The organism is Mediterraneibacter sp. 210702-DFI.5.30, assembly GCF_020560115.1.
Classification (GTDB): Bacteria; Bacillota; Clostridia; order Lachnospirales; family Lachnospiraceae; genus Mediterraneibacter; species Mediterraneibacter faecis.
On record NZ_JAJCME010000005.1, the window covers coordinates 115344 to 230686 of the forward strand.

The 115343-nt window shown below is 42.0% G+C and carries 99 protein-coding genes, 1 tRNA gene, 1 pseudogene and 1 riboswitch (2 of these 102 cut by a window edge); of the genes and pseudogenes, 27 read left to right on the forward strand and 74 right to left on the reverse strand.

Going from position 1 to position 115343, the window contains the following annotated elements:
* The 3 genes in view from LI126_RS07210 to LI126_RS07220 are tightly spaced (at most 17 nt apart) and all read right to left on the reverse strand, a layout consistent with a single transcriptional unit that may run on beyond the window.
* Nucleotides 1-601, reverse strand: the 5' portion of a protein-coding gene (locus LI126_RS07210; RefSeq protein ID WP_172790456.1) for a carbohydrate ABC transporter permease. It extends 245 nt beyond the left edge of the window; 601 of the gene's 846 nt are visible here — the first part of the coding sequence; the start codon lies at nucleotides 599-601; its stop codon lies off the left edge, out of view.
* On the reverse strand, nucleotides 601-1479 hold the full coding sequence (locus LI126_RS07215) for a carbohydrate ABC transporter permease (protein ID WP_055171989.1): 879 nt from the start codon (nucleotides 1477-1479) through the stop codon (nucleotides 601-603). Before LI126_RS07215 ends, LI126_RS07210 begins: the two co-directional genes overlap by 1 nt.
* A gap of 17 nt (nucleotides 1480-1496) precedes the next feature.
* On the reverse strand, nucleotides 1497-2789 hold the full coding sequence (locus tag LI126_RS07220; RefSeq protein ID WP_227165109.1) for an ABC transporter substrate-binding protein: 1293 nt from the start codon (nucleotides 2787-2789) through the stop codon (nucleotides 1497-1499).
* Between the two features lie 222 nt (nucleotides 2790-3011).
* On the opposite strand from LI126_RS07220, the gene LI126_RS07225 reads away from it, so the two are divergent.
* Both LI126_RS07225 and LI126_RS07230 read left to right on the forward strand, forming a co-directional pair.
* Nucleotides 3012-3860: an AraC family transcriptional regulator gene (locus tag LI126_RS07225; RefSeq protein ID WP_055161780.1), complete on the forward strand. Its 849-nt coding sequence runs from the start codon at nucleotides 3012-3014 to the stop codon at nucleotides 3858-3860.
* A 74-nt stretch (nucleotides 3861-3934) separates the two neighbouring features.
* Entirely contained in the window at nucleotides 3935-6010 is a 2076-nt protein-coding gene (locus LI126_RS07230; protein ID WP_227165110.1) for a glycoside hydrolase family 2 TIM barrel-domain containing protein, read from the forward strand.
* A 67-nt stretch (nucleotides 6011-6077) separates the two neighbouring features.
* Here LI126_RS07230 and LI126_RS07235 read toward each other — a convergent pair whose 3' ends face one another.
* The 3 genes from LI126_RS07235 to LI126_RS07245 all read right to left on the reverse strand — a co-directional run bounded on the left by LI126_RS07235 (nucleotide 6078) and on the right by LI126_RS07245 (nucleotide 12564).
* Nucleotides 6078-8873, reverse strand: a complete 2796-nt coding sequence (locus LI126_RS07235; RefSeq protein ID WP_227165111.1) for an alpha-L-rhamnosidase — start codon at nucleotides 8871-8873, stop codon at nucleotides 6078-6080.
* A gap of 65 nt (nucleotides 8874-8938) precedes the next feature.
* Nucleotides 8939-10288: an MFS transporter gene (locus LI126_RS07240; protein ID WP_055161786.1), complete on the reverse strand. Its 1350-nt coding sequence runs from the start codon at nucleotides 10286-10288 to the stop codon at nucleotides 8939-8941.
* A gap of 20 nt (nucleotides 10289-10308) precedes the next feature.
* Nucleotides 10309-12564 carry a glycoside hydrolase family 3 C-terminal domain-containing protein gene (locus LI126_RS07245; RefSeq protein WP_015529566.1) on the reverse strand — a complete coding sequence of 752 codons (2256 nt, stop codon included), beginning with the start codon at nucleotides 12562-12564 and terminating at the stop codon, nucleotides 10309-10311.
* Between the two features lie 204 nt (nucleotides 12565-12768).
* On the opposite strand from LI126_RS07245, the gene LI126_RS07250 reads away from it, so the two are divergent.
* Nucleotides 12769-13962 carry a helix-turn-helix domain-containing protein gene (locus LI126_RS07250; RefSeq protein ID WP_117498133.1) on the forward strand — a complete coding sequence of 398 codons (1194 nt, stop codon included), beginning with the start codon at nucleotides 12769-12771 and terminating at the stop codon, nucleotides 13960-13962.
* A 31-nt stretch (nucleotides 13963-13993) separates the two neighbouring features.
* Here the strand turns inward: LI126_RS07250 and LI126_RS07255 are convergent, their stop codons facing one another.
* Nucleotides 13994-14377 carry a hypothetical protein gene (locus LI126_RS07255; RefSeq protein ID WP_147322138.1) on the reverse strand — a complete coding sequence of 128 codons (384 nt, stop codon included), beginning with the start codon at nucleotides 14375-14377 and terminating at the stop codon, nucleotides 13994-13996.
* A gap of 44 nt (nucleotides 14378-14421) precedes the next feature.
* Here LI126_RS07255 and LI126_RS07260 point away from each other — a divergent pair.
* Nucleotides 14422-15300, forward strand: a pseudogene (locus LI126_RS07260) (transposase); the annotation flags it as partial.
* Between the two features lie 127 nt (nucleotides 15301-15427).
* On the opposite strand, the gene LI126_RS07265 reads toward LI126_RS07260, so the two are convergent.
* A complete protein-coding gene (locus LI126_RS07265; RefSeq protein WP_015529565.1) occupies nucleotides 15428-16099 on the reverse strand; it encodes a GDSL-type esterase/lipase family protein in 672 nt (223 codons plus the stop codon).
* Entirely contained in the window at nucleotides 16092-17465 is a 1374-nt protein-coding gene (locus LI126_RS07270) for an MATE family efflux transporter (protein ID WP_227165113.1), read from the reverse strand. The genes LI126_RS07265 and LI126_RS07270 overlap by 8 nt, the downstream gene beginning before the upstream one ends.
* Before the next feature lie 128 nt (nucleotides 17466-17593).
* Here LI126_RS07270 and LI126_RS07275 point away from each other — a divergent pair, with 128 nt between their 5' ends.
* Together LI126_RS07275 and LI126_RS07280 are read left to right on the forward strand one after the other, a co-directional pair.
* Nucleotides 17594-18436 carry a LysR family transcriptional regulator gene (locus tag LI126_RS07275; protein WP_055166550.1) on the forward strand — a complete coding sequence of 281 codons (843 nt, stop codon included), beginning with the start codon at nucleotides 17594-17596 and terminating at the stop codon, nucleotides 18434-18436.
* Between the two features lie 181 nt (nucleotides 18437-18617).
* Nucleotides 18618-19208, forward strand: coding sequence for a 50S ribosomal protein L25 (locus tag LI126_RS07280; RefSeq protein ID WP_020436903.1), 591 nt, complete (start codon nucleotides 18618-18620; stop codon nucleotides 19206-19208).
* Between the two features lie 41 nt (nucleotides 19209-19249).
* On the opposite strand, the gene LI126_RS07285 is transcribed toward LI126_RS07280, so the two are convergent.
* The 7 genes from LI126_RS07285 to ftsH all read right to left on the reverse strand — a co-directional run bounded on the left by LI126_RS07285 (nucleotide 19250) and on the right by ftsH (nucleotide 30167).
* The gene (locus tag LI126_RS07285) at nucleotides 19250-20116 is read right to left on the reverse strand and encodes a LysR family transcriptional regulator (protein WP_020436902.1); all 867 of its coding nucleotides are present in this window, start codon (nucleotides 20114-20116) and stop codon (nucleotides 19250-19252) included.
* A 108-nt stretch (nucleotides 20117-20224) separates the two neighbouring features.
* The gene (locus tag LI126_RS07290; protein ID WP_117498135.1) at nucleotides 20225-21460 is read right to left on the reverse strand and encodes a Wadjet anti-phage system protein JetD domain-containing protein; all 1236 of its coding nucleotides are present in this window, start codon (nucleotides 21458-21460) and stop codon (nucleotides 20225-20227) included.
* Between the two features lie 9 nt (nucleotides 21461-21469).
* Nucleotides 21470-24838 (reverse strand): SbcC/MukB-like Walker B domain-containing protein, encoded by a 3369-nt coding sequence (locus LI126_RS07295; RefSeq protein ID WP_055166547.1) that lies wholly within the window; start codon nucleotides 24836-24838, stop codon nucleotides 21470-21472.
* Nucleotides 24804-25499: a DUF4194 domain-containing protein gene (locus LI126_RS07300; RefSeq protein ID WP_155204627.1), complete on the reverse strand. Its 696-nt coding sequence runs from the start codon at nucleotides 25497-25499 to the stop codon at nucleotides 24804-24806. Before LI126_RS07300 ends, LI126_RS07295 begins: the two co-directional genes overlap by 35 nt.
* Nucleotides 25492-26904, reverse strand: coding sequence for a Wadjet anti-phage system protein JetA family protein (locus LI126_RS07305; RefSeq protein ID WP_227165114.1), 1413 nt, complete (start codon nucleotides 26902-26904; stop codon nucleotides 25492-25494). The genes LI126_RS07300 and LI126_RS07305 overlap by 8 nt, the downstream gene beginning before the upstream one ends.
* Before the next feature lie 60 nt (nucleotides 26905-26964).
* The gene (locus LI126_RS07310; protein WP_055147347.1) at nucleotides 26965-27678 is read right to left on the reverse strand and encodes an HAD family hydrolase; all 714 of its coding nucleotides are present in this window, start codon (nucleotides 27676-27678) and stop codon (nucleotides 26965-26967) included.
* 302 nt (nucleotides 27679-27980) lie between these two features.
* On the reverse strand, nucleotides 27981-30167 hold the full coding sequence (gene ftsH, locus LI126_RS07315) for an ATP-dependent zinc metalloprotease FtsH (protein ID WP_227165115.1): 2187 nt from the start codon (nucleotides 30165-30167) through the stop codon (nucleotides 27981-27983).
* A 246-nt stretch (nucleotides 30168-30413) separates the two neighbouring features.
* Between ftsH and LI126_RS07320 the strand changes: the two genes are divergently transcribed.
* Both LI126_RS07320 and LI126_RS07325 read left to right on the forward strand, forming a co-directional pair.
* Nucleotides 30414-31889 (forward strand): DUF1846 domain-containing protein, encoded by a 1476-nt coding sequence (locus LI126_RS07320; protein ID WP_055147585.1) that lies wholly within the window; start codon nucleotides 30414-30416, stop codon nucleotides 31887-31889.
* A gap of 271 nt (nucleotides 31890-32160) precedes the next feature.
* Nucleotides 32161-33777: a CTP synthase gene (locus LI126_RS07325; RefSeq protein WP_015529543.1), complete on the forward strand. Its 1617-nt coding sequence runs from the start codon at nucleotides 32161-32163 to the stop codon at nucleotides 33775-33777.
* Nucleotides 33778-33896: 119 nt separating this feature from the next.
* Here LI126_RS07325 and LI126_RS07330 read toward each other — a convergent pair whose 3' ends face one another.
* Both LI126_RS07330 and LI126_RS07335 read right to left on the reverse strand, forming a co-directional pair.
* On the reverse strand, nucleotides 33897-34472 hold the full coding sequence (locus LI126_RS07330; protein ID WP_054752280.1) for a phosphatase PAP2 family protein: 576 nt from the start codon (nucleotides 34470-34472) through the stop codon (nucleotides 33897-33899).
* A gap of 103 nt (nucleotides 34473-34575) precedes the next feature.
* Nucleotides 34576-35517, reverse strand: a complete 942-nt coding sequence (locus LI126_RS07335) for a tRNA dihydrouridine synthase (RefSeq protein ID WP_227165116.1) — start codon at nucleotides 35515-35517, stop codon at nucleotides 34576-34578.
* Nucleotides 35518-35661: 144 nt separating this feature from the next.
* Between LI126_RS07335 and LI126_RS07340 the strand changes: the two genes are divergently transcribed.
* A complete protein-coding gene (locus tag LI126_RS07340) occupies nucleotides 35662-37386 on the forward strand; it encodes an ABC transporter ATP-binding protein (protein WP_055166538.1) in 1725 nt (574 codons plus the stop codon).
* A 178-nt stretch (nucleotides 37387-37564) separates the two neighbouring features.
* Here LI126_RS07340 and thrS read toward each other — a convergent pair whose 3' ends face one another.
* The 7 genes from thrS to LI126_RS07375 all read right to left on the reverse strand — a co-directional run bounded on the left by thrS (nucleotide 37565) and on the right by LI126_RS07375 (nucleotide 47071).
* Complete coding sequence (gene thrS / locus LI126_RS07345; RefSeq protein ID WP_227165117.1) at nucleotides 37565-39517, reverse strand: threonine--tRNA ligase; 1953 nt, start codon at nucleotides 39515-39517, stop codon at nucleotides 37565-37567.
* A 442-nt stretch (nucleotides 39518-39959) separates the two neighbouring features.
* Nucleotides 39960-40871: a magnesium transporter CorA family protein gene (locus LI126_RS07350; protein WP_227165118.1), complete on the reverse strand. Its 912-nt coding sequence runs from the start codon at nucleotides 40869-40871 to the stop codon at nucleotides 39960-39962.
* Complete coding sequence (ppk1, locus tag LI126_RS07355) at nucleotides 40868-42970, reverse strand: polyphosphate kinase 1 (protein WP_227165119.1); 2103 nt, start codon at nucleotides 42968-42970, stop codon at nucleotides 40868-40870. The genes LI126_RS07350 and ppk1 overlap by 4 nt, the downstream gene beginning before the upstream one ends.
* An 18-nt stretch (nucleotides 42971-42988) precedes the next feature.
* Nucleotides 42989-43693: an HD domain-containing protein gene (locus LI126_RS07360; RefSeq protein WP_054752276.1), complete on the reverse strand. Its 705-nt coding sequence runs from the start codon at nucleotides 43691-43693 to the stop codon at nucleotides 42989-42991.
* Nucleotides 43648-45021: a PhoH family protein gene (locus tag LI126_RS07365; protein WP_055147592.1), complete on the reverse strand. Its 1374-nt coding sequence runs from the start codon at nucleotides 45019-45021 to the stop codon at nucleotides 43648-43650. The genes LI126_RS07360 and LI126_RS07365 overlap by 46 nt, the downstream gene beginning before the upstream one ends.
* 283 nt (nucleotides 45022-45304) lie before the next feature.
* A complete protein-coding gene (locus LI126_RS07370; RefSeq protein WP_054752274.1) occupies nucleotides 45305-46027 on the reverse strand; it encodes an HAD family hydrolase in 723 nt (240 codons plus the stop codon).
* Between the two features lie 177 nt (nucleotides 46028-46204).
* Nucleotides 46205-47071, reverse strand: coding sequence for a LysR family transcriptional regulator (locus LI126_RS07375; RefSeq protein WP_227165120.1), 867 nt, complete (start codon nucleotides 47069-47071; stop codon nucleotides 46205-46207).
* 220 nt (nucleotides 47072-47291) lie between these two features.
* Here LI126_RS07375 and proB point away from each other — a divergent pair, with 220 nt between their 5' ends.
* Nucleotides 47292-48089 carry a glutamate 5-kinase gene (proB, locus tag LI126_RS07380; protein ID WP_054752269.1) on the forward strand — a complete coding sequence of 266 codons (798 nt, stop codon included), beginning with the start codon at nucleotides 47292-47294 and terminating at the stop codon, nucleotides 48087-48089.
* Nucleotides 48090-48182: 93 nt separating this feature from the next.
* Here the strand turns inward: proB and LI126_RS07385 are convergent, their stop codons facing one another.
* The 17 genes from LI126_RS07385 to ylxM form a co-directional block, all read right to left on the reverse strand.
* Complete coding sequence (locus LI126_RS07385) at nucleotides 48183-49232, reverse strand: aromatic acid exporter family protein (RefSeq protein ID WP_055157250.1); 1050 nt, start codon at nucleotides 49230-49232, stop codon at nucleotides 48183-48185.
* 227 nt (nucleotides 49233-49459) lie between these two features.
* Entirely contained in the window at nucleotides 49460-50194 is a 735-nt protein-coding gene (locus tag LI126_RS07390; RefSeq protein ID WP_055157252.1) for a GntR family transcriptional regulator, read from the reverse strand.
* 302 nt (nucleotides 50195-50496) lie between these two features.
* Nucleotides 50497-50569, reverse strand: a tRNA-Thr gene (locus LI126_RS07395).
* Between the two features lie 110 nt (nucleotides 50570-50679).
* Nucleotides 50680-51654 carry a mechanosensitive ion channel family protein gene (locus tag LI126_RS07400; protein ID WP_020436875.1) on the reverse strand — a complete coding sequence of 325 codons (975 nt, stop codon included), beginning with the start codon at nucleotides 51652-51654 and terminating at the stop codon, nucleotides 50680-50682.
* A 13-nt stretch (nucleotides 51655-51667) separates the two neighbouring features.
* Nucleotides 51668-52516, reverse strand: a complete 849-nt coding sequence (gene pgeF, locus LI126_RS07405; protein WP_155204639.1) for a peptidoglycan editing factor PgeF — start codon at nucleotides 52514-52516, stop codon at nucleotides 51668-51670.
* A gap of 17 nt (nucleotides 52517-52533) precedes the next feature.
* Nucleotides 52534-52899 carry a YraN family protein gene (locus tag LI126_RS07410; protein ID WP_015529527.1) on the reverse strand — a complete coding sequence of 122 codons (366 nt, stop codon included), beginning with the start codon at nucleotides 52897-52899 and terminating at the stop codon, nucleotides 52534-52536.
* Between the two features lie 91 nt (nucleotides 52900-52990).
* Nucleotides 52991-53749 (reverse strand): ribonuclease HII, encoded by a 759-nt coding sequence (locus tag LI126_RS07415; protein WP_155204641.1) that lies wholly within the window; start codon nucleotides 53747-53749, stop codon nucleotides 52991-52993.
* The gene (gene lepB / locus LI126_RS07420) at nucleotides 53742-54278 is read right to left on the reverse strand and encodes a signal peptidase I (protein ID WP_020436873.1); all 537 of its coding nucleotides are present in this window, start codon (nucleotides 54276-54278) and stop codon (nucleotides 53742-53744) included. Before lepB (LI126_RS07420) ends, LI126_RS07415 begins: the two co-directional genes overlap by 8 nt.
* Nucleotides 54279-54284: 6 nt before the next feature.
* Nucleotides 54285-55133, reverse strand: a complete 849-nt coding sequence (ylqF, locus tag LI126_RS07425) for a ribosome biogenesis GTPase YlqF (protein ID WP_020436872.1) — start codon at nucleotides 55131-55133, stop codon at nucleotides 54285-54287.
* A 31-nt stretch (nucleotides 55134-55164) separates the two neighbouring features.
* A complete protein-coding gene (gene lepB, locus LI126_RS07430) occupies nucleotides 55165-55764 on the reverse strand; it encodes a signal peptidase I (RefSeq protein WP_227165121.1) in 600 nt (199 codons plus the stop codon).
* A 228-nt stretch (nucleotides 55765-55992) separates the two neighbouring features.
* A complete protein-coding gene (gene rplS / locus LI126_RS07435; protein WP_020436870.1) occupies nucleotides 55993-56340 on the reverse strand; it encodes a 50S ribosomal protein L19 in 348 nt (115 codons plus the stop codon).
* A gap of 118 nt (nucleotides 56341-56458) precedes the next feature.
* Entirely contained in the window at nucleotides 56459-57319 is an 861-nt protein-coding gene (gene trmD, locus LI126_RS07440) for a tRNA (guanosine(37)-N1)-methyltransferase TrmD (protein ID WP_020436869.1), read from the reverse strand.
* Nucleotides 57319-57828 carry a ribosome maturation factor RimM gene (gene rimM / locus LI126_RS07445; protein WP_015529520.1) on the reverse strand — a complete coding sequence of 170 codons (510 nt, stop codon included), beginning with the start codon at nucleotides 57826-57828 and terminating at the stop codon, nucleotides 57319-57321. The genes trmD and rimM overlap by 1 nt, the downstream gene beginning before the upstream one ends.
* A gap of 217 nt (nucleotides 57829-58045) precedes the next feature.
* Complete coding sequence (locus tag LI126_RS07450) at nucleotides 58046-58273, reverse strand: KH domain-containing protein (protein WP_020436868.1); 228 nt, start codon at nucleotides 58271-58273, stop codon at nucleotides 58046-58048.
* 79 nt (nucleotides 58274-58352) lie between these two features.
* A complete protein-coding gene (gene rpsP, locus LI126_RS07455) occupies nucleotides 58353-58598 on the reverse strand; it encodes a 30S ribosomal protein S16 (RefSeq protein WP_015529518.1) in 246 nt (81 codons plus the stop codon).
* Nucleotides 58599-58650: 52 nt separating this feature from the next.
* Nucleotides 58651-60006, reverse strand: coding sequence for a signal recognition particle protein (gene ffh, locus LI126_RS07460; RefSeq protein WP_055147379.1), 1356 nt, complete (start codon nucleotides 60004-60006; stop codon nucleotides 58651-58653).
* Nucleotide 60007: 1 nt separating this feature from the next.
* Entirely contained in the window at nucleotides 60008-60358 is a 351-nt protein-coding gene (gene ylxM / locus LI126_RS07465; RefSeq protein WP_055147382.1) for a YlxM family DNA-binding protein, read from the reverse strand.
* A gap of 280 nt (nucleotides 60359-60638) precedes the next feature.
* Between ylxM and LI126_RS07470 the strand changes: the two genes are divergently transcribed.
* Nucleotides 60639-61583, forward strand: coding sequence for a S8 family peptidase (locus LI126_RS07470; RefSeq protein ID WP_155204645.1), 945 nt, complete (start codon nucleotides 60639-60641; stop codon nucleotides 61581-61583).
* 110 nt (nucleotides 61584-61693) lie between these two features.
* On the forward strand, nucleotides 61694-61990 hold the full coding sequence (locus LI126_RS07475; RefSeq protein WP_227165122.1) for a chorion class high-cysteine HCB protein 13: 297 nt from the start codon (nucleotides 61694-61696) through the stop codon (nucleotides 61988-61990).
* 60 nt (nucleotides 61991-62050) lie between these two features.
* Here LI126_RS07475 and LI126_RS07480 read toward each other — a convergent pair whose 3' ends face one another.
* The gene (locus tag LI126_RS07480) at nucleotides 62051-62215 is read right to left on the reverse strand and encodes a hypothetical protein (protein WP_020436864.1); all 165 of its coding nucleotides are present in this window, start codon (nucleotides 62213-62215) and stop codon (nucleotides 62051-62053) included.
* A gap of 177 nt (nucleotides 62216-62392) precedes the next feature.
* Here LI126_RS07480 and LI126_RS07485 point away from each other — a divergent pair, with 177 nt between their 5' ends.
* The 3 genes from LI126_RS07485 (at nucleotide 62393) to LI126_RS07495 (ending at nucleotide 64019) form a co-directional block, all read left to right on the forward strand.
* Nucleotides 62393-62923, forward strand: a complete 531-nt coding sequence (locus tag LI126_RS07485; RefSeq protein ID WP_155204647.1) for a hypothetical protein — start codon at nucleotides 62393-62395, stop codon at nucleotides 62921-62923.
* On the forward strand, nucleotides 62820-63104 hold the full coding sequence (locus tag LI126_RS15890) for a hypothetical protein (protein ID WP_020436863.1): 285 nt from the start codon (nucleotides 62820-62822) through the stop codon (nucleotides 63102-63104). The genes LI126_RS07485 and LI126_RS15890 overlap by 104 nt, the downstream gene beginning before the upstream one ends.
* Nucleotides 63105-63236: 132 nt before the next feature.
* Nucleotides 63237-64019: a tRNA pseudouridine synthase A gene (locus LI126_RS07495; RefSeq protein ID WP_155204649.1), complete on the forward strand. Its 783-nt coding sequence runs from the start codon at nucleotides 63237-63239 to the stop codon at nucleotides 64017-64019.
* Nucleotides 64020-64070: 51 nt separating this feature from the next.
* Here the strand turns inward: LI126_RS07495 and LI126_RS07500 are convergent, their stop codons facing one another.
* A complete protein-coding gene (locus tag LI126_RS07500; protein WP_155204651.1) occupies nucleotides 64071-66518 on the reverse strand; it encodes a glycoside hydrolase family 3 protein in 2448 nt (815 codons plus the stop codon).
* Nucleotides 66519-66814: 296 nt separating this feature from the next.
* On the opposite strand from LI126_RS07500, the gene LI126_RS07505 reads away from it, so the two are divergent.
* Nucleotides 66815-68266 carry a sodium:solute symporter family protein gene (locus LI126_RS07505; RefSeq protein ID WP_227165123.1) on the forward strand — a complete coding sequence of 484 codons (1452 nt, stop codon included), beginning with the start codon at nucleotides 66815-66817 and terminating at the stop codon, nucleotides 68264-68266.
* Between the two features lie 204 nt (nucleotides 68267-68470).
* On the opposite strand, the gene LI126_RS07510 is transcribed toward LI126_RS07505, so the two are convergent.
* The 7 genes from LI126_RS07510 to LI126_RS07540 all read right to left on the reverse strand — a co-directional run bounded on the left by LI126_RS07510 (nucleotide 68471) and on the right by LI126_RS07540 (nucleotide 75449).
* Nucleotides 68471-69823: an MATE family efflux transporter gene (locus LI126_RS07510; RefSeq protein WP_227165124.1), complete on the reverse strand. Its 1353-nt coding sequence runs from the start codon at nucleotides 69821-69823 to the stop codon at nucleotides 68471-68473.
* Nucleotides 69824-70024: 201 nt separating this feature from the next.
* The gene (locus tag LI126_RS07515; RefSeq protein ID WP_227165125.1) at nucleotides 70025-71743 is read right to left on the reverse strand and encodes a carbon starvation CstA family protein; all 1719 of its coding nucleotides are present in this window, start codon (nucleotides 71741-71743) and stop codon (nucleotides 70025-70027) included.
* Between the two features lie 192 nt (nucleotides 71744-71935).
* Nucleotides 71936-72385, reverse strand: coding sequence for a DUF1648 domain-containing protein (locus LI126_RS07520; RefSeq protein WP_227165126.1), 450 nt, complete (start codon nucleotides 72383-72385; stop codon nucleotides 71936-71938).
* Between the two features lie 15 nt (nucleotides 72386-72400).
* Nucleotides 72401-72661, reverse strand: a complete 261-nt coding sequence (locus tag LI126_RS07525) for a hypothetical protein (RefSeq protein WP_015529502.1) — start codon at nucleotides 72659-72661, stop codon at nucleotides 72401-72403.
* An 89-nt stretch (nucleotides 72662-72750) separates the two neighbouring features.
* Complete coding sequence (locus tag LI126_RS07530; protein ID WP_227165127.1) at nucleotides 72751-73707, reverse strand: ketopantoate reductase family protein; 957 nt, start codon at nucleotides 73705-73707, stop codon at nucleotides 72751-72753.
* Between the two features lie 173 nt (nucleotides 73708-73880).
* Nucleotides 73881-74519 (reverse strand): methylated-DNA--[protein]-cysteine S-methyltransferase, encoded by a 639-nt coding sequence (locus LI126_RS07535; RefSeq protein ID WP_227165128.1) that lies wholly within the window; start codon nucleotides 74517-74519, stop codon nucleotides 73881-73883.
* Nucleotides 74520-74552: 33 nt separating this feature from the next.
* Entirely contained in the window at nucleotides 74553-75449 is an 897-nt protein-coding gene (locus tag LI126_RS07540) for a helix-turn-helix domain-containing protein (protein WP_055147409.1), read from the reverse strand.
* 137 nt (nucleotides 75450-75586) lie between these two features.
* Here LI126_RS07540 and LI126_RS07545 point away from each other — a divergent pair, with 137 nt between their 5' ends.
* Nucleotides 75587-76657 carry an ABC transporter substrate-binding protein gene (locus LI126_RS07545; protein ID WP_196020016.1) on the forward strand — a complete coding sequence of 357 codons (1071 nt, stop codon included), beginning with the start codon at nucleotides 75587-75589 and terminating at the stop codon, nucleotides 76655-76657.
* Between the two features lie 123 nt (nucleotides 76658-76780).
* Complete coding sequence (locus tag LI126_RS07550) at nucleotides 76781-77095, forward strand: hypothetical protein (protein WP_055157276.1); 315 nt, start codon at nucleotides 76781-76783, stop codon at nucleotides 77093-77095.
* Here LI126_RS07550 and LI126_RS07555 read toward each other — a convergent pair.
* The 10 genes from LI126_RS07555 to ssnA form a co-directional block, all read right to left on the reverse strand.
* Nucleotides 77083-78450: an MATE family efflux transporter gene (locus tag LI126_RS07555; protein WP_118188035.1), complete on the reverse strand. Its 1368-nt coding sequence runs from the start codon at nucleotides 78448-78450 to the stop codon at nucleotides 77083-77085. The two genes, LI126_RS07550 and LI126_RS07555, sit on opposite strands and share 13 nt — an antisense overlap.
* A 134-nt stretch (nucleotides 78451-78584) precedes the next feature.
* Nucleotides 78585-79643, reverse strand: a complete 1059-nt coding sequence (locus LI126_RS07560) for a sulfate/molybdate ABC transporter ATP-binding protein (RefSeq protein ID WP_227165129.1) — start codon at nucleotides 79641-79643, stop codon at nucleotides 78585-78587.
* Between the two features lie 3 nt (nucleotides 79644-79646).
* Nucleotides 79647-80351, reverse strand: coding sequence for a molybdate ABC transporter permease subunit (gene modB / locus LI126_RS07565; protein ID WP_020436849.1), 705 nt, complete (start codon nucleotides 80349-80351; stop codon nucleotides 79647-79649).
* Between the two features lie 258 nt (nucleotides 80352-80609).
* Entirely contained in the window at nucleotides 80610-81500 is an 891-nt protein-coding gene (gene modA / locus LI126_RS07570) for a molybdate ABC transporter substrate-binding protein (RefSeq protein WP_227156139.1), read from the reverse strand.
* A gap of 235 nt (nucleotides 81501-81735) precedes the next feature.
* The gene (locus LI126_RS07575) at nucleotides 81736-82677 is read right to left on the reverse strand and encodes an NTP transferase domain-containing protein (protein WP_020436846.1); all 942 of its coding nucleotides are present in this window, start codon (nucleotides 82675-82677) and stop codon (nucleotides 81736-81738) included.
* 73 nt (nucleotides 82678-82750) lie between these two features.
* Nucleotides 82751-84124, reverse strand: coding sequence for a selenium-dependent molybdenum cofactor biosynthesis protein YqeB (gene yqeB / locus LI126_RS07580; protein ID WP_227165130.1), 1374 nt, complete (start codon nucleotides 84122-84124; stop codon nucleotides 82751-82753).
* Between the two features lie 105 nt (nucleotides 84125-84229).
* The gene (gene yqeC, locus LI126_RS07585; protein ID WP_227165131.1) at nucleotides 84230-85003 is read right to left on the reverse strand and encodes a selenium cofactor biosynthesis protein YqeC; all 774 of its coding nucleotides are present in this window, start codon (nucleotides 85001-85003) and stop codon (nucleotides 84230-84232) included.
* 146 nt (nucleotides 85004-85149) lie between these two features.
* Nucleotides 85150-88143 carry a putative selenate reductase subunit YgfK gene (gene ygfK / locus LI126_RS07590; protein WP_227165132.1) on the reverse strand — a complete coding sequence of 998 codons (2994 nt, stop codon included), beginning with the start codon at nucleotides 88141-88143 and terminating at the stop codon, nucleotides 85150-85152.
* Between the two features lie 133 nt (nucleotides 88144-88276).
* Nucleotides 88277-89719, reverse strand: a complete 1443-nt coding sequence (locus LI126_RS07595) for a uracil-xanthine permease family protein (RefSeq protein ID WP_020436842.1) — start codon at nucleotides 89717-89719, stop codon at nucleotides 88277-88279.
* A 107-nt stretch (nucleotides 89720-89826) separates the two neighbouring features.
* Nucleotides 89827-91161 (reverse strand): putative aminohydrolase SsnA, encoded by a 1335-nt coding sequence (ssnA, locus tag LI126_RS07600; RefSeq protein WP_020436841.1) that lies wholly within the window; start codon nucleotides 91159-91161, stop codon nucleotides 89827-89829.
* 249 nt (nucleotides 91162-91410) lie between these two features.
* Here ssnA and LI126_RS07605 point away from each other — a divergent pair, with 249 nt between their 5' ends.
* From LI126_RS07605 to arcC, 5 genes are all read left to right on the forward strand, one after another.
* Nucleotides 91411-92049: a helix-turn-helix transcriptional regulator gene (locus LI126_RS07605; protein ID WP_055147434.1), complete on the forward strand. Its 639-nt coding sequence runs from the start codon at nucleotides 91411-91413 to the stop codon at nucleotides 92047-92049.
* A 28-nt stretch (nucleotides 92050-92077) separates the two neighbouring features.
* Complete coding sequence (dpaL, locus tag LI126_RS07610) at nucleotides 92078-93283, forward strand: diaminopropionate ammonia-lyase (RefSeq protein ID WP_015529484.1); 1206 nt, start codon at nucleotides 92078-92080, stop codon at nucleotides 93281-93283.
* 71 nt (nucleotides 93284-93354) lie between these two features.
* Complete coding sequence (locus tag LI126_RS07615) at nucleotides 93355-94665, forward strand: YgeY family selenium metabolism-linked hydrolase (protein ID WP_015529483.1); 1311 nt, start codon at nucleotides 93355-93357, stop codon at nucleotides 94663-94665.
* 146 nt (nucleotides 94666-94811) lie between these two features.
* On the forward strand, nucleotides 94812-96008 hold the full coding sequence (ygeW, locus tag LI126_RS07620) for a knotted carbamoyltransferase YgeW (RefSeq protein ID WP_227165133.1): 1197 nt from the start codon (nucleotides 94812-94814) through the stop codon (nucleotides 96006-96008).
* A gap of 118 nt (nucleotides 96009-96126) precedes the next feature.
* Nucleotides 96127-97071, forward strand: a complete 945-nt coding sequence (gene arcC / locus LI126_RS07625; RefSeq protein WP_020436837.1) for a carbamate kinase — start codon at nucleotides 96127-96129, stop codon at nucleotides 97069-97071.
* A 111-nt stretch (nucleotides 97072-97182) separates the two neighbouring features.
* On the opposite strand, the gene LI126_RS07630 is transcribed toward arcC, so the two are convergent.
* The 6 genes from LI126_RS07630 to LI126_RS07655 form a co-directional block, all read right to left on the reverse strand.
* Entirely contained in the window at nucleotides 97183-98457 is a 1275-nt protein-coding gene (locus LI126_RS07630) for an amidohydrolase family protein (protein WP_227165134.1), read from the reverse strand.
* A gap of 55 nt (nucleotides 98458-98512) precedes the next feature.
* Nucleotides 98513-99487: an XdhC family protein gene (locus LI126_RS07635; protein ID WP_227165135.1), complete on the reverse strand. Its 975-nt coding sequence runs from the start codon at nucleotides 99485-99487 to the stop codon at nucleotides 98513-98515.
* Between the two features lie 22 nt (nucleotides 99488-99509).
* Entirely contained in the window at nucleotides 99510-100526 is a 1017-nt protein-coding gene (locus LI126_RS07640; protein ID WP_227165136.1) for a molybdopterin-binding protein, read from the reverse strand.
* Between the two features lie 165 nt (nucleotides 100527-100691).
* Nucleotides 100692-102608 (reverse strand): NAD(+) synthase, encoded by a 1917-nt coding sequence (locus LI126_RS07645; RefSeq protein WP_227165137.1) that lies wholly within the window; start codon nucleotides 102606-102608, stop codon nucleotides 100692-100694.
* Nucleotides 102609-102663: 55 nt separating this feature from the next.
* A complete protein-coding gene (gene hslO, locus LI126_RS07650) occupies nucleotides 102664-103539 on the reverse strand; it encodes an Hsp33 family molecular chaperone HslO (RefSeq protein WP_227165138.1) in 876 nt (291 codons plus the stop codon).
* Nucleotides 103540-103586: 47 nt separating this feature from the next.
* Nucleotides 103587-104345 (reverse strand): class I SAM-dependent DNA methyltransferase, encoded by a 759-nt coding sequence (locus LI126_RS07655; RefSeq protein WP_020436831.1) that lies wholly within the window; start codon nucleotides 104343-104345, stop codon nucleotides 103587-103589.
* A gap of 387 nt (nucleotides 104346-104732) precedes the next feature.
* Here LI126_RS07655 and LI126_RS07660 point away from each other — a divergent pair, with 387 nt between their 5' ends.
* The 4 genes from LI126_RS07660 (at nucleotide 104733) to mgtE (ending at nucleotide 109213) form a co-directional block, all read left to right on the forward strand.
* Nucleotides 104733-106637: an OPT family oligopeptide transporter gene (locus LI126_RS07660; protein ID WP_195942217.1), complete on the forward strand. Its 1905-nt coding sequence runs from the start codon at nucleotides 104733-104735 to the stop codon at nucleotides 106635-106637.
* 4 nt (nucleotides 106638-106641) lie between these two features.
* Nucleotides 106642-106995, forward strand: a complete 354-nt coding sequence (locus LI126_RS07665) for a PqqD family protein (protein WP_015529474.1) — start codon at nucleotides 106642-106644, stop codon at nucleotides 106993-106995.
* Nucleotides 106992-107354, forward strand: a complete 363-nt coding sequence (locus LI126_RS07670) for a hypothetical protein (RefSeq protein ID WP_015529473.1) — start codon at nucleotides 106992-106994, stop codon at nucleotides 107352-107354. Before LI126_RS07665 ends, LI126_RS07670 begins: the two co-directional genes overlap by 4 nt.
* Nucleotides 107355-107531: 177 nt before the next feature.
* A riboswitch (M-box (ykoK) riboswitch) is annotated at nucleotides 107532-107724 on the forward strand.
* Between the two features lie 157 nt (nucleotides 107725-107881).
* Nucleotides 107882-109213 (forward strand): magnesium transporter, encoded by a 1332-nt coding sequence (gene mgtE / locus LI126_RS07675; protein ID WP_055147455.1) that lies wholly within the window; start codon nucleotides 107882-107884, stop codon nucleotides 109211-109213.
* A gap of 101 nt (nucleotides 109214-109314) precedes the next feature.
* Here the strand turns inward: mgtE and ilvN are convergent, their stop codons facing one another.
* The 7 genes from ilvN to thyA all read right to left on the reverse strand — a co-directional run.
* Nucleotides 109315-109824, reverse strand: coding sequence for an acetolactate synthase small subunit (ilvN, locus tag LI126_RS07680; RefSeq protein WP_015529471.1), 510 nt, complete (start codon nucleotides 109822-109824; stop codon nucleotides 109315-109317).
* Nucleotides 109825-109863: 39 nt separating this feature from the next.
* Complete coding sequence (ilvB, locus tag LI126_RS07685; protein ID WP_020436827.1) at nucleotides 109864-111582, reverse strand: biosynthetic-type acetolactate synthase large subunit; 1719 nt, start codon at nucleotides 111580-111582, stop codon at nucleotides 109864-109866.
* 255 nt (nucleotides 111583-111837) lie between these two features.
* A complete protein-coding gene (locus tag LI126_RS07690; protein WP_195937231.1) occupies nucleotides 111838-112662 on the reverse strand; it encodes a metal ABC transporter permease in 825 nt (274 codons plus the stop codon).
* Nucleotides 112655-113365 carry a metal ABC transporter ATP-binding protein gene (locus LI126_RS07695; RefSeq protein ID WP_015529468.1) on the reverse strand — a complete coding sequence of 237 codons (711 nt, stop codon included), beginning with the start codon at nucleotides 113363-113365 and terminating at the stop codon, nucleotides 112655-112657. The genes LI126_RS07690 and LI126_RS07695 overlap by 8 nt, the downstream gene beginning before the upstream one ends.
* Nucleotides 113365-114441, reverse strand: a complete 1077-nt coding sequence (locus tag LI126_RS07700; RefSeq protein ID WP_070104489.1) for a metal ABC transporter substrate-binding protein — start codon at nucleotides 114439-114441, stop codon at nucleotides 113365-113367. Before LI126_RS07700 ends, LI126_RS07695 begins: the two co-directional genes overlap by 1 nt.
* 52 nt (nucleotides 114442-114493) lie before the next feature.
* Nucleotides 114494-114982 carry a dihydrofolate reductase gene (locus LI126_RS07705; protein ID WP_015529466.1) on the reverse strand — a complete coding sequence of 163 codons (489 nt, stop codon included), beginning with the start codon at nucleotides 114980-114982 and terminating at the stop codon, nucleotides 114494-114496.
* Between the two features lie 12 nt (nucleotides 114983-114994).
* Nucleotides 114995-115343, reverse strand: the 3' end of a protein-coding gene (gene thyA / locus LI126_RS07710) for a thymidylate synthase (RefSeq protein ID WP_020436824.1). 500 nt of this gene lie beyond the right edge of the window; 349 of the gene's 849 nt are visible here — the last part of the coding sequence; its start codon lies beyond the right edge, outside the window; the stop codon is at nucleotides 114995-114997.

The window sequence follows — 115343 nt, forward strand, 5'->3', positions numbered from 1 at the left end:
CATGCATTGGTTTCATGATTGGGAAAACAATCTTCCAATATGTTTTCCATGTACTCGCACCATCCACACAGGCTGCTTCTTCCAATGCAATCGGGATATTTGTCAAATATCCTGAATAAAGCAATACATTCATAGGCATATAAAATACAACGTACAGAATAATAACTCCTGCTCTGTTTGCCAGTCCCATCTGCGCCGTCTGTTTTACAACAGGCATCATCAGAATTGCAAAAGGAACAAACATTCCGCTGACAACATAGAAATAAATAAATTTGTAAAATTTACTCTTCTTATTTCTTCCGATTGCATACCCCAACAGTGAATGAATCAGAATTGAAAGGACAACTGTTACAAGTGTAATAAATACACTGTTTCCAAGAGAATGCCAGAAATCTGTCACTCTCATTGCCTCAGCAAAATTATCAAGGCTCAAATGACTTGGCAAGGAAAGGATTCCACTGATACTATTCGTCATCTCAGAAGGCTTCTTCAGTGCAATTACGATTGTCATATACAGTGGAAAAGCAACCGTAATCAGACCAAGTAAAAGTAAAATCGTTACAGGCCAGTTTACCCGTTCTTTTATTTTCATTTTTTCCATTACAGCTGTTCCTCCTTTTTCCCTGTGATTGTCATCTGCAATACAGAAATTACAACAATAACGATAAAGAATATCACTGCGTTCGCACTCTGGAATCCAAACTGACCGCCGCTCATACCATTGTTATAGATCAGATAAGAGATGGATTCTGTACTCTGTGCCGGACCTCCTTTGGTCAACGCCATGATCTGATCAAATACCATCAGAAAGTTTTTCACGCAGAGTACCATATTTATGCTAAAGAATGGAATAATGAGAGGGAATGTCAGATGTCTGAACTTATTCCATCCTGTTGCACCGTCAATCGCTCCTGCTTCGTAAACATCCTCCGGAACTGTCTGCAGTCCTGAAATATAAATAATTGTATTCATCGCAATCGACTGCCATGCACACACGATTACAACTGCGATCCATGCCAGTTTTGTACTAGACAGCATACTGGAAGAAAGGGTCTTGCTTCCAAGCATTTCTCCGAAAGCCGGAAGAATGTATGTAAAAAAGTAATTGAAAATGTATCCTACAACCAACGCTCCGAGAACATTTGGAATAAAGTAGGCACCACGAAACGCACTCTTGAATTTAATCTTACTATTCAGTCCGAGTGCAAGGATCAAACTGATTACATTTGTCACAATCGTAGCTACAATTGCAAGTTTAAATGTAAACAGATAAGAACCTCCGACTCTGCTGTCTGTAAAAAGATCCTGATAATTTCTAAGTCCTACCCAGTCAAAGCTTCCATAACCTTTGAAATTCGTAAAACTGTAAATCACACCTTTGATCAGTGGCAATGTATTAAAACAGAAAAACAGTGCCACGATCGGAATTGTTATCAGAAGAAAGGTCATTTTTCTTCCACTCATTGATTTCTTTCCCATGCTTGAATTCCCCTTCCTTAATCTTCGTCCGCATGCTCTTTCTCGTAATCTTCCACTTTGCGGATGATATCACGGTTATATCTCTTCCAGTCTGTATCAAACTTTGTTAAGAATGCATCCACATCCCCTTTCATAAGAAATGTCTGGATCTGTGCATCTACTGACATCTCTGAAGGATAGTAATGATCCTGGTAATCTGCCATTCTTCCTTCTTCTATGAAAGATTTCACTCCATCAAGTGTTGGAGCAAGTTCAAAATCTCCTTCCTTACAAGGAACCGCTTTCTGTTCATCCAGATAACTCTGTACATTTTCATCTTTCAAAAGGAAATTAAGCACTTCATACGCTGCCTCTTTGTTCTCGCAATCTTTCATAACACTGAACTGAAGATCCACACCAGAGTTCAGCTTGTTCTCTGATGCATCATTATTAGCCGGCATTACAAAGGAATCGATATCCATATCTGGATTTACTGTCTGAATCTGTGGGATTGCATAACTTCCGATCGTGTACATTGCAGATTCTCCGTTTGCAAATGCTGTACAAGCTCCATTGTAATCATAAGCGAAAGGATCTTTCGGTCCATATGCAAGCAGTGCCTTTGTCTTTTCTGCTACTTCTCTATATTCATTTGAAAATGTTGTCTCTCCTTTGTTCACCTGGCTGCAGACATCTGCCGGTGCAAGATCAACGGCGATCGCATTCCACGGTGCAAGACAAGTCCATGTATCTTTAAATCCAAAATACAATGGTTGGATTCCTTCACTCTGGATCTGTTCACAGAGGGCTATAAATTCATCCCAGGTTTCCGGAATTTCCCAGCCATGCTCCTCAAACATTGCTCTGTTATACAGAACTCCTGCTGCATTTGCCACATATGGAACGGCATACACACCGTCCTCAGGTACAAATTCCAACGCTTTATCTATATCCAGATAAGCCTGTTTTATAGAATCCAGACCTTCATAATCTGAAATATCCATAAGCATATCAGAATCAATAAAGTTAGAGAAATTGACATCTCCACCGATTCCGATAATATCTGGAGCGTCTTCTCTGATAAAACGTGTTTTAAGTACTGTCATTGCATCATTTGGAGATTCGATCGTCAAATGAATATCATCATGAGTTGCATTGAATTCTTCTTCAATCTTTTCAAAGGTTTTCACTGCCTCCGGTTTATACTGTACAAGCTCGATTTCTATCTTTCCGCTATTTTCACTCTTCTGTCCGCAACCTCCGAGTACCATTGCCGAAGTCATACAAAGCATCAATCCCATGCAAATGATTCGATTGCTCTTCTTATACATTTCCTTACTCCTTCCTTTTACCATACACCTTTCATTTTGACACATTCCGGAATATTTCTGTCCTTTTATTCAGGTTATCTATTTGATAATCAAATTCTAACATATCTTTATGCCACTATAAATATCAGAGTTTTTTTAGTTTTATAGCAAAATGCAATTTTTTCATTCATATATTGAAGTCATCTAGCATTTTGATATATAATGCTATCAGAGGTGATTTATATGAGCGACTTACTTTTTTCTGTATTTCCAAATGAAAATTTTGTTGATCTAGGATTATATCAATATGGATGGGAACAATGTGCACCGGCTCACTCGTTCGGTCCTGCAGCAAGAAATCATTACATTTTCCATTATGTAATTTCCGGAACAGGAACATTACTTGCAGATGATGAAAACGGAAACACCATCACTTGGCAGGTAAAAAGTGGACAAGGCTTCATGCTTTTTCCGGGACAGGTCAATACTTATATTGCTGATTCTAAGCTTCCGTGGGAATATACGTGGGTAGAATTCGACGGTCTTCGGGCCCGCGAGATTGTCACAACCGCAGGTCTGAGCCTGAATCACCCCGTTTATCATGCAAGTTCAAAGGAACTTCGCAACCAGATGATGGAAGAAATGCTTTATCTGAGCCGTCATCCCGAAGAATCTCCGTTTCATCTAATTGGACATCTCTATTTATTTTTAGATTATTTCATGCGTTCTGCTGCGACAGTTCATGTGAAGCAAAACGGAAGTATCCGGGATTTTTATATTAAAGAAGCTCTTTCGTACATTGAACAGAATTTTCAGAATGATATTTCTGTAGAAGATATTTCCGCATTCTGCGGATTGAATCGAAGTTATTTCGGAAAGATTTTTCACGATACGATTGGACGTTCTCCACAGGAATTCCTGATCAGTTATCGTATGACTAAGGCTGCAGAGCTTTTGAAGATCACTTCACTGTCAATTGCAGATATTGGGAATGCTGTAGGGTATCCGAATCAGCTCCATTTTTCACGTGCATTCAAAAATGTCTATGGGATGTCACCAAGAAATTGGAGAAATGAAAACAAATTAGATTAGAGCCAAAATGTTTTGACCATCTTTGTATTCATAAGAAATTTCATCCACAACTACATTGATCTGCAAAACTGTTTTTGCCGGAACTTCTGCCTCGGAAAGAATTCTGTAAAAACACCTTTTTTGGTTATACGAAAGAGATTGAATATGATGCATCCGGCAATCCTGTCTACGCTTCTCTTCATACAGAAATTGAACTGCAAAACAAAACTCTGAAAAATAAGATTGCCCTGGTGGAAGTATTTCTCACAAAAAATGGAAGTGATGAAGTCATTCTCAGCCGTAAACAGAAAATGCAGGTTAATCCGAATACCATAGATACAGCCTATGTGAATCTCACACTCGAGACTCCTTTGCTTTGGGATGTAGATACTCCAAATCTCTACAAACTTCATGCCAGAGTTACCGATCTTGGTGTGTTCAAGACCCACTTTGTTCCATCTGATTTCAACACAACAGATGAAACTTCCGTTCTCTTCGGAGTCAAAACTGTGACAGCAGATATAAGACATGGTCTGCGTGTTAATGGAAAGAGTGTGAAATTAAAAGGTGGATGTCTCCATCATGACAACGGTATGTTGGGCGCTGTCTCTCTTTATGACGCAGAATACCGTAAGATTTCTATGTTAAAGAAGATTGGATTCAACGCAATCCGCACAACACATAATCCTCCGTCAGCTGCGCTTATGGAAGTCTGCGACCGCCTTGGAATGTATGTGTATGATGAAGCATTTGATGCCTGGGGAATCATGAAACAGCCTGGAGATTACAATCAGTTTTTCGACTCTGACTGGCAGAAAGACCTGACTCGCTTTATGAAACGTGACCGTAATCATCCTTCCATTGTCATCTGGTCCACTGGAAATGAAATTCCAGAACGCGGCGGTATGAACAATGGTTACACACTTGCTACCCGTCTTGCAGAAGCAGCACACCGTCTCGATCCGAGCCGTCCGATTTCCAATGCAATCTGTTCTTATTGGAGTGGACTTGATGATGAACTGAATGAAGAGAATTTCCAAAAAATCCTGGCAGAAATTTCCGGAGAAGCCGCTTCGGTTCAAAATGCTGATACTGGAAAAAATGATACCAGTTGGGAAGAATATTCAGAAGCCTTTACAAACGGACTGGACATTGTTGGATATAACTACATGGAAGACAAATACCCATTAGATCATGAGATGTTCCCAGAGCGTGTCATTCTCGGATCAGAGAATTATCCAAAAGAAATCGGCATGCGCTGGCCTATGGTGGAAGCAACTCCCTATGTAATTGGAGATTTTACATGGACTGCTTATGATTATATCGGTGAAGCCGGAATCGGAAAATCTGTCTTCTTAGATCCGGATGATCCTTTATTGAAAATGGGACCATTTGCTCTGATGTCACACAGTTCCGCGTTCCCATGGAGACTTGCCAATGACGCAGATGTAGATATCAATGGTGGATTATTACCGCAGGGAGCATATCGCAGTATTGTATGGGGAAGCGACAAGACTTATTTATACTCCTATGATCCTTCTGTCTTTGGTAAAACTGAACTGATCAGCAGTTGGGGATTCACTGACGTTACCAAGAACTGGAATTGGAAAGATGCAGATCATAAACCAGTTCAGGTTGCCGTCTTCTCAAACGGAGATGAAGTGGAGCTGATTCAGAATGGAACTTCCATTGGGAAACTCACTGCCGGAACACGACTCGCAGCAGACCTTCCAAAGAGTTTTCTCTTTGATCTGACTTATCTTCAGGGAACCTTAGAGGCTGTCAGCTACAAAGACGGAAAAGAACTCTCCCGTGATACGCTGACTACTGCTGCTTCTGCAAAGACAATCCGTCTGATTCCGGAGAAAACTGAACTGTCTGCAAACGGCCATGCACTTGCTTATATCCGGATTGAAATCGTAGATGAGAATGGCGTTGTCGTTCCTGATGCAGCAATCAAACTGCACGCAGATGTAAAAGGTGCCGGTAAACAGGCTGCGTTTGGTTCTGCCAATCCGATTACGGATGAGAATTACACTGCAGGAGACTTTACTTCTTATCGCGGAGTTGCAACGGCGATTGTTCAGAGCGGATATGAGGCTGGGCTGTGTACTCTGACAGTATCCGGTGAGGGATTTGAGGAAAAATCCGTAGAATTAAAGATAAAATAAAATCAAGTACAAACAGACACTATAAGAGCACACAGATACTTTCCGTGTGCTCTTCCTTCATTTATAATCAAAACTGCCCCAATGCCGCATTCAGCATCTTCTCCTGCTCTTCTTCCATCTCTCCTGCAAACATCTTTGCCACATCTCTCAAGGACATGTCATATACGATATCCGGAATTGTATCCACATCCATCATAGAACCAAGGAAACTTCTCGTCTTCGGATTGCTCAAGATCTCCTCCATCGTGGAATCCACACTGTAAGTTTTCTTTAATGGCACTACTGCTTCATAGGTCACTTCATAGTTTCCGGCTTCTACAAGGCAGACTCCATCTTTCACATTTGCAAACAATGGATTCTCTTTCTCTTCATATACACTGTCCGGTGCATACGGCAGACTGATTTCCGCTTCGCATCCGAAAGGTACAAAAAAACGCAACTGTATTTTATTTCCATCCAGTATCTTCCAACTGCTCTGATAGGTTCCACAGGCAGAATCATAGGAAGCATCTACATAACCTAATTCCGCATTTATCTTTGGATAAATCTTCATCTTTCTTCCACCCGGATTCTGTTCTGTTACATCAATACCTGCTGCATGTCTGTAAACCCATTCCAGCACTGCTCCGTAAGAATAATGGTTCAGGCTGTTCATTCCTGTACTTGAGACATGTCCGCTCTCATCCAATGAGTTCCATCTCTCCCACACAGTTGTTGCACCCAGTTTCACCTCATAGAGCCATCCTGGGAATTCCTCATTCAAAAGCAGTTGGTAAGCAATGTCTGACATTCCATTCTCTGTTAGAATATTACACAGAAGTGGTGTGCCTATAAATCCGGTATTCAGCTTGTACTTATTCTGACGGAACAGTGTTTTCAGCATCTTGGCTGTCATTGTTTCATTTTCTGACAGGTGATATTTTAATGCAAGAGTAAGACCTGTCTGTGTCTTGATTGCGCATCTTCCGGTTGCTGTAAAGTATTCGTCCTTCACTACCTTCCACTGCTGATCGGCAATTTCCTGATATTCCTTCTGCAACTCAGATTTTCCTAATACTCCTGCTGCTTTCGCAACAATCTGCGCACTGGCTGCATAATAGACGTCTGCAATATAAGCTTCGTCTGTCGCACCATATACATTTCCTTCTTTTGCTCCCGGACGGTCGAGTGCCAGCCAGTCACCGTAATGGAATGAGTTTCTCCATCCGTGATGCTCGCCATCCACCTTTCTGATATAATCCACCCATGCTTTCATGCTGTCAATCTGCTGTTCCAGTATGGTCTTATCTCCACTGAACAAATAGACATTCCACGGAATGATACATGCTGCATCTCCCCATGCACAAGATGTCTTACTCGGACCAAATGTTGGTACAACTTCCGGTACCATACCATCTGTCAACAGCTGTTCCTGATACATGTCATATAAAAATTTTCTGTAAAACGCATAAGTATCCGCAAGATAACTTGCTGTTGCAGAGAATACCTGTGTATCTCCCGTCCATCCCATTCGTTCATCTCTCTGTGGACAGTCCGTCGGGACATCCAGGAAGTTTCCTCTCATTCCCCACTCTACATTGGAAATCAACTGGTTCACAAGCTCATGTCCTGTCTCTAAGCGTCCTGTTTTCTCATAGTCACTGCAAAGAACAAGCGCTGTAAAATCATCACAGGACAGATTTGTAACGCCACTCACTTTCACATATCTGTAACCATAATAAGTAAAATGCGGAACGATTTCTTTTTCTGTTCCATCGGAAATATAATGATATTCTGACTTTGCAGTTCTCAGGTTTCCATTATAGAAGTTCCCATCCTGAAGCACTTCGCCTGTCTGAATCAGGATTTCAGTTCCTACTGGTTCCTTTACATGGAACTTGAAAATTCCCGTAATCTCCTGTCCGAGATCAAATACTTGTTCTCCTGCCGGCGTATGAATCAGCTCAATTGGTTTCATTTCTTTATGAACCATTACAGGAAGAGATAAGCGTTCCATCAGTCTGCCCTTTGGCTCCTCTGCAAGAAGCGCTGCTGATTCTGGAACATCCGGTAAAGTATCATCTCTCTTCTCCCCATCATAGATATTTGAAAAAGAAATCTTACTTTCCGTTACTTTCCAGGATTCATCTGTCCCAATTACTTCTTTGGATCCATCCACATAATCGACATGAACTTCTGCGATCAACTTCCATGCATCCCCAAAGAAACATTTCTTCTCCGGCTGACTGAAACCAAATCTTCCCTTGTACCATCCGTCTCCGAGAAGAACAGAAAGTTCTCCCCCTGCTTTCATCTGCTCTGTCACATCATAGGTCTGGTACTGGATCCACTGATCATAATTGTTGCAGTATGGAGCCAGATATTCCTTTCCGATTTTTTCTGGTTTTCCGATCTTATTCGAGGTAAAATATGTCTCGTACAGTCCCAGACCACAGATATAGAGTCTTGCCCGCTCGACCTCTTTTTCCGTAGAAACCAACTTGGAAAAGATTGGATGTCTTCCTTCTTTCCAACTACAGGTAATCCACTTTCCGGTCCATGCTTCGTCCTGCTTTGCAGTCTCAAAAAACTGTACATCAGATCCTACTACTTCTCCCTGATCTGTCGTCACGATAACTTTCCAGTAATATCTCGTATACGGTGCTGTCTGAAAATTCACTTTTGTTCCACAGCTGTCAAGTTCTGCTTCCTTTGTATCAAAGAGGATTTCTGAAAAGTCTTTCTCTTTACTAATCAGAATTCTTGCATTTTTCTGCTTCTTTCCTTCACATTCTTTCACTTTCCAGGAAAATACAATCTGTTCCATATAAAATCCAACCGGATTGGTGATATGATTTGTCTTTGCTGCGTAAATCTTACCCATAACGTTCTCCTTATACTACATTACCGGCCATTCCCATACAAATGACCGGTATCCATGAATCTATTTTATTCTGCTTTGTCTGCGGAATGTCGTTCCTGCAGAATTCTTGTCTGCTCTGCCAGTTTTTCACTTGTCAGAGGATATGCTTTTGCAAAAATACCAATTCCAACCACGTTGATGATTGCCGGAAGGATAATCAGACAGAAAATGATTACATTGATTACACTCTGTGTCTGTACTTCAGCTGCTGCATTGAATCCTGCCATCTGAAGCATATATCCCGGAATTGCTCCGCCGATTCCCATTGCACATTTGGAAATAAAGCTGGAAAGAGAGGCTACTGCGCCTTCTGCACGAATTCCCATTTTCACTTCAATATAGTCTGTATTGTCTGCCTGGATTCCATAATTCAACGGTGCTGCGAATCCACTTCCGATTCCTGTGATCAATGATGAAATAATAAGAATCGGAATACTCTTTACATTAATCAGACGGATCAGAGGAATCAGACCTGCAATTGCAAGACCAATCGCATACATCTTTTTCTTTCCATATTTCGCAATGAATTTTGTCACGACCATGGTTGCCGGAAAGATTGTAACACACATTACTAATGACAAAATTGCTGCCCAGCTTAAGTCTCCTAATATATAAGTATAAAAATATGTGTTAACTGCACTGACAATATTGGTTCCAATTGTATAAAGCAATACAACGAGGAATGTAATATATACCGGTTTCTGCGCTAAAATCTGGAATAACTGTTTAATCGTATAACTCTTTTCTTTTTGTGGTTTGATACGCTCTTTTACTCCAAGCGTTCCGATAATCGAACAGAAAAAAATCACTGCAACTGTAATGATGATCAGTTTAATATATCCATCTTTATTGGATGTATCTCCGAGGATCAACGGTGCAGCAACTCCAACAACCAGCGCACCTACCACATAAGCAAGGCCTTTTACCGAACTAAGAGAGTTTCTTTCGTTCATATCCTCTGTCATAACCGGAAGAAGACTGTTCAGGGAAATATCCATAACCGGGAACAAAACTCCAAGTAAAATGTAGGAAACATAAGCAATCGCCAGTTTTCCGGATGGAGCCATCATCGGTCCAAACCACAACATCAGGAAGTTTGCACTGCAAAGAATGGTTCCTACAATTAATGTCGGACGGAAATGTCCAAATTTCGTGTTCGGACAGTGATCGACCACGAATCCAACCAGAGGATCATTTAATCCATCCAGGATTCTTGCAATCAGGAACAATGTGGCACATGCCGCCGGACTTAATCCACAGATATTCGTATAGAAGATCAGCAGATATCCGTTGATGATCGTCATAATCGGTATGTTACCAAAGTTTACGGTTGCATAGGCCAGTTTTTCTTTGAATTTGATTTTGTCTTTGCCCATCTTTCGTTCTCCTCTCCCTTTTAACACAACTCATTCAATTTATGAATAATTTCTTCTATCATCTCTCCACTTACACCTGCAATAGATAATGATTTTAGCGGCAATCCTTCCAAAATTGCCTGAATCATCTGCTGATCCGCCTCACTGATCTCTTCTCCATTCTCTCCCGTCTGCTGCAGTGGTGCAAGTAATTCCATTGTCGCAGCGGCTGTTCTGGAATCTGCAAGAAGTTCTCCAATCGTTGTAGCACCTGTCACCTGGAATGGAAGTAGCTTCTTTGTCGTAAACTGAATCTCACAGCTTACCCGGATATCATCGCTTGCATGCCCTACCAGAAGTTCATAAGTTCCCGAAGGTGCGTACCAGTCTTTGATTTCTTCACTGTAGAAGGACAGATCTCTTGCACTGATTTTCATCTGTGCTTTCTTCGTCTCTCCCGGCTGAAGGAAAAGCTTTGTGAATCCTTTCAGTTCTTTTACCGGTCGGTTTACGGTTCCATTCTTGTCTGCTACATATAACTGTACCACTTCTTTTCCTGCACATGCGCCAACATTTGTAACATCTACTTCTACTATAATCTCATTCTCATCATCCAGTTCTTTCGATGATACTGTCAAATGATCGTACTTAAATTCTGTATAGGACAATCCGTGTCCAAATGCCCAGCGTACCGGCTGTTTCTTTGCCTCATAATAACGGTATCCGACGTAGACTCCTTCGGTATAATCCACTGTCTTTCCATCTCCGCCAAAGGAGAGATAACTTGGATTATCCTCTAAGCGAAGCGGGAACGTCTCTGCAAGTCTTCCACTTGGATTGGCCTGACCGTAAAGTAATCGGTCACACGCTTCTCCGACACCCTGACCTCCAAGATACATCTCCAGGATTGCTGCTGTCTGCTCAGCCCATGGAGTCTCAACCGGACTTCCGTTGTGAAGCACCACAACAAGATTCGGCTGTACCTTAGCCACCTCTTCGATCAGATGATTCTGACACGCCGGAAGCTTCATATCTTTCCGGTCATAACTCTCGGACTCGAATGCATCTGGCAGACCTGCGAAAACAACTGCAATGTCTGCTTCTTTTGCAGCCTGAACGGCCTTCTCTACTTCCTGTGCCTCGATCTCATCCCGCTCACTGGAAAAGCCTTTCACATAAGTTACATTCCTGTTCTTTTCCTGTGCTGCTTCTAATGCGGACACTACTTTACTTGAATTGATATGGCTTGATCCACCGCCCTGATAACGCGGCTTTTCTGCAAATTCACCGATGTAAACAATCTTCTGTTCTTCCTTCATTGGAAGGACGCCGTTATTTTCCAAAAGAACTGCACATTCTGTCTCAATCTCTACGGATTTTTCATGATCTTTGTCTCTGTCAAAGACTGCTTCCGAATGTCTGTGATCCACATAAGAAAAGATTACTTTCAGCATTCGCTCCACCGCACGATTGAGCACTTTCTCGTCCAGTTCTCCACTCTTGACCGCTTCCACAATCTTCTTATCATTATACCCACCAGTTGATGGCATTTCCAGATCTACTCCGGCTTTCAATCCTTTGACTCTGTCGTTGACTGCGCCCCAGTCTGTCACAACATAGCCTTCAAATCCCCATTCGTCTCGCAGGATTTTCGTCAGCAGATCTTCATTCTCGGAAGCAAACACTCCGTTGATCTTATTATAACTACACATTACTGTTTTCGGTTGAGCTTCTTTCACAGCTTCCTCAAATGCCGGAAGATAAATCTCACGAAATGCACGTTCAGATACTTCTGAAGAAACACACATTCTTTTGTACTCCTGGTTGTTCACTGCGAAATGCTTGATACTCGTTCCTACATCCCAGCTCTGCACGCCATTGATGTAAGCTGCTGCCATCTTTCCTGTAAGATAAGGATCTTCCGAAAAATATTCAAAGTTTCTTCCACACAGCGGACTTCTCTTGATATTTACTGCCGGTCCAAGCAGCATGCTCAAGTCCTCTGCCTGACATTCTTCTCCCAGGATTTCTCCCATCTGACGGATCAGATCTACATCAAAGCTGCTCGCTGTTGCACAGGCTGCCGGAAAACAAACTGCTTCCACACTCTCATTCAATCCAAGGTGGTCTGCTTCCCCTTCCTGCTTCCGCATTCCGTGAGGACCATCAGACATCATCACGCTTGGAATTCCGAGCCGTTCCACAGCCTTTGTATTCCAGAAATCTGCCCCAGAACACATCCCGGCTTTTTCTTCCAGTGTCATGGACGCTACCAACTTCTTCAAGTCACGTTCCATTGCTTTTCCTCCATTCCTTTTTCTGATGAGTCCATGTTAGCAAACTTCAAGTCTTATTTCTGTTATAATTTCTTGTTTTCTATTATATTTTCATGTTCTATTTTTATTTTCATTAATTTATGATAGAAATTCGCATTTTTTAATATATAATAGTGGAGAGAAATTTGAAAGTTAATAACATGAAAGAATTGGGAGGGACTACATTTGAGCAATTACGCATATCTGAACTATATGGAAGACTTATTTTTAAATACTGCATCACTCTATTCCTGGCACCTGACACCGGAATACGATTTTTCCTACAGCAATCATCCGGATTCCGCTCCTTTAAAGAATATTTTTTCTTTAAGTTCCTGCAATACATATATGAAGCAGCACTTTCAGTCCTCCATGGAACCAGTCTTCTTATTCGATGACTTTTTCTTTCTATGGGCGGCCGTTCCTGCCTATACGGAACAGAAAAAACTCGTCAATATTCATCTGCTTGGACCTGTCTTCAGTTCCTACACTTCTGACAGTTATATAAAAGAAAAAATGGACATCCAAAATATGTCCGTAAAATCAAAAACAGAGCTGCTCAGCCTGATTGACCAGATTCCGGTTCTTCCAACCGCTTTTCTGAGTCACTATGTCTGTCAGCTCTACTATACACTGAATGATGCACTAATTACAGTGAATGATATTAAATTACAGGAAAATCCAATGTCACAGAGCAAAGAGAAGGAAGAGGATTTCACTGCTTCCGAACATTCCCCTTACTACTATGAAACACTCCTTTCCCAAAGTGTACAGGATGGAATTCCTTTTTCTGATTTTTCAAACCAGATCTCTTCCGCACAGGTCGGTACCATGTGTCCGGGAGATCCTCTGCGCCAGAAGAAAGATGAGGGAATCGGTCTTGTCACGATCTTCACACGTGCTGCCATTCAGGGGGGAATTTCATTTGAGAAAGCTTACACCTGCAGCGATTACTATATCCAGTCAATTGAAGCTGCAAGCAACATTACAGAAGTCATACAGCTGATCGAGACGATGTATTTTGATATCACCAATCAGGTACATGAAGCCACACTCTCTGCGATTAAAAATCCAATGATTCGTGAATGTATCACTTATTTGGACACACATTATAGAGAGAAGATCAACCTGGAAGAACTTGCCAATACACTCGGATATACAAAATATTACCTCTCCACCTGCTTTAAAAAGGAAACCGGTGTTTCTATCTCTGAATACATCATGGAAAAACGGATTGCGTATGCAAAATTAATGCTCAAAAATCCTTCGATCGATATGCAGGAGATCAGTGATGAACTGTGTTTTGCCAATCCGAGCCATTTTTCCGCTGTATTCAAAAAAATGACTGGATTGACACCAACACAGTATCGGAATGAATAAGATTTTAATCCATATTAAATCTGATATATTTTCACCGTACTATAAATCCTAATCGGTGCCTGTTTTCCTTATTCGCTCCACGTTCCCGTTCCAGCGTAGTTGCCACTTCAATTCGGATGTCATTCTCTCCATCCTGTACTGCCTCCGTAATATCATATAAAAACGGTGTCAGGATCTGGATTCCCTGACTTGTTCCATTTACAAAGAACTCTACATCCTCTCCAGCTTCCGGGATGAATAAAATATATCTTCTGTCCTGGTCTTTTGACAGCTCCATCTGATTTCTGTAGGCAATGAACCCCGAGAATTTCTTCTCTTTCTTTCCATAATCCTCAAATTTTGTGATTGGCTGGAAATTGGAGAACTTCGGATAATCAATCGAACGACAGGTTCCGATCTCCCAGTTCTTCTTCACTGGAATCTTCTCTTTTTCCACCCCATACATCATTTCAAACAAGGATTCCAAACCAACAATTCGTAGGAAAACCTTACAAAATCCTACATATCAGTATTGATTCCCTTACAACCGCTGTTTCTAAAATAAAAGAAGCAGAAGAGTTGTATTCTTTGGAAAGTCGCATTTTCCTCGAATCCACGGGAATTTATCATTACCCACTCTTCTGCTATCTTCATGATAAGGGTTTTAACTGCTCGGTTATTAATCCTATCATCACTAAGACTTCTCTTACATTATTGGAGACTTATACCTCTCCATCAGCTTTTCTTAAAACAGACAAGCAAGAGATTATTGATATCATCAAATCAACAGCTCACTTTGGACTTACATATGCTCAAAATAAGTATAATGCCATAATTCAGGCGGCAACTGATGCAAATCAGTTTGGTTACATCATAGACAGCAACATCAAGCGTATTCGCCTTTATATCAGCTTCATACGTAAATATGATGAAGAAATCAACAACATTCTTGAATCGCTCCATGAGCTTGTTGATGCTAATGAAGATGCCGACTTTGTCAAGCAGATTCATTTGATTGAAACATTTAAAGGTGCTGGCTTCTTGTCTGCTGTATCCATCATGGGTGAGATCGGTGACTTTTCAGCATTTTCAAAGCCAAAACAACTTTTCGCTTATTTCGGTCTTGATCCAGCCGTAAAGCAATCCGGTAAATTTGAAGGCACCAAGGTTCAAATGTCTAAGCGTGGTTCCGCCATCGCCAGACGTGTGATTCACACGTTAACTCTACAAAGCATCAGTATCTCCCATAATGGAGAAGCTAAAAATCCAGTTCTTCGTGAGTACTACCTCAAGAAGTGTGACTCTAAACCAAAACTCGTAGCAATGGGAGCTGTTTCACATAAGGTATGCAATATGATGCAGCAGATGGGCTATCGGCGTTGTAATCTGGCAGTGTGTGATTGCCTGGGTTGCCGCATGGATCGTACATGTGATTGGAATTGTAATTTAAAAGCCACTAAACTCCGTCCCCAACCGGCTCTCCAACTTACAGATACTGCTTAAGATTCTCTAAAACACACCTATACGCATTTGCATACATATGTACACCTTCTATCGTATACTCCTCTTTTAAATTTCCATTTACATCTGTCAATCCAGTATTCACATCAATATATGTATAGCCAAATTTATCGGCCAGTTTTTTAACTTCTTCATTAGCTATCGGTATATTTGTATTATTCCGATTTTTAAACATCGTTCTGCCCAATTCCCCCTCTGGCAACGGATCATCCTCTTTAACAGGATAATATGCCATCATATACACCTGTGTTTCCGGCAATTTTTCTTTAATTTGCACCAGAATCTTCTCATAATTTATTATGGTATGTGTAAGTGCTTCCTCAAAAGAAATCGACGGATCACTAATATCATTTGTTCCAATATTAATAAAAATCTTAGACGGCTCTGTACCAAACACCTGAACATCCATATTTTCTAACATATCATCTGTTGTGAACCCGCCAACTCCGCGGTTGTAAATAATATAATCCATTTTCTCAGTCATTAACAATTCATTTATCGGAAATTGTTCCATCAATGATGATCCTGTAAAAAGGATTTGTCCCTTTACAACCGTTTCATTTAAAATACGATATTTGTCAATTTTATCTTTCTGCTCCTTCTTAAAAAAACCTTGAATCACATCTAACTCACTCATGCTTCTCCTCCTTCATTCTTTTCAACTCTGGCATTACAATTGCCAGCATTGTAATAAAACACAAACTTCCTCCAATTACATTTGATATCGGTTCTGCTAAAAACACACCTCTTGTTCCCATGTGAAATGTATATGGAAACAAATATGTTAATGGCACAACTATAAATACTTTTCTAAGTAATGAAAAGAAGATTGCCTGTTTCTTTTTATTTAATGATTTAAATACCGTCTGTCCAATATATTGCAGATCCATAAATATAAATGCTGCAAAATACAGCTTCAATGCTCCTACTGCATCTACCAGTAATTCTTTATCTGAACTGAAAATTCCGATTAAAAATTCCGGTGCAAAAATAATCACACTCCACATGATTGCCATATAAATAAGAATCATGCAAGTCATTACTCTAATTGCTTTTCTAACACGTTTTGGACGCTGTGCTCCATAATTGTAGCTTAAAATTGGAGAGGTTCCTTCATTCATAGCATAAATCGGTGTCTCTACTATCTGCCGGATGCTTGATACAATTGTCATCACTGATATATAAACATCGCCTCCGATACCTGACAGCACACTGTTGCAACATATTGTTACTACACTATTTGTCAGCTGCATAATAAATCCTGCACTACCAAGACTCACGATATTTTTTGCATCTGCTCCACATACTTTCCATTCTGCCTTGGAGAGCATTCGAACTTTTATCTCCGATTTCTTTCTTAAAAAATAAAATACATATGCTGCTGATAAAGTCTGTGAAATAATCGTTGCAATTGCAGCTCCTTTTATTCCTAAATGCAATCCAAATATAAATAATGGATCTAAAATTAAATTGGCAACTGCTCCGATTGTTACAGACAGCATGCCTGATGTAGCATAACCTTGTGCATTAATAAAAGGATTCATTCCTGTTGCAATCATGGATGGTACTGTTCCTATCAGATAAATCATCATATATGGATACGCATAAGATAACCCTTCCTCTGATGCACCAAATAATACCAGTATCGGACTTGCAAACATCATGCCGATTACCGTCAATACCACTCCACAAATGCACATCATTGAAAATGATGTATTCATAATTGTTTCAGCTTTTTTTGTATTTCCTTTTCCTCTATTAATGGAAAATAAAGGGGCGCCGCCACTTCCGAACAAGTTACTGAATGCTGTGATAATCACAATAATTGGAAAACATAAGCCCACAGCTCCAAGTGCTGTTGTTCCGACTTCCGGAATTCTGGCAATGTAAATTCGATCCACGATATTATACAAAAGACTCAATATCTGTGCCACCAGCATCGGTAATGCCGCGCCTAAAATATTTCCTGTAATTGTTCCGTGTTCAAAATCAATTCGTTTCATACTCTCATTCCTTTTTTGCTTTCTTTCCTTGACTCCAAGTATAACACGAATTAAAATATATAAAAAATATTGTTTTTATATAATAATACAATAATATTTATATATCTTTTTCAATAGGAGAAAATTATATGGAGATTAAACAATTAGAATACTTTCGTACAATTGTAGACGAGGGAAATGTCAGTGCTGCCGCCAGAGCTCTGCACATGACACAACCACCATTAAGCTACCAGATGAAAATGCTGGAAGAAGAATTACAAGTACAGCTTTTTATCAGAGGTACAAAAAGAATTACTCTAACCGAAGCCGGTAAAGTGCTCTATGCAAGAGCCACCAGTCTGCTTACTATGACGGATATCACCAAACGTGAAGTAATTAAGGCAAGCCAGTCTGCTACTCTCCATATTGGTCTGACACCTTCCAGTGTTTCCATTATGTCTGATTACTTAGTTCGATTTGCTTCAAAATATTCTGATATTCACTTTGATATACATGAAGGTTCTACATTTGCTTTAAAAAATGAATTAGAAAATGGTCTGGTAGATATTACAACACTTAGAACACCGATTGTATTAAATGAATGCAACACCTGCGTTTTATTACAGGAGAATTTAGTAGCAATGGCAATCCCTGGCTTTTTTGATATTGAATATACAAATATTTCATTAAAAGAACTCTCACAAAAATCCTTGATACTTTCTCATCGCTATCGCAAATATATTATATCTGCTTTTGAAGATAATGGATTAACTTGTGACATATACTGCGAATGTGAAGATGCCAGAACCGCCATAACTTTGGCCGAACATGGTTTAGGGGTTGCCATCCTCCCTTCTTCCATGAGAGAACTCAACCCCTGTCTTTATGCTTATTCTATTAAGGATACGAACCTCTCAACAGAAATTCTCCTTGCCTGGAGAGATGAGCGAATTCCGATTGAGGTAGAAAAATTTTTATCTGAATTAAAATAACTTACAATTTTCCGTCATTAAGTTTTAAAATATCTTTCACATTTTTTTCACAGTTTTCCATGTTTTTCTCTTGACACGCGGTGCTATAATCTGTAACAAGGAAATAGAACTTAACAAAACCTACTTATAGAAAAAAGTTGAAGGCTGCTAAGCGTGTTTCAGTATTTGGAGGAAAAGATAAATGAATACTTTAAAAGCTGAAAAAAGAAACATGACAACAAAAGCCAAAAAACTTAGACGCGAAGGATTTGTAACCGGTAATCTGTTCGGTCGCGAAATAACAGAGTCTATTCCTTTACAGATGGACAAACGTGCTGTTGACCAGCTTCTAAAAGACGAAGGAAAAGGTGGTCAGGTGATGTTGGAAGTCAACGGACAGACTTATGATGCACTTATCAAAGAGGTCGATTATAACCCATTGAAAGGTTATGTCGACGAAATTGATTTTCAAGCATTAGTAAGTAACGAAAAAGTTCACTCTACTGCTGAAGTACATCTGATTAATCTTGAGAAACTTGCCGCCGGTGTTCCACAGCAGATGCTACATGAGATTTCATTCAAGGCACTTCCTGCTGCACTGGTAGAAAAAGTTGAAGTTGATGTCGGAGAGTTAAAGGTCGGCGATACGATTCGTGTATGCGACCTGCCAATTGCTCAGGACAAAGACGTCGATCTGATGACTGATGCTGAAGCTACTGTAGTTACAATTACAGAGGTTCACGTATCTGCTGCCGATGCTGCTGAGGAAGCAGATGAGGAAGTTGCTGAATAGAATAAATACAGGATTTAAGCGCAGGGTAATTTATCCTGTGCTTAATATTTCTTTAAATAATTAATGACCTTCTCCGTCATTGCATTTTGATATTTCCCTTTTCTCCAGATTACTCCTATTCTCTGTTCAATCGATGGAAATACCTGGATTCCAACAAGATCCGGATGGTCTTCCAGCATTGAGCGATATAAAAATGAACCTATTCTTTCTGACTTAATCATATTAATTAATGTTGTCACTTGACTGGTATTTAAAATGACATGTGGATTTACACCGGCTGCTTTAAATTGTCTAGTCAGTGTCATAACCTGAACAGAATCTGTATTAAACAAAATCAATGGTTCTTCTGCCAACATTGTTAGAAGCATCGTACTTTGATTTGCAAGAGGATGATCTTTTGAAACACAAAATAACAAATCCTCTGTATCAATTACATGCAGATTACATTTATCAATTGCTGTCTGCTCTGCATTCACAATCGCCAGATCCAATTTCTCATCCAGCACAAGCTCGCATGCTTTGATTGAACCATACTCATATAATCGGAAATCCACTTCCGGAAATTCTTCTCGCAATGAAAGATACATATCAGGCAAATAAATTGTTCCAAGCATCGGCGGAATTCCGATTCTGATAGGAGTCACTTGTTTTCTTAATTCATAAAATTCAGAAGTAACCGCATCTGCATGGGCAAGCAACTCTTCTGCACTTTTATAAAATTTTTCTCCTTCTGGTGTTAATGTCAATTTATTATTGTGTCTATAGAATAAATTGACTCCAAATTCTTCTTCCAACGATTTAATTGCATTTGACACCGATGGCTGAGTTACAAATAACTCTTTCGCTGTTTTTGTAATATTATGATATCTTGCTGCCACACAAAAGTATTCCAACTGAGTCAATTTCATCGTGATAGTTATGATTTTGAAGAAAGTAGTTATGGGGAATTCGAAGTTGCTGCCGCTTTTCATAAGAGTGTGTATAATATGATGACTGTAGATGAAATCGAGACGTTTTTATATTAACATTTCCTGCTCGATCTCCATCTTATTTTCCAATATGCACTGTTTCAGCGTTTCCAATTTACCGGCATTTAATGCCTCTAACTTTTTCTGCTTTCCGCTGCTTAGCTTAATTCCTTTTCCATTTTCCAACGCTGCCTTATAAGAGGGAGCGTCCATCCTCCATGGAATCAGATTTGGGAAAATATTTTTCTCATTGTATAAAAAGATCTGTATTCCGCCGTAATCCATATCTCCCCAATGATAGCATTGGATTTCATTCGGTGCTGTCTTCATTAACATTTGTAAAAAGCGAATTTCTTTTGGCGAAAAGTAACCATGACAAAAGATATATAAAACTTTTGGATCGTATTCCATACTTTCGTAATTCGCTTTATTCTCAATCACAATGATTTTTTCAACACCTTTTTGTAAAGTTGGAATGGCATGCTCTAATGTCTGTGCATTAAGTACTGTTCCATAATGATTCGAAGAAGTATCAATTTTCTCCTCACTCGCTGTGCCATTTCGATCTGTCAGGCAATACTCCACAGCACCTTTCCATTCTAATGTCTGAGAATAACTCAATATTCCATGTGCTGCCAGTATCTCATCATCTGACATGCCCTCGTCATATTGCGGAGAGTATTTCAAAGCTTCAATAACTGCACCTTGATAAATGCGTTCGAAAACTTTAGATGGTGTGATATCATTTTTCTTTTCAAATACTTTAGAGCTGAACACACGCTTCCATTCCGGTTCTTTCAGATCAGCTAAAGCTTTCAGGCATTTAAGAAATTCTTCATCCTCCGCTTTGGATAACTCTTTCGTATTTCCTTTATTCAGCTGTTCTAACACATGATCACAATAAGCGCTTAGACAGCTTTCGGATACATCCACCTGCATTTTGCATATTCTTGAAATTGCCTGTAACTGACGCTCTCTTGAATCCATGATTCCAATCAGCTCACACAATCTTGGAATCACTTCTACCCGATAATCAATCCTCGTAATATCTGTATTCATTTCTCTCCAGTCAAAATGCAGATATTCTTTTCCGCCTAATGCTGGAATTCGTTCCAAAACTTTTGCCTGTCTGACCAGTTCCTCTCTGCCACCTACTGTTTTCAAAAGATTCCCATCCACCTTTGGATGTTTCATTCCTGAGAGATTTCCTATGCGATAGTCCTTTGTATTCGTCTTATCGATCAGCCATTTTGCCAACGGCAGATTCTTTTTATTCAATTCCATACTCTTTCCTTATTCATTTCCCTCAACCATATCGAGGTAATCACCTTTATCAATATGCATCATGGATACCTGATTCTGATGTCTTCTGAATCCATAGACACAGTCCACATTTCGAATCAACGACTGCAGACGTTCATCCGGTACACATACGATCAGCTGAAGCTCCAGCTCTCTCGCATAATGAAGACACACTTCGCTTCGCTCCTTATCCATCTTGGAAAATGCTTCATCAAGAAGCACCAGACGGATCTTAGAATCACGGTTTGTCTGCTGCATATAGAGCATCGCAAAACCTGCAAGCAGTGCGACATATTTCGGGTTCTGTCCCTCTCCTCCGGAGTCACGGCCTGCCATATCATCGACTGCATTTTTGCGGATATTTCCATTCTCATCTTCCACCTTTTCATACATACTGAAAGTCAGATAATTACGATAATCCACATACTGTTCCATCTGCTGACGATACTGGCTTAAGGATCTTGCATCTTCCTCCTTAGGAGGCATGAACTTCTCAGTCAGACGCTTGATATCTTCTTCATACTTCTGATAGAACTCATCCTCACCAAGACTTAACTGACCTTCAAATCCGTAGTCATCGAACACTTTACTGTCTAGTTCAGGTGCTGTAAGCATCTCATAGAACTGTCCGTTTTCATTCTGAGCCGGTATGATATCAATCTGGTAAATACTATCTGAAAACTTGATCTTCGCAAGCAGACGGTTGATCTCTTTTTTATGTCTGTAAGCTGCCTTGATTTCACCATGAATGGAAGCAATCACATTTTCACGCAATGTATAGTAAACCAGATTATACTGCTTATCGAATTCTTCCTTATACTTCGGTTCAAAATCTTTCCTACACTGATTCAGCACTTTGTCATACACATCATTTTCATGTTCTATTCCTGTAAAACCATAGGCCGGATAAGCATTATTGAACTTATTTCTGCTTCTTTGCAATTCTTCTCTCTCCGTCTCTTCCAATGATTCCAAAGCATCTTTTTCTTTTGTCTTATCTCTCTTATAAGCTGCTTCACTCTGTACTTTTAACGCATCTGTTACTTCACTCTGAAGCTGTTCGTTGACAACAAATCCCTCTGTCAGGAAGTTTATCTTTTCTGAAAATGATTTGATATTGCTCTCGATTTGTCCCTGTGTCTTCGCATACTGTACTACTTCACTTTGAATGCTATCAAGAATCTCTGCATTTTTCTTAAGCAACTCCAGTAATTCCTGCTTTTTCTTCTTCAGTTCGACTGTCCGGTCGCCTCGTTTCAATTCTTCTACTTCCAGACGTAATTTTTCCTGTTTCTCGTAATAATCCTGAAGCTGTTCCGCTGCTTTTGAAAGATGTAAGATCTGTTCTGTGCTCTGGTTCAGACACTCGAATTTCTGTGCTGCACGCAGTGCCATCTCAACACGGCAGTCCTCTTCCACTTCCTGTTTCAGCTTCGCTGCTTCTTCTTCCAACTCAAGAAGTTTCGCCTTTGACACTTTCGTTCCGATACAGGCATATTTCTCATAATCATTCTTTCTTAAATGTCTGAAAATGTAATTGCTGTAGGAATAACAGTCCTTTGTGACACCATCTCTCGTCTCATGAAGTTCTTCCACCGTCTCACATTTCTTAATGCGGCCTAAGTATCGCTTCAGACAAGTATCTACATAAGCTTCCTCTGCGCGCACACACTCGTACAGTGTATTCTCATCTGCCTTCGGCTTGTCTCTCACGATTGCCGCAGTATCCATGAGTTCGACATCCTCGATCCCCTTCATCTGCTTCATTTTGCGAAATGCTTTCGCAGCATCTAACGTATATTCAGGTGCTGTCACCAGACTGTGTTTCACACGTCCCATACGTCCTTCGATTGCATTTTTCCACTCTTCATCCGTAATATCAAACAAGTCCGCAAAGATATTTACATGGATCGTTCTTCCATACTGAGTACTAAGTATATTCTGCAATTCCTGTCTTGCACGCTTCAATTCCGCACGATATGGTTTTCTGTCATTTTTGAGGTCTTCTACCATCTCCCGCTTCTCTTGAAGTTCTTTCTGATTCTCACGAATTCTTTCGCGAACATCGCCTAATTCTGTATTAATATTGTCAAGCGCATCACTTAAATATTGCTTTAGCTTTTCAATCGAATCTTCACTCACAACACCATCTCGGATATCATCAATTCTATGCAGCGCCTGATTGCTCACATAAGCACTGACTTCATCGTCTTCCTCCCAGGCTGAAAGACCTTTTACGATATCTCTCCATTGTTCTGAATTTGTTGCCAGGAGCTGAATCGTATTTTCAATCTCCTTTAGCTCCTTCTCTTTCTGTCCATAATCGCTGGCTTTGAGTTCTGCCTCGACTTCTACCTGTTCTTTCGTATAAGCATCTTTCTCTGCCAAATAAGATTTTCTCTTTTCTTCTTTTTCCTCAATCTTCTTGAGAATATCCTGCAGATCATCCTCTTTCGATTGCAAATGTGCCTTACAATTTTCTATTTCAATATATTTTAAGATCTGTTCCACATAGATCTTATCAGCTCTTGCTTTCTGCAAGGCTAGATTATGCTGACTGATCTCGTCAAGCATTTTAATTCTCTGTTCCAGGTCTTCTACGCGTTCCTTGATCTCACGGTAAGCGCCAAGCTGATCACTGATTGTTGCAACTGTGTCTTCCTTGCTCTTTGGGAACATATAATCTTTGATAAACTGTCCCGTTCCGTTCGTCATACGAAGTGCAATCGCGCTTTTCTCCATTGTCATCATACGGCCCGGCTCTACATAACCAAAGATTGCATCATAAACCGTTTTCAAATACGCTTCTTTCGATGGATATACACGGTTCACATCTCCGCGACCTCTGTTGTCAGCCGATTCTATCCTTGCTTCTACCAATTTTTTAAGTTTCGCGATTGTATACGGGACACCTTCTTCTGTCAAATATTCATCCTCCGGAATCTTTCCGGAATGACTGAAGAAACAATATTTCCTGATGTCTGTATCTGCCTTTCCAACCTCAAATGAAACACCAATACAAGTATGTGTATTCTTTCCTGTATCCTTAATCTCCAAGACGATTTGAGAACAGAAGTCCTGGTCTTCTCGGTTAAAGGAACCGTCTTTCTGCGCTCCTCTAAGATAACTTAGAACACTACGCCTGTTCTTCGCGTCATCTGCCGCTTTATTCAAGAATGTGGAAGATATACTTCCATATAAAACAACCTGGATCGCATCCATAACAGTAGACTTACCAGATCCACTTTTCCCACTGAAAAGATTCACATACTCATGGAACTCCATCACTTTGTGACTGATACCGCCCCAGTTATTCATTAACATTCTAGTAAATATTTTCTTCGACTGTTTCTCTTTCATCTTCCACACCTCCCTCTGCTTCTTCCTGGATTTCCTGTTCAGAAACTTCTTCTGTAATCTCTTCCTCTGTGTACTGCTCTTCCTGATATTCTTTGATCAACGCAGTAATATCCATACTTCCACAATATAGATTGATCGTGCTGTAGATATAAATCGGAGTCTCATCCTCAACATTCTGGATTGCTCCCGGCACTTCAATGATCTGATGCTTGCTCATCACATATAAAGCTTCTTTCCACTCACCCATCGTAAGCTTATAATTAATCAGATTCGTATTCTTTCCATATTCACGAATCTCCGCCAGATTCGTCACTGTAGCTTTCAATCCTTCTCCTAAAATCTTATCTCTGTAAATTAATTTAACCAGTAAGATTACTTTTGTAACGGTGGCATTTATCTTTTCTATCGCGATTCCATCTCCATGTAAACGGTAAATGTGTTCCTGTGGGTCATGCACTAATTCACAGCTTAAAACAGACAGATAGTCTTCAATAAACTTTCTGTGTCTTGTACAGATCTCATAATGTAGATTGTCTCTTGGGACAAGTGTTACAGGATCATATTTCATCTGTAAAATACATGTCTGTCTGAATAATGCAGCAATTGTTTTCTTCAGGTTATCAGCTTCTGTCACTGACAATTCTTCCATATAATTAACCATCTGATTCTACTCCCTCTATCGTAAGTTTTGAAAATCGGAAACCAGCCTCATTCTCCATCTCCTGCGCCACTTTAATCTGTGCCTTACTGTCCGCAGATTCTGTTGCATGCTGCCATACCATAAATAACTTCTCCAAATCTTCTATTGATTTTACAGTATCTTTTGTCACTGTGAATTTTCCATTCTGTTCATTTTTCTTTCGGAAATCTCTGATCTCTTTCTGCGTATACAGTGGTTCCAGGACAAATTCTGTCATATTCTCTTCCTGTGATTTCTCAGGTGTTACCGCCTGTGGAGTGAACTTTTCCTTCTGATTTTCACGTCTTTGATACAGACTCTTCTCTGTCATAATCTTATATGGCTCCGAAAACCTAAGTTTTGAAGACAACTTATCCAGAATCTCTTTCGACTTGCCACTTTCATTAATCAGATTAATCAGTGCGACTGTCTGATCTTCTTCCATTACACCTTCCATCATAATGTACCGGATTCTTGCTGCGGCACGGCTTGCAAATACTGTCTTTTGTTCAATCAGCTTATTATATCTGCGCTCAATCGCATCAAACTCTCTCGAAATCTTATAGAGCATATCTGTCGCCTCTTCACAGATCTCAATCATTCTTCGCAGACGATAAGATTTCCTCGTATTTTCCTCTTCGCTTAAGAGTTCTGTTTCAAATGAGTATTTTCTTGCTTCTGTCTTTTCCAGATTTTCTTCGATCAACTCTTTTACAGCTTCTTTGTATCGATAAAAGCTGTCTGTTGTAGTCAATATCGCATATTTTTTGCTATCACTGTTATTGATCTCTTTCACAAGTACTTCCTGGATTCCTCGGAAACTTCTCTGCTTTGACAGTTCATCGAAATATCCACGCATTCCTTCCTGCATGTTCGCGAGCATCTGCAGAAGTGCTCTTGATGTATGAAGCGCACTTTTTAAAATCTCATTATTCTTCTCTTTGTCTAAACTGTAGGTATAGAGATGACTGTATACTGTAAGCACACTCTCTCGTTCCTTACCGTCATTTTCACTGTATAATTTCTGAAATAATTCTACAAACAGCTGACTGTATTCCGGAAATGAAACGACATAACTATTCAACGTTTCATCATAATCCCTTCTAAGCCATCCCCAGTCTTCAAAATGCTTCAGACTGACTGATGCCATGTTGGCTCTGGTGATCAGTTCTCCTTCCTCATCGACTCTTGCCTCACTCCAGTCCAGTGCCATCTTCGCCAGTCGTTCATTCATGATCATCTGACACTCTCGTTCCGTAAGCCCGAGAAGAGAATAAGACTGACTGCTCTCCTCATAAAGCGCTACCAGAAACTGCATATAGAATTCCATATATTTACTTCCAAATATTTTATATAGATCCTTTGGAACTTTTTCGACCAGTTTCATGTTTTTTCTTATGTCTCCTTTTTATTCCTATTAAAGTTTCTTTTACATCTTTTTCATTTCTTATAACATCTTCTCTGCTTCAAAAAACTGTGAAAAATGTGCAATGACAGGACATTTTCCCTTCTCTGTCTGAAGACACTCGATCTCATTCACATTTTCCTTCGGCCGATACAAGATCACCGGCATTCCTATATTCTGTGCTCCTGTCACATCATGTGCGATGCTGTCTCCGATAAAGATACTTTCTTCCACCATCACTCCTGCTTTTTCAACACAGAGATCAAAAAGTTTTCGATGCGGTTTTTCCTCGCCAGCCTCTTCACTTGTCACAATTCCATCAATATACTTACCTAATCCAAGCTTTAATATCTTCCGATACTGGACGTCTGAAGTCATATTGGATCCTATACCGATATAAATGCCTCGCTGTTTCAATTCTTTCATCAACTCTTCAATTCCAGGAGATGGAATAATCTGATCGATCAATGTATTCCAGTACAGATTATACATCTCATATGCATATGGGAAAACTGGCTTTCCAAGTGTCTCCAACATACACTGAAATCTCACCAGGCGATTATGGTTCACCGCATAATCTTTTCCGGCTCTGTCATCTGCCTTCACTCTCGCTTCGGCAACATATTTCTCCAAGTCTTCTTTTGCTATGCCTAAATTCTCATATGCCCATTCTTTCATCACCGGCATCGTATTATTATGTGCTCCAATATAATCATAAATGGTGTCATCTATATCAAAAAATACTGCTTTTGTCATCCCAATGTCTCCTGTTTTTTTTGCTACTGTCTTGATTGATGTTTTGCATCTTCTGTGCCTTGCATTCAAGAATGCCTCTGCATTCTTGCTGCGAGATGCGCGTCATGCAATGCATGACATACTTCTTCTGCGCATCTCTGCAATCCTGCCGGAGGCTATATCAGATGGGAGTCATCTCACATCTGATATACCCTGGCACATTTTGCCTCATTTCATTATAACATGTTTTCATCAAAGAAAAAGAGTTTCGCAAATGACTTTTCCTCTCCATCTGCGAAACTCTTAATATTGATCATCAGCTCTTACTCTGACTTTTCTTCTGCCACCGTTTCTTGTGACTGTATTTCTGTTGCCTGTGTTTCCGGCTCTTTTTCTGTTTCCGGTTCTTTCACTGTTTCTAGCTCTGCTGCTTGTGCCTCTGTCGGCTTCATCAGGATTCTTCCGGACTCCTGCTCTTCTTTCTTTTCTCCATCTGCTTCTTCCGGTTCAGGGATTCCCTTCACTTCACGGAAGATCTTCATGAATTCCTTACCTGTGATCGTCTCTTTCTCGATCAGGAAGGCTGCAATCTTATCAAGAGCATCTCTGTTCGCACTTAAGAGGCGTTTTGCTTCTTCATAGGAAGCTTTGAGCATCTTCATGATCTCTTCATCGATCTCAGCTGCTGTCGCTTCTCCACAGTTACGAACTGCACGACCGTCCAAGTAACGGCTCTGAACAGATTCAAGTCCCATCAGACCAAAGCGCTCTGACATACCATACTGTGTGATCATTGCTCTGGCGATCTTCGTTGCCTGCTCGATATCGTTCGATGCACCTGTCGTAACAGTGTCAAATACAATCTCTTCTGCTGCACGTCCACCGAGTGCAACAACGATCATTGCTTCAAGTTCTTTCTTCGTATTTAAGAACTTCTCTTCCTCCGGTGTCTGCATTACATAACCGAGTGCTCCCATTGTTCTAGGAACGATTGTGATCTTCTGTACCGGTTCTGTATTCTTCTGAAGTGCTGTAACAAGCGCATGTCCAACCTCATGGTAAGATACGATTCTTCGCTCTTCTGCACTCATGATACGGTCTTTCTTCTCTTTACCTACAAGTACAACTTCCACTGCCTCAAAGAGGTCTTTTTGACTGACAACCTGTCTGCCATGCTTAACTGCAGTGATTGCAGCCTCATTGATCATATTGGCAAGATCTGATCCAACTGCTCCTGAAGTTGCAAGCGCGATCTCTTCCAGATTGACTGTCTCATCCATCTTAACATCCTTCGCATGAACCTTAAGAATCTCGACACGACCTTTCAGATCCGGCTTATCTACTATGATACGGCGATCGAAACGTCCCGGTCTCAACAGCGCCGGATCAAGTACCTCCGGACGGTTTGTTGCTGCAAGAACAAGTAGTCCCTTATTCGTATCGAATCCATCCATCTCTGCAAGAAGCTGGTTTAATGTCTGCTCACGCTCGTCATTACCGCCACCGCCAAGTGCGCTGTCACGGCTCTTACCGATTGCATCGATCTCATCGATAAATACGATACATGGAGCCATCTGCTGTGCCTGTTTGAACAGGTCACGCACACGGGAAGCACCTACACCGACATACATCTCTACGAATGCAGATCCTGACAAGGAGAAGAACGGAACCTTCGCCTCTCCTGCAACTGCTTTCGCAAGAAGTGTCTTACCTGTTCCCGGAGGTCCTACAAGAAGTGCTCCCTTCGGAAGCTTCGCTCCGATACCTGTATATTTTCCAGGATTATGCAGGAAATCAACAACTTCCTGCAAGGACTCCTTCGCTTCATCTTCACCTGCAACATCTAAGAATGTCACACCTGTCTGCTTCTCCATATACATCTTGGCATTGCTCTTGCCAATTCCCATCATGCCGCCGCCCTTAGACATCTTCTTCATAAGGAAATTAAACATGAATACAAGAAGTACGATCGGAAGGATCACTGTGATGAAGATATCCATGATCAGTGAACTTGCCGTATCCGGAATCTGGGATTTAAACTCTACCCCTGCCTTATCTAAACGCTTTACAAGTGTGTCATCTGATACATTTCCTGTGTAATAATCCGGTTCCTTGCTCTTGGAGCTACCCTGCATCTGACTGATCTGACCAAGCAGACTGTCCATAACATTTTCCTGATCTTCGCTTTCCTTAGAATCTGAACTATCACTCTGGTCTGCAGAAGCTTTCTCATTATCCTTTACTTCTGTAAGTTTTCCCTCTGCCTTTTCCTTTCTGGCATCATCTGTCAAAACGATATTGATCCTTGAATTGGTAAATGTGACAGACTCTACTTTTCCATTATCAACTAATTTCAGAAATTTATCATAGCTGATCTCAGAAGCGCTTCCGCCCTGCATCATAGAATATAGGCCCATAACAACAAAAGTAACCAACAAGGTAGTGAACAAAATAATTCCCCAACCCTGTCGGTTCTTGTTCGGGCCTTTGTTTTTATTGTTATTCTCCATTTTTTTCCTCCAAAACTTAAATAGTGGTTATTTTCCAGCAAATCTTTTACCTTATTTGTAAAAAAACAACTACTTCCTACCATTATAAATAGTGGTTTTCCATAAATCAATAAAAAGATTATGAAAATATTGTAAAAACGTGCCGTTTCATAGTATACTAGAAAAGTAATGCCTGTTTATAACAGATTTATCTGTTAATAATAGTAATAACAGTTCGGCAAAATTTATAGTAAGGAAGATAAAACGATGAAAATTGGATTTGATAATGACAAATATCTGAAAATGCAGTCCGAACATATCCGCGAGCGTATCGGAAAATTCGGTGGCAAACTCTATCTTGAATTCGGTGGAAAGCTTTTTGATGACTATCATGCTTCCCGTGTACTTCCGGGATTTGAACCTGACAGCAAGCTGCGTCTCTTAAAGGAACTCAGCGACCAGGCTGAAATCGTCTTTGCAATCAGTGCAAAAGACATTGAAAAGAATAAGATTCGTGGGGATCTTGGTATCACTTATGATTCAGACGTGATCCGCCTGATCGGTACTTACCGTGAGCAGGGACTTTTCGTTGGAAGTGTAGTAATCACACAGTTCTCCGGACAGGAAAGTGCACTTCTGTTCAAAAACCGTCTTGAGAACCTTGGAATCTCTGTATACATTCATTACAACATTCCGGGATATCCGTCCAACATTCCACTGATTGTCAGTGAGAACGGTTATGGAAAGAACGATTATATCGAGACTTCACATCCGCTTGTTATTGTAACAGCTCCGGGACCTGGAAGTGGAAAGATGGCTGTCTGCCTGTCTCAGTTATATCAGGAGCACCAGCGCGGAATCGAAGCCGGATATGCGAAGTTCGAGACATTCCCTATCTGGAATCTGCCGCTGAAGCACCCGGTAAACCTCGCTTATGAGGCTGCTACAGCTGACCTTAACGATGTAAATATGATCGACCCATATCATCTTGAAGCTTATGGTATAACAACTGTAAACTACAACCGTGACGTAGAGATCTTCCCTGTTTTAAATACAATCTTCGAGAAGATCTACGGTTCCAGCCCATACAAATCACCTACAGACATGGGGGTAAATATGGCCGGAAATTGTATCTGTGATGATGAAGCCTGCCGTGAAGCTTCCCGCCAGGAGATCATCCGACGCTACTATGCAGCACTCAATGCGCTTCTGAAAGGTGATGCTTCTGAGAAAGAAGCTGAGAAGATCGAGCTTCTTATGAATATGGAAGGAATCACCGTTTCTGACCGAAAAGTTGCTGTCAAAGCACTGGAGCGTGCTCAGCAGACAGGCGGACCTGCTGCCGCACTGGAGCTTGAAGATGGACGCATCATCACCGGAAAAACTTCCAACCTGCTCGGTGCGAGCGCTGCCCTTCTTGTAAACGTACTGAAGGAACTTGCCGGCATCGACCACAATGTCCATATCATCTCTCCGGAAGCAATTGAACCGATTCAGAAATTGAAAGTGGATTACCTGAACAGCAAGAACCCTCGTCTTCACACAGACGAGATCCTGATTGCACTTTCCGCAAGTGCTGCTGTCAATCCGATCGCTGAGCTTGCACTCTCCCAGCTTCCAAAACTGAAAGGATGCCAGGCTCATACTTCCGTAATGCTTTCAAGTGTTGATATCAAGACATTTAAAAAACTTGGTGTACAGCTCACAAGTGAAGCTGTGAACGAACGTCAGATTTTAAGCTAAAGACAAATCCTTACCAATACAGAAAGATATCACAAAAACCTCTCTGCGGTTTCAGGTATAACCACCTGCTGTCTGAGAGGTTTTTTTCTGCATTTCTCCCATTTTACAAAGCTTTTTCACCTTCCTTCTTTACATTACTTCGTCAAAATCACTTCATCCCATCTTTTTTCTATGTTTTTATCAAAAAAGTATTGTAATTTTTTTCTGAATAGGTGTATACTTGGAAAGTATTTTTTTTGATAACAACTATTCACGGAGGAGGAAAGACACTATGGCAGTAAAATATGTATTTGTTACAGGCGGAGTTGTATCCGGTCTTGGAAAAGGAATTACAGCTGCATCTTTGGGACGACTTTTGAAAGCGCGTGGTTACACTGTAACTATGCAGAAATTCGATCCTTACATCAATATTGACCCTGGTACAATGAACCCAGTACAGCACGGAGAAGTTTTTGTTACAGATGACGGTGCAGAAACTGACCTTGACCTTGGTCATTACGAAAGATTTATCGATGAAAGCCTGACAAAGAATTCCAATGTTACAACAGGAAAGATCTATTGGTCCGTTCTTCAGAAAGAACGCCGCGGAGATTTCGGTGGAGGAACTGTTCAGGTAATCCCTCATATTACAAATGAGATCAAGAGCCGTTTCTACCGTAATCCGGCTGCAACAGATACTGAGATTGCTATCATTGAGGTCGGTGGAACTGTTGGTGATATTGAAAGCCAGCCTTTCCTTGAATCCATCCGTCAGTTTCAGCATGAACGCGGAGCAGAAAATGTTATCCTGATCCATGTTACGCTGATTCCTTATTTAAGAGCATCCCAGGAAATGAAGACAAAACCGACACAGGCAAGTGTAAAAGAACTTCAGGGAATGGGAATCCAGCCGGATATCATTGTCTGCCGTTCCGAATATCCACTGGATGATGCAATGAGAAACAAAATTTCTCTGTTCTGTAATCTCCCAGCTGACCATGTACTTCAGAACCTGGACGTAGAATATCTCTACGAGGCACCACTTGCCATGGAGAAAGAACATCTGGCACAGGTTGTATGCGAGTCTCTGCATCTTGACTGCCCGGAACCGGATCTTACAGACTGGACTGAGATGGTTGAAAACCTTCGTCATCCAACACAGGAAGTGACTGTAGCACTGGTTGGAAAATATATCCAGCTTCATGACGCATACATCAGTGTTGTAGAAGCGTTAAAGCACGGCGGAATTTACACACACACAACAGTAAATATCAAATGGATCGATTCCGAAACTGTAACAGAAGAAAATGCTGAAGAACTCTTCTCTGACGTAAGCGGTATTCTTGTTCCTGGTGGATTTGGCCATCGTGGTGTAGAAGGTAAGATCACAGCGATCAAATACGCCCGTACACACAACGTTCCGTTCCTTGGTCTCTGCCTTGGTATGCAGCTGTCTATCGTTGAATTTGCAAGAAATGTCATCGGTTACAAAGACGCACACAGCATGGAACTCAATCCGGATACAACTCATCCGGTCATCCACATCATGTCCGATCAGATTGGTATTGAAGATATTGGTGGTACTTTAAGACTTGGTTCTTATCCATGTGTACTTAAAGACAACTCCCTTGCTTATAAACTGTATGGAAAGAAAGAGATTGAAGAACGTCATCGTCATCGTTATGAAGTAAACAATGACTACCGTGAAGTTCTTGAAGAAAACGGAATGTCCCTTTGCGGACTTTCACCGGACAGCCGTATTGTAGAGATGGTTGAGATTCCTTCTCATCCATGGTTTATCGCAACTCAGGCGCATCCGGAGCTGAAATCCAGACCAAACAGACCGCATCCACTGTTCAAGGGATTCGTTGAAGCTGCACTGGAGAATCAGAAAGAGAAAAATAAATAGCAAAATTTTAAAAGTCACACTCTAAAGTGGACTCAAAAAAGGATTTGATCGTATCTGGCAAAACCCAGATGAATCAAATCCTTTTTCTATCTGACGACAGATTCTTAAATTCCTGTCCTTCACTTATTATCAGCAGATTTCTTTTTCTCTGCTCTCTTTTTCATGATCAGCTCTTCAATCTTCCATCCTGCCCAGCCCGAGAATAGTCCGACGATCAATCCGCCGAGAACGTCGGTCGGATAATGTACCCCTACATATAATCTCGATAATGCGATCAAAGTAGCCAATACCATTGCCGCAGTTCTCCATTTCTTCGGAAACACTTCCTTGCACTTGTAGATTGCAAATGCTGATGCAAAAGATGCACATGTATGACCGGAAGGGAAGGAAAAATCCTTCTGTTTCTCAATCATAAGATCTAATTCCTGTATCACTTCATACGGTCTTATTCTGGCAACCACATTCTTTATCGCCACATTTGTGATCAGTGTTCCTATAATAAGTGCAAGCGCTGATGCAAGCCCTGCCTTCCTCGTCTTCTTAGGAATCAGCAGAACGATTGTAAGAAGAATCCAAAAAATTCCAAAGTCTCCAAGATGTGTGATTCCTTTCCAGAACCAGTCCATCCAGTCATGACGGATATATTCCTGAATAAAAAGCAGAATGTTCTGATCTAATTGTAAAATAGCGTCCATTTCTTTTTGTCACCTCTTTCAAATCATTTGTAGCTTCTCAAGTTATCGCGGCAGTCGCCAAGGTCTCGTGCAAGCACGGACTTTGGCTTGTTGCTCGCGTAAATCATTTTTCCAGAATATTCTCTTTCAAAAACAATTCCTTCACTACAGATTCATATACTACACATTTCTCACATTTCTTAATCTTCTTGAAATACTTCCTTCCATCTGTAAAGATGGGATGAAGATAGAACCACATTTCTTTCATCTTATAAAGAATCGTTCGGTCTCCTGACATTTCTTCACAATATGCCGCATAGAGAACATCATGGAATTTCTTTAGCTCTTCTATCGTTGCGGCACTTCCGCCTTTTAGCTTTCTTCCAAGTGCCGGATCGGCCAGCACGCCGCGCCCCATCATCACAGTATCTGTCTGTGGAAATCTTGTTTTTAACTTCTCCATATCTTCCACGGTACAGATATCCCCATTATAGCAAAGCGGATGTTCGCTATGTTCCACTGCCCATGCATATGTATCAAGCTTTGGTGTGTTCTTATAGAACTCCTTCTGCACACGCGGATGAATGATCAGCTCCTTCAGCGGATATTTATTATAGATAGGAAGGATTGTCTCAAACTCCTCCGGATCTTCCATTCCGATTCTTGTTTTGATTGAGATTTCCAGATTACATTTCTCAAAAACCGCATCCAGAAATCGATCCAGCTTCTGTGGCTCATCCAAAAATCCCGCTCCTCTTCCCTTCGTCACAACAGTTCTAGACGGACATCCAAGATTCAGGTTCACTTCTTTATATCCGTAATCTCCAAGTTTCTGAGCTGTGCACAAAAAATCTTCCACGTTATTCGTAAGAATCTGCGGCACCGCATACATTCCCTGATTATGCTCCGGCATCACATCCTTCTTCTCTCTTGTGCTGAAATGTCCTTTCTGATTCGGACTGATAAACGGAATAAAATACTTATCGAATCCGTCAAAGCACTGATGTAATGCATTTCTATAAATATGTCCTGTGATCCCCTCCAATGGGGCAAGATATAAATTCATTGATCGTTCTCCTGACTTTTTCCACTTCTTTGCATTGTTTTTAACAGTAATAACATTTTTATCATACCCCGACTTTCTTGTCAAGAATATTTACTTATGCTAAACTAATGTATATAAGAAAAAATAGGGAGGATTTATTTGTTTATGAATACACTAAAAAAATTCATCCACTACTATGGCCCGTACAAAACGGTCTTTTTTATTGACCTTCTCTGTGCAGCCATTATCAGTCTTGTGGATCTTGCTTATCCGCAGATTCTACGAAGTGCGACCAAGACACTTTTTACTCAGGATAAAGCAATTATCCTGCAGGCGCTTCCGTGGATCGCGATCGGACTCTTTATGATGTATGTCATCCAAAGCTTCTGCAAATATTATGTCAGCTGTCAGGGACATATCATGGGCGCTAAGATGGAGCGGGATATGCGTCAGGAACTCTTCGAACACTATGAAGAGCTGTCCTTTTCCTATTACAGTCAGAACAACTCCGGTCAGATGATGAGTAAACTGGTCAGTGACCTGTTCGACATTTCCGAGTTTGCACACCATGGCCCGGAGAACTTATTTATCTCATTAGTTAAGATCGTCGGATCCTTTATTTTCCTTTTCTTAATTAATAAGAAGCTGGCTCTTCCGCTGATCGTACTTGTGATCTTGATGTTCCTCTTCTCTTTCCGACAGAATCAGAAGATGCAGCGCACCTTTATGGAAAACAGAAAAAAGATCGGTGATGTCAATGCGAGCCTTCAAGATACTTTATCCGGGATCCGCGTTGTCCAGTCTTTTACAAATGAAGAGATCGAAAAGGAAAAATTCCAGAAGAGCAATCACGCCTTCCTTGTCTCCAAGAAAGACAATTACAGATGCATGGGCGAATTCATGAGCTCCAATCTCTTTTTCCAGGGAATGATGTATCTGGTCACACTTGTATACGGCGGCTATCTAATTGCCAACAATGAAATGTCAGCTGCTGATCTTGCGATGTATGCTCTTTATATCGGAATCTTTATCAGCCCGATCCAGATTCTCGTAGAGCTGATGGAAATGATGCAGAAAGGACTTTCCGGTTTCCGCCGTTTCCTTGATGTTATGGAGACAGAACCTGAGATTCAGGATGCACCGGATGCAGTAGAACTCAAAGATGTGAAAGGCCGTGTCTGCTACGAAGATGTCTCCTTCCATTACAGCGACGATGAAACGACTGTTCTCTCTCACGTATCGATCGAGATTCCTGCTGGGAAGTCAGTTGCATTGGTCGGTCCATCCGGCGGTGGAAAGACAACAATCTGTTCCCTGTTGCCTCGCTTCTACGACGTAACTGGCGGACGCGTCACAGTAGACGGACAGGATATCCGCTCTCTTACATTGAAGAGTCTTAGAAGCCAGATCGGTGTCGTTCAGCAGGATGTCTACCTCTTCTCCGGTTCCATCCGCGACAACATTGCCTATGGCAAGCCAGATGCGACAGAAGAAGAAATCATCGAAGCAGCAAAATGTGCGAACATCCATGACTTTATCATGGAACTGCCTGATCAGTACGATACATTCGTCGGCGAGCGCGGCGCAAGACTTTCCGGTGGTCAGAAACAGCGTATCTCGATTGCCCGTGTCTTCTTAAAGAATCCACCGATCCTGATCCTTGATGAAGCAACCAGTGCTCTTGATAACGAGAGTGAACGCTGGATCCAGCACAGTCTGGAAGAACTGTCCAAGAACAGAACAACTATCACGATTGCACATCGCCTGTCCACAATCAAAAATGCAGACGAGATTATTGTTATTACAGAAAATGGTATCGCAGAGCGCGGAACACATGAAACTCTGCTTGAGAAAAATGGTATTTATGCCGGATATTATAATATGACATAACTGTTTTATGAAATTTTATTTGGCGGATACGCCACACCGACGAAATGCGTAGCATTTTGGAGGTTGGCTCTGAACAGTTACAACATGACTTTAAAAAAGAATCTCCCGTAGAAATCAGTATTTTCATACTTGAACTTCTTCGGGAGATTCTTATTTTTGTTGTTTCGGGTAACTATTCTTACTCTTCTACTTCAATCTTACGGATTGTTTTCTTTGCAATCTCATCCTTGATTGCTTCGATGAATTCTCCAAGATCCTTAGAACCTTCATCTCCAAGATATCTGCTTCTTACAGATACTTTCTGCTCTTCCTCTTCCTTTGCTCCAACAATTAAGAGATATGGAACTCTGTTCAGACGAGCCTCACGGATCTTGTATCCCATCTTCTCGGAACGTCCATCTACTGAACAGCGGATATTAGCTTCTTTAAGCTGTGCTTCCACTTTCGCTGCATAATCATTGTATTTATCAGAAATCGGAATCACACGAACCTGCTCCGGACACAGCCATGTTGGAAACATTCCTGCATATTTCTCGATCAGCCATGCCAGTGTTCTCTCGTAGCATCCCATAGATGTACGGTGGATGATGTACGGACGCTGTTTGTCACCATTCTCATCGATATAGTACATATCAAACTGCTCAGCAAGAAGCGCATCCCACTGGATTGTGATCATTGTGTCTTCCTTACCATATACGTTCTTCGCATTGATATCAACCTTCGGTCCGTAGAATGCTGCTTCTCCGACATCCTCTACGAATGGAATGTTGAGTTCCTGAAGCATTGTACGGATATGACCTTCTGTCTCTTCCCATACTTCCGGTGCTCCAATATATTTCTTGGTATCTGTTGGATCCCATTTAGAAAGGTGATATGTTACATCCTCTTCTACTCCGAGAACCTGCAGACAATACTGTGCAAGTGCGATACAATCTTTGAACTCTTTTACCATCTGATCTGGTCTCACTACTAAATGTCCCTCAGAGATTGTGAACTGACGAACACGTGTCAGACCATGCATCTCTCCGGAATCCTCGTTACGGAACAGTGTAGATGTCTCACCATAACGAAGTGGCAGATCACGGTAGCTGTGCTGCTCTGCTTTGTATACATAATACTGGAATGGACATGTCATCGGACGAAGAGCAAATACTTCTTTATCTTTCTCCTCATCTCCTAAAACGAACATTCCTTCTTTATAGTGATCCCAGTGTCCGGAAATCTTATAAAGATCGCTCTTTGCCATAAGTGGTGTCTTTGTACGGATATATCCACGTTTTGCCTCTTCATCCTCAATCCAGCGCTGCAATTCCTGCATGATAATAACACCGTTTGGCATGATCAGCGGAAGTCCCTGTCCGATTACATCTACAGTTGTGAAAAGCTTCATCTCACGGCCAAGTTTGTTATGATCACGTTTCTTTGCTTCCTCTAACTGTGTCAGATGCTCTTTCAGCTCATCCTTTGTTGCATAAGCTGTACCGTAAATACGTGTCAGCATATGCTTGTTCTCATCACCTCTCCAGTAAGCTCCTGAAGATGATAACAGCTTGAATGCTTTGATTCCCTTTGTGCTCATCAGGTGCGGGCCTGCACATAAGTCAACCCAGTCTCCCTGAGAATAGAAGGAAATCTCTTCTCCTTCCGGAAGATCCTCGATCAGTTCAACCTTGTATGGCTCATTTTTCTCTTTGAAAAATGCGATCGCATCCTCTCTTGATTTTGTAAATCTTTCGATCTTTGCGCCTTTTTTGATAATCTTCTTCATTTCTTTTTCGATAGCGTCAAGGTCATCTCTTGAAAATGACTGACATTCGAAATCATAGTAAAATCCTGTATCAATAGAAGGTCCGATTGCAACCTTTGCCTCTGGGAAAAGTGTCTGAACTGCTTCTGCCATTACATGAGATGCTGTGTGACGAAGTACTGCCAGTCCCTTCTTATCTCTTGCTGTAAGGATATTGAGTTCACAGTCTTTATCAAGAACTGTACGAAGGTCTACAACCTCTCCATCTACTTCTCCTGCACAGGCTGCGCGTGCAAGTCCTTCACTGATGTCAAATGCAACGTCGATCACTGACTTTGCTTCTGAATATTCTTTTTTTGATCCATCTTTTAATGTAATAATCATTTTCGCTTCCTCCTATTTTCTTCAAGTAACTATGCATGCTTTCATTCGGGGATTCTATGGAAAAAGAAAAGACTCTATCTATCCCCTGCACTCACATGCAAGGGACGGATAAAGTCTGATTATCAATTACTTTACTATCCGCGGTTCCACCCTTTTTGTTTTCAAGATCACAGCAAATGTACTGCTTTAAAACCACTTCATTCATGATTATAACGGAATCACCGGACCGGATTGGGGCCACTCAGAGGTAGTCTTCAAATGATTCCTGCTAAGATACTTCCAGCAAATGTATCTCTCTCTGTAACATTCCACATCCTACTCGTCTCGTCATCGTGTTATCGGCTAAGAACTATGTTGCTTTATAATCCTTAACTTCTTCTGACCATCATTATAGCATTCAATCGAGGATTGTCAACGTTATTTTTACAGTTTTTTCAGTTTTTTAGATGATCTTCTTTTTCTTGAAGATCAAAATACAGATCACGATAATAACAATACTAAGTGCCATTACCGCCGGATATCCATTTTCAAGTCCAGGCATATCTTTGAAGTTCATTCCAAACCATCCCGTAATCAATGTCAGTGGGAAGAAAATCGTAGAAATCACTGTTAAAAACTGCATGTTGTTATTCTGTCTATTATCAATCTGAGACTGGTAAGCCTCCTTTACCTGACGGGCATATTCCAACAGATGAGAAGTACGGCTCATCAGACGGTCTGCACGGTCAGTAAGTGTTCCGAAGTATTTCAATTGATCATTCAAAAACAATCCATTCTCGTTCTCTTCAAGCTCTTTTGTCAAGTCCATCATCTCATCATAATAGCTTCTCAGATTCAGAAGTTCCCTCCGGATCGGCATCAGTCGGTTCTGGATCGTATCTGTATGATCCTGGGACACATCCTCTTCCATACGAAGAAGTCTACGCTCATAGGCCACAAGGATCTCCAGATCCCTACTCATGAATTCTGCTATGTAATTATAGAGGAATCTCTCTTTCGTCTCACCCTGATGCATTCGTTTCCTCTTGATCCTACTAATAAGCCGCTCTGAAAATGTCTCGTCATCTACGATAACAACATTATTTTCATTTACAAACATGTACATTCGGTATCTGCTTCCTAATACATCAAGAAGCTTTGGAATGCAGAAAGTTCCTACCATACATTCCTGCTGATTCTCAATCTTACAGAATCCGATCTTTGCAATCTGGATTTCTGCTTCATATACAATCCCTGCTATTGCTAATGTCTCCTCCGCATGATTGGAATCTGTGAGGAACACAGCCGGACACTTCTCTTTCTCCCATTCTTCCTGACTGATCTCTGTCAGACGTTCCCCGAATTTATAGATCATTCTATCACCTTATTTTCTGTCTGTTGTACAGCCGCCTCCAACTGATTACTACTGTTCACTGCAGCTTTCGCATAGGCTTCCTGGTAAAGAAGTTCCTGTGAGTTAATTGGCTGTCCCTTACATTCTACCACAGAATAGGCTCCTTTTGCATCCTCCTTTCGCGCTTTTTTGTTATCACTTAACATCAGATCAAAAAGATCCTGCAGACATTTCTTTAATCGTTCGGAATAAACCGGCGCTGCAACCTCTACACGCTTTACTGTATTTCGTGTCATAAAATCAGCAGATCCGATATAATACTGTGCCTCTTCTCCATTTCCGAAGATATAGATTCTGGAATGTTCCAGGAATCTTCCGACAACACTAATCACATGAATATTTTCTGTCTCACCTTCTACGCCCGGAATCAAACAGCAGATACCTCTGATGATCATGTCAATCTTCACGCCAGCCTTAGACGCATCGATTAATTTATCAATGATACGCTTATCTGTCAGAGAATTCATTTTCAGTCCGATGTATGCAGTCTCTCCATTTTTCTGTTTCTTGATCTGTTCCTCGATTTTCTCGATCACTTTAGACTGAAGGCATTTTGGTGCAACGAGTAAATGTTCCATATCTTCAACTACTTCACCTTTAGCCAGTGCCTGAAAAACTCTTGCGGCATCCATTCCAATCTGCTCATTCGCTGTCATAAGAGAGAGGTCTGTATAAAGTCTTGCGGTCTTCTCGTTGTAGTTTCCTGTTCCGATCTGTGTGATGTACTGGATTCCATTTTCCCCTCTGCGTGTGATCAGGCACAGCTTGGAGTGTACTTTATAATGCTCCAGTCCGTAGATAATCTGGCATCCGGCCTCTTCGAGCATTCTGGACCAGCGGATATTATTCTCCTCATCAAAACGTGCACGAAGCTCTACTAAGACAACAACTTCTTTTCCGTTCTCTGCCGCCTCGCAAAGTGCCTCGATGACCTTACTCTGTTTTGCCAGTCGGTACAATGTCATCTTAATGGAAATGACACTGTCATCCTCTGCTGCTTCTGTCAGCATTTTCAGGAAAGGTCTGATAGAATCATAAGGATAGGATAACAGCTTGTCTTCCTGTGTGATCTGCTGTAAAATGCTCTGTCCATCCTTGAATTCCGGACTCTTCTGCGGCACGCGCTTTTCATAGAAGAGCTCTGTATTTCTGCGCAGAAGATCCTGAAGCTGGAACACGAAAGAAACATCCAGTGGTGCTTCACTACGGAATACTCTGTCCGGAGTTACATCCAGGTATCTGCACAATGCGTCTACAACAGTTTCATCCATCTCTCTGGAAAGATCAATACGCACCGGAGAGAGTTTCTTTCTCTGCTTCATCAGATCTTCCATAAACTCACGATAATCAAGATCCTCATCATAAGCCGCATCGGCATCGATATCCGCATTTCTTACGACCTTCAATAAAGATTTCCCCTTTACCTTGTATCCCTTAAAGACTTTGCCAATATAATGAAGAATCAGATCTTCAATGAGCATATATCTTCCTTTTCCACCGGGAAGTTCAACCATTCTTGTCAGCATATTGTTGGAGCATGGAATGATTCCGATTCTTTCCTTCTTATTTCTCGTCTCAAGAACAACGACTGCGTAAATTTCTCCATTTTTTAAGAAAGGAAATGGTTGTCTCTTACCGACGATTGTCGGTGAACTTAAAGGCATGATCTCCTTCATAAAATACTTCTCAAGAAATTTTTTCTCCTCTGATTTTGCAGAAGCATGATTAATCAATGTAATTCCGTACTCTTCAATCTTCTTCATCAGCTTCTCATAAGCCTTATCTTTTCTCTGATTCAGCTTCTTAACTTCTTTAATGATTGCCCGGATCTGTTCTGCTGAAGTCATCTTTGTCTTATTCTCTCTGATCTCTGTACTGATCAGCATCTGATCCTGAAGTGATCCGACACGCACACGGAAGAATTCATCCAGATTACTCTGATAGATTGACACAAATGTCATACGCTCGCACAGCGGTACTTCCGGGTTTTCTGCTTCCTCCAATACTCTTTCATTGAACTTCAACCAGGATAATTCACGGTTCATGTATACATTACTCATTTTAATTTTCTCCATCCTTTAACACATTTTGTTGCCATTTGCAATTAGCTTAAATTTACAGTCAAGGCGTTCTGCCGCTCTTCTGCACATGATCATACGCTCCAGAAAGATTTCAAAATAATCCATAACGGTGCAGATTTCATCATCTAGCTCCAGTTCCATCTGAATTACTTTCTTCTCTTTTTGAATTGTCAACTTCGTTGACAGGGCTGCATAATTTACCCTGTCATGTATGTCAAATGTTGCCGGAACCGGATTCTGTACACGGTTTCGTCTTACATCTGTCTTATCTGCCAGTATCAGTGCAGCTGATACCGGATCCACAGCATCTCCGGTTGCCTCGTCATGGTGACCGATTGCTGTCATAATTACCAGAACATCTTTCAATGACATCTCTGTATCCTTTAATATCTGATATGCCAGCAGTGCACCGCTGTGTGCATGATCATGCCTGTTAATACTATTTCCGATGTCATGCATATAACCTGCGATTCTTGCAAGTTCAATCTTATGTTTTCCATATCCGAGCTCTGTCAGAATCTTGCCTGCAGTATCTGATACTTTTGCGGCATGTTTTTTGGAATGTTCTGTATATCCAAGCTCTTTTAAAGTAGCATTTCCCTGTTCGATCAACAGATTTATTTCTTCTATCTCCCGAATCTCTTTATATGTTGTTTTCAAAGTCTTTTTACTGCCTCCATTGCAAGTTCTGAACGTTCGCATTCTTCTGCTGTCATCGTCAGTTGCCAGCACAATGGACTTCCTTTCATATGTTCTGCCGCATAACTCAGACCATTGGTTCTCTCATCCAGGAACGGACGGTCTATCTGATTCGGATCTCCTAAAAGAATGATCTTCGTATCCTTTCCTGCTCTTGTGATAATGCCTTTGATCTGATCCGGCGTTGTATTCTGCGCTTCATCAATGATCAGATACGTCTTGACGATCGACCGGCCACGGATAAAATTCAGTGCCTCTGCCTGAATGAAACCTCTGGAATAAATTTCCTCCACTTTATCCCGCAATACCTCTTCGTCTTTATAACGCTCGTCCTCATTCGAATCAAGCAACTGCTCCAGGTTATCAAGGACCGGGCGCATCAACGGAGAAATCTTTTCCTGTTCATCTCCCGGAAGGAATCCGATTCCTTCGTCAAATTGCGCATTCGGTCTACAGACAAGAATCTTTCTGTATTCGCCTGTCGGATGATTCATCAATTTTTCCAGACCTACTGCAAGAGAATAAAATGTCTTGCTTGTTCCGGCCATTCCTTTGACAATAACAAGCGGTGCTTTCTCTGCTGGCTGCATCAAAGCTTCCTGTAAGAAATACTGTCCTGCATTTCTTGGAGAAATTCCATACGGAGAACTCTTTTTAAATTCCAGTTTCCGAAGGATTCCATGCTCCACTCTTCCAAGATGTGTCTTCTTTCTTGCCTGATCTGATTTAATGATCACAAACTGATTTTCCAAAAGATTAGGACAAAATGCTTTCTCATTCTCATCTAATTGATAAACTTCATCCACCGGTATTCCCTTTTTCTTAAAATCCTTAAACAATTCATCCGGTGCATAAACTTCACATCTTCCGGTATACTGTCTGTCATGAGCTATCACCTGCTCGGAAATAAAATCTTCTGCACACAGATCCAACACCTGTGCTTTAATTCGAAGCAGGATATCTTTCGTCACAAGAACAACCTGTTCTTTTCTTGATTTCTTTAATCCAAGGCAAACCTTTAAGATTCTGTTATCTGCGACCTCCAGAGATAAATCTACCGGAAGTTCAACATCTACAAAATTCTTTTCAACCCAACAGATTCCTCCATTCTCAAGGGATACACCCTCCAGAAGATTCCCCTTCTGACGCAGTTCTTCAAGCAGACGGATACATTTTCTTGCATTGGCTCCTGTCTCGCCATCTGCTTTTTTCAAATGATCAAGTTCTTCCAATACAACCATCGGGAGAACGACCAGATTATCCTCAAAACTAAAAAGCGCATTTGGGGACTGAATCAGAACATTGGTATCCATCACATAAATTTTAATCATATAATAATGCCCTCTCTGAGTCTTTGTTGTCATCTTAAATACAAAGCTGACAACATTCTTTTCCATTTTTCTGTTCTATTTTACAAATGCTGCTTTACATTCTGATATGATTTATGTTAAATCCATGTAAAACAAATTTCTCTATTGCGCCTTTCTTACGCTTGTTTTCAGCTTCCTATAAACACAAAACACCTTGAAGAGATTTTTTACTAATACCTCCTCAAGGTGTTTCGCAATATTAAACGATTATCTTTCATTCTTATTTTACATTCTCACCGCGCTCTTACACTTCCGGCAATTCTTTTACAAATTCCAGTAACTCTTCCATCGAGCCCTGATATTCGGAGTCGATCGGAAGGTTTTTCTTATTCTCCATCGTATCTGTGATAAGAAATACAGGAACTCCAAGCGCACGGATCGCAAGATCTTCCTCCACGTCATTTCCAACCATCAGACACTCTGACGGATCAAGCTCAAACTGTTCCAGAATTTGACGGAAATATTCCGGATTTGGCTTACAATATACATGATCTTCATATGTTGTAATAATCTTAAAATCTTCCGGATCCAGTCCCGCCCAGTCGATACGATTCATTGTTGCACATCTTGGAAAGATCGGGTTCGTTGCAAGATAAACTTCAATGCCTTTCTTCTTCGCCTCTTTTATAACCATATCTGAAAGTGGTGTCGGCTGTGTCGTGCACTTGGCCTGATTGAATTCATCCTCATAAAATGCATCTGCGATTGCCTCTGATTCTTCCACAGAAAGCGGCAGGAATTCATCAATATAACTCCAGAATGCCTCTCGATTTGTTCTGGAACCATCATTTTTCACCATCGCCTCATAGCCTTTCCATACTGCACCAATGAATCCTTTTGGATCCATTTCCACGCCTTTCTTCAAATATGCCTTTGCAAGAAGCGGCATATAAAAACGGACAAATTCGTCCTGTACCATCGGTAAAAGTGTTCCGTCTAAGTCAAATAAAATATGTTTAATCGCCATCTTTTTCTCCTTCTTTCAATCTTTGTGCTCTTCTCTGATTGCTGATGACTCTTATAATGTCGGTCATAGAATAAGCCCTTTTTATCATAATAGTAACATTATACTCTCATATATTTCCTTCTATCAAGCAAATTATCATTCAGAACATACCACTTCATAAAAGTTTCACATTTCTTATTATCTATACTGCAGATACTCCAGGAACCGCTTCACCGCCGGAGTTGCACCTTTTCTGTTACGCATGACAAGTCCTATATTACGATACGCCGGGATTTCCAGTTCTCGTGTAACAATTCGATACGGAATCCGTTTCAAGATCAGTTCCGGCAAAACACTGATTCCAAGCCCGCTCTCAACCATCGCCATGATCGCGTAGTCATCCCATGTTGTGAAATGTACTTTCGGCTTTAAATTACTTCTTTCAAAGATCTCAGAAACTTCTGCCTTAGCACCTTTCTCCAATAGCATAAACGGTTCCTCACAAAGCGCACTGACCGGAATCTTCTGAAGTTCTGTCAGCGGATGTCCTTCCGGAAGCACGACAAGCAGCCTGTCCTGCTCCAGGAAAATTGTATCCATCTCATCCCTTACCGGCAATCTTGTGAATCCACAGTCAATTCGCCCTTCCATGATCCATTCTTCAATATCCGTATAATCACCCAAAAGCATCTCGTAATCAATGTTTGGATAATTTTTCTGAAATTCCTTGATAATATTCGGCAGCCAATGTGTTGCTACGCTGGAAAATGTACCGATACGGATCAATCCTGACTTTAACCCTTGAAGCTCATCAACTTCCAATTGAAGTTTCTCGTATTCTCTGCAGACCCGTTCCGCATAAGGAAGTAACTTCATCCCGCTGCTTGTAAGCTTTACTCCTGACTTGCTTCGTTCAAGCAGAACTATCTTCCATTCCTTTTCCAGATCATTGATCATTCGGCTGATCCCGGACTGGGAATAACTCAACTGTTCCGCTGCCTTTGTAAAACTTCCACACTCTACTGTCTTAACAAATGCCATGTATTTCTGAATACTTCCATCCATGAATTTAACACTCCTTTCGCTTTACATTTTCCCATCTGTTTTCGCTACGAAAAATCTCTTCACTTACTTTATATTTGATTTTGTCATGTAATCCATGAGAAACATTCGCTTTTGTAATTGATAACTGTATGATACTATAAAACAGTCGATGAGACAAGGCTGGTTGTTAACCGACATCCGGAAATTATTTTAAAAGATATTCAGCAAGGAGTTATGTATTATGGGACTTTATAATAATCGAATCGTAGTAAAAGTTGGAACATCTACACTTACCAATGACGCCGGAAAGAGCGATCTTCGTACAACAGACCGTCTTGCCTGTGTACTTTCTGATATCCAGAACATGGGATATGAAGTTGTACTCGTTTCCTCCGGAGCGATCGCAGTCGGAAGAAATAAACTGAACATGACTGCTAAACCAGACAGTATGCGTATGAAACAGGCTGCTGCTGCAGTTGGACAGTGTAGTCTGATGTATCTGTATGACAAGTTCTTCGGTGACTATGACAAGACAGTTGCCCAGATCCTGCTCAATGCAGATGATATTGAAGAAGAAGAAAAAAAGGAAAATCTGATCAATACATTCAATGCGCTTCTCGAGATGGGTGTAATCCCGATTGTAAACGAAAATGACTCCGTAAGCTATAAAGAAATCGAATCCGAGGATCGTCTCTTCGGTGATAACGACATGCTCTCAGCTGTCGTTGCAGTACTCTGCCGCGCAAAGCATCTGGTCATTTTCTCCGACATTGATGGATTTTATGATCACGATCCAAGATTGTATCCAAATGCACAGCTAATCGATCAGATTGATACAATTGATGACAGCGTCTATGCTTTAGCCGGTGGCGCAGGTTCCCGACGTGGAACAGGCGGAATGCGTACAAAACTTCAGGCCGCATCCCTTGCCACTTCCCAGGGAACAAACACAATTGTTACAAACGGAAAGCATCCGGAAGTCCTTTATGATATTGTAAAAGGCGGAAGAGCCGGCACATTATTCCCGGGAAAAATCTGATTCTTTCAGTAACATATTATAATTAATAAAAACGGATTAAAATCAGAAAATGCTTTGTTTTTGTTTCTTCTGACTTTAATCCGTTTCTTTTCATCATTTCTGCAACTCGTTTGCGCTATCTTTTTGCTCCATCTCCTGTTTCCAGTAGATACGAAGCTTCTTCTCATCCAATCCATTCACAAATCGCTTCTTATATACAAGAAATTCCTCCAGATCCATCAAAATATGATACAGAAGTGCTCGTCCTTCGAACTCTTCGCGCGTCTTTGGAAGTTCTTCTTGCTTCATTTGCTCCGAAATCTCTTCCAACTTCTCAATCTGCTGATCTGGAATATTCATCTCAACAACATAATCTGCCATATACATGATATAATCTGCGATCACAAGTGCCTGCTTCGGCATCTTACGGATCTTCTTGATCTCATAATGCAGGTTATGAAGTACCTGCAGCTGCGCCAGACGCATTTCAAAGTAATCTATATAGTATCCCGGATGCGAATGAAATGTATTATCCTGGTAATCATACGCTGCCTTGATAAATTCATGCATTCTCCCCTCAAAGGCGATGATCTGATCCCAGACATTAATCTCCATATCTTTATTATGAAGATACGCTGCAAGTTCACACAAAAGAATCTGTAGCTGATTCTCTGTCTCCCTCATATAACGAATCAGATCCTGTCTCTGTCCTTCATAATCATAGAACAAATTCAGTACAATCGCGATTGTGATTCCAATCATTACTAAAAACAGCTCATTGCGAATAAACTCCGGACTAAAATCTCTTGTCATAAGAAAATGTGTGCCGATAACGGCATTTACCGAAATTGTTGCCGACCATCCAAGACTATGACTGACCGCAACGATCAGAAATACATAGATTCCATACGCAAGCCAGGAACTCGTCATATGTCCAAATGTCAACGCCGCCAGAACTACCGCCAAAACAAATGTCGCCATACGATAAAAAGATAATTTCACCGTCTCCCATTTTGTTGTTACTAACGTAAGCAGTGTGATACTTCCGGCAGATGCCTCATACTCCAATCCCAGTATATGCGCTAGATAAATTGCTACACTGCTGCCCACCGCGATCTTAATTGCCTGCAGCAGGACTCTTTTTACTTGTCGTGCTTTTTCCATCGTCCTCCCTTTCCAATTTTCTAACCCATCATCTGATTTATATTTTATCATCATATTTGCGATATAATCCAGTGTTTTTTCAACACAGCTTGTATAAAATGACGAACATGAGGTGCCTTTGCTACCATAGCAATCGCTCACTAACAAATCTAGATAAGACTTTGTTTATAGAAAAAGGGGTGATTACAACCTACATATGTATGTAATCACCCCTATAACAATTCAACCTATTTTTCTGTTTCTTCTGCCTTCTTCTCCCATCTTTCTACAAAAGCATCAGCATAAGAAAGATAGTATTCTCGAAGTCCCATTCGGATCTTCTGCTCATTATTCTCTGCAATACCTTCTGTGATACGGCGAAGCTGCTCTAACTTCTGCTGCTTATCTCCCATCTTCTCAATTGCATAAGCTACATAACCATCCATCGTCTTCCCCTGAAGCTGTGACAGATATGGATTCTCAAACAAACTGATGAGTCTCTCCTGATAAACCATCTCCCACTCTGCCTTCTTCTCTGGTCTCAATGCATTCTCCATGCCGGAAAGTATCTGAAAAAGCTGCTCGCTTGGAGTTTTCTCAATCTCTTGCTCAAGGAAAAGCTTGCTCTGTCCATCTTCTTCGAATTCTGTCTGACTCGTTTGTTCCACATTTTTCCTTCGAAGCATCTGCTCTTTCTTTGCAACTAAGATCATATTCTCTGCTGCCATCGCTGCAATCACATGAAATACATCATGAATCTGCTGTGCGCTCAAAACTACTGCCTGGATATGACGGTTTGGAAGACGTACCGCAAATCCCTCCTGAACAAGATTCTGTAATGCCTCACGGATCGGCATTCTTGAAACACCAAGACGCTCTGCAAGTGCTTCCTGTGCCAGCTCTTCTCCCGGTTTCATAACTCCTGAAAGAATCTCCTCTTTAATTAACTGCACAATGTAATCTTTTGTCTGTACTGATGCCATATTTTCACCCTCTGTATTTTTTCTATTTCTCTGCTTCTGTCTAATCTTGTTTTAAAAGAATTAATTTTATTTCTTTTTACTTTATTAGAGAAAATTTTTCATCTTTTTTATAAACTCGTAACAATATTGTATCCATTTTCATTTCCTTCGTCAAGATGCTTTTTCGTATCCGTTCTAAGTTCGTTATAAGTGCGCATCCTAAGCGGAGCGTTTTTTATATATTAGGAAAGAACTTTCCTAATATATAAAAAACCGCTGCTGATTCCAGATACAACTGAAATCAACAACGGTCTTTACTCTTCAGCCGAAAATCGGACTCGAACCGACGACCCCTTCATTACGAGTGAAGTGCTCTACCAACTGAGCTATTTCGGCATATGGTCGTCAATTCTGACGACCTTTGTTATTATATCGCGTTTGGATATAAATTTCAACCTCTTTTTTAATCAACTTCTATAGACTTTTATCCTTCTAATAAATAATAACTAATGATTTGCCATATGAACTGTCAACTGATTATATGGGATGTCAATGCCTTCCTCATCAAAAGACATTTTAATCTCCTCAAGGATTCTCCAGCGCGTTGTCCAGTAAGCTTCTGTCTTCACCCAGGCTCTAAGTCCGATCACAACACTGCTGTCTGCAAGTTCTGATATGAACACTTTAATCTCTTCATCCTGAATAACATCTTCATCCTTCAGTAGAAGATTCTCTACGATCTCTTTTGCTTTCTTCAGATCAGATTCATAAGAAATTCCTACTTTAAGATCCAGCTGACGTTCCGGTCTTGCTGTTACATTTGTCAGACTGTTACTTGTCAGAATACTGTTTGGCACAACGATCGTCTTATTATCGATTGTTGTCATCTTTGTATAGAAGATCTGAATTACCTTTACAGTTCCTTCGATTCCCTCTGAATTCACAATAATATAATCTCCAACTGCAAATGGTCTGAGAAGAAGAATCAAGATACCTCCTGCAAAGTTCGACAGACTCCCTTGTAATGCCAGACCGATTGCCACACCGGCGGAAGCGATGATCGCTGCTACAGAAGAAGATTCTACGCCAAATTTTGTTGCGATCATAAAGATCAGAAGTGCGTATAACCCAAATTTCAACATAGAATCAACAAACTGACGAACTCCAACATCCGCATTGGATCTCTCCATTGATTTGCCTACCACTTTACGTATAACAGATATCACCTTAGATCCGATCAGGTAAAATACTATCGCGAAAATCACCTTCAACCCAAAGGCAATCAGATTCGGAATATTATCATTAAAATATTGTACAAAGCGATTCACTTCATCTGCTGTACTTGCTGTTACTTCCTGTGCAGAATCAAGCACATCATTGACGGAACTGTTATTCGTCTGCGTTGCTGTTTGGGCCAGTGCAAAAGCTGTCCCCTTTGTCAGTAATGCTGTTCCAAGTTCTTTCACTGTTGTCAGATACATACTTTTAACCTCCTTATTTTAATGCAAGAAATGCACACAGATTTCCCCTGTTGTTCCCCATCGTCCGGTGAGAATATAGGATCTTACTATTACAATGTGTACAAACATTTGTGATTGCCATATGCTCCGGCAGAATTCCACTTTCCAGGAAGATCAGCTCATTTGCCTTCCATAAATTCAACTGATATTTTCCATTCTCTTTCTTATAGAAAAGATCCTCCCAATACTTTTTTTCAAAAGCTTCTTTAAACTGCTCAATTACATCCTCACTGACTTCATAACAATCCATACATACTGATGGTCCTACTGCTGCAAGCAGATCTTCCGGTTTGGATCCAAAATTCTCCTGCATCAGCTGAACAGTATTTTTTCCAATCTTTCCAACAGTTCCTCTCCAGCCGGAATGACTCAGCCCGATTGCCTTTTTCACCGGATCCACAAAGTAAAGTGGTACACAATCTGCATAGGAAGTCACAAGACAGATTCCCGGAACATTTGTGATCATCCCATCCACATCTGTATAATTGCGTTCCCGCATAACACCTTTTCCCTTATCTTCCGCTGTAACCACACGGACATTCGTTGTATGTGTCTGCTTCGACAGAACCATATCTTCGACATTAACACCCATTGATGCTCCGATTCTTTTAAAATTCTCTAATACCCTTGCCGGGTCATCTCCACGATCAAAGCTTAGATTTAGAGAAGAATAATGGCCCTCACTGACTCCTCCAAGTCGTGTAGAAAAAGCACTCGTTACAATGCCCGTCTCCTGAAACAATGGATATTCCAAATAAGGAGTTTTCTTTTCTACTTCATCAAAAATATGTGCCGCGTTCTTATAAATCAATCCTAAACTCATATTCTGTCCTTTCTTCTCTATCCGCAAAATGCATTCTTCACCAGCTGGATCCTTGTCCCTTCAATACCGATCACATCAAATCTGCATGGGACATCACTAATATGATATTCCGTCAGATAATACATTGCTGCCTGAAATATCTTTCTCTGCTTTCTTGCATCTACAGCTTCCAGCGGACTCCCCTTGCCAGGACCAGTCCTGTACTTCACTTCACAGAATACCAGATTCTCCCCCTCTTTTGCAACAATATCAATCTCTCCTATGCGACAGCGATAATTGTACTGTAGTATCTGATAGCCATGCTGTTCCAGATAAAAACCTGCTGCCTGCTCATAGTTTCCACCTGTCTTGCGGTTATTCTTTTCTTTTTTCGGATCCTTCATCTACCTGATTCCCCTCTTCTAATCCGTCGAACTTTCGGATTTAAGAAGAGCTGCCATTGGCAGCTCTTTCTTTTATACAACTCTGATATCATTAAATAAACTTCTTGATAAATGTCTTTCTATGTATCGGTGTCGGTCCATATTTCTTGATTGCCTCAATATGTTCTTTGGATCCATATCCTTTATGGCCTGCAAATCCATACTCTGGCATCACTTTATCATATTCTACCATCAGCCGATCCCTTGTCACTTTTGCAAGAATACTTGCCGCTGCAATAGACACACTCTTCGCATCTCCTTTAATAATCGGAACCTGCGGAATGATCATCTCCGGAATCGTCACAGCATCATTCAAAAGAATCCCTGGTTCTACTGCCAGCTTTGAAATTGCTTCACGCATTGCCTCATAAGTTGCCTGTAGAATATTAATTTCATCGATTCTCGCCGGACTTGCCATACCTACTGCCGCTGCAACCGCTTTCTCCATAATCTCATCATACAACTCTTCTCTCTTTGCAGCAGACAGTTTTTTTGAATCATTCAGATAGAGAATCTCACAATCCTTTGGGAGAATCACTGCACCGGCTACTACCGGTCCTGCCAGAGGACCTCTTCCTGCCTCGTCAATTCCACAGATAAAACTATAATCCGCATATTTTCTCTCGAATGTTTTCATTACCTCGAGGCGTTCTCTCTCCTGAACAAGTGCCTGCTGCTTCTTCCGATATCTTGCTGTCAGATTTCTTACACCTGTTCTGGAATCCGTCTCGTATTCCTGACAAAGTGCTTCCCACTGTTGTTCTCCTGCCTGTTCAAATTCTATCTTGATCTCGCTAATACTTTTACTCATGATGTATCACCCCAATTTGACTCAATGGCCACACGCGAATCCATGCCCTTCCGATCAGATCTTTTCTATGGATTAAACCAACATCGGATGCTCTGCTGTCGCTGCTGTTATTCCGATTATCTCCAAGTACAAAATATTCATCCTCACCCAGTGTTAATGGTTCTTCTGCAATGCCCGGATTCTCCATTACTTCATTCCCATAATGTTCATCCAGACGCATCCCATCAATATAAACCATTCCGGATAAAATCTGTACTGTCTCTCCCGGCAGCCCGATGATCCGCTTAATATAATAGGTATTGTCCTGGTATTGATATGGAAATACTACGATGTCATATCGTTTCGGATCTCTGAAGCGGTAAGTCATTTTATCAACAATCAGCTGATCCTTATCTGACAGTGTAGTTTCCATAGAAGAACCACTGACTTCTGTTCTCTGCCCCACAAAGGTAACCACGGTCCAGGTAAGAGCAATGATCAGTACAATATACAGAAGCCATCCAGCCAGTTCTTTTATAATTTCTTTCATACCGTATTAGTTCTCCTCTGGAAGCTCCAGTGTAAGCCTTCCAAGGCGGCCATTACGAAAATCATCCAAAAGAATTGCCGCTGCTTTTTCCACATCTAATTCGCTTCCTCTGACCAGACAGTGTCTGCTTTCTGCAATTCTTCTTAACACTTCATAATTATCTTCTGAAGATTCTATCGTGTACTTCTCTTCAAGAACTCCCGGATATGACTGATTTAAAAATTTCACAAGCTCACTTGCCAGTTCTTCTGTCTGAAGAATCTCGTCTTTAATCGAACCGATAAACGCAAGACGCAAACCTACTGTCTGGTCTTCAAACTTCGGCCAGAGAATTCCCGGTGTATCCAAAAGTTCTACATTCTTATTCAGACGGATCCACTGTTTTCCCTTTGTCACTCCAGGCTTATTTCCTGTTTTTGCACAGGCTTTTCCTGCCAGCGCATTGATAAAGGTAGATTTTCCTACGTTCGGAATTCCTACCACCATGGCACGTACTGGACGGTTCAGGATTCCACGCTTTCTGTCACGTTCCATCTTCTCCTTACATGCTTCCTGGATCACAGACTGGATCGACTTGATTCCGCCGCCTTTCTTAGAATTCACTTTCACGACAGAATATCCCTGCTTCTTGAAATATTCCATCCACTCATCATTTCTTCTGTCTTCCGCAAGATCTGCCTTATTCAAAAGAATCAGTCTCGCCTTATTCTTTCCAAGCTCATCGATGTCCGGATTACGACTGCTGAGCGGCACTCTTGCGTCAACCAACTCAATAATCAGATCGATCAGCTTAATATTCTCCTGCATCATTCTTCTGGCCTTTGTCATATGGCCAGGATACCACTGAAAATGCATTGCATTCCTCCTGTTATTTTTTCATTCTATTTTATCTTTTTACAAATCCGAAATGTTCCCCGGAGCTTACATTGAACCAGACCTTTCCATAGATCTCATCTGCCTTTACCACTCCGACCGTCTCAGATCTGCTGTCTTCGCCTGACTCTTCATTATCTCCGAGCAAAAAGTACTCGTCTTTGCCAAGCTTTATCTCATCAGAAGCTATCCCCGCATCTTTTATCTCTGATACATGAATATGTTTCTTCTGCTCTTTCCCATTAATATAAACAGTTCCATCCTTGATCTGGATAGTCTCTCCCGGAAGACCGACAATCCTTCTAATTAAAAGATGAACTTCGCGGTTTCCGTCTGGTCGAAATGCCACCACAGTTCCTCTGGAAGGTGTCTTCATATCCACGATCAGACGATCTACAAGAACAACCTCTCCATTTTCAATTGTCGGACTCATGGCATCTCCTGCATTGCTTACACGATGCCCGAAAAATGCAATCAAAAGTACTGCCACCAGACAAACACATAGTATCTCTCCTGCAAGAATCAAAGAATTCTTTGTTATATGATAATTCTTCTTTTCAAACTTTAATTTCTTACTTCGGTTTGTAAATTTCAGATGGTTTTTCTTCTTCATCTGCGGCTTCTTCTTTTTCTTTCTTCTGTTATTCTTTCGAAAACTCAGATTCTGCCCCATAGGTTCCTTATTTTCCTTCCCAACTATGAGAAACACGCTCCGCGAGTTTCTCAAATTATCGCGGCAATCACCAAGGTCTCGTGCAAGCACGGACTTTGGCTCGTTGCTCGCGTAAGCTATAAGAAAAGGGACAATATACAAGTTCTGTAATTGTCCCTCTCATAGTTACTATTTTACTAATTCTTTTACCTTAGCAGCTTTACCAACACGCTGTCTTAAGTAGTTCAGTTTCGCTCTTCTTACTTTACCTCTGCGAACAACTTCTACTCTCTCAACATGTGGAGAATGTACCGGCCATGTCTTCTCAACACCGATTCCGTTAGATGTCTTTCTTACTGTGAAAGTCTCTCTTGCTCCGCCACCCTGTCTTTTCAGGACTGTTCCTTCGAAAACCTGGATTCTTTCGCGGTTACCCTCTTTGATCTTGGCATATACTTTTACTGTATCACCAACATGAAATTCAGGTGCGTTCTCCTTTAACTGTTCTGCTTCGATTTTTCTAATGATTTCGTTCATTTTGTGTGACCTCCTTAATATTTGACGTTCTTAACACTTCACTTTTGTGCCAGAGGACCATCGCGCTTCTTTTCACAACTTTTGTAGTTTACCATATTTCCGGGCTTTTTTCAAGTCCCTATTTCATTTTTTCTGCTTCTTTGCGTTCCCGTTTCACCTGGCGGATCCATTTCTTCTCTTTATCCGTCAGATTACTCTCCTTGAGAAGATCCGGGCGCCGCTCCATTGTACGAAGGATTGACTGCTCTCTTCTCCATTTTTCAATATTCGCATGATGTCCGGACAGAAGGATGGGCGGAACTTTCTTCCCTCTCCACTCTTCCGGTCTGGAATACTGCGGATACTCCAGAAGATTATCCTGAAATGACTCAAATTCTGCTGAGACATCATTGTGAAGCACTCCCGGAACCAGTCTTGAGATCGTATCGATCATGACCATTGCCGGAAGCTCGCCTCCGGTCAGTACATAATCTCCGATGGAAACATAATCTGTCACGATTTCTTCCAGAACGCGTTCGTCGATCCCTTCATAATGACCGCAAAGCAACACAAGGTCTTCCTCCTGAGCCATCTCCTCTGCCATCTTCTGGTTAAATACATCTCCCTGTGGAGAGAGATAGACTACACGCAGTGGACGCTTCTTCGAATTTTCATCCTGCAAATCACTGTTGCGCACTTCAGAACAATCCGCTGGTTCCGTTGACGTGACTTCTTCCGACTTGATATTCTCCTGCTTTCTCTTGTCGATCTGCTCTTTCACAGCCTCATAAGCCAGATACACCGGTTCTGCCTGCATCAACATGCCTGCACCGCCGCCATATGGATAATCATCCACACTGTTATGCTTATTAAATGCATAATCACGGATATTCACTGCATTGATCGAAAGAAGTCCATTGTTGATTGCACGGCCTGTAATACTTGTATTCACACCTTGCTCGATCATCTCCGGAAATAAAGTCAATACATGGAAATTCATTACAGTAATCCCTCCATCAGATGCACTTTCATCTTCTTCGCTTCTACATCAATATCCAGAATGCACTCGTGAATTGCAGGAAGCAGCACTTCTCCGTGATTCTCAGAAGTAATGATATACACTTCGTTTGCTCCTGTCTCCATCACGTCTTTGAGTACTCCAAAGCGTTCCTCACTGTCATCTGTATAGACCTCCATACCGATCAGATCACCGATATAATACTCGTCCTCTTCCAGTTCGACAGCATTTTCTCTTGTTACAAAGAGACTTTTTCCTTTATATTTTTCAATATCATTGATATTATCAATACCCTTGAATTTCACAATTACAAATTGCTTAAAAAAACGAACAGACTGAATCTCAAGATCCAACTTTTCCCTTCCTGTATCAAGGACAACATTTTTCAATGTCTGAAAACGCGCAGCATCATCCGTTGTCGGGAATACCTTAACTTCACCACGCAGACCATGTGTGGAAGAAATCACTCCCACCTGAAGAAATTGTTCCATTCCTGATTCCTTTCTTATGAAACTATGAGAAACACACTTCGCGAGTTTCTCAAGTTATCGCGGCAGTCGCCAAGGTCTCGTGCAAGCACGGACTTTGACTCGTTGCTCACGTAAAAAGAAAGGGGCAGTCTCTTCTTTATGAAGGCTGTCCCTTTTTTAAGCCCTGCTTTACCAAGCAATGACTCTGTTACTTTTTTCTTTCGTCCTGATACTGTTCTTAAACAATATCGACAACGACTTTCTTGTCTTCCTTTGTTGCTGCTGCCTTAACAACAGAACGGATTGCTTTTGCAATACGACCCTGCTTACCGATCACTTTACCCATGTCGCCATCTGCTACATGAAGTTCCAGTACAGTAGTTCTGCCTTCCTTTTTCTCAGTAACTGAGACTTCATCCGGCTGATCTACCAGTGCCTTTGCAATAACTTCAACTAATTCTTTCATGATACTCGCCCTCCGCGGAGACATCGTTATTTATCTGCAGCTGATCACTCAGCTACAGACATTACTCATACAGATTCGATTATTTCTCGATTCCTGCTGCTTTGAAGATCTTTCCAACAACTTCTGTTGGCTGAGCACCATTGTTGAGCCATTTCTTAGCTGCTTCCTCGTCTACTTTGATTGCGCTTGGCTCAAGGTTCGGATCGTATGTTCCGATTTCCTCGATGAATCTTCCGTCTCTTGGAGATCTAGAATCTGCTACTACGATTCTGTAAAAAGGAGCCTTCTTCTGTCCCATTCTCTTTAATCTGATCTTTACTGCCATTTTTTTCACCTCATAATTTTTCTTAATTTTTTGTTATTGTTTCATTTATATGTCAAAAGGGAAGCTTGAATTTGCCCCTTTTTCCACCTTTGCCACCCATCATTCCAGGAAGTTTCTTCATCATCTTTCTGGATTCGTTGAACTGTTTTACCATACGGTTCACATCTGCAATATCCACACCTGCACCCTTGGCAATTCTGTGCTTTCTGGATGGATTCAGCAGATCCGGGTTTCTTCTCTCTTCCAAAGTCATGGAGTAGATGATTGCTTCCATCTGAGCCATCTTCTTCTCATTCTCTTCGGAATCAAGATCAGGCATCTTACCTCCGAGATTACCCATTCCAGGCAGCATTCCCATGATGCTGGACAAACCGCCCATCTTACGCATCTGTTCCATACTGTCAAGATAATCTTCAAAGTCAAACTGAGCTTTCTTCATCTTATCAGCCATCTTCTTGGCTTTCTCTTCATCAAGCTCAGCGCCTGCCTTCTCAATCAGGGAAAGGACATCTCCCATTCCCAGAATTCGGGATGCCATTCTGTCCGGATAAAACTGCTCCAGATCTGAAAGCTTCTCTCCCATGCCGACATAAAGGATCGGTCTTCCTGTCACTGCCTTGATAGACAGCGCAGCACCGCCTCGTGTATCTCCGTCAAGCTTTGTGACGATCACACCGTCGATTCCAATCTTATCGTTAAAGGAACTTGCTACATTCACCGCATCCTGTCCGGTCATCGCATCGACAACCAGGATGGTCTGATGAACTTCCACAACTTCCTTGATCTCCTGAAGCTCTGCCATCATATCTTCATCTACATGAAGACGTCCTGCAGTATCAAGGATCACAATATTGTTACCATTCTTTGCTGCATGCTCAACTGCTGCCTTCGCAATATCCGCCGGCTTATTCTTGTCTCCCATGGAGAACATCTCTACGCCCTGCTTCTCTGCGTTGATCTCCAACTGCTTAATTGCAGCCGGACGGTAAACATCACATGCTACCAGAAGTGGTTTCTTACCTTTTAACTTAAACTTTCCTGCAAGCTTTGCAGTTGTTGTTGTCTTACCTGCTCCCTGAAGACCTGCCATCATGATCACTGTGATCGCACTGCCCGGTTGAAGCTTGATCTCTGTTGTCTCAGATCCCATAAGCTTAACCAGCTCTTCATTAACGATCTTGATCACCATCTGTCCTGGATTCAGTCCGTTCATCACATCCTGACCAACAGCCCTCTCCTGAACATCCTTAATGAAGCCCTTAACAACCTTGAAGTTAACATCTGCTTCAAGAAGCGCCATCTTAACTTCCTTCAGAGCTGCCTTAACATCATCCTCTGTCAGTCTTCCCTTGCTTCGCAGGTTCTTAAATACATTCTGAAGTTTTTCACTTAAGCTGTCAAATGCCATTCTATAACTCCTCTATGATCGCATCCGCAATCTTACGGATCCGCTTCACCATCTCTTCCGGGTCATTCTTCTCGCATTCCCACTCAGCAAGTGTATCATCAATCTTACTGACCTTCTCCTTCACGGAAAGGAACTTCTCTACAAGATGAAGCTTCATCTCATATCCTTCCAGTGTCTTCTGACACCGCTTCACAAGATCATGTACACCCTGGCGGCTGATCCCCTTCATCTCAGCAATCTCACTGAGCGAAAGATCTTCCAGCGCGAACTGCTCATAAATCTCCTTTTGATGATCTGTAAGCAATTCCCCGTAGAAATCAAACAATAATGCCTGCTCTAAAAACTTATTCATTATCTTCACCTCTGCTATCATACACGAAACGCAAGATGGTGTCAAGTGTTTTTTCTTTACAGTTTGCCATGCGATAAAAAAGTTGATGGCTCACGTTATAAGCTCGCTTATATAAGAGAGCCGGCAACTTTTTTATCATAGGGCGGACGCCCTTAAGCGAAAGAGCTTGCTCTTGAGCTTACCACATGGCAAACGGATGTTTTGTCATCTCAGCGTAGACATCTTTGTCATTCATTTAGCATCAGGCATATAATAAAGAAAAAACAAAGGCTTTTCCTTCATGAAATGGGTAAAACAATCCATTCACTACTGGTGTCCGGACACAAAGGAACACAAATTTCTCGGACAAAATGTCACTGTTGCTATTCTTGATACCGGAATTTCTCCTCATCCTGATTTTAAAGGTCGTATCCTTTCTTTCCGGGATTTTTCCAGTACCACTGGTTCTTCCGAAAAAGTTCTTTTTTCTTTCTCTCATTTCTCCCCTCTCATCGACAATAGTGGACACGGAACCCATGTAGCCGGAATTCTTGCGGGAAGCGGACTTCTCTCTTCCGGAACTTATGCCGGAATTGCTCCCTTCTGCAATCTTATTATTGGGAAAGTATTGGATCAGAATGGAAACGGATCTATCAAAAATGTCATAAATGGAATTCAATGGATCCGTGATATCTACACGCAATTCCATATCCGGATCATTAACATTTCCGTAGGTACACGACCGGATCTTTCCATTCATCAAAAACTTCTTTTATTGAATGCTGTAGAATCCCTCTGGGATCTTGGGCTCGTCGTAGTTGTCTCTGCCGGCAACTACGGACCTGCTCCCGGTTCCGTCACAGTTCCCGGAAGCAGCCCAAAAGTTATCACTGTTGGTGTTCCCGACACTTTTCCTCTGATCCACACCCAAAGGCATCCTCTCAATTATTCCGGCCGCGGTCCTACAGATGACTGCATTGTCAAACCTGATGTTTTTGCCCCCGGCACAGGAATTGTAAGCTGCAATGCTTTTTACTCTCAATTTCCAAATGCTCCGCCTTATCTTTCCAAAACAGGAACATCCATGGCTGCTCCTGTTGTTTCCGGTGCAATTGCCTGTCTTCTTTCAAAATACCCGTTTCTCACCAATGCAGAAGTCAAATTAAAACTTCACACTTCCTGTGTACAGATTCCGGGAACTGAATCCGGCTGGGGAATTTTAGATTTTTCCCGGCTGCTCGAATAATTTTTGCCACTTCACATCTTTATCACTACAAATAATTTCTCATCTCACATTTTCTTTTTCTCCGCATACTATAACATTGTAAATCAAAAAATCTTTCGGAGGATTTAACAATGAGTGAATTAACAGCTACAAACTGCGGATGCGGTTGTGACAACGGATGTTCAAACAGCTGCGGCTGTGGCGGAAACGGAAATGGATGCGGACTGAATAACTCCTGCCTTTGGATCATCCTTCTCCTCTGCTGCTGCGGTGGCTGGGGTGGTAATGGTTGTGGCGGATGTGGTAATGGCTGCGGCAATGACAGTTGTCTGTGGATCATCCTTCTTCTTTGCTGCTGCGGCGGATGGGGCAATAATGGATTCGGATGCGGCGGTTGCGGTAATGGCTGCAACTGTGGCGGATGCTGATATCTGTTCCTTCTTCCACTTCAAATGGGGCATGCGGAAAAACCGCATGCCCCTTCTGGCTTATCTTTTCAAACGATTCGGTTTTCCGGTAACAACACTCTGTTCCGCTCTCTTCTCGTCTGATGTTATCTTCTTTTCTTTCAGTTCTCCAAGCTTTTTCTTTAACATACACTTCTCATCAATTTCATATACTGCATTCCCATCAATAATTAACTTTCTGGACATTTTCGTTTTCCTTTCCTCTTCTTATTATTAAGATATGCCCCTGATTACAAAAGGTCTTTAAATCAGTATACGCATGATCCGATTTTTCACACATCTATATTCATGAACAGGAATATATTTTTTCTGCATTTCATATATATGTATCAGTTCAGCTGAAAGTCAGGAGGGTTTATTTTTTTGAAAACACCGACGCCTATGACCCCCTTTGACGAAGCAACTGCTTCCGGACTTCGCATGCTGAAACTTTTCCTTCCTCTTTTCCCGCCAGCTACACAGAGCATGCTTGCCGTCTTCATTAAATTCATCGAACTGCAAAATGTTCTTCACCATCAGGCTCCTGTCAGTTATGATGCACTTTCTGCCTGTGACTTTTCTTCTGGACGAGGAATAGAAAGTCTTTTTCAAGACAACGCAGATTCTATTTTTGACCATCTGTCACCTTATCTCACATCAGAAGAAAAACAGCTCTTTTCTACTTTCAAAAACATAAAAGAGATGATGTCTATGGCAGATATGTTTACACAATTCTTTTCATCTGCTCCACCTTCTGATGAAGAGCCAGAAGACACTATAAACAATAACTCACCGAAAGGAGATCTTAACAATGGAAAACTGGATGAACCATCCTGCAATGAAAACGATCGATCCGCTCAAGCTGGAACTGATCAGGACAGCCGCGAAACAGACGAAAGGAAAATCTGGAAATGAACTTGCCCCGGTCATGCTCGCACTTATCACAAATGCAAACCGACAGGGACTTCGTTTCAATCCGGATGAAGTTTCATTAATTCTTGAAGTATTAAAAGAAGGTAAAAGCAAAGAAGAACAAAATCAAATTGACCGCATGATGGAAATGACCAAAAATATCTTTCGGAAACATTTTAAATAAAATCAGAATCACTCTCTTCGCCTTTGCAGTCTTATTTCTCTTCTTTTCTCTATACATTTCCATCTGCATCAGTTAAAATACAAAGGATGACTTGTCTGGAAACAGACATTATTTATAAATGGAGAACGATATATGCAAAATATTAAATTAACACTCCAATATGACGGTACACGTTATCTTGGTTGGAAACGCCCTGAAAAAGACCACAATGATCGTACAGTATCTTATAAAATTGAAAATGTATTAGAAAAAGTAACAGGAACTCCTGTCACTTTATTTTCCGGAGTCCGAACAGAACCGGGAGTTCATGCTCGGAATCTCACAGTCAATTTTCTTACGGAAAGCCAACTGACTCCTGCAGAATTTAAAACTGTTCTGAACCAGTATCTTCCACAGGATATTGCCGTTTTAGATGCAGTATCAACACCCGAACGCTTTCGAGCAGACTTAAATGCACGCGAGATCACTTATGAATATGCCATGGATTTATCACCGATCTATGACCTGTTCCACAAAAACTATCGCGGTCGATTAACTGATCTGTTATCAGATTCATTATTTGATCTGCCACCTGAACAAACAGCAGAACTTCCAAATATTCTTCTTATGGAAACCGCTGCCCACTCATTACTTGGAACGCATGATTTTAAACATTTCTCTTCGATTCGAAAAAAGAAAGGAACCGAAAAAGAAATAAAAACAATTACTTTTGTCACAGAAGAGTCTACGCTTTATATTCGTATGACAGCCAATGATTTTCTCTATCAGATGGCTCCATTTATTCTGGGAACGCTTTTGGATATCGGCATAGGGAAAAGACCCGTCGAATGTATCAATGCGATCCTGGAAGGAAAGGAAAAGCCTTCTGCATCCTGCGACACAAAAGGCTTGATCTTATACAATATTGTTTATTAATTTTTGAGTAATACGAAAAAGACTCTCAATTTCCATATTACCGAGGTGGTTTTACATTGTCTTAAGTGCAACACTTAAAATATGTTTCGCACAGCGTTGTAAATCTGCTTTGGTAATTTCTTTTCCTTCGTTCACTGCTTCTACGATATCATCCACATTCTGCTGACATCCCGGCATCTGAAGGTCATTTCCTGCTTTAATGCACTGTACACTGCTGGAATGACTATATTTTCCGGATGGTGATACCATTCCCATCTCTGTTGTATCCTGTGAAGTATACCAGTCTGTCATCACAAGACCTTCAAATCCCCACTCATCACGTGCGATGTTCTGCAGCATGTCATAGTTGTTTGCTGAATGAACTCCGTTGATCAGATTATAGGAAGTCATGATTGCATATGGTTGTGCTGTCTTTACAGCTATCTCAAATCCTTTCAGATAGATTTCTCTCAGCGCACGCTCGCTGATATGTGCATTCGTAAACATACGGTTGTCTTCCTGATTATTTCCTGCAAAATGTTTGATTGTTGTTCCCTTTCCTTTTTGAGACTGAACACCTTTCGTCTCTGTAGCAGCACAAAGACCTGTCAATACCGGATCCTCAGAATAGTATTCGAAGTTTCGTCCACAAAGCGGATTACGATGAATATTCATGCCAGGTGCAAGCCATAGATCTACATGTAACTGCTTCATTTCTTCTCCGACAAGCTCTCCCATTCTATGAATCAGATCCATATCCCAGGATTGTGCCAGTGTTGTTGCGATTGGAATGGCAGTACAAGGTGTCTCTAAACGAAGCCCTGCCGGTCCATCTGCCTGAATAAGATTCGGCACTTTTCGTGTTTCAAGTAAACTGGAAGTGGTGTCTCCTGCTGCTCCCGGCACACAGGAGGATGCTGAACCAATTACATTTCCGTCGCCATTTCTTCTCTCTGTTCCAACACAAAGTTCTGCCATTTCTTCCACGGTAAGCTGCGCTGTCAGTTCATCCAGAGTCGCGTTGCCTGCTTTTACATCTTCCAACGTCAGAACTTCATCTTTCCTCTTATCCATAAGTGTCCTGCGCATCACTTCATATTCTACAAGTTCTTTCTTAAAGTTCTCTGCCTGAAGCATAATTCTAAATGGAATCGCCGGCACACCGAAATCAAATTCAATATCGAAAATCGGAATCATATGGTGAAGCTCTCTGACTGCAATTGTATCACGCATCAGACGTTTCAGTTGGAGTGTTGTCACCTGCTCATCAAGGTCGATGACTGCCACAGCCTCCGTATTACGTGAACTGTTTCCTACGCGGATCGTGTATTCCCCTTCTTCCATAACCCAGGCCGCGTCATACGCATCAAAAGATGCCATATTTGTCGTTGCAAATGTGATCGTCACGACATCTTTTTCTCCCGGCGCAAGCAATTTAGTCTTAGCAAATCCTGCAAGTTCCTGTGTTGGTTTCTCCATGATTCCATCCGGTGCGGAATAATAAACCTGAACCACCTCTTTTCCAGGATATTTGTCACCAATGTTCGTAACCTCAACTTCAACCTGTACCTGCTTTTCATCTGCTGTTACATTCATTGTTTTTATTTCAAATTCTGTATAGCTTTTTCCATATCCAAAGCAATATAGAGGCATCACACCAAACGTATCAAAATAACGGTATCCAACATAGATTCCATCACTGTAATATTCGTCGTCAAGATTTCCATCCCTGTGGCTAAATGTTGCAGATGACGGATAATCCTCATAAGATCTTGCCCATGTATCAGTCAGCTTTCCTGAAGGAATCGTCTTGGCAGTCAGCACATCAGCAACTGCATAACCTCCCATATTTCCTGTCTGTCCCACAAGCATAATTGCCTGTACACCTTCAATTGCCTTCAATGAAGTCAGATCAATGACTCCACCTACATTCAAAAGAACAATACAGTTCTTATAGTGTTCTGTCATAAAACGGATATTCTGAAGTTCTCTGTCGCTGAGATAATAATCTCCCTTCTCTGCCCTGCGGTCTTTTCCCTCTCCGGAATTTCTAGAAATTACATAAATTGCCGCATCCGCTTCTTTTACATCCACTTCTGTAATCTCCGGCTGTTCCGGTTCCTCAAAAGGATTCTCGAAGGCATATAGCATCGATGGTTTTCCTGTTTTCTCTGTAAATTCATTTAACTTTTTCACATACGCTTTCTGCGCATCCGTATAAAGTCTGTCATACTGATCCAGCCAGCCTTCTGTTACAAATTTAAATCCTGCACGCTCAAGCCCTTGTGCAATCGAAATGTTTTCACGTACATTTACATCACCGGATCCTGTTCCACCTTTGATCGTATGTCTTGCTCCTGTTCCGAATAATGCAATCTTCTTTGTACCAGCCTGAAGTGGAAGGACTCCGTCATTTTCCAAAATTACCATACACTCGCCTGCGAGGCGGCGCACTTCTTCCTGATGTTCTATCTCATAATTCTGTATTTCATCTGTTTTTAACGCATCTATCTGTGTCATATACAATCCCTCTTTTCTGTCGATTATTATAATTGTAATAATAGAAACGTCAAATGTCCACCCCCTAAAAAATGTTCTTTTTCACGCTGTCCTCTCGCCTTTTATTATTTTTGTTAACATCTACCATACCAATCGATTATCTTCCGGAAATATCGATAAATTTTAACAAGTTTTTTCTCTTTTCAGGTTGCGTGTGAAAGTTTTTATGGTATAATTATTCGTATGAACATAGGTGTCAGGTTTCGCTATTTCCTGATACCTTTTTCAAATTTTACTAAAGGAAAGAGGGAGATTTTATGCAGTCAAACATTATTGTAACCGCTGTCGTTGTTATTTATCTTCTTGTTATGTTATTGATCGGTTATCTGTCATCCAAGAAGATTGAATCCAACACAGACTTCGTTGTTGCCGGAAGACGACTCGGACCGCTTTTAATGGCCGGAACGCTTGCTGCTACTGAGATCGGAGGAGGAAGTTCTCTCGGTGTTGTTCAGCAGGGCATGGAAAGTCACGGACTCAGTGCCGCATGGTACATTATCACAATGGGATTCGCTTTTGTGATTCTTACATTCCTTGCACCTAAATTCCGTGCAGCAATGGTTAAAACCGTTCCTGAATATTTCCGCCGTCGTTATGGAAAACCTTCAGGAATCATTACATCTTTGATCATGTTTGTTCCATTGATCGGACTGACAGCCGGACAGTTTATCGCATCTTCCGTTATTCTGTCTACTATGCTGAATCTGAATTATAAAACAGCCGTTCTGATCGTAGGTGTCGTTGTAACAATTTATGCGATCATGGGTGGTCTTTGGAGTGTTACACTTACTGACTTTGTTCAGGTATTCCTGATCGTGATCGGAATGATCATCGCACTTCCATTTGGAATGAATCTTGCCGGTGGATGGGACAATGTTGTAGCTAATGTTCCTGCTGAAACATTTGACATGTTTAAAGGTTATAATGTAATGGATGTTATCAGTTTAACAATCATGTATGTTGCTACATTTACTGTAGGACAGGAAGCTGTATCTAGATATTACGCTGCAAGAGACGGAAAAGCAGCAAGACAGGGATCTGTCCTTGCTGCGATCGTAAACTTTATCTACGCTTTTGTTCCGACACTTATGGGAATCATCGTACTTGCACTGATCAACATGGGCAAATTCAATGCTGCGGACTTCCAGGATGTTGGTGCCCGTTATGCACTTCCGGTTCTTGCTATGGAAGCAATGCCGGCAATTATCTGCGGATTGTTATTTGCAGGTATCGTATCTGCCACAATGTCAAGTGCTGACTCAGACCTTCTTGGTGCCGGATCGATCTTTGCAAATGATATTTACAAGATTGTGATTAAGCCTAGCGCATCTGATAAAGAGATCATGATCGTAACTCGTGTTACAATGGCAGCTGTAGGTGTTTTTGCTACTCTGATTGCATTATTTAATACTTCAAGTATTGTTACAATCCTGATGTTTGCCTTCACCCTTCGTGCCGCAGGTTCTTTCTTCCCATATGTTCTCGGACATTACTGGAAAGGAGCTTCCCAGGCAGGAACCATGGCTTCTCTGATCGCCGGAACTATTGTTGTAGTATACCTGGAGCATGTTTCCAAAGGAAATCTGTTCGGTCTGCACTTCAATCAGCCGATCGTACCTGGACTGGTTGCTGCGTTGATCGCATTCCTTATCTTCTCACTGATTATGCCTCCAAAGAAGCAGACAACAGAGCTTGCACCTGAAGAGTAATTTTCAGGAATCATATACCAGACATAAATCTATAAATATACTAAAACTTCTTTTTAAAAAATAGCAGATATAAGAAACAGCAAGGCTACTGCCAAAAGCATTATTATTAAAATGCTTTCCCGACAGTAACCCTGCTGTTTCTATTTTTGTTTGGATTTCTCTTTTTGTTTGGATTTCTCTTTTTGTTCAGATTTCTCTTCTTATTTAAATTACTTTATGCTCCAGCCATTTTCTGCTGTGGAATCGCCAGGTGAAAATAATACTTCTGACCGTCCAGTCCGCAAACATTCCGATCCATACTCCCATCGGGCCAAATTCCATTACACGGATCAGAAATACACACAGACAGAATCTGCATGCCCACATTGTACAACAGGATGTGATCATAGAAAATTTTGCATCCCCTGCTGCTCTCAATCCATATGCCGGAACAAATGACATAACCCATACAAGCGGTTTTACAATCGTGATCCACATTACCATATGGAAACACATCTTCGCACTCTCCGGTTCCATACCGCCGAGAATCGTAATTGGTTTCGTCAGTGCAAAAACAATCACACAGCTCGCAGCCATAACGATCTCAGCAATCACGCAAAGCTTTTTGATGTAATAAACTGCCTCATCCTTCCGGTCAGCTCCCAGACATTGACCTACAATTGTCATCAATCCGATTCCGACTCCGATACCACCGATTCCGTTCAGATTCTCCAGAATGTTCGTCATTGCCTGCGCAGCGATTGCTGTTGTTCCAAGTGTTGATACTGTGGACTGAATCGCCAGCTTTCCTAACTGGAACATACTGTTCTCCACACCGGATGGAATTCCGATTCCAAGGATCCTGCGGATCATTCTCCAGTCTGGACGGATTTTCAGATAATCTCGTACCACAATTGGCTGACGATCCAGACGAAGCTCTGCCAATACTACAACCGCACAGAAAATACGTGAAATCAAAGTTGCCAGTGCAGCTCCCGCGACTCCCATATGGAAGCCCCAGATCATAATTGCATTTCCGACAATATTCATCACATTTGATACCATTGAGATGAGCATCGGATCTCTCGTGTTCTCCTGTGCCCTGAAGATCGATGCCGCTGCATCATACGCCGCAATAAACGGAAATGATAATGCAGTGTAGAAGAAATAGATTTCAGATGCTCTCATAACATCTGCTTCAACTGCTCCAAAAATCAGGTGAAGTAACGGTTTCTGAAAAATAAGACAAAATGCGCTGACAGCTACTGATATAAGAGTGATGATAAATACTACCTGTCGTGCAGACTCATTTGCCCGCTCTTTATTCCCCTGTCCAATGTACTGGGCGCAGACGATCGCACCTCCGGCTGCCAATGCGGAAAATGCCTGAATCACCAATATGTTAATGGAATCCACGAGCGATACTGCTGAGATTGCCGCGGATCCTACATTACTAACCATCATCGTATCCGCGGTACCCATGATGGAATTCAATAACTGTTCCAGTATGATTGGTACTAAAAGAGCACGGATCATCTTGTTGCTGAACATATGTTGTTGATTTATGTTCGCGTTCATTTATACTCCCCCTGATCTTGTTACTACTTAGATTGTCTTTTTACATTACGACTTAGTATACACCCGGCGAATGTAAAATTTCTATACTTTAACCTGTTTCTATTTGAGTACAATTAAATAGAACTAGAGACAAGATCTTCATACCAGACATTTTAAGTCTGCATGAAGATCTTGTCTCTTACTCTTTATTAACTATTCTGCTTATTCCAAAATAGTTGTATCCTCAACTTTATCTACCTGAGCTTCTTTCTTCTCTGTAAGCTTTTTAATTCCCTGAATTGCTACGATTACTCCAAGGATAAGAAGCAGTACTGCAAAGATCAGCTGTAATGTATTTCCAAGGCTCAGACCTGTTGTCATAAACTGACCTCCCAGTTTACAGATTGTCATTCCAAGTGCTGTAAATGTTACCGCCATCATAAAGACCATTGGAATCCAGAGCATTGCTCCCTGGCGTTTTGTCTTCTTAAGGAATACTGCACATGCAATCAGTGCAAGTACTGACAGAAGCTGGTTTGCTGATCCAAACAGTGGCCAGATTTCTGCATATCCAACCTTTGCAAGTAAGTATGCAAGTACCAGTGTAATAACTGTTGAGAAATATTTATTGGTTGCTACTTTCTTGTACAATGGCAGATTATCCATATCTGTGTCATCATCGATAAAGAATTCCTGGAAAGAAAGTCTTCCGACACGTGCAACGGAATCAAGTGATGTCAATGCAAATGCTGATACTGCAAGGTTGATCAGTGTAAATACAAGTGAATGCGGTAAGCCGATCACTTCAAGGAAGTTTGCAATTGCTCCTGCAAAAATCTGTGGCTGTGTTGTCAGTCCCTGTGCTGCTGCCTCGCCATCAGCGAAGGAAGCAACTGCGATCAGTGCGATTACAGCAAGCATACTTTCCATGATCATTGCTCCGTAAGATACAGGGAGCATGTTCTTCTCACTCTTAATCTGCTTAGAAGCAGTTCCTGAAGATACCAGTGAATGGAATCCTGATACAGCTCCACATGCAATTGTTACAAACAGAATTGGGAACATATAACTTCCATCTACATTGAAGCTTGTAAAAGCTTTCAGGTTACAGGATGGATTTGCTACAAATACTCCGACAATTGCTGCTGCAATCATAAAGATCAGCAAGTAACTGTTCAGGTAATCACGTGGCTGAAGCAGCATTGTTACCGGTGCGACACTGGCAATCAGAATGTAAATAAAGATCAGGATATGCCATGTCTCTCTTGTCAGATACATTGGAAAATAAAGTCCAAGTGCTACCGCTGCGACAAGCATAACAATTGCAATAGCTGTGTTAACCCATTTATTCAGTTTTGCATATTTCAAAATGCAACCAAGTGCTACGGCTTCTACAATGAAAAGCATGGATGTTGTTGCTACAGCACCATTTGCTGCTACTTTACTTACAGTTCCTGCGTCATCAGCTACGAATCCGTTGAATGTTCCTGCAACTACATCCGCAAATGCAGCAACAACAAGAATACAGAATAACCAGCAGAATAACAGGAATAATTTCTTTCCAAGTTTACCGATATACTCTTCGATAATGTAACCGATTGTACGTCCTTTGTTCTTTACAGAAGCATACATGGATGCAAAATCCTGCACTGCTCCGAAGAAAACACCTCCGATCAGAATCCACAAAAGTACCGGAAGCCATCCAAAGATTGCTGCCTGGATTGGTCCGTTGATCGGGCCTGCTCCTGCGATAGATGCGAACTGATGACCAAATACGATATTCGTATCTGCCGGCACATAATCTACGCCGTCTTCCAGTTCATAAGCAGGAGTCTTTGCATTCGGGTCAATCCCCCATTTCTTCTCAAGATATCTTCCATAGAAAAGATATCCTCCACCTAATACAACGATGGCAATGACCATCATTATAACTCCGTTCATTTTTTATCCTTCTTTCTTAACTATAATTCAGATGCACTCATCAATAAATAGATTGCACTCTGTTTTTATGTTAAGAGTTTAGCACTTCACCATGCTAAATTCAAGAAGGATTTTATATAAATTTTATATTTTTTTAAGATTTTGGATAAACATATTGCACAAGAGGGTTTTTATTTGTTTTCTTATTTCACACTATTTCGCCCGAACCATCTGCACAGTCGATACGATAATCAATATTATCATCACTCCAAGCATCATATACATCGGCCAGATTGGATATCCTTCCACAAGACCGCTGACTCCAACATCAATCAGCAGGGCAGTAACCAGAACCTTAATCCCGCCCATCATTATCATGGCAATCTTATACAATCTTTCTCTGTTCTCTTCTGTAACAGCCACCGGGAAATTCCAGATTGCCGGAATTCTTTCCATCAACGAGAGGAATAACAACAGAAACGCGGCAAGAACTGGTTCAAATACAAGGTTTCTTTTGCTTCCATAACTATCTGCCACTCCTGCTGCATTAAAATGTGTCGGTACTGTATCAGGAATCCTGCTCCAGATGCTGATAAGAACAATAATGTAAGTAAGTAGCATGATTGCGCTAATTATAGTTGAAACTCTGCTGATTTTCTTCATAACATATTCATCCTTTTATTCCGCATCAAAATCTGTCTCAAACACGCCTTCCGGTGTTCGCATTGTCAAAATCCCCAGGTTGAAATCTTCATCCTGAATCGTGATATGATATTCAAAGATCACATCATCTTCGAACTTGGATAACAATACATAACTTCCATTCTCTTTTCCGTCAATCTGGTCACAGATGTCATTGTATACATCTTCTCCGGAGATTGCTCTCGGATAACCGCTTGCTTTAATTTTTGCTTCGATTGCTTCGTATAATTCTTTCATCTTAATTTACCTCACCTTTTTATGTTGTTTCAACATCACTGTTTCAATATTTTTTCATAACCTGCCTCTGCCACAAATTGTTCCCTGTTTTATTTTGACCAGGTCGGTTCTTCATCTCCTGTATAATTAAACCGTCCGTCATTTTTCTCTTCTAGTGCTTTAATCATATGATATGTATACTCATTATACGGTGTCGGAATTCCAAGTTCCTTTCCCATACGGATCAGTGCACCTGAAAACATATCAATCTCTGTGTGTCTTCCTGCATCCAAATCCTGCAAAGTAGAATAACGCGCAGATGGCGGTACTGCACTTCCACGCCCGGAAGACGCCTCAGTCTTACTCAGATCGATTCCTTTCGCCTGCGCAATTGCTTCCAGTTCTCCTTTCAGTCCATCACTGATTACCTTCATATGCACACTGTCACGGTAACATCCAACTCCCGCGCCGAGAATTGCCTGTGGCAGATTGTTACAGACATTCAGCCGAAACTTGCTCCACATCTCTTCTCTTGCATACTCTGTCGCCCGGAAATGGATTCCGGTATCCTTAAACAGTTCTTCGATTGCCCTGATGCGATCACTATCGTAAGGTGCAGTAAGTTCGCCAAAAATAATTCCGATTGTTGTCTCAGGATCAAAATGATAGCCATCTTCTTCCTTATGCGAAGCGACCTTGATCACTGCCGGAAGAAGATGCTCCACTCCTACTTTTTCTGCAATAATCTCTTCACTGTCTACCCCATTCATCAGACTCATAATTACCGTATTCTCCGTGGTTGCTTTCTGAATACTTTCCAATGCCGCCGAAAGTGAGCCATACTTCAATGCAACAATCAGTAAATCGACAGCGTCTGTTTCTCCGGGGTTCCATACTTCGGGATGGTATATTTTTCCGTTAATTGTGCATCCATTCTGTTTCAGTCTCTCTGCTCGTTCTCCTTCTGCGATCACTCCAAGCTCTATGTCATTTCTGCTCGATAATCCCCAGATTACATAAGAGCCTACTGCTCCGGCACCGAGGACTGCCACTTTCTTAATTTTCATTCATTTCTCCATTTCTTATCCGATCAGGACTTTTTTGCCTTCAAAAGCGAAACCATAATGATGTATTCTTTCCTGCTCTTTGCACTATACAAAGATGCTGTTCGCAGTACTTTGCGAACAGCAATCACTCGTAAGTATTATACACTATCTTTCCCAAAAGAAACAGTACTATCTTACTCTTCCATCAGATCCGCCATCTGATACTTTGTCAGATCAACCTTTCCATCTACTACTTCCACACCGTCTTCTCTCAAAAGCTCTGCCTGTACATCTGCTCCGCCAAATGCAAATGCTCCGGCAAGCTCGCCTTTCGCATTCACAACACGGAAACATGGAATGTGATCTGGATCTGGATTCTTATGAAGCGCATTTCCAACTGCTCTTGACATCTTTTCATTTCCTGCCATCTTCGCAACCTGTCTATAAGTTGCCACATGCCCCTTCGGAATCCGTTTCACAGCTTCATAAATTCTTTTTGTAGGACTGTCTGTTACAAGATCATAGCTCTCACCGATCATCCGTTCAATATCCTTGTCCGGAACAGATCCATCCAGAATAATTGTGTTCCAATGCTCTTTATTCTGATGATATCCAGGAATTACCGATGGATACGCTGCACGCCAGAAATCTCTCCATCTCGAATCCGTCTTTACATTCAAATGGATCAATTCGTCTTTTTCGTAAATCCACAAAAATATCTTTTTACCTGGCTTTACACGGATCACCTGCCATCGTTGGTCTTTAAAAGGCCTGTCTTCATAGCTGTCCGGGAAAGTTAATCCATAGGCAGCAGCTTCTTCTCTTGTTTTCATCTCATCTTACCCCTCATATTTTCATTTACGTAATTATTTTCCAAACCGGAAGGACAGATAATAGACATAATCATTCTTCTCCCTAAAATTTCCCTGCTCCATTTCTTTTACCGGAATTGCTTCCAATCCATCTTCTCCGTAAATCAATGCCATCAGACCCTGTTCTGTATCCCGCTGAATCGGAACTTCACCTTCCACTTGTGTCGCACTTCTTCCATAATATTCTCTGTTTTCTACATTTTCCAGAATCGGAAAATCTGTAGAACATTTAGAATAATCGTCTGCTATGATCAATTTCACTCGAAACAATTCAAAATCCGGTATCACAGCAATCACACCTCTTTTAGCCGATTCGATCCCATCATAGTCCAAATCTGCCACTTTACTTTTATTAATCAATTCTCCCGCCTGATACTCTGACAAATAAATTGTCAATGTCTTATACTCTTCTTTTGCATAAAAATTAAAAAGATATGCCCCATCTGCTCCCGACAATAATTCTGCGGTTTTCATTTCTGCACTTGTCCGGTCAACTGCTGTAATATAATTCTTCGGCTGCATCACCTTATGAACGAAAACTGCTCCTAAAACCAGAACCATGATTACTGCAAATGTCGTTACCACTGCTAAAATGCTCTTTAAATTTTTCTGTTTCTTTTTACTATCTTTCGTAACTTGTATAATGTTGTCTTCTGACTTTTTTTCTACATTTTCTGCGTCAATATCCTCCCCTGCAAGAAATTCATTTATGCTGATTCCCAATATCTCACATAGTTCCATATAAACCGACACATCAGGTAAGCAAATGCCTCGTTCCCATTTTGATACTGATTTGTCACTCATATTTAATTTTTCTGCAAGCTGTTTCTGCGTCATTCCCAGGGCTTTCCGTTTCCCTGCAATATATTTTCCAATTTTAACAAGATCCATACATTTCACCTACTTTCTGTTTACACTAAGCATAAAGGATATTTTCCAAAATGAACACCCCTTTGGAGTAGAATTTGACACATATTCTCTTTTCTTACATATTTTAAACGAGAATCTTATATCACTCTGGAGGATTTATGAAAAAGAAATTGATTTCCGTAATACTCGCTTCTGCTCTGACTGTTGGACTGTTATCAGCCTGCGGTTCTGATTCTTCCAAAGATAATGATGCAAATTCCAAAATCGACACAACAGAAACCGGATCCAACACAACCAAATCAGATATCAGCTCTGCTCCTGTCTCTGTGACATTGAACGAGGTAGCCCATTCTATCTTCTATGCCCCTATGTATGTTGCCATTGAAAATGGATATTTTGAAGATGAGGGAATTGAACTCACTCTCGTAACTGGTTTTGGAGCCGACAAGACAATGACTGCTGTCATCTCCGGTGAAGCTGATATTGGATTCATGGGATCAGAAGCATCCATCTACACATATAACGAAGGTGCTAACGATTCTGTCGTCAACTTTGCCCAACTGACTCAGCGCGCCGGTAATTTTCTTGTTGCCAGAGAAGAGATGAAAGATTTTAAGTGGACTGATTTAAAGGGGAAAGATGTTCTTGGTGGTAGAAAAGGTGGTATGCCGGAAATGGTATTTGAATATATTTTAAAGAAAAATGGAATTGATCCACAAACAGACCTCAACATCAACCAGGGAATTGATTTTGGTTCCACTGCTGCCGCCTTTTCAGAGGGAAGTGGAGACTTTACTGTTGAATTCGAGCCAAGTGCAACCGCTTTGGAAATGGAAGGAAAAGGATATGTTGTAGCCTCACTTGGTACTGACAGCGGCTATGTTCCTTACACTGCCTACAGCGCAAAGAAGAGTTATCTCGACAAACATCCTGAGATTATCCAATCCTTTACAAATGCGCTTCAAAAAGGTATGGATTTTGTTCAGATTCACACGCCAGAGGAGATTGCTTCCGTGATTGCCCCTCAATTTCCTGAAACAGATCTTAAAACCATCACAGCGATTGTAAACCGTTATTATGCACAGGACACCTGGAAAGCAGATCTTATATTTGAAAAAGAGAGTTTCGAGCTGCTTCAGGATATTTTGGAAAGTGCCGGTGAACTGGATTCACGCGCTCCTTATGAAAAACTTGTCACAACTGAATTTGCCAAAAAAGCTATGGAATAAATCATTTCTTGCAGAAGAAAACGCATTCCACTATAATAAAAAGGAAGCCAGACTTCTGGCTTCCTTTTTTCAAAAACGCAATAACAAAACAAATTACTTTTTTCGAAAGGACATTGTATTACTATGATTGATAAAAAACTGATTCCTTACGGGGGACTTAAGAAAGAACCATTTTCAGGTACACATCACGGAATGCGCTATTTCTTTCGCGGAGATGACGGAAAAAGCAGCACAACCTTCACCGTATTCATTTATCCAGAACCGTGGTGCTTTGAAGATACACCGGAAGAAGAGAAAGAACAAAAGACATTTCCGCTCTCCGATGAGGGAATGGATGAAGCTATTGCCTGGCTTTTCGAACGCTTTGAAACTGAGAAATCCAAATGGTTGAATGCGAACCGCGATGCAATGCACATTGTGAATAATCAGACCTTCTGATTATAATCCCCAAACATCTTCTTCATATGAACATTCATAATATAATAATACATCGCGATCAGGAGGCCCCCTGCCAGCACCCATGCAGCCGGGCTGGCCAGGCAAACACCAAGATAACTTCTCTCTCTTGCTGCGATCCGTGCTACCACACCTCTTCCGATCAGTTCAGCAACACCGGCCATCATCGGCAGCAGTCCGTAACCGAGTCCCTGAATTCCATTTCTGTAGATATTCACAATTGCAAGCGGAATGAAGAAAAGTCCGATACATTTCAGATAGATATCCACAGAACTCATGATAATATCCACATCCTCTGAGACAAACAGATAGGTCATGTATTTTCCTACTGTCATGATAAATGTTGCTGCTACAAGAGAGTAACCGATACCAAGAATCGTACACGCCTTGAAACCTTGACGGATTCTTGGTACATTTCCGGCTCCGATATTCTGGGCTCCGTAAGTTGCCATTGTTGTTCCCATCGCTACATATGCCTGTGTCACAACCTGCTCAATCTTACTTGCCGCAGTAAATGCCGCCACAAGCGTAGATCCCAAAATATTCAGGGCAGACTGAACCATCATAGTTCCAATTGCCGTGATAGAATATTGCAATGCCATTGGAAGTCCGATCTTTAACTGAATCGCGCAAATCTGCCCGCCAACATGCCAGTCTTCCTTTTTCAGATGAAGAAGCGGAATCTTCCACATAATATAAATAAGACAGAGTACACCTGATATGCCCTGTGCTACTACCGTCGCGATTGCCGCACCCGGTGCGCCCATCTGAAATACAATGATTAAAACCAGATCCAACACGATATTCAGCAACGCACTGATGATCAGGAAATACAATGGAATCTTACTGTTTCCCAGTGCTCTTAAAATACTGGATAACAAGTTATAAAGCATCTGCGCCAGGATTCCTCCGCTGACGATCATAATATACTTATATGCATCTGCAAAGATATCAGACGGCGTGTGCATCAGATGTAACAGCGGTTTCATAAATAACATAAAGGTAACCGTAAGAAACAGTCCGATCAAGAATGAGAGGATTCCTGCCCCCGCAACGGTGCGCCGCATCCCCTGCATGTCTCCTGCGCCAAACTTCTGCGCTGTGAGAACAGTAAATCCGGCTGTCATTCCAACTACAAATCCATAGATCAGAAACATGATTGTTCCTGTGCTTCCAACTGCTGCAAGCGCTTTCGTTCCAACGAACTTACCTACGATCACAGCATCCGCCATATTATAAAACTGCTGGAAAACATTTCCCAGAAAGATTGGAAATGTAAAACTTAAGATCATCTTCATTGGGCTTCCAACAGTCATATCATTCTGTACTGATTTCATGATGTCCTCCTTTTTTCGAAAAAACGTGCTTATTATATACTAGTTTTTCCCTGATGTAAATATCCTGAAAAGGAGTTTTTACATTTCTTTCAAAACGTAACGATTCACTCAAAAATCATCTATATGGGAAGATGCTATTCCAGGAACAGCACTTCTTCCTCCACCAGCTTCAGCGCATCCGGCATTCCTTTTTCCCGGATCTTCTCCTGATTCTCTCTCTGCACAAACCAGGAAATCACAGACGGATCTGCCGTTTCATTTGCAGGTTTCAGATAATAATTATCTTCGAAAGGGAGTGCTGCCTTACTCTCTAATAGAAATGGAATCTGATTCTTTCCACCTTCTCCCCAGATCGGGACAAAATCATGCGCACGATAACCGATATAGTTGATATTTTCTGGGATATTTCTTTGCTCTGTACACAACGTAATCCCCCAGTCTGTCAGTTCTGCGGTATGCTCATCCACATAAACTGCTCTTGTGAAATTCTTGCATCCAGTCAGCCGTGCCGCTTCTTTTCTCTGCGGATTCTGGAACAATTCTTTCGTCTTCCCTGCTGCCACAATCTGCCCCTGGTCGATGATCAGCAGTTCTTCACTGAACCGGTACACTTCATCTCTGCTGTGAGACACCATGATCACAGTACCCTCATAATCTTCGAGAAGTTCCTGTAATTCCTGCTGCAGACGGTCCTTCAGATACATATCAAGTGCTGAAAATGGTTCATCTAAGAGAATCACATCTGGTTTATAAGCCATGATTCTCGCAAGGGCTACCCTCTGCTGCTGACCTCCGGAAAGCTCTGCCGGGAATCGTTTTTCCAGTCCTGTTAGCTGAAATTTCTCAATCATCTCACGCACACGCTTTGCATTCTCCTGCTTTTTCCCTTTTAATCCGGCGGCGATATTCTTTTCCACCGTCATTGTAGGGAAAAGTGCATAATTCTGAAACAGATAGCCAATGTTACGCTTCTGCGGTTTTAAATTCACTTTATTTTCGCTGTCATAAACTGTCTTTCCTTCAATTTTGATCAATCCGCTCTCCGGCGGCTCGATTCCTGCAATACTCTTTAGTGTCATGCTCTTTCCACATCCGGATGCGCCGAGGATTCCGATTCGTTTAGAATCACTTTTAAAATCTATGTTCAGCTCAAATGTATTCCGTTTTCTCTGAATCTTTACTTCTATCGCCATCTCTTACCACCTCTTGACATTCTTCATTTTCTTGCCCGAGATCAGATTCATCAGGAAGATCACCAGGAATGCAATCACCATGACAATCGCAACCCACACGCCCGCTGTCATATAGTCTCCGTCCTGAATGACCATTGCAATCTTCTGCGAGATTGTTCCTGTCTTTCCCGGAATATTTCCGGCAAGCATAGATGTCGCTCCATATTCTCCGAGTGCTCTGGCAAATGTAAGAATCGTTCCGGATGCGATTCCAGGTCCTGCGGTCGGGATCACTACTTTCCAGAAGATTTCTGTATCTGACATGCCGAGTGTCCTTCCTGCATAGATCAGATTCACATCGATCTGTTCCATCGCTGCACGGGCATTTCTGTACATCAGTGGAAATGAAATTACTGTGGCAGCAATGATACATCCAAGCCATGTCTGTACTACTTTGATTCCAAAATTTTCAAATAAAAAGATTCCAAACGGTCTTCTCCTGCTGAAGATCAGTAACAGAAAGAAGCCGGCCACTGTCGGCGGAAGTACCATTGGCAAGGTCAGTATTCCATCTATAATAGCCTTTTTCCCCGGAGTTGTCTTCACAACCTTGCGTGCCGCATAGATTCCCAGAAAAAAGGAAAATATCGTAGCTACGATTCCTGTTTTTATTGAAATAAATAATGGGCTCCAATCCAGATTCTTCAGGATTTCCATCATTTCATCCATTCTATCATTCACTCTCCTTTACAACTATAAGAAAAAGGCTGTTCGAAACTTTTCATTTCTGGCAGCCTCTGCTGTTACTGTTCACACGATGTGCGACCAGCAACGCATCTCGCCATTTTAAATCGCCTTTGGCGATGGGGCGAGATGCATTCAAGTCAAAACACGCATCCTCCGTGTCAATCAGCAAAGTGATTGACACGGGAGTGAACAGTAACCCTCTGCTTCTATAGTAACACATCCGTTACCATCACACTATCTTTATTCTACATTTGTATCGAAGTAATAAGACTCAAATACTTTCTTTGCATTGTCTGACAGAACAAACTTGATGAAATCATCTGCTGCTGCGTTCTGTGCATCATCAGCCTCATCATTTACTACACGTGCGATCGGATAGATCACATTTCCTGTCAGATCATACCCTACTGTCTGAAGAATATCGAGTTCGTCCTCGAATCCATATGTATCAGAGTAGTAAGTTGTTCCAACTTCACAAGATCCTTCCACTACTGCGGAAAGAACCTTGCTTACGTTGTCCTGCTCGCTGATCTCAAGTCCGCCAAGTGCTTCTGATACTTCTTCTGTTGTGATTGCTGAAGAATCATCCACCTTCGGAAGAACACCCATATTCATAAGTGCGGTTCTTGTATACTTACCTACCGGTACGCTTCCACCGGCAAGTGCAAAGCTTTCTGCTTCGCTTAAGTTATCAAGTCCTGTTACCTTTGTTCCGCTGTCTTTTCTTGTCACAACTACTACCTGGTTGTTTACAACATTCGCTCTTGTTCCGTCTACCACAAGACCATCGGACTCAAGCTGGTCCATCTGCTTCTGTGCTGCTGAGAAGAAGATATCACACTCATATCCTTCTTCAATCTGTGTCAGAAGTGTACCTGAACTGTCTGCATTGTATGTGATCTTTACATTCGGATGTTCTTCGTTGTACTGTGCTGCGAGTTCGTCCATTACATTCTTCAAGCTGGCTGCAATAAATACCTGGATCTCTGTTTCTTCTTCATCACTGACTTTGTTGTCAGTTGCTTCTGTTTTTGCTGTGTCGTCTGTCTTTTCGTCGGCTTTGGATCCACATCCAGCCATAGAAAACACCATTACGGCTGCCATCATTGCTGCTAAAATTCTCTTTTTCATCCTATCTCCTCCTGACAGGCGCCTTGTTCATAAAAATGTTGTAATTATTCCTGTCTTTTCTTTATAAATGATGGTCTTATTATAACCGATTTGTTTTATTTTAACAATCGCTTTTCTTGAAAAAGTTGCGATTTACGCAACTTTTTTCATTAACTGTATTTTAATAATGTCATGTGACCGCTTTTTTCGCTAATATTAGCTTTCTTCTTTTCACATATTGCGTGTAAAAGACAGATCAAGATTCAAATATATCCTTATATCTCTTCTCTGCATATTTCGCCACATCTTTTTCCAACAGTTCATATTTTCTGAGTATGTCTTTCCCTGCTTCGCTTACACTGGCCACACCGCCATGCTTGCCTCCCGGACTACGCTCTACGACGGTATATCCGAGTTCTTTCTCTGCACTTCTGATCAGGCTCCAGCCCTTGCTGTAAGACATTCCTGTCTTTGCACAGGCGTCTCTTACCGAACCAAGTGTATCGATCTGACGCAGAAGGAATACAATTCCCGGACCGAAGAAGTTCTCATTCTTCTCCAACTGAAGCTTCACTCTCGGACGGATTCTTCTCTCCTTTTCCTTCTCTTTGAAAATCTCACGGAAAGATTCTCCCTGTCCGGAGTAAATCGCTACACCGTTGTCTTCCACCGGAACGAAAATGCGTTCTACATTCAGCGCATCCATGGCGCCTTTAAGTCCACCTTCACCTTCATAAGAAGCAAACTGATCGATCATACTGCGATCCATCAGGATCGGATGTCCTTTTCGTTCTTCCCAGACAGGTACATAGACTTTCTCCTGATCGTTTTCATTTTCTTTCGCTTTTTGCATCAACACACGTACGGTATCTTCTGTGAAAAGAGAAACTCCTGCCGGACAGAAGAAGAATTTCTCACAGCGCGGTTTCAGGTAGTTCATCCCTCGAACTGCTGACGTGATCATCTCTTCCTTCTCATAATCTTCACTGCGAAGGAATACTGCACCAAGCTTCGCCAGTTTCTTCTCCACCTGCTCCGCCTGGTATCCTGTGATCAGCACGATCTCATCCACGCCTGCTCTCTTGAAATTTAAAATCATCTGACGCAGAACCTGGATTCCATCCACCGACTTCATCTTATCATAACTCTTATATCCACCAGATTTTCCTGCTGCCGCAATCACTGCTCCTACCCGCATTTGCATTCTCCTTTCAGCTCACCGCTGCTATTTTTATTACTGTTCACACTATATGCAACCAGCAATTCTATCATTATGCCGTTCCGAGATCTTCTTTGCGATCAATATCCTGAAGTTCTCCCGCCTGTACCGGCACAATTTTCAGCGAATCTACGTTTTCTTTCAATATCTTCTTTCCACCGATATCTCCATCTAACTCCAAAAGTTTATCAAAGAATCTCTTATCCCACAAGACCGGATTGCCATTTCTTGTTCCTTCTCCTGCACAAACGATCTTTCCCGGATTATGAAATGCTGTATTTATGATTCTCTGAATCGTGGATTTTTTTAATCTTGGCTGATCGCAGACACTAAACAGGACTCCTCGAAGCGGTGTTCCATTTTCATCCGCATCCTCGATTGCCTTTGTCAAACCGAGCTTTACAGAAAGAGAGACTCCCTTCTCCGGTTCTTTGTTGCATACCACCGTGCAGCCTGCTGACTCTGCTGAAAGTGTAATCTCTTCTTTTCCTGTCACTACATAAGACTTGAATCCCTGAAATGCTTCAAACCGGCTGATCGCACTTTCATACATTGCTTCACCTTCTACAACTGCTTTCAGTTTATCTGAACCGAACCGAACACTCTGACCTGCCGCCAGCAAGATCAATGCGTATTTTCCTCTACTCTTTTCATAACTGCAGACTGCATCAAGCACACCTCCGCCGATCGCCCTTGCTTTGTCTGAGATTGTCCGGCAATGCTCCTGCTTTGCACGAGCATCAATATCTCCGATCTTCAGTCCCTTCGTCACCTGAACACCTGGCTGAAGCATTCCGCGAACGATACCGTCCATCAGCGCATAAACCGGCTCTCCGCCTGTAATTGCAACGATCTGTCCTTTTCGTACCAGATCGCCGATCACAGCCTTCGGTTCGATCACCCCATCTGCGGATGCTTTGATCAGACGCTCAATAGAATATCCCCCAACATTTCCCGGAACTCCGGTATTCGGGATCGCACTTCCGTCCCAGATTACATTCCCCAGTGTATGTCCTCTCTTTGTCTCTACAACACAGTTGCAGTCTTCCCCGGCAGTAAATCCAGGTCCGACTCCGATTACAAACGGTGCATCTGTGATCTTTGTTCCAAGATTTCTCTTTGCAAGGATGGCATCCACAATCACATCCGGCTGAAACCACTGTATACATTCTGCCTTTGGATCAACGATCACAGGGATATCTCCCTGTTCCATAATCTCCTCTGCTTCTTCCTGATTCTTTGCCAGGCGCGCCGTCATATCTTCTACAACTGCCTCACCTTCATAAACCGCTCTGGAAAATGCAACCAGTCTGCGGACCGTCAATGGCACAGCAATATCTGTCATCATGATCTGATGCCCTGCGCCATATAATCTGGATGCGATTCCTGTTGCCAGGTCTCCCGCACCTTTAATCAATATCTTCATCTCAATACTTCCCATCTATTTTCCTGAGAATCTTCTATGATTCTCCATTATTTTCTAATTTATTTACGTTCAAGAATAATCTCTGCACTTTTTCTACAATATTTATTACAGCATATAAGATGTCACAAATATATTCTTGATTCCATTCTCACACAAGCACTTTGCAATCTTACACGCTCTGTCTCGCCGCTCCTTTGTGTCTGCCTTATTCAGCACAACAATATACTCTGCCTGCTTTGGACAGCCTTTTCGCCCGCCCTGTTCATGACAGGCAAGCTTTATTATGTCCTCTTCTGTCACCTGATCTTCCGGCTGTTTTCCAAGAAGCTCTGCCGCCTTTTCACTTCGAAAGCAGATTTCTTCCAGCTTTTGATCCAAAGCGTCCATTCCATAAACGGAAAATACATGTGTTGTCTGTGGCAGGAGCACAGGTTCTTGTTCTCCCGGTACTTTTAATGGCAGCATCCTTGCTCCGTCCGCTTCAACAAGTAATGGCACATTCCAGCTTTCTATCTCTGCCAGAATCAACTCCGGAACGCAGCTCATTTTCCCTTTTTTCGCTCTTGCCCCAATCCAGGCCTGTCCATATTGTTCAAGGCATTCCTTCACTCGTTCAAGCAGCTCGTTCCCTTTACTAATCCACTCTTCCTCTTCAGCCACACAACTCCATGGAGTCGTCTCTTCTCTCATATGAGTTGTTGTAAGAACAATTGCCTTTTTCCCCATCAGCGCATACTCTTCTGCAAGCCTTCTCAATGTAGAGGTCTTTCCTCCCGCACCGACAGCAGCTATCATCGGACATTCTGTATAGTCAGGCTTTACTACCGATAAGAAAGAGTCTGCTTCACAAAGTCTGTCATCTCTGAAATAGCTTATCATTTTACAGATCCCTTCTTTCTATATTTCTGCGTCTTTTGAAAAGAAGATAGCCCACAGGCAGATGCCTGTGAGCTATCTATCTCACATATTATCACTCTGGTCTCACTCAATTTCCACCGGAGCTATCTCACATAAACCTTCTGCTATTATCTTAACAGATATGTGTAGTCCTTGCAAACAGTCTCCATTACTTTCTGAAGTGCTTCAGGAATCTTTGTCTCTTCTCCATGTGTCCAGTCGAGGATCTCTCCACAGAAACGAACCTTGCAGTGTACTGCATCTTTATCCAGTACTGTGAATCCCTGGTTCTTGCTGTCTGCCATATCGTTCTCGTCCATGAATAATGTGAATTTATCCAGGTACGGAGCACTGTCGTACGGACAGAAGCTCTTACAGTTACCACATTCATTACACATGTAATCCACATGGATGATCTGATGTTTTTCCAGTCCCGGAACCTTGATTGCTACATTTGCTCTGTTCGGGCAAACTTCCTTACAATTCTCACAGATTCCTGCACAGTTAAGACATCTCTTAGCCTCTGTGCTGTCTTCGCGTACGTCTTCGAGGTTACCCTTTCTCTCGTATACAACAGCTTCATCTGTCTCTGCATCGAAATCTCTTACAAGAGTCTCTCCGATCACTGCCTGAGCAGCTTTGAGACCATCACGGATACCTTCTACTACTGTAGCCGGTCCGCCAAGTCCGTCACCAACAACGTAAACGTTCTCTACGTTTGTCTCTAATGTCTCTTCATTTACAAGAGCACGTCCTCTGTCATTTACGTTGATTCCATTTGCCTCGTAAAGAGCAGTCGGAACTTTTTCACCAACAGCTGCGATCACTGTATCAGCCGGGATCTCTTTGAGTTCTCCTGTCTTAACAACGCCTCTTCTTCCAGAAGCATCCATATCGCCAAGAACCATAACTTCGCAGATCAGTTTTCCATTCTCAAGTTTAACAGGAGAAAGGAGTTCCATGAATTCTACGCCGTCCTCTACTGCCATTACCAGCTCTTCTTCGTCTGCCGGCATATAGCGTTTTGTTCTTCTGTATACAAGATATACATGTTCAACGCCTGTTGTACGTTTTGCTGCTCTTGCTGTATCCATTGCTGTGTTACCACCACCGATAACTACAACGTTCTTACCGATATCAAGTTTTCCGTCATTTGCCTTGAAGTCAGCCAGGAACTCGAGTGCATTCTTAGCTTCGCCCTGCTCAAGTCTTAATACTCCAGGCTCAGAAGCTCCTACTGCAAGGATCACTGTTGTAAATCCTTCTGCTTTCAGTGCTGCTGTATCTTTTACTTCTGTGTTCAGACGAACTTCAACGCCCATCTTCTCAAGAAGTGCCGCATCCTTGTCGATAGATGTTCCCGGAATTCTGAACTCTGGGATCACGTGGCGAACAACTCCGCCGAGAGCGTCGTTCTTCTCAAATACTGTAACTGCCATTCCGGCTCTGCGCAGGAAGTAAGCAGCTGCCATACCAGCCGGTCCTCCACCGATCACTGCTGCCTTACCTTCTTTTGTGATTGCAGATGCTGTCAGCTTGTTCATCAGTGCTTCGTATCCGTTCTGAGCTGCCTCAAGCTTCATCTCACGGATATGTACCGGTGATTCATAGAAGTTACGTGTACATTTGCCCATACAAGCATGTGCACAGATTGTTCCTGTAATGAATGGAAGTGGATTCTTCTCTGTGATAACATCCATAGCTTCTTCATATTTACCAGCTTCTACAAGCTGCAGATATGTTGTGATATCCTGGTGGATCGGGCATCCTTCTTTACAAGGAGCGATGAAGCAGTCGATCAGCGGAACCTGTTTGTTGATCTTTCTGGACGGAAGTGGTTTTACAGCCTTTACATGATATGGGCTTGTCTTTGCTTCCTCAACCAGTTTCTCTGTCTTGGCAGCGTCGATACCTGTGAATACAACACCTTCTTTTTCAAGAAGTCCTGCAATCTGGCAAAGTCTGTCATATCCGCCTGGTTTCAGGATTGTTGTAGCCATTGTTACCGGCCAGATTCCTGCATCGATGATTCCTTCGATGTTATGGAAATCAGCACCACCTGAATAGGAGATTCTCAGTTTTCCACCGAAATCTCTTGCCAACATATTTGCTACGGAGATGGAAAGTGGGTACAGAGATTTTCCTGACATATACATCTCTTCACTTGGAAGTTCATTCTGTTTTACATCAACCGGGAATGTGTTTGTGATCTTCACACCAAACTCCAGGTTTCTTTCCTGACAGACAGCGATCAGTCTGTTCAGCATCGGAACAGCATCCTCGTACTGCAGGTCGTCTTTGAAGTGGAAGTCACCGAATGCGATATAATCGTATCCCATGTCATCCATTGTCTTTCTTGCATACTCGTATCCAAGAAGTGTCGGGTTACATTTGATAAATGTATGGAATCCCTTTTCTGTGATCAGATACATTGCGATCTTCTCAATTTCTTCCGGAGGGCATCCGTGAAGTGTAGAGATTGTAACAGAATTACAGATATCACCGGAAATGCTTTCGATATCTTCTGCTGTCACTTTCTCGAACAGGTCAACATGCTCAAGAAGATAAGCCTTGCAGTGCTTGAAAATCTCTGAATCCTGTGCATGCTGCATTGTGTTCAGGAATGTGTCAACCTTCTCTGATTTGATTCCGGCAAGATCATATCCAACACTGATGTTGAACTGGAATCCGTCCATGCTTCCAAGTCCGAATTCTTTTGAGATCACTTTCAGAAGGAACCATGCTTTGATGTACTCCTCCATTGCCTGTGGAACAAACAGCTCTGTAGACCACTCACAGTTGTAGCACTCGTCATCAGCCTTGATACATGGTCTGTTGATGCATGCTGCAAGCTCGTCTCCGTCCATTACCTGAACTGTCTTCAGCTCGAAGAAACGGCTTCCTGTGTAGTAAGCTGCGATAATATTCTGTGTCAGCTGAGTGTTTGGACCTGCTGCCGGTCCGATTGGTGTCTCAAGATCGCGTCCGAAGATTGTGCGGTTGAACTTGCTGTCCGCATGATATGGATGACGCTCTCCAAATACTGTTCCATTCTCTTTGTACTCTGTCAATGTCCAGTTTAAAAGCTGTTCAAATGACATAGGTCTCATAATTTCACTCATACTTTTTACCTCTCTTTTTTCTTTTATCACGGAAAACCTGCCATCGGCAGGTTCTTCCGTAATGATTAAATCTTTGAAATCTCTGACAGATCATTCCCCAAGAACCTGTCTTTTCTCAAAGATCTGGTTCCTTTTATTTTGCCTCCGGCTTTGGATCTTTCGGAAGAACCAGATTCAAAATAACTGCAAAAATTGTCGCCAGTACAACCGGTGATGATGCAAATGTGTTATTGATGATGGACTGGAAGTTCTCAAGTCCCATTGTCATTCCTAATCCATCGTAAATTGTTGATGTCATCTGATTTAAGCATCCGTTACTTAAGGATACACCCATACCGATTGCAATAGATAATCCTGCAACTGTTGTATTTCTTGTAGACATACCTTCACTTACAAGAAGCTTGATACCTGTCATTGCGATACCTGCGAATACAGATGCTACTGCTCCACCAAGTACACACTGAGGAATTGTTCTCAGAAGTGCTGAGAATTTCGGAATCAGTCCTGCAATCAGAAGGATAAATGCTGAAAGTGAAAATACCTTTCTTGCTACAACTTTTGTAGAACCAACAATACCTACGTTCTGACTGTAAGTTGCTGTCGGAGGACATCCGAAACATGCACTTACGATATTACTGATACCATAACCGATGATACCACCGTTGAGCTCCTGGTCAGTAGGAAGACGATCCATACCACCACTTGTTGTAGCGGAGAAATCTCCCATTGCCTGAATGGAATTGACAAGGAACAAAATCGCCAGCGGGATAATCGCTGAGATATCGAATTTTACACCGAAAGCGAACGGTTGTGGAAGCTGGAACCAACCTGCGTTTGAAAGTGCTGAAAAATCAACCATTCCAAAGCACAATGCAAGTACATATCCACAGACCAGACCGATCAGGATAGATGCAAGTTTGAAAAGTCCTTTTCCGTAATGGTTCAGACCGATTACGATTGCCAGTGTTACAAGGGATACAAGCCAGTTCTGCCAGGAACCATAAACAAGTGCTGCTGTCTGACCTCTCTGCTCTACGATCACTTCATATGTGTTCGCGGAGTTTCCTGCCATGTAGTTAATGGCTGTCTTATAAAGAGACAGACCAATCGCAAAGATAACAGTTCCGATTACCAGTGGTGGGAACACCTTTCTGATCTGCTTAATAGTAAGTCCAACGATAATTGCTACAATACCACCTACGATCATCGCGCCAAAAATCGTGTTAACGTCCTGAGCCTGTGCTGCAATTGCTGTCATTGTCGGAACATAAGCAAAACTTACACCGATGATGACCGGAAGTCCGGATCCAAGATGGATCTTATTTCCATACAGCTGAAGGAATGTTGATAATGCTGCAAATACAAGTGACATCTGGATTAAGAGACCCATGTTTACATTTCCGCCTGCATTATTCGCTGCATTTGCAACCAGAATTGCCGGTGTAACACATCCTACAACTGCTGCAAGTACATGCTGGGCAGCAAGCGGAAGTATCTGACCAAATGTCGGGTTACCATCCCACTTAAACAGTTCTTCGTTTCCTCTGCGAGGTGCTTCTGATTTCTTTTCTTTCATTATTTTATTGTCCTTTCCGGTTAGTTTTGACGAAATGTGCGATCAAAGATACTGTCCACATCTGTTATATATGTTAACATTAATGAACAGTATCCGTCAATCTAAGCCTAACGACTATTGATACGTTTTCCAAGTTCGGCTGCTGCCTGTCTGCAGTCTGCCATAACTTTCGCTTCGTCAATCTCTGTCAGTCTTCTGTCTTTCATCAATACTTTACCGTTTGCAACAGTTGTCACAACATCGTGTCCAGTTACTCCGAATACAAGGTGACCATTGATGTTATTCTCATTCATTGGTGTCAGCGGATTGTAATTAACAATGATCACATCTGCTGCTGCGCCTTCTTCAAGAACTCCGAGCTTCTGGTCGAAATAACGTCCTGCAATCTTTGCATTGTTCTCAAACAGCATTTTCGGAACTTCTCCCCATGCTGCATTTGGATCGCAAAGGTGATGTTTATGAAGAATATTTGCCACTTTGAAGGATTCCATCATATCATGTGTATATCCATCTGTTCCAAGTCCTGTAAGGATTCCTCTGTGTACAAGTTCCATTGTCGGAGGGCATCCGCAGGCATTTCCCATATTGGATTCCGGATTATGAACAACCATTGTGTTTGTATCTTTGATCAGATCCATCTCATGTGGGTTGATGTAGATACAATGTCCAAGCAGTGTCTTCTCCCCAAGAATATTGAAGTCCATCAGACGGTCAACAATTCTCTTTCCATAATGTTTCAGGCAGTGATGCAGATCTTCAATTCCTTCTGCAACATGAATATGATAACCAACTTCATCCGGTTTGTTTGCTGCTGCAAGTTCCATTGTCTCATCTGAGATTGTGAACTGTGCATGCATACCCATCATTCCGGCGATCATTCCGCTGTCATCCTTCAGTGCATGACGAATAAATTCTGCATTCTCCATTACAGACTCTCTGGCCTTGTCTTTTCCATCTCTGTCGGAAACTTCATAACAGAGACAGGAACGAATTCCTGTTTCCTTCGCTGCTCTCTCAATTTCAAATAAGGAACCTTTGATAGCTCCAAAGCTTGCATGATGGTCAAATACTGTTGTTACACCGTTCTTGATAGAATCAATATAAGTAGCCATAGCACTTAAATAAGTATCATTCAGTGTCAGGTTTCTATCCAGTGTCCACCACATTCCTTCAAGAATGCTGAGCAATCCTGTTGGATTGTATCCATTAATAGCAAGTCCTCTTGCAAAAGAACTATAGATATGTTCATGAGTATTAATGAATGCCGGCATAATCACTCCGCCTTTTGCATCAATAAACTCTGCATCTGGATAAGCCTTCTTCAACTCATCTGTTGGTCCAACCTTACAGATTACTTTACCATCAATTGCTACTGCGCCCTCTTCCATATAAGGACATTCAGGGTTTCTTGTCACAACTCTACCATTACCTAAGATCAACATAATTGTAACCTCTCCTTTTTATGAATTTCTACACTTTGATGTTAAAATGCCATCTGCCTGTTATGTGCATTTCGTACATCAACGTCTCTGATACACATAGAATAACATCTAAATTGTCTAAATGCAACAAGAAATCTAAAAAAGTTTTTTGTTACCTAAAAAATTTTTAGGAAAGGTATTGACTATCGTGATTTTTATGATATTATGGGATTATGAAGACAGAAAGCATGTAGAAAGGCAGGTGGACATATGCGCCATACCTTAGATTTTCTTAAGCAGCTTGCACACGGACTTGCAATTCAATTTGGAAGTTCCTGTGAGATTGCAATTCATGATTTGAAGACAAAAGATCTAGAGAAATCGATCGTGTACATCGAGAACGGACATGTATCGAACCGACAGACCGGAGATGGTCCTTCAGGAATTGTTCTTGAGACACTTCAGTCGGATCCGTCAACGATTCATGATAAGCTTTCCTATCTTACTAAAACAGAAGATGGACGGATCCTGAAATCGAGTACCTTCTATATAAGAGACGATGACGGATCAATCTCATACATCTTCTCATTAAACTATGACATCACAGCTTTTACAGCTGCGAGTACAGCAATTCAGTCTTTGATCGCTACGAAAGACAATCTTCCGGATCTTACAGGTGATTCGCCACGGCAGATCACACATAATGTAAATGAACTTCTGGATTTGTTAATCGAGCAGGCCGTTGCAAAGGTCGGAAAGCCAGTTGCAATGATGAACAAAGATGACAAAGTTGCTGTTGTCCAGTATCTGGATCATGCCGGTGCTTTCCTTATTACAAAGTCCGGCGATAAAGTTTCTTCGTATTTGGGGATATCGAAATTCACACTTTACAGTTACATGGGCAAATGACACGTATTAATTTAAGGAGGTCACTATAATGGAAACTATCAAATGGGCAGTAAACGAAATGCCAAAAACAGATGACTCTCAGCTTCAGGTAATGTCACTTGAGAATGTAGCGAAAGCTCGCGCATTCCATGAGAGCTTCCCGCAGTACAGTGTTACACCACTTGTAAAACTGGATCACATGGCTGCATACCTTGGACTGAAAGAGGTCTATGTAAAAGATGAGTCTTATCGTTTCGGACTGAACGCATTTAAAGTACTCGGCGGATCTTTCGCAATGGCTCGCTACATTGCAAAGCAGACAGGAAAGGATGTTTCAGAACTTCCTTACAACGTTCTTACATCTGACGAACTGCGTAAAGAATTCGGACAGGCTACTTTCTTCACTGCAACAGATGGTAACCACGGACGTGGTGTTGCATGGGCAGCGAACAAGCTTGGACAGAAAGCTGTAGTACTTATGCCGAAGGGATCAACTCAGACAAGACTGAACAACATCCTGAAAGAAGGAGCGAAAGCTACAATCGAAGAGGAAAACTACGACGAATGTGTTCGTATGGCTAACGCTATGGCAGAGAAGACAGAGAACGGCGTAATGGTTCAGGATACAGCCTGGGACGGATATGAAGAGATTCCGGCATGGATCATGCAGGGATACGGAACAATGGCTAACGAGGCTGATGATCAGCTTCATGAAGCTGGATGTGAGCGTCCGACACATGTATTTATTCAGGCTGGTGTTGGTTCACTTGCCGGAGCAGTTCAGGGATTCTTCGCTAACCGCTATCCGGAAAATCCACCGAAAGTTGTTGTTGTTGAAGCTGCGCCTGCTGCATGCCTTTACAAAGGAGCATGTGCTAAGGACGGAGCTATCCGCATCGTAGACGGAGACATGGTTACAATCATGGCTGGTCTTGCTTGTGGAGAGCCGAACACAATTTCATGGGATATCCTGAAAAACCACGTTGATACATTTATCGCAACACCTGACTGGGTTGCTGCCAAAGGTATGCGTATGCTTGCTGCACCTTTCAAAGGTGATCAGCCTGTTACTTCCGGAGAATCCGGAGCCGCACCGTTTGGAACACTTGCGTGCATCATGACAATGGATGAGTACAAACCGCTCAGAGAGCACCTCGGATTGGATGAGAACTCAAAAGTACTTCTCTTCTCTACTGAGGGAGACACTGATCCGGATAGATACAAATCAATTGTCTGGGACGGAAATGAGAGATAATCATTTCTCGCAATACAATAAGAAGAAACTGTAACACCAAAACAAGATTTTATTTCAAAAGGAGAAGAACAATGGATCTTAACAAAATCAAAGAGTATGCAAAAGGCTATGAGAAAGACATGACTGCTTTCCTTCGTGCTATCGTAAAAAATCCGGGAGAAAGCTGTGATGAGAAAGCTCACGTAGAGACAATCGCTGCTGAGATGAAGAAAGTTGGATTTGACGAAGTTGTCATCGACCCACAGGGAAATGTTATGGGATTCATGGGAACTGGCGACAAGATCATCGCATTTGACGCACATATCGATACAGTAGGTATCGGTAACATCGATAACTGGAAATTCGATCCATACGATGGATACGAGACAGAGACAGAGATCGGTGGACGTGGAGTATCTGACCAGTGTGGCGGTATCGTATCTGGTGTATACGGAGCAAAGATCATGAAAGATCTCGGACTCATTCCAGAAGGATACAAAGTAATGGTTGTTGGTACAGTTCAGGAAGAAGACTGTGACGGACTTTGCTGGCAGTACATCATCAACGAAGACAAGATTCGTCCGGAGTTCGTAGTTTCTACAGAGCCTACAGACGGTGGTATCTACCGTGGACAGAGAGGACGTATGGAAATCCGTATCGATGTTAAGGGAGTTTCCTGTCACGGTTCTGCTCCGGAGCGTGGAGACAACGCGATCTACAAGATGGCTGACATTCTTCAGGATGTTCGTGCTCTTAACGAGAACGATGACGCTGACGAGACAGAGATCAAAGGTCTTGTTAAAATGCTTAACCCGAAATTCAACCCTGACTACGAAGAGGCTCGTTTCCTTGGACGTGGAACAGTTACAACATCTCAGATCTTCTACACATCACCAAGCCGTTGTGCAGTAGCAGATTCCTGTGCTGTATCTCTTGACCGTCGTATGACATTCGGAGAGACATGGGAGAGCTGCTTAGATGAGATCCGTAACCTGCCAAGCGTTAAGAAATACGGTGATGACGTTGTTGTTTCTATGTACAACTATGATCGTCCGTCCTACACAGGATGTGTATACGAGATCGAGTGCTACTTCCCAACATGGGCTATTCCGAAGGATCACAAAGTAACTAAGGCTCTTGAGAAAGCTTACACAGGACTTTACGGAGATCAGAGAATCGGTGCTGCTGACACACTTGAGATGCGTCAGGCTCGTCCTCTGACAGATAAGTGGACATTCTCTACAAACGGTGTTTCTATCATGGGTAGAAACGGAATCCCATGTATCGGATTCGGACCTGGAGCTGAGGCTCAGGCTCACGCACCAAACGAGATGACATGGAAACAGGATCTCGTAACATGTGCTGCAGTATACGCTGCACTTCCACTGTCTTACGCTGAGTAATTCAGTATTTGCTAACGCACTTGCGTGTGATCACGCAACCAATTCATTGAACCTATGGCGTTCTGACCGGATAATTTCCGGCCGGAACCGCCTTGGCTAATAAACCTAAAAACAAATAATTCATTTTAATCAGGAGGATTTTAAAGATGGACGCAAAATTACAGGGATATATTGACAAACTGAACGCACTCAACTTCAAAGAGATGTACAATGGTGACTTCTTCCTTACATGGGAGAAAACAGACGACGAGATCGAAGCTGTATTTACAGTAGCTGATGCTCTTCGTTACATGAGAGAGAACAACATTTCCACAAAGGTATTCGAGAGCGGACTTGGAATTTCTCTGTTCCGTGACAATTCCACACGTACACGTTTCTCTTTCGCTTCTGCTTGTAACCTCCTTGGTCTTGAGGTTCAGGATCTTGACGAAGGAAAATCTCAGGTTGCTCATGGTGAGACAGTTCGTGAGACAGCTAACATGATCTCCTTCATGGCTGATGTTATCGGTATCCGTGATGATATGTACATCGGAAAAGGTAACAAATACATGCACGAAGTTGTTGACGCTGTAACAGAAGGAAACAAGGACGGAATTCTTGAGCAGAAACCTACACTTGTAAACCTTCAGTGTGACATTGACCACCCAACACAGTGTATGGCTGATATGCTTCACATCATCCATGAGTTCGGCGGAGTTGAGAACCTGAAAGGCAAAAAACTTGCTATGACATGGGCTTACTCACCATCTTACGGAAAACCACTTTCTGTTCCACAGGGAGTCATCGGTCTGATGACACGTTTCGGAATGGACGTTGTTCTTGCTCATCCAGAAGGATACGAAGTATTCGAGGATGTTGAGAAAGTTGCTGAAGAGAACGCTAAGAAATCAGGCGGATCCTTCACGAAGACAAACAACATGGCTGAGGCATTCAAAGATGCTGATATCGTATATCCAAAGAGCTGGGCTCCATTTGCAGCTATGGAAAAACGTACAGAGCTTTACGGAAACGGAGATACAGAAGGTATCAAAGCTCTTGAGAAAGAACTTCTTGCTCAGAACGCAGAGCACAAAGACTGGGCTTGTACAGAAGAGCTCATGGCTACAACAAAAGACGGAAAAGCTCTTTACATGCACTGTCTGCCAGCTGACATCTCAGGCGTAAGCTGTGAAGAAGGTGAAGTTGACGCTTCCGTATTCGATCGTTACAGAGATCCACTTTACAAAGAAGCTAGCTTCAAACCATACATCATCGCAGCTATGATCTTCCTTGCTAAATTCGAGAACCCACAGGAAATCCTGAAGAAGCTCGAAGAAAGAGGAATGTCCAGAATTTTTGAGTAAGTTTAAATTTCTCAGACAAAAATAGTTTCACAGTTACCTTAATTTAGTAACTTATTGTACAGGCCTGAATCTTTCAGACCTGTACAATACCTTTACAGTAAATACGGAGGATCCTAAAATGGAAAAGAAAAAACGTATTGTCATTGCCCTCGGCGGAAATGCCCTTGGCAATACTCTTCCTGAGCAGATGGCTGCTGTTAAGATTACAGCACGCGCGATCGTAGACCTGATTCAGGAAGGCTGCGAAGTAGTCGTAGCACACGGCAATGGTCCTCAGGTTGGTATGATCAACAACGCTATGATCGCATTAACACATGAGGATGAGAAACAGCCAAACACACCACTTTCTGTATGTGTTGCAATGAGCCAGGCTTACATCGGATATGACCTGCAGAATGCCCTGAGAGAAGAATTGTTCAACAGAGGAATCCATGATATTCCGGTTGCTACAATGATCACTCAGGTTCGTGTAGATGCTGATGATCCGGCTTTCGAGACACCATCCAAGCCAATCGGTAAATTCCTTTCTAAGGAAGAAGCTGATGTTATGGCTGAAAAATATGATTATATCATGAAAGAAGATGCAGGACGCGGATACCGTCGTGTTGTAGCTTCTCCAAAACCGCAGGAGATCGTTGAGATCGGTACAATCCGTACAATGGTTGACTCCGGTGACCTTGTAATTGCCTGTGGCGGCGGTGGAATCCCGGTTATGCGCCAGGGCAACCACCTGAAAGGTGCAAGTGCAGTCATTGATAAAGACTTTGCCAGTGCTCTCCTTGCCAAAGAGCTCGACGCAGACTTCCTTATCATTCTGACTGCTGTAGAGAAAGTTGCACTGAACTACGGAAAGCCGGATGAGAAATGGCTTGACGATGTGACAGTTGAAGAAGCGAAACAGTATGTAGAAGAAGGACATTTCGCTCCTGGTTCTATGCTTCCTAAGGTACAGGCAGCTCTTGACTTTGCTGAATCCAAACCTGGAAGACAGTCACTGATCACACTGCTTGAGAAAGCAAAAGACGGAATTCTTGGTGAAACTGGAACAAGAATCCACCTTTAATATTGAAAAATCGATTGAATAAGTCAATTACTTAAAACTCCTAAAATAGAAAATGAAAAAACCTCAGAGAACGGTGCTGCAACACCCGGACCTGAGGTTTTTTCATGTGTTTTATATAATTTTATTTCCTCTGACGTATTTTGCTTTCACTTCTCTCTCATCAGCAAGATAAATCATTCTTTCCAAACGATCTTTCACACTCATCTGACGGGAGGATTCAAGTCTGCTGTCATCTAATACAACAGCATCGAATTCATATCCTTCTTCAAAACTTCCGACTTTTCCGAAGAAGGATCCGCCACCCTTAGTTGCCATATAGAATGCTTCTTCTGACTTCAATGCCGGATATTTCTGATCGACAAGTCTCCAGCGCATCTTTGACATCTGAATTGCATGTGCCATTGCCCGGAAAAGATTCTCTGTCGATCCTCCTGCGACATCACTTCCAACTCCTACAGAAAGTCCTTCTTCCAGATAACGTTTTACCGGTGCAATTCCGGAAGAAAGATTCTCATTTGATTCCGGACAATGTGCTACATACACACCGTTCTCTTTCATTCTCTGGATCTCTTCTTCCGTACTGTATACGCAATGCGCCATAACCGTCGGTGCATCTGCTCCAAACAGACCAAAATGATCATATGCATCTCCATAAAACTCTGCATACGGACAAAGTTCTTTTACCCATTCGATCTCTGATAAATTCTCTGATAAATGTGACTGCACCGGAATCTGATAACGCATCTGAACCATCTTCAGCATATCTAGAAGCTCATCCGTACAGCTCGGAATAAAACGAGGTGTCAGGATCGGCAGCGTATTCTTATACTTTTTATGCTGCACATCCTTCATCCATTCAACTGTTTCTTCCGCAGACTCTTGTGTACCTTCACGAAGTTCATCCGGTGAATTTCTGTCCATATTCACTTTTCCGACCATCGTGACCAGACCGCTTCTTTCCAGATGATCCATCAGAACAAGTGTCGATCTTCTATGAATTGTCCCAAAGACGCATGCTCTTGTTGTTGAACTATGTTTCAAGTTCTTGGCAAACTTCGCATACGCCTCATTCGCATACAATACATCCTTGTATTTTGCTTCCTCCGGAAATGTATTCGTCTCCAGCCACTCCAGAAGTTCTAGATCCATCCCTGTACCGCGGAATGTATACTGCGGTGCATGTATATGCAGATCTGTCATTCCCGGAATGATCAGACAATCTCCATGATCCTCAATTGGTTCCCCTCCAAGTCGGAACGGAAGTGTCTGATAGATTCCTTCTACTTTTCCATCTTTACACACAAGATAACCGTGTTCGCATATCTCAAATTCATCTTTCGTCTTTGTATAGATAATATTTCCTTTTAAAATTTTGATATCATCCATCTTTCTTATTCTCCACTCTCAATTACTACTATCATTTTAACTTTTTTCAAAGCGCTTATTTTACCCTTTCGAGCATGACTTCAACAACGCCGCCACAGACCATACCTTCATCCTCGGCTGCCTCTGCTGTCATGTCTACCTTGCATACCTGGAATCCTTCCTGCTCCGTACGGATCATGAGGAGTGCTTTCTGAATAATCTCACTTTCCACACACCCTCCACCGATTGTATCGATGATCCTTCCATCTCCGCATACAAGCATCTTTGTTCCTACGCCACGTGGTGCAGAACCTTTTCTGGAAATAATTGTCGCAAGCACTTTTCCACACTCGTCTTCTTTCAGAATTTCTTCAAGAAGTTCACTGGAATATCCGCCGCTCTTTGCACGGCTGTTTTTAATCTGAATGATTTCTGCCATAATAGACACCGCGATCTCTTCCGGCGTCTCAGCAGCGATTTTCAACCCAATCGGCGTATGAACTGCTTCAAGCACATCTCTCTCAAACCCTTCTGCCTCCAGCTGGTCTTTTACGATCGCAGTTCTTCTCTTACTTCCCATCATTCCAACATAAGCTCTTGGCTTTCCAAGGATTGTTCTGAGACAATCTGTGTCATATCTGTGACCTCTTGTAACAATAACAAACCATGTATCTGTATCTCCTTTAATCTTTGCAAGACCATCTTCAAATGGTTCGCAATAGACCTGGTCAGCCTCTGCTCTTCTCGCATCATCAGCAAACTTCGGACGGTCTTCTACCACCGTAACATGGAATCCAAGCATCTTTCCCATGCGAATGATTGGCATAGATACATGCCCTGCCCCACAGATCACCAGCTTCGCCGGACGGCTGATACGCTCCTGAAAAATACGTTCACCTTTTTCATCTACAAAAACACTGTCTGTATCCTTCGGTTCACCTTTTAACAGAATTTTCTTTCCTGCTTCAGCACCATCAATCTGAGTCTGTGCCCAAAGCTCTTCTTTTGCATCTGCAAGCTCAGCCTGCAGATTTACATAAAATGAATTCATTCCCCAATTCTCCTTCATCTTATTATTTTCCAAATCCACAGTTTGGATAAGTACATACTTCACAGTTCAGGCAAAGTCCGCCTTCTCCAAGCACTGTGAAATCTTCTACACTTAATCTCTCGCCTGCTGCAATTCTCGGAAGCACCAGATCAAAGATTGTTCTTCTTGCATACATTACGCATCCCGGAAGACCTGCAACCGGAATCTCTCCTTTATAAGCCAACATGAACATTGCACCCGGAAGTACCGGTGCACCGTAAGTGATCACCTCATCAGTTGCATTTCTGATAGATAACGGTGTTCTGTCATCCGGATCAACGCTCATCCCGCCTGTACAGACTACAAATTCCGCGCCCTTAGCGATCCATTCATTGATCGCGTCTGTTACCATCTGAGAGTCATCGTCACAGAGTACATTTCCAAGTACTTCCATGCCTGCCTCTTCTAATTTTGCTTTTACGACCGGAGTAAATTTATCTGTGATCCTTCCATGATAAACTTCGCTTCCTGTTGTCACAATTCCGACTTTCATCTGATGGAACGGGAGAATTGTGAAAATCGGCTCTTCCCCACAGAGCTCTTTCACATGATTCATCTTCTCTTCCTCGATCACTAGCGGAACAACACGCATACCTACGATCTTATCTCCCTTTTTCACCGGGAAATTGCCATGTCTGGATGCAAGCACGATCTGACCGAGCGCATTTACTTCATTCAATTTCTTGCGATTGATCTTCAGAAGGCCGTCGCACTGTGCAGTCAGTTCGATCTTTCCTTCTTTCGCCTCAGATGCATTCATATGCTCTCCCTGGCATACCTGACGCAGTACTTCTGCCGCATCATTCTCATGAAGCATGCCTTCCTGCTTCTCCCATACATAGAGGTGTTCTTTTCCTACAGAAAGCAGTACCGGTACATCTTCTTCTGTTACAACGTGTCCTTTGCGGAAGACCGCATCCTTCACAACTCCCGGAATAATCTGGGTAATGTCGTGGCAAAGCACACTGCCGACCGCATCCTCTGTTCTGATTAGTTGCATCTTATCCTCTCCTTTTCTTTCCCCAAGTTTGTGCGGAATGCATGTTTCCTGCATCCCGCAATTTTTATTTACGCGAGCAACGAGCCAAAGTCCGTGCTTGCACGAGACCTTGGCGACTGCCGCGATAACTTGAGAAACTCGCGGAGCGTGTTTCTCATAGTTTTCTTATACTCTGCAAGCCTCAAGATCTTTCATCCATACTGCCACGCAGGCATCACTTGGCATTCTCCAGTCCCCTCTAGGAGAAAGTGCCACAGTACCAACCTTCGGTCCATCCGGCAGACAGGAACGCTTGAACTGCTGAGAGAAAAATCTTCTACAAAATGTTTCCAGCCATTTAAAAATGGTCTCTTTGTCATATTCACCATCAAATGTCATACATGCAATACGGAAGATCTTGCTCGGCTCATATCCAAAACGAAGCATAAAGTACAGGAAGAAATCATGCAGTTCGTAAGGTCCTACAAGATCTTCTGTCTTCTGCGCGATATCTCCGTCCTTCGGCGGTAGAAGCTCAGGACTTACCGGTGTATCAAGCACATCGTAAAGTACATGCTTAAGAGCTTCGTCTTTTGTATCATCCGCAGCATATTTTACAAGATGGCGAACCAGTGTCTTCGGTACAGAAGCATTCACTCCGTACATGGACATATGATCTCCATTGTAAGTTGCCCATCCAAGCGCAAGCTCTGACAGATCGCCTGTTCCAATAACCATTCCCCAAGTCTTGTTTGCGATATCCATCAGTACCTGTGTACGCTCTCTCGCCTGGCAGTTTTCATAAGTTACACTGTGATCTTCCGGATCATGTCCGATGTCACGGAAATGAACATTCACGGCATCTGCGATCGGAACCTCAATCAAAGTTGCTCCGACTTTCTTCGACATCTCACAGGCATTCTGATAAGTTCTGTCTGTCGTACCAAAACAAGGCATTGTCACAGCAATGATGTCTTTCTTATCTCTTCCAAGCATGTCAAATGCGCGTGCCGTTACAAGCAGTGCAAGTGTAGAATCCAGACCTCCGGAAATACCGACAACAGCAGTTCTTGCATTCGTATGAGCCAGACGTTTCTTCAGTCCCATTGCCTGGATCGTCAGGATCTCCTCACAGCGTTGTGCGCGGGTCTGTTCATCAGAAGGAACAAACGGCTTCTTCGGAAATGTTCTTGTCAAGAATGTCTTTGTCTCTTCAATTGTAAACGGAACACGTACCAGAGTCTCTTCATCCAATGGCTGGAATGTTGTATTCTTTCTTCTCTCGCCTGTAATTCTCTGAAGATCGATCTCTGAGTAAATGATTTCATTTACATATCTACTGCTTTCTTTCAGGATTGTCCCATTTTCAGCAATGATATTGTGTCCGCCAAAAACAAGATCCGTAGTTGACTCCCCTTCTCCGGCATTTGCATAAATGTATCCAGAGATCAATCTTGCAGACTGTCCGGAGATCAGTGCACGACGGTAAGTGTCTTTTCCGATCGTCTCATCACTTGCGGAACAGTTGACGATCACTGTTGCACCTTCAAGTGCCGCCTGAATACTCGGCGGAACCGGTGACCAGACATCCTCGCAGATCTCGGCTGCCACTACCAGTTCTTCCATTCCTTCTGCCTGGAAGAGAATCTGCGGACCGAATGGAATCTTCTTTCCTTCAAATGTAATCTCTCTCACTGTCTGTGGTCCCGGAGTAAACTGACGCATCTCATAAAATTCACCATAGTTTGGCAGGAACGTCTTTGTCGTAAATCCGATGATCTCACCCTGGTTCATTGCCGCAGCTACATTGTAAAGCTTTCCATTCACTTCAAACGGTGCTCCAACAAATACAAGCATATCTTTGTCGTTTGTATTTTCTGCAATCTCAAGCAATGCTTTTCTGGAAGCTTTCAGAAGTACGCTGTGGTCGAACAGATCACTACAGGTGTATCCTGTCACACAAAGCTCCGGAAACACAAGAATCTTCGCGCCATTTTTCTGTGCTTCTTCCATAGCATTGATGATATTCTGTGTATTGAATTCCACATCCGCAACGCGGATATCCGGTGTCGCTGCCGCAACCTTCACAAATCCATTTTTCATCTCATCTTCACCCCATCTTCTATATTTGATGTCAGGACAAAAGCCCCGGCAATACTTATCGAGCCTGTTTTAACAATTCTTTCAATTCATCTACTGTATACTTATATGCTGTATTACAGAAATGACACTTCACTTCAATCTCTTTACCTTCATCGATCATTTCCTGAATATCTTTCTTTCCGATACTGATGATTGCTTTCTCGATTCTCTTCTTAGAGCAGTTGCAATAGAACTGTGCCGGCATTGTATCTGTAATTTCCAGATCAAGTCCTTCAAGAACCTGCTCAAGCATCTGCTCCGGTGTATGTCCGTTATCCAGCATGGATGTTACAGACTGGATCTTCTGAATGTTTGCCTCCAGCTTATTAAGTACTTTATCCTCGATAAAAGGCATTACCTGAACGATAAATCCACCGGCGCATTTCACTGTATTATCTTTGTTCATCAGAACTCCAAGTCCGACAGAAGATGGTACCTGTTCAGATGTTGCAAAATAATAAGTAAGATCCTCTGCGATCTCTCCTGTCTGCAGAATTGTCTGGCCTGAATATGGCTCCTTGAGTCCCATATCTTTGATGATCGTCATGACACCCTGTCCAAGTGCTCCACCGACATCAAGCTTTCCGTTCTTCGCCGGAAGCATCACATCCGGATTAAATGCATATCCTTTTACATTTCCCTTGCTGTCCGCTGTCACAGTCAGACCTTCAATCTGACCGGAACACTGAATCTGGATTGTCAGCATGTCTGTATCATTCTTCATCATGCTTCCCATCATCACTCCACCTGTAAGGAGTCTTCCCAGCGCTGCTGTCGCAACCGGACTTGTTCCGTGATGCTCTCTTGCCTCCTCAACCAGGTTTGTTGTCACTGCCGCAAATGCACGGATCTGTGCATTTCCTGCTGTTGCTCTTACAATATAATCATTCATGTCTTATTCTCCTCGTCTTTCTTATCTATTCAAGAATTGTATCCAATTCATTTCCCGGATTCTCTGGCAACGATATAGATTCTCTCACTCTTCTCTGTCGGTTCCTCGTGTGTAACTGCGTCATATGCCGCCTCAAAAACAAGTCCCGAACGTTCTACCAGCTCTTTCATCTCTTCTAAGGTATACCCTCTCTGGTAATGTGTCTCCTGATATCTCCGATACAAATCTTCACTTGCGTCTTCCTGAATGAACAGAGTCAGATCATACTCATTGATCCGTTCTTCTTCATAATAGAAATTATCCCAGATAAAACTGCATTCCCCTCTGTCTTCCGCGATCACAGTATCTCCCATGACTTCTTTATACTTATATACAGTATTAAAATCAAACAAAAAGACTCCCTTGGGATCCAGGTAGTTATTCACCAGACGGAATACTTCTTCCAGTTCCTCCGGTTCTGTAATATAGTTGACAGAATCACAGACACTGACAATCGCCCTTACTGTTCCATATAATTCGAACTCACGCATATCCTGAAGCAGATAAAGAATGTCCTTCCCTGACTCCATACGTTTCTCCATCGCAAGTTCCAGCATATCTTCTGAATTATCCACGCCGATCATATCATATCCATAATCCGCCAGCTTCTCTGTCATTGTTCCTGTGCCACAGCCCAGATCCAAAAGAATCCCGTCTTCTATTCCACGGTCTTTTAAAAGACTGTGAATGTATTCGCCCCACTCTTCGTAAGGTACATTATCCATGAAAATGTCGTAGACCGCCGCAAACCCTGTATAAGCTTCCAACTGTTGACCTCCGTTCTTTTCTGTTTCTACATAATCCATTATATTTTACCACAAATTCTCTTTTTTGACATCAAACATTTCTACATTCTATTGTATTTCTCAATTTCTTATCATTTTTCTAAAAGCTCCTATTTTTATCAAGAATTTTGAAATTTTTTCTCATCCCCCTCTCTTTTTTGTTCCAAAATCTACCATTTTTATAAAAATTTTACATTTACAACATATTTCCATAACATTTTTGCGTTTTATTCTTCCTTTTAGCACTTTAATATGCTATAATCATAAAGCTGTGTTAATAAAAAATTTTTTATATTAACAAAAGGCGCCGCTATCTGTTATGGGGACAGCAGGATAGCATAGAAAAACAAAAGAAAGGACATTGAAAAAATGGACAACAACAAGAAAGAATTCAAGCCGTATATTCCAGCGGACAAAGTCGTTCCTGAGTTTACGGTGACAGCACTCTTGATTGGTATCCTTCTGGCAATCGTATTTGGAGCTGCTAACGCATACCTCGGACTTCTCGTTGGTATGACAGTTTCCGCTTCCATCCCGGCAGCCGTAATTTCTATGGGAATCATTCGTGTGATTCTCCGTAAGGATTCTATTCTCGAGAACAACATGGTACAGACAATCGGTTCTGCCGGAGAGTCTGTTGCAGCAGGAGCTATCTTCACACTTCCTGCATTATTCCTTTGGGCTGAAGAAGGAAAGATTGCTTTCCCAAGCATCCTTTCCATCGCTCTGATTGCCCTGTTTGGTGGAATACTCGGAGTATGCTTCATGGTACCGCTTCGTCAGGCTCTTATCGTTGAAGAGCACGGAACACTTCCTTTCCCAGAGGGAACTGCTTGTGCAGAAGTTCTTCTGGCCGGAGAAGAAGGTGGATCTAAGGCTGGTACAGTATTCGCAGGACTTGGTATCGCAGCCGTTTACAAATTCCTTGCAGACGGAACGCAGCTCTTCCCAAGTGAGATTGGACACGCATTCAAGAACTACAGCGGAGCACAGATTGGTATGCAGGTTCTTCCGGCACTTGGTGGTGTAGGATATATCTGTGGACCGAAGATCTCCAGCTACATGTTCGCCGGTGGTACACTCAGCTGGTTCGTACTTATGCCAATGATCGCACTGTTCGGTGGAGATGCTACAATCTTCCCTGCATCAGTTACAGTCAATGAATTGCTCACTATGCCAGGTGGTGGTCCGTCCGCTCTGTGGAGTAACTACATCAAATACATCGGAGCAGGAGCTGTTGCAACTGGTGGTATCATCAGTCTGATCAAGAGCCTTCCTCTGATCGTAAGAACATTTAAGCAGGCCGTTGGAAGTATGAAAAAGAATGCCGGATCTGGAAAACAGCTTCGTACAGAGCAGGATCTTCCATTCCCATTACTGATCGGAGTTATCATTGTGATCGCTGTTCTGATCTGGATCCTTCCGATCTTCCCGGTTAACCTGATTGGTGCCCTGATCATCGTTGTATTCGGATTCTTCTTTGCAACTGTATCTTCTCGTATGGTTGGACTGATCGGATCTTCTAACAACCCGGTATCAGGTATGACAATCGCTACTCTTCTCTTTGCTACAGTAATCCTGAAAGTAACAGGTACTACAGGACTTACAGGTATGGTTGGAGCCATTTCTATCGGTGGTATCATCTGTATCGTTGCAGCAATCGCAGGAGATGCTTCTCAGGACTTAAAGACAGGATTCATCGTAGGTGCTACACCTTCCAAACAGCAGGTTGGTGAGATCATCGGTGTTGTTGCTTCTTCAGCAGCAATCGGATTCGTTCTTTACCTTCTGAATGAGGCTTGGGGATACGGAACAGAAAAGATTCCGGCAGCTCAGGCTACAATGATGAAGATGCTCGTTGAAGGTATCATGAATGAGGAACTTCCATGGGCTATGATCCTGATCGGTGTTTTTATTGCAATCGTTGTTGAGATCCTCAAGATGCCGGTTATGCCATTCGCAGTTGGTATGTACCTTCCATTCTCTCTGAGTGCTGGTATCATGGCTGGTGGTATTGTACGTATCTTCGTTGAGAAGAAAAAAGGTACAGAGGCAGAGAAAAAAGCACGTACAGACAGAGGTCTTCTCTTTACATCCGGTATGATCGCCGGAGAAGGTATCATCGGTATCCTTCTTGCTGTATTTGCAGTAGTTAAGATTGATTCTAAGATCATTCTGCCATTCCACTTACCACAGGTTGGCAGTCTGGTGCTTTACATTGCATTACTCGTACTTCTGTACGTTGTATGTATGAAAGCTGATAAGGAAAAATAATTCAATGAAAAAGAAAGACAGTAAAAACTATCTTGACTTTATCCCGGAGAAGAATCCGGAAATTGAATATGAAACAGGTGAGGACGGTATTATTACCGTCCTTATCGAATGGAAGGGATTTTATCACAAGTTGGCTCAGCGCTTCTTCCGTCGTCCCCGTGTAAGTGAAATCAAGTTAGACAAGCTTGGAACTTTTGTGTGGAACTCCATCGATGATAAAAAGGATGTACATGCAATCTCCAAAGAGCTTGAAGCAGAGTTTCCTTCTATGGAACAGCCGCTGACAAGACTGATCAAATACCTTGAGATCCTTCATGATAATCACCTGATCTACTGGAAAGGAGAGAAACGGAAATGATGCATACGATTCTGAAATATCTTCCTTATGTACTGCTCTTTGCAGTTGCTACAATGATCGTCTACGGATGGGGATTGTGGCGTACGATGAGACAGGGAAGCGATCTTGCTAATATGCTCAGTTCCAAAGGAATCTCCAAAGTCAAAAAGACATTGAAGAAAAATGGTCCTATGACCCGCACAGCTCTTGAACCATATGTGAAAGATCTGACGGCGAAACAGCCATTTATGCAGGAACAAATCAATGTGACGAATCCAAGACAATTTCTTGATTCAATTCTTCCCTATATGGTAAAGCAAAAAATGATCACTGAGGAAAAAGTGAATGGGAAAATTGTATATCAGATCCGCAAGGATTGAAAACAAAAAGGATATCTGCCAGAAGTAATGATTACTCTGACAGATATCCTTTTTGTCTTTTCATCTTTTTCCACTTTTTTCTTTCTTTTTACACCAATTTACACAGATTTATCGCATTTTTCCTTGACACGCCCCGCTGCGTGGGATACAATAATCTATGGTAAAAACAACACAACTACATCATTTCGGTAGGTGAGGTTACCACAGGGATTGGGATATTTGACATGCTTAAGCATTCGATAGGACCCGGAGATTGCTGCCGCGAGATTGTGGAGACACGATTAGTTGGTCAGCAGGCTGTGTCGAGAAGGCACAACCTAATGCAATTGATATGCCCTGTGATACTAAAGCTTGAACGATGCATTTTATAAGAAGTCAATACGACTCCGTCATTGTTCAGGCAATGATGGAGTTTTTTGTTTCTCATAAAAATACAAACAAGGGAGGTGAGGTTATGGACTCTGGTGCCAGTAGTTACCACATATGTGGCTCAATAGACAAAAATAAAATAATGCGAGGTAATTATCATGGACAAAGATATTTTTATAAAGCTTCTGGCGCAGCGCGAATTCAAAGCTGTCAGAAGTATTCTCGATGTAATGAACGAAGTGGACATAGCCTCCCTTCTCTCAACTTTAAGTGATAAAGAACTGGCTCTTGCTTTTCGTCTTATTCCAAAAGATAAAGCTGCTGAAGTATTTTCCAATATGGACACTTCCATGCAGACTTATCTGGTAACAATGTTTACTGAGAAAGAGCTGAAAGAGCTCTTAGACGACCTCTATATGGACGATACGGTCGATATGCTGGAAGAACTCCCGGCAAACCTTGTAAAGCGAATTCTGGCTACCGTCAGCGCGTCAGACCGTAGCATGATCAACCAGCTGCTGAACTATCCGGAAGACAGTGCCGGAAGTATCATGACAACGGAATATGTAGACCTGCGTGAGGAAATGACTGTCGGACAGGCGATGGCACATATCAAGAAGACCGGAATCCATAAAGAGACCATTTACACCTGCTATATCACAGAACGCAGAAAACTGGTCGGTATCGTAAGTGCAAAAGATTTGATGACAACAGATGACGATGTTCCGATCAAAGACCTGATGGAGACAGAGATCATCTCCGTGTATACACACTCTGATCAGGAACAGGTTGCACAGCTGTTCACAAAGTATGACCTGCTTGCGCTCCCTGTTATTGACCAGGACGGCCGCATGGTTGGTATTGTTACATTCGACGATGCTATGGATGTTATGGTAGATGAGGCCACAGAGGATATCACAAAGATGGCTGCCATCAACCCTAGTGAGAAGACATATTTTGAAACATCCGTTCTTCAGCATGCAAAGAACCGTATCCCATGGCTTTTGATCTTGATGTTCACTTCCATCATCACAGGAACGATCATTACAAGATATGAAAATGCATTCGCAGCCATCCCTCTTCTCGTATCCTTCATCCCAATGCTGATGGATACCGGTGGAAACTGTGGTTCCCAGAGTGCAACACTGATCATCCGTGGAATCGCACTGGATGAGATCCGTTTTACAGATCTTTTCAAAGTCATGTTCAAAGAATTCCGTATCTCTTTGATCGTCGGTGCTTTTCTTGCTGTTGCCAACGGTGTACGTATCTTTATACAGTATCACAATCCAGGACTTGCAGTTGTGATTGCCTGCTCTCTGATGGGAACCGTGATCATGGCAAAGCTGGTTGGATGTATCCTCCCACTTCTTGCCAAGAAAGTAAATCTCGACCCTGCGATTATGGCATCTCCACTGATCACAACTCTGGTGGATACCTTCTCAATCTTGATCTACTTTAATATTGCGACAGTATTATTCCGTTTGTAATAGCAAATCACAAATGGATACAAAATCAAAAAACATATAAATAAAAAAGTATCAGAAACTTTTAAATTTGCTTCTGATACTTTTTTATTTCTTTTTATTAATTATCTTTCCATCATACTGATCGACTCGATTCCAACGCTTCCGCCTCGGACAACTTCAATGCTCTTAAATTCTTCCTTCATCAACTTCACAACTGCATCATTCTTTGTCGCAGTCTGTACAAACTCAACCAGAAGACTGTCCTTTCCGTAATCGATTACTTTCGCCTTAAATGTCTCTGCGATCTGAAAGATCTCAACCTTATCCTCCGGTGTACATTTTAAGACTTTTACATAAAGAATCTCTTTCATTCTTACAAATACGTCTGTAAAATCAATTACTTTAATTACTTCAATCATACGGTTAAGCTGCTTCTTGATCTGCTCAAATGTCTCATCATCGCTGACTGTTGCAATTGTCATTCTGGAAACGGTCGGGTCTTCTGTTGTTCCAACTGTCAGACTGTCCAGGTTATAACATTTCCCGGAAAATAAACCGGAAATCTTCGAAAGTACACCAACCTGGTTTTCTACATAGAGAGAAATCCATCTCTTTTTCATATTATTATCCATATCTCTTCCTCGCTAACCTATATTTTCTGTTCTAATCGATTAACAATCCATGATCAAATCTTCAAGTGTTCCGCCCGGCTGAACCATCGGATATACAAGTTCTTCCGGATTGATAACGAACTCGATCAGTGTCGGTGTCTTTGTATTCTTCTTCGCCTCTTCAAATGCAGCTGCGATATCTTCTTTCTTCATAACACGGATTCCTTTAGCTCCGTAGCTCTCTGCAAGCTTCACAAAATCCGGTGTGTACTCCGGCATCTCCTGCCCGTTTGTTCTGCGGAAAAGTGCTCCTGATTTCAGGTTCGTCATACTGTAACGTTTTCCATAGAACAGCTTCTGCCACTGACGTACCATCCCAAGATATTCATTGTTAAATACACAGAGAATCAATGGAAGTTCTTCCAATACTGCTGTAGCAAATTCCTGAATGTTCATCTGCATACCACCGTCTCCGGAGATTGCAATAACGTCCTTATCCGGATTACCAAGCTTCGCTCCGATTGCAGCCGGGAAACCATATCCCATCGTTCCAAGTCCACCGGAAGTGATCAGCTGCTTGTTCTTTGTAATCTCAATATACTGTGTTGTGAACATCTGATGCTGGCCTACATCTGTTGCAATGATTGCATTGTCAAACTGACGGTTGATCTCTTCAATAATATCCTGCGGTCCCATATCCACGCGGTTCTTCATTGTCAGAGGATGTTCTTCCTTCCACTCTGCGATCTGTTTTCTCCACTTCTTTGTCTCACAGTGCTCTACATATTCATTCATCTTCGTAACTGCCTCAAGCGCATCTGCAACGATCGGCACATCAACATGAATATTTCTTGAAATAGATGCTGTATCGATATCAATATGAACGATCTGTGCATTCGGTGCAAACTCATGCAGCTTACCTGTAATACGGTCATTAAAACGTGTTCCGATCGAGAATAAAAGATCGCATTCGCTGACTGCCATGTTCGAAGCATATGCTCCGTGCATTCCAAGGTTTCCTATATAAAGCGGATGATCTGTCGGAACTGCTCCACGTCCCATGATCGTTGTGACAACCGGAACTTCTGTCTTCTCTACAACTTCTGTAAACACCTCATTCGCACGTGCAATATTCACACCGCCTCCTGCAAGGAATAACGGCTTCTTTGCCTTTTTCAGCATCTTAAGCGCACGTTTTAACTGTCCCATATGCACATTCGTATTTGGCTTATAGCCACGGATATTGACTGTATCCGGATAATCCGCACTTCCAAGTTCTGCCATCACATCTTTTGGAAGATCGATCAGTACCGGTCCCGGTCTTCCTGTTCTTGCAATATAAAAGGCTTCTTTAATAATTCTTCCAAGATCCTCTCTGTTTCGTACAATAACACCGTATTTCGTAATACTGCGTGTAATTCCTACAATATCAACCTCCTGGAATGCATCATTTCCGATCAATGGTCTTGCTACCTGACCTGTAAAACATACGAGAGGTACACTGTCATAATTCGCTGTTGCAAGCCCTGTAACAAGGTTTGTAGCTCCCGGTCCGCTTGTAACAAGACAGACACCTACCTTACCCGTTGTTCTGGCATAAGCATCCGCCTCATGAACCAGTGCCTGCTCATGTCTTGGCAGAATGATCCGAATATCATCCTGCTTGTACAATTCATCACTGATATCAATCGTACATGCTCCCGGATAGCCGAAAATGGTATCCACGCCTTCTTCCTTCAGCGCTCTTACAAGTAATTTGTTTCCTGAAATCTGTTTCAATCTATATACCTCCCTTTTCAAAAAAGAAAGCCCCAAGCATGACCTTCATGCCCAGGGCGAATATCCAGTATTTACCGTTCACAGTACCTGTGTCAACAGCCAGATCTATCCATGTCATCACCTGAATTCAGAGATAAGCCTCTGTACATCCACAAGCTGTGTACTACTCCCTGTCTTCGTATTTGCGTAAAGCGTAAATTAATTATAAGTGTTAAAAAATATCTTGTCAACGTCGAGTTCTTGATCTTATTTAATCTATCGCATATGATTTTTCACAGCTCCAACTACTGTATACAGAACCATCATTACAAGATTGGCAAGAACAACACTGGCTCCCGCCGGGGTTGCCGCCACATAAGAAAGGGTCACACCCGCGATCAAACACACCACTGAGATCACTGCTGCGTTTATTATGACACTTTTAAATGTCCTGCACACTCTCATTGATGTCAATGCCGGGAAAATGATCAGGCTCGAGATCAATAATGCTCCCATCATACGCATTCCAAGCACGATTGTCACTGCTGTAAGTACAGCGATCAACGTATTGTAAACTCCTGCTTTTACACCTGTTGCACTGGCAAATGTCTCATCAAATGTAATCGCAAATATCTTGTGATAAAAAACAATAAACAGGATGAGTACAAAAACGGAAAGTACAAGACTTAATTTCACATCCTCCGCACTCATCGCAAGAATGCTTCCAAACATATAATTATATACATCCGTATTCATTCCTGTTGTCAATGAGATCACCATCACGCCAACTGCTAGTGACGTTGTAGAAATCAACGCAATTGCCGCATCTCCTTTGATCTTTGCATTCCCGCTGATTCGAAGAAGCAGAATCGCTGCTACAATAACAACCGGGATTGCTACTGTAAGCGGAGCGGCATTCATCGCAGCCGCAATCGCCATGGCACCAAATCCCACATGAGAAAGTCCATCACCGATCATGGAATACCGTTTCAATACAAGGCTGACGCCCAGTAATGCAGAACATAATGCAACCAGTGATCCAACAAGGAACGCTCTTGTCATAAAAGGATAAGACAACATCTCAATCACTGTATCAAACATGTGTCTCACCTCCTAAGAATGTTTTGCCGGCACGACTCTTCTCGTATCCATCTGCTTTTCCAAAGTACAGCACTGTTTCCTGTAAATGAAGGATATGACTTGCATATTCTACAGCACTCTCGATATCGTGTGAAACCATAACAACTGCAATCCCGGATTCCTTATTGATTCGACTGATCAATTGATAGAATTCTGCTGTCACAATTGGATCCAATCCCGTGACCGGTTCGTCAAGAAGCAAGAGTTTCTTGGTCGCACACAATGCTCTTGCAAGCAGAACACGCTGTCTTTGTCCACCGGACAGATCTCGGAAACATTGTTTTGCGAGATCACGGATTCCAAGCATGTCCATCTTCTCCCACGCCTGCTTCTTATCTTCTGCTGTATAAAACGGTTTCATCCCTCTGCTGTTCAACCGGCCGGAAAGAACCACTTCATAAACACTGGCCGGAAAATCTTTCTTCACATCTGTCTGCTGTGGAAGATATCCGATCTCTGTCTGTTTTAATCCATCATCAAAAACAATCTTGCCTTTGTCCACATTCTTCAGTCCCAAAAGACTCTTTACAAGTGTACTTTTTCCGGAACCATTTTCTCCGACAATACAGAGGTAGTCTCCCTGATTAATCTCAAAATTCAAGTCATGTACGACCATCTGTCCTTCATATCCAATGGATACATTTTCACATTTAATCAACGCCATCAGTTCAACACCTCCCTTAATGTTTCAACATTTTTCTCCATAAGACTCAGATATGTCTCTCCATCTGCAAACTGCTCTGCTGTCAGATTATGACAGCTATAAAATTCTTTTACATCAGCATTTGTTGCTTCTGCAATAGCTTTTGCAATATTTTCGTTGCTAAGTTCCATTTTTAATACTGTTTTAATATTCTCATCCTGTACTTTATTGATTAAAAACGCCATTGTAGCTGCGCTTGGCTCTGTGTCCGAAGCACATCCTGAAAATGCTGCATAATAATCCAGACCATACGCTTCTGCAAAATAACGGAACGGAAATCTGTCTCCGAAAATCATCAGCTTTCGTTTTGAATGATCCACCACATCCTGAAATTCCTGATCCAATTCTTTCAATTGTGCTACATAAGCTTCTGCATTTTCTTCATAATCAGATGCATTTTCCGAATCAATCTCGCAGAGTTCTTCTTTGATCTGCTCGACGATCTTCACCGCATTTAACGGAGATGTCCACACATGTTCATCAATTTCATGTACAGAATGTGTTTCTTCCTGTCCATGCTCTTCATGATCTGCTTCATCCTCTTCATGCTCCACTTCGTGCTCTTCATGCTCCGCATCATCCTCGTCATGATCATGACCACGCTCTTCTTTCATTCCTTCCACATGTTCCTCTTCCACTGTGTCAACACAATCCACCAGCTTCAGAGTCTTTCTTCCGTTGTCCGGCATTGATTCAAGAATGTCTTCTACCCAGGCATCATTCTCGCCGCCCACATAGATAAACAGATCACTATTCTGGATCGCAATAATATCCTGTGGCGTCGGCTCATAAGAATGTGTCTCCTCACCCGGTTTTAAAAGCATCTTAAGTTCCACATTCTCTCCCGCGATCTGACGCACAAAATCATACTGCGGAAAGATTGTCGCTACAACACTAATCTTTTCATTTTCTACTTTATTCTGTTCTTTTCCCCCGTTTTGCTCTGTCTGCTGCCCGGACATTCCACACCCGGTCAGCATCATTCCAAGAATAAGACTTCCTGCAAGCAGAAAGTCTCTTACTCTTCTCTTCTTCATCTTCAAATTCATCTTCTCACTTTTACACTTTTACATTTTCACAGCATCTGTTTTAGCAGCGCTCATATTTTGTAAAAGCAAATTCCAGATCAAAACAAGTCTGTTCTTCTCCTTCTTCCGTCATCTTCCAATCTTCCATCTGATCCAGATTCGGGAAATAAGTGTCTGCCTGGAATTCACGGTCTATCTTTGTTACATATACAGTATCACAATATGGAAGCATCATCTTGTAAATGCTCTCGCCACCGATCACATAAATCTTCTCACTTGGATACTTCTTCAATTCTTCTAAAAGTTCTTCCTCTGAGTGAACGATCACTGCATCTTTCACCTGATAATTTTTATTCTTCGTAAGAACAATATTCACTCTATTCTTCAAAGGAAGTCCGTTCGGGAAACTTTCCAGTGTCTTTCGTCCCATAACTACAACATTTCCTGTTGTTTTCTGACGAAAGAACTTCATATCTGATGGAATGCTCACCAGCAGTCTGTTCTGGTAACCGATTCCCCAATTATTATCTGCTGCTACGATTGCCTGCATACTTCTTCTCCTTTACACAGCGATTGGTATATTCTTAATCTGCGGATGTGTCTCATATCCTTCCAGTTTCACATCATCCGGTGTGAAATCATAGAAGTCTTTCACTTCCGGGTTCAGCCAGAACTTCGGTGCCGGAAGCGGTTCTCTTGAGATCAGTTCCTCAATCATCGGAACATGTCGGTCATAAATATGTGCATCTGCGATCACATGAACAAACTCTCCGACCTTCATGTCACATACCTGCGCCAACATATGAAGCAATACTGCATACTGACACACATTCCAGTTATTTGCCGCAAGGACATCCTGAGAACGCTGGTTAAGAATTCCATTTAGTGTAAGCTTGTCACTGTCCTTTTCC

What these genes read in the sequence shown, in the direction of transcription:
- LI126_RS07215 (WP_055171989.1), bottom strand. Translation starts at nt 1,479, where the DNA reads ATGGGAAAGAAATCAATGAGTGGAAGAAAAATGACCTTTCTTCTGATA.
- LI126_RS07220 (WP_227165109.1), bottom strand. Translation starts at nt 2,789, where the DNA reads ATGTATAAGAAGAGCAATCGAATCATTTGCATGGGATTGATGCTTTGT.
- LI126_RS07225 (WP_055161780.1), top strand. Translation starts at nt 3,012, where the DNA reads ATGAGCGACTTACTTTTTTCTGTATTTCCAAATGAAAATTTTGTTGAT.
- LI126_RS07235 (WP_227165111.1), bottom strand. Translation starts at nt 8,873, where the DNA reads ATGGGTAAGATTTACGCAGCAAAGACAAATCATATCACCAATCCGGTT.
- LI126_RS07240 (WP_055161786.1), bottom strand. Translation starts at nt 10,288, where the DNA reads ATGGGCAAAGACAAAATCAAATTCAAAGAAAAACTGGCCTATGCAACC.
- LI126_RS07245 (WP_015529566.1), bottom strand. Translation starts at nt 12,564, where the DNA reads ATGGAACGTGACTTGAAGAAGTTGGTAGCGTCCATGACACTGGAAGAA.
- LI126_RS07265 (WP_015529565.1), bottom strand. Translation starts at nt 16,099, where the DNA reads ATGAGTGAGTTAGATGTGATTCAAGGTTTTTTTAAGAAGGAGCAGAAA.
- LI126_RS07270 (WP_227165113.1), bottom strand. Translation starts at nt 17,465, where the DNA reads ATGAAACGAATTGATTTTGAACACGGAACAATTACAGGAAATATTTTA.
- LI126_RS07275 (WP_055166550.1), top strand. Translation starts at nt 17,594, where the DNA reads ATGGAGATTAAACAATTAGAATACTTTCGTACAATTGTAGACGAGGGA.
- LI126_RS07280 (WP_020436903.1), top strand. Translation starts at nt 18,618, where the DNA reads ATGAATACTTTAAAAGCTGAAAAAAGAAACATGACAACAAAAGCCAAA.
- LI126_RS07285 (WP_020436902.1), bottom strand. Translation starts at nt 20,116, where the DNA reads ATGAAATTGACTCAGTTGGAATACTTTTGTGTGGCAGCAAGATATCAT.
- LI126_RS07290 (WP_117498135.1), bottom strand. Translation starts at nt 21,460, where the DNA reads ATGGAATTGAATAAAAAGAATCTGCCGTTGGCAAAATGGCTGATCGAT.
- LI126_RS07295 (WP_055166547.1), bottom strand. Translation starts at nt 24,838, where the DNA reads ATGAAAGAGAAACAGTCGAAGAAAATATTTACTAGAATGTTAATGAAT.
- LI126_RS07300 (WP_155204627.1), bottom strand. Translation starts at nt 25,499, where the DNA reads ATGGTTAATTATATGGAAGAATTGTCAGTGACAGAAGCTGATAACCTG.
- LI126_RS07305 (WP_227165114.1), bottom strand. Translation starts at nt 26,904, where the DNA reads ATGAAACTGGTCGAAAAAGTTCCAAAGGATCTATATAAAATATTTGGA.
- LI126_RS07310 (WP_055147347.1), bottom strand. Translation starts at nt 27,678, where the DNA reads ATGACAAAAGCAGTATTTTTTGATATAGATGACACCATTTATGATTAT.
- ftsH (WP_227165115.1), bottom strand. Translation starts at nt 30,167, where the DNA reads ATGGAGAATAACAATAAAAACAAAGGCCCGAACAAGAACCGACAGGGT.
- LI126_RS07320 (WP_055147585.1), top strand. Translation starts at nt 30,414, where the DNA reads ATGAAAATTGGATTTGATAATGACAAATATCTGAAAATGCAGTCCGAA.
- LI126_RS07325 (WP_015529543.1), top strand. Translation starts at nt 32,161, where the DNA reads ATGGCAGTAAAATATGTATTTGTTACAGGCGGAGTTGTATCCGGTCTT.
- LI126_RS07330 (WP_054752280.1), bottom strand. Translation starts at nt 34,472, where the DNA reads ATGGACGCTATTTTACAATTAGATCAGAACATTCTGCTTTTTATTCAG.
- LI126_RS07335 (WP_227165116.1), bottom strand. Translation starts at nt 35,517, where the DNA reads ATGAATTTATATCTTGCCCCATTGGAGGGGATCACAGGACATATTTAT.
- LI126_RS07340 (WP_055166538.1), top strand. Translation starts at nt 35,662, where the DNA reads ATGAATACACTAAAAAAATTCATCCACTACTATGGCCCGTACAAAACG.
- thrS (WP_227165117.1), bottom strand. Translation starts at nt 39,517, where the DNA reads ATGATTATTACATTAAAAGATGGATCAAAAAAAGAATATTCAGAAGCA.
- LI126_RS07350 (WP_227165118.1), bottom strand. Translation starts at nt 40,871, where the DNA reads ATGATCTATAAATTCGGGGAACGTCTGACAGAGATCAGTCAGGAAGAA.
- ppk1 (WP_227165119.1), bottom strand. Translation starts at nt 42,970, where the DNA reads ATGAGTAATGTATACATGAACCGTGAATTATCCTGGTTGAAGTTCAAT.
- LI126_RS07360 (WP_054752276.1), bottom strand. Translation starts at nt 43,693, where the DNA reads ATGCGAACGTTCAGAACTTGCAATGGAGGCAGTAAAAAGACTTTGAAA.
- LI126_RS07365 (WP_055147592.1), bottom strand. Translation starts at nt 45,021, where the DNA reads ATGATTAAAATTTATGTGATGGATACCAATGTTCTGATTCAGTCCCCA.
- LI126_RS07370 (WP_054752274.1), bottom strand. Translation starts at nt 46,027, where the DNA reads ATGGCGATTAAACATATTTTATTTGACTTAGACGGAACACTTTTACCG.
- LI126_RS07375 (WP_227165120.1), bottom strand. Translation starts at nt 47,071, where the DNA reads ATGGATGGAAGTATTCAGAAATACATGGCATTTGTTAAGACAGTAGAG.
- proB (WP_054752269.1), top strand. Translation starts at nt 47,292, where the DNA reads ATGGGACTTTATAATAATCGAATCGTAGTAAAAGTTGGAACATCTACA.
- LI126_RS07385 (WP_055157250.1), bottom strand. Translation starts at nt 49,232, where the DNA reads ATGGAAAAAGCACGACAAGTAAAAAGAGTCCTGCTGCAGGCAATTAAG.
- LI126_RS07390 (WP_055157252.1), bottom strand. Translation starts at nt 50,194, where the DNA reads ATGGCATCAGTACAGACAAAAGATTACATTGTGCAGTTAATTAAAGAG.
- LI126_RS07400 (WP_020436875.1), bottom strand. Translation starts at nt 51,654, where the DNA reads ATGTATCTGACAACAGTGAAAGAACTTGGAACAGCATTACTGACAAAG.
- pgeF (WP_155204639.1), bottom strand. Translation starts at nt 52,516, where the DNA reads ATGAGTTTAGGATTGATTTATAAGAACGCGGCACATATTTTTGATGAA.
- LI126_RS07410 (WP_015529527.1), bottom strand. Translation starts at nt 52,899, where the DNA reads ATGAAGGATCCGAAAAAAGAAAAGAATAACCGCAAGACAGGTGGAAAC.
- LI126_RS07415 (WP_155204641.1), bottom strand. Translation starts at nt 53,749, where the DNA reads ATGAGTAAAAGTATTAGCGAGATCAAGATAGAATTTGAACAGGCAGGA.
- lepB (WP_020436873.1), bottom strand. Translation starts at nt 54,278, where the DNA reads ATGAAAGAAATTATAAAAGAACTGGCTGGATGGCTTCTGTATATTGTA.
- ylqF (WP_020436872.1), bottom strand. Translation starts at nt 55,133, where the DNA reads ATGCATTTTCAGTGGTATCCTGGCCATATGACAAAGGCCAGAAGAATG.
- lepB (WP_227165121.1), bottom strand. Translation starts at nt 55,764, where the DNA reads ATGAAGAAGAAAAACCATCTGAAATTTACAAACCGAAGTAAGAAATTA.
- rplS (WP_020436870.1), bottom strand. Translation starts at nt 56,340, where the DNA reads ATGAACGAAATCATTAGAAAAATCGAAGCAGAACAGTTAAAGGAGAAC.
- trmD (WP_020436869.1), bottom strand. Translation starts at nt 57,319, where the DNA reads ATGAATTTCCATGTATTGACTTTATTTCCGGAGATGATCGAGCAAGGT.
- rimM (WP_015529520.1), bottom strand. Translation starts at nt 57,828, where the DNA reads ATGGAACAATTTCTTCAGGTGGGAGTGATTTCTTCCACACATGGTCTG.
- LI126_RS07450 (WP_020436868.1), bottom strand. Translation starts at nt 58,273, where the DNA reads ATGAAAGAATTAGTTGAAGTTATTGCAAAGGCACTGGTAGATCAGCCG.
- rpsP (WP_015529518.1), bottom strand. Translation starts at nt 58,598, where the DNA reads ATGGCAGTAAAGATCAGATTAAAGAGAATGGGACAGAAGAAGGCTCCT.
- ffh (WP_055147379.1), bottom strand. Translation starts at nt 60,006, where the DNA reads ATGGCATTTGACAGCTTAAGTGAAAAACTTCAGAATGTATTTAAGAAC.
- ylxM (WP_055147382.1), bottom strand. Translation starts at nt 60,358, where the DNA reads ATGAATAAGTTTTTAGAGCAGGCATTATTGTTTGATTTCTACGGGGAA.
- LI126_RS07470 (WP_155204645.1), top strand. Translation starts at nt 60,639, where the DNA reads ATGAAATGGGTAAAACAATCCATTCACTACTGGTGTCCGGACACAAAG.
- LI126_RS07475 (WP_227165122.1), top strand. Translation starts at nt 61,694, where the DNA reads ATGAGTGAATTAACAGCTACAAACTGCGGATGCGGTTGTGACAACGGA.
- LI126_RS07480 (WP_020436864.1), bottom strand. Translation starts at nt 62,215, where the DNA reads ATGTCCAGAAAGTTAATTATTGATGGGAATGCAGTATATGAAATTGAT.
- LI126_RS15890 (WP_020436863.1), top strand. Translation starts at nt 62,820, where the DNA reads ATGGAAAACTGGATGAACCATCCTGCAATGAAAACGATCGATCCGCTC.
- LI126_RS07495 (WP_155204649.1), top strand. Translation starts at nt 63,237, where the DNA reads ATGCAAAATATTAAATTAACACTCCAATATGACGGTACACGTTATCTT.
- LI126_RS07500 (WP_155204651.1), bottom strand. Translation starts at nt 66,518, where the DNA reads ATGACACAGATAGATGCGTTAAAAACAGATGAAATACAGAATTATGAG.
- LI126_RS07505 (WP_227165123.1), top strand. Translation starts at nt 66,815, where the DNA reads ATGCAGTCAAACATTATTGTAACCGCTGTCGTTGTTATTTATCTTCTT.
- LI126_RS07510 (WP_227165124.1), bottom strand. Translation starts at nt 69,823, where the DNA reads ATGAACGCGAACATAAATCAACAACATATGTTCAGCAACAAGATGATC.
- LI126_RS07515 (WP_227165125.1), bottom strand. Translation starts at nt 71,743, where the DNA reads ATGAACGGAGTTATAATGATGGTCATTGCCATCGTTGTATTAGGTGGA.
- LI126_RS07520 (WP_227165126.1), bottom strand. Translation starts at nt 72,385, where the DNA reads ATGAAGAAAATCAGCAGAGTTTCAACTATAATTAGCGCAATCATGCTA.
- LI126_RS07525 (WP_015529502.1), bottom strand. Translation starts at nt 72,661, where the DNA reads ATGAAAGAATTATACGAAGCAATCGAAGCAAAAATTAAAGCAAGCGGT.
- LI126_RS07530 (WP_227165127.1), bottom strand. Translation starts at nt 73,707, where the DNA reads ATGAAAATTAAGAAAGTGGCAGTCCTCGGTGCCGGAGCAGTAGGCTCT.
- LI126_RS07535 (WP_227165128.1), bottom strand. Translation starts at nt 74,519, where the DNA reads ATGAAAACAAGAGAAGAAGCTGCTGCCTATGGATTAACTTTCCCGGAC.
- LI126_RS07540 (WP_055147409.1), bottom strand. Translation starts at nt 75,449, where the DNA reads ATGGATCTTGTTAAAATTGGAAAATATATTGCAGGGAAACGGAAAGCC.
- LI126_RS07545 (WP_196020016.1), top strand. Translation starts at nt 75,587, where the DNA reads ATGAAAAAGAAATTGATTTCCGTAATACTCGCTTCTGCTCTGACTGTT.
- LI126_RS07550 (WP_055157276.1), top strand. Translation starts at nt 76,781, where the DNA reads ATGATTGATAAAAAACTGATTCCTTACGGGGGACTTAAGAAAGAACCA.
- LI126_RS07555 (WP_118188035.1), bottom strand. Translation starts at nt 78,450, where the DNA reads ATGAAATCAGTACAGAATGATATGACTGTTGGAAGCCCAATGAAGATG.
- LI126_RS07560 (WP_227165129.1), bottom strand. Translation starts at nt 79,643, where the DNA reads ATGGCGATAGAAGTAAAGATTCAGAGAAAACGGAATACATTTGAGCTG.
- modB (WP_020436849.1), bottom strand. Translation starts at nt 80,351, where the DNA reads ATGGATGAAATGATGGAAATCCTGAAGAATCTGGATTGGAGCCCATTA.
- modA (WP_227156139.1), bottom strand. Translation starts at nt 81,500, where the DNA reads ATGAAAAAGAGAATTTTAGCAGCAATGATGGCAGCCGTAATGGTGTTT.
- LI126_RS07575 (WP_020436846.1), bottom strand. Translation starts at nt 82,677, where the DNA reads ATGCGGGTAGGAGCAGTGATTGCGGCAGCAGGAAAATCTGGTGGATAT.
- yqeB (WP_227165130.1), bottom strand. Translation starts at nt 84,124, where the DNA reads ATGAAGATATTGATTAAAGGTGCGGGAGACCTGGCAACAGGAATCGCA.
- yqeC (WP_227165131.1), bottom strand. Translation starts at nt 85,003, where the DNA reads ATGATAAGCTATTTCAGAGATGACAGACTTTGTGAAGCAGACTCTTTC.
- ygfK (WP_227165132.1), bottom strand. Translation starts at nt 88,143, where the DNA reads ATGAGTGAAATTATGAGACCTATGTCATTTGAACAGCTTTTAAACTGG.
- LI126_RS07595 (WP_020436842.1), bottom strand. Translation starts at nt 89,719, where the DNA reads ATGAAAGAAAAGAAATCAGAAGCACCTCGCAGAGGAAACGAAGAACTG.
- ssnA (WP_020436841.1), bottom strand. Translation starts at nt 91,161, where the DNA reads ATGTTGATCTTAGGTAATGGTAGAGTTGTGACAAGAAACCCTGAATGT.
- LI126_RS07605 (WP_055147434.1), top strand. Translation starts at nt 91,411, where the DNA reads ATGCGCCATACCTTAGATTTTCTTAAGCAGCTTGCACACGGACTTGCA.
- dpaL (WP_015529484.1), top strand. Translation starts at nt 92,078, where the DNA reads ATGGAAACTATCAAATGGGCAGTAAACGAAATGCCAAAAACAGATGAC.
- LI126_RS07615 (WP_015529483.1), top strand. Translation starts at nt 93,355, where the DNA reads ATGGATCTTAACAAAATCAAAGAGTATGCAAAAGGCTATGAGAAAGAC.
- ygeW (WP_227165133.1), top strand. Translation starts at nt 94,812, where the DNA reads ATGGACGCAAAATTACAGGGATATATTGACAAACTGAACGCACTCAAC.
- arcC (WP_020436837.1), top strand. Translation starts at nt 96,127, where the DNA reads ATGGAAAAGAAAAAACGTATTGTCATTGCCCTCGGCGGAAATGCCCTT.
- LI126_RS07630 (WP_227165134.1), bottom strand. Translation starts at nt 98,457, where the DNA reads ATGGATGATATCAAAATTTTAAAAGGAAATATTATCTATACAAAGACG.
- LI126_RS07635 (WP_227165135.1), bottom strand. Translation starts at nt 99,487, where the DNA reads ATGAATTCATTTTATGTAAATCTGCAGGCTGAGCTTGCAGATGCAAAA.
- LI126_RS07640 (WP_227165136.1), bottom strand. Translation starts at nt 100,526, where the DNA reads ATGCAACTAATCAGAACAGAGGATGCGGTCGGCAGTGTGCTTTGCCAC.
- LI126_RS07645 (WP_227165137.1), bottom strand. Translation starts at nt 102,608, where the DNA reads ATGAAAAATGGATTTGTGAAGGTTGCGGCAGCGACACCGGATATCCGC.
- hslO (WP_227165138.1), bottom strand. Translation starts at nt 103,539, where the DNA reads ATGAATGATTATATTGTAAGAGCAACAGCAGGAAATGCACAGATCCGT.
- LI126_RS07660 (WP_195942217.1), top strand. Translation starts at nt 104,733, where the DNA reads ATGGACAACAACAAGAAAGAATTCAAGCCGTATATTCCAGCGGACAAA.
- LI126_RS07665 (WP_015529474.1), top strand. Translation starts at nt 106,642, where the DNA reads ATGAAAAAGAAAGACAGTAAAAACTATCTTGACTTTATCCCGGAGAAG.
- LI126_RS07670 (WP_015529473.1), top strand. Translation starts at nt 106,992, where the DNA reads ATGATGCATACGATTCTGAAATATCTTCCTTATGTACTGCTCTTTGCA.
- mgtE (WP_055147455.1), top strand. Translation starts at nt 107,882, where the DNA reads ATGGACAAAGATATTTTTATAAAGCTTCTGGCGCAGCGCGAATTCAAA.
- ilvN (WP_015529471.1), bottom strand. Translation starts at nt 109,824, where the DNA reads ATGGATAATAATATGAAAAAGAGATGGATTTCTCTCTATGTAGAAAAC.
- LI126_RS07690 (WP_195937231.1), bottom strand. Translation starts at nt 112,662, where the DNA reads ATGTTTGATACAGTGATTGAGATGTTGTCTTATCCTTTTATGACAAGA.
- LI126_RS07695 (WP_015529468.1), bottom strand. Translation starts at nt 113,365, where the DNA reads ATGGCGTTGATTAAATGTGAAAATGTATCCATTGGATATGAAGGACAG.
- LI126_RS07700 (WP_070104489.1), bottom strand. Translation starts at nt 114,441, where the DNA reads ATGAAGAAGAGAAGAGTAAGAGACTTTCTGCTTGCAGGAAGTCTTATT.
- LI126_RS07705 (WP_015529466.1), bottom strand. Translation starts at nt 114,982, where the DNA reads ATGCAGGCAATCGTAGCAGCAGATAATAATTGGGGAATCGGTTACCAG.